The organism is Aerococcus loyolae (assembly GCF_002871915.2).
GTDB lineage: Bacteria > Bacillota > Bacilli > Lactobacillales > Aerococcaceae > Aerococcus > Aerococcus loyolae.
This window is the reverse complement of the sequence record NZ_CP126958.1, coordinates 287,754-403,096: the sequence shown is the minus strand read 5'-3', so window position 1 is coordinate 403,096 and position 115,343 is coordinate 287,754. Positions and strand designations below refer to the sequence as shown.

104 protein-coding genes, 1 pseudogene and 1 riboswitch (2 of these 106 cut by a window edge) are annotated in these 115,343 nt (G+C 43.0%); of the genes and pseudogenes, 21 read left to right on the top strand and 84 right to left on the bottom strand.

Annotated elements, in window-relative coordinates; translation table 11 throughout:
• The 22 genes and pseudogenes from CJ190_RS01780 to CJ190_RS01675 form a co-directional block, all read right to left on the bottom strand.
• On the bottom strand, positions 1-1,376 hold the 5' portion of the coding sequence (locus CJ190_RS01780) for a cytidylyltransferase domain-containing protein (RefSeq protein WP_064292907.1). The gene continues 259 nt to the left of window position 1, outside the view; the window shows 1,376 of its 1,635 coding nt (coding positions 1-1,376); its start codon is at positions 1,374-1,376; its stop codon lies off the left edge, out of view.
• A 99-nt stretch (positions 1,377-1,475) separates the two neighbouring features.
• A complete protein-coding gene (locus CJ190_RS01775) occupies positions 1,476-3,233 on the bottom strand; it encodes an ArnT family glycosyltransferase (protein ID WP_064292906.1) in 1,758 nt (585 codons plus the stop codon).
• Between the two features lie 97 nt (positions 3,234-3,330).
• A complete protein-coding gene (locus CJ190_RS01770) occupies positions 3,331-4,659 on the bottom strand; it encodes a polysaccharide deacetylase family protein (RefSeq protein WP_064292905.1) in 1,329 nt (442 codons plus the stop codon).
• A gap of 89 nt (positions 4,660-4,748) precedes the next feature.
• Positions 4,749-6,299 (bottom strand): O-antigen ligase family protein, encoded by a 1,551-nt coding sequence (locus CJ190_RS01765; protein ID WP_064292904.1) that lies wholly within the window; start codon positions 6,297-6,299, stop codon positions 4,749-4,751.
• Between the two features lie 4 nt (positions 6,300-6,303).
• Positions 6,304-7,404 carry a polysialyltransferase family glycosyltransferase gene (locus CJ190_RS01760; protein ID WP_064292903.1) on the bottom strand — a complete coding sequence of 367 codons (1,101 nt, stop codon included), beginning with the start codon at positions 7,402-7,404 and terminating at the stop codon, positions 6,304-6,306.
• A gap of 4 nt (positions 7,405-7,408) precedes the next feature.
• Entirely contained in the window at positions 7,409-8,905 is a 1,497-nt protein-coding gene (locus CJ190_RS01755; RefSeq protein ID WP_064292902.1) for a lipopolysaccharide biosynthesis protein, read from the bottom strand.
• Positions 8,906-9,045: 140 nt separating this feature from the next.
• Complete coding sequence (purR, locus tag CJ190_RS01750; protein WP_070597996.1) at positions 9,046-9,858, bottom strand: pur operon repressor; 813 nt, start codon at positions 9,856-9,858, stop codon at positions 9,046-9,048.
• A 173-nt stretch (positions 9,859-10,031) separates the two neighbouring features.
• Positions 10,032-10,832, bottom strand: a complete 801-nt coding sequence (locus tag CJ190_RS01745; RefSeq protein ID WP_064292900.1) for a metal ABC transporter permease — start codon at positions 10,830-10,832, stop codon at positions 10,032-10,034.
• Complete coding sequence (locus CJ190_RS01740; RefSeq protein WP_064292899.1) at positions 10,775-11,485, bottom strand: metal ABC transporter ATP-binding protein; 711 nt, start codon at positions 11,483-11,485, stop codon at positions 10,775-10,777. The genes CJ190_RS01745 and CJ190_RS01740 overlap by 58 nt, the downstream gene beginning before the upstream one ends.
• 13 nt (positions 11,486-11,498) lie before the next feature.
• On the bottom strand, positions 11,499-12,509 hold the full coding sequence (locus CJ190_RS01735) for a metal ABC transporter solute-binding protein, Zn/Mn family (RefSeq protein WP_064292898.1): 1,011 nt from the start codon (positions 12,507-12,509) through the stop codon (positions 11,499-11,501).
• Between the two features lie 138 nt (positions 12,510-12,647).
• Positions 12,648-13,520 carry a 4-(cytidine 5'-diphospho)-2-C-methyl-D-erythritol kinase gene (gene ispE / locus CJ190_RS01730; RefSeq protein ID WP_064292897.1) on the bottom strand — a complete coding sequence of 291 codons (873 nt, stop codon included), beginning with the start codon at positions 13,518-13,520 and terminating at the stop codon, positions 12,648-12,650.
• Between the two features lie 158 nt (positions 13,521-13,678).
• Complete coding sequence (locus tag CJ190_RS01725; RefSeq protein ID WP_013668576.1) at positions 13,679-13,912, bottom strand: Veg family protein; 234 nt, start codon at positions 13,910-13,912, stop codon at positions 13,679-13,681.
• 175 nt (positions 13,913-14,087) lie between these two features.
• A complete protein-coding gene (locus CJ190_RS01720; RefSeq protein WP_064292896.1) occupies positions 14,088-14,789 on the bottom strand; it encodes an ABC transporter permease in 702 nt (233 codons plus the stop codon).
• A complete protein-coding gene (locus tag CJ190_RS01715) occupies positions 14,789-15,526 on the bottom strand; it encodes a multidrug ABC transporter permease (protein ID WP_070597997.1) in 738 nt (245 codons plus the stop codon). The genes CJ190_RS01720 and CJ190_RS01715 overlap by 1 nt, the downstream gene beginning before the upstream one ends.
• 4 nt (positions 15,527-15,530) lie before the next feature.
• Positions 15,531-16,211 (bottom strand): annotated as a pseudogene (locus CJ190_RS01710) (ABC transporter ATP-binding protein); the annotation flags it as partial.
• A gap of 414 nt (positions 16,212-16,625) precedes the next feature.
• Complete coding sequence (gene rsmA / locus CJ190_RS01705; protein WP_070597998.1) at positions 16,626-17,510, bottom strand: 16S rRNA (adenine(1518)-N(6)/adenine(1519)-N(6))-dimethyltransferase RsmA; 885 nt, start codon at positions 17,508-17,510, stop codon at positions 16,626-16,628.
• Positions 17,507-18,088 (bottom strand): ribonuclease M5, encoded by a 582-nt coding sequence (gene rnmV, locus CJ190_RS01700; RefSeq protein ID WP_064292623.1) that lies wholly within the window; start codon positions 18,086-18,088, stop codon positions 17,507-17,509. Before rnmV ends, rsmA begins: the two co-directional genes overlap by 4 nt.
• The gene (locus tag CJ190_RS01695; protein ID WP_070597999.1) at positions 18,088-18,882 is read right to left on the bottom strand and encodes a TatD family hydrolase; all 795 of its coding nucleotides are present in this window, start codon (positions 18,880-18,882) and stop codon (positions 18,088-18,090) included. The genes rnmV and CJ190_RS01695 overlap by 1 nt, the downstream gene beginning before the upstream one ends.
• Before the next feature lie 125 nt (positions 18,883-19,007).
• Positions 19,008-21,008 (bottom strand): methionine--tRNA ligase, encoded by a 2,001-nt coding sequence (gene metG, locus CJ190_RS01690; RefSeq protein ID WP_064292625.1) that lies wholly within the window; start codon positions 21,006-21,008, stop codon positions 19,008-19,010.
• 108 nt (positions 21,009-21,116) lie between these two features.
• The gene (tyrS, locus tag CJ190_RS01685; protein ID WP_064292626.1) at positions 21,117-22,379 is read right to left on the bottom strand and encodes a tyrosine--tRNA ligase; all 1,263 of its coding nucleotides are present in this window, start codon (positions 22,377-22,379) and stop codon (positions 21,117-21,119) included.
• Between the two features lie 329 nt (positions 22,380-22,708).
• Positions 22,709-25,351, bottom strand: coding sequence for a magnesium-translocating P-type ATPase (gene mgtA, locus CJ190_RS01680; protein ID WP_070598000.1), 2,643 nt, complete (start codon positions 25,349-25,351; stop codon positions 22,709-22,711).
• Between the two features lie 209 nt (positions 25,352-25,560).
• Positions 25,561-25,729: riboswitch (M-box (ykoK) riboswitch) on the bottom strand.
• A gap of 133 nt (positions 25,730-25,862) precedes the next feature.
• Positions 25,863-26,534, bottom strand: a complete 672-nt coding sequence (locus CJ190_RS01675) for a cyclodeaminase/cyclohydrolase family protein (protein WP_064292628.1) — start codon at positions 26,532-26,534, stop codon at positions 25,863-25,865.
• Between the two features lie 269 nt (positions 26,535-26,803).
• On the opposite strand from CJ190_RS01675, the gene glnA reads away from it, so the two are divergent.
• Positions 26,804-28,141 carry a type I glutamate--ammonia ligase gene (glnA, locus tag CJ190_RS01670; protein ID WP_064292629.1) on the top strand — a complete coding sequence of 446 codons (1,338 nt, stop codon included), beginning with the start codon at positions 26,804-26,806 and terminating at the stop codon, positions 28,139-28,141.
• A 351-nt stretch (positions 28,142-28,492) separates the two neighbouring features.
• Here glnA and CJ190_RS01665 read toward each other — a convergent pair whose 3' ends face one another.
• Both CJ190_RS01665 and CJ190_RS01660 read right to left on the bottom strand, forming a co-directional pair.
• Positions 28,493-29,200, bottom strand: a complete 708-nt coding sequence (locus tag CJ190_RS01665; RefSeq protein WP_064292630.1) for a zinc metallopeptidase — start codon at positions 29,198-29,200, stop codon at positions 28,493-28,495.
• A gap of 71 nt (positions 29,201-29,271) precedes the next feature.
• Positions 29,272-30,237, bottom strand: coding sequence for an alpha/beta hydrolase fold domain-containing protein (locus tag CJ190_RS01660; RefSeq protein ID WP_070598001.1), 966 nt, complete (start codon positions 30,235-30,237; stop codon positions 29,272-29,274).
• Between the two features lie 262 nt (positions 30,238-30,499).
• On the opposite strand from CJ190_RS01660, the gene CJ190_RS01655 reads away from it, so the two are divergent.
• Both CJ190_RS01655 and CJ190_RS01650 read left to right on the top strand, forming a co-directional pair.
• A complete protein-coding gene (locus CJ190_RS01655) occupies positions 30,500-31,108 on the top strand; it encodes a YkyA family protein (protein ID WP_064292633.1) in 609 nt (202 codons plus the stop codon).
• On the top strand, positions 31,101-32,414 hold the full coding sequence (locus CJ190_RS01650) for a putative glycoside hydrolase (protein ID WP_064292685.1): 1,314 nt from the start codon (positions 31,101-31,103) through the stop codon (positions 32,412-32,414). The genes CJ190_RS01655 and CJ190_RS01650 overlap by 8 nt, the downstream gene beginning before the upstream one ends.
• Positions 32,415-32,786: 372 nt before the next feature.
• Here the strand turns inward: CJ190_RS01650 and CJ190_RS01645 are convergent, their stop codons facing one another.
• The 4 genes from CJ190_RS01645 to CJ190_RS01630 all read right to left on the bottom strand — a co-directional run bounded on the left by CJ190_RS01645 (position 32,787) and on the right by CJ190_RS01630 (position 36,077).
• Positions 32,787-33,587 carry an IS3 family transposase gene (locus CJ190_RS01645; protein WP_082888624.1) on the bottom strand — a complete coding sequence of 267 codons (801 nt, stop codon included), beginning with the start codon at positions 33,585-33,587 and terminating at the stop codon, positions 32,787-32,789.
• Positions 33,588-33,604: 17 nt separating this feature from the next.
• A complete protein-coding gene (locus CJ190_RS01640; protein ID WP_064292635.1) occupies positions 33,605-34,336 on the bottom strand; it encodes a helix-turn-helix domain-containing protein in 732 nt (243 codons plus the stop codon).
• Positions 34,337-34,416: 80 nt separating this feature from the next.
• Positions 34,417-35,586: a pyridoxal phosphate-dependent aminotransferase gene (locus tag CJ190_RS01635; protein ID WP_070598002.1), complete on the bottom strand. Its 1,170-nt coding sequence runs from the start codon at positions 35,584-35,586 to the stop codon at positions 34,417-34,419.
• Positions 35,583-36,077, bottom strand: a complete 495-nt coding sequence (locus CJ190_RS01630) for an Lrp/AsnC family transcriptional regulator (RefSeq protein ID WP_064292637.1) — start codon at positions 36,075-36,077, stop codon at positions 35,583-35,585. Before CJ190_RS01630 ends, CJ190_RS01635 begins: the two co-directional genes overlap by 4 nt.
• Positions 36,078-36,291: 214 nt before the next feature.
• On the opposite strand from CJ190_RS01630, the gene CJ190_RS01625 reads away from it, so the two are divergent.
• Positions 36,292-37,269, top strand: coding sequence for a DUF1002 domain-containing protein (locus CJ190_RS01625; protein ID WP_064292638.1), 978 nt, complete (start codon positions 36,292-36,294; stop codon positions 37,267-37,269).
• 211 nt (positions 37,270-37,480) lie between these two features.
• Here the strand turns inward: CJ190_RS01625 and rlmH are convergent, their stop codons facing one another.
• The 9 genes from rlmH to CJ190_RS01580 all read right to left on the bottom strand — a co-directional run bounded on the left by rlmH (position 37,481) and on the right by CJ190_RS01580 (position 49,195).
• On the bottom strand, positions 37,481-37,960 hold the full coding sequence (gene rlmH, locus CJ190_RS01620; protein ID WP_064292639.1) for a 23S rRNA (pseudouridine(1915)-N(3))-methyltransferase RlmH: 480 nt from the start codon (positions 37,958-37,960) through the stop codon (positions 37,481-37,483).
• Positions 37,961-38,333: 373 nt separating this feature from the next.
• Positions 38,334-39,617 carry a S1C family serine protease gene (locus tag CJ190_RS01615; RefSeq protein WP_064292640.1) on the bottom strand — a complete coding sequence of 428 codons (1,284 nt, stop codon included), beginning with the start codon at positions 39,615-39,617 and terminating at the stop codon, positions 38,334-38,336.
• Between the two features lie 88 nt (positions 39,618-39,705).
• Positions 39,706-40,536: an MBL fold metallo-hydrolase gene (locus CJ190_RS01610; protein WP_082888625.1), complete on the bottom strand. Its 831-nt coding sequence runs from the start codon at positions 40,534-40,536 to the stop codon at positions 39,706-39,708.
• A gap of 19 nt (positions 40,537-40,555) precedes the next feature.
• Positions 40,556-42,214, bottom strand: a complete 1,659-nt coding sequence (locus tag CJ190_RS01605) for a DUF2207 family protein (RefSeq protein WP_064292641.1) — start codon at positions 42,212-42,214, stop codon at positions 40,556-40,558.
• Between the two features lie 15 nt (positions 42,215-42,229).
• Complete coding sequence (locus CJ190_RS01600) at positions 42,230-43,129, bottom strand: two-component system regulatory protein YycI (RefSeq protein WP_070598003.1); 900 nt, start codon at positions 43,127-43,129, stop codon at positions 42,230-42,232.
• Between the two features lie 14 nt (positions 43,130-43,143).
• Positions 43,144-44,619 (bottom strand): hypothetical protein, encoded by a 1,476-nt coding sequence (locus CJ190_RS01595; RefSeq protein WP_064292643.1) that lies wholly within the window; start codon positions 44,617-44,619, stop codon positions 43,144-43,146.
• Positions 44,619-46,490 (bottom strand): cell wall metabolism sensor histidine kinase WalK, encoded by a 1,872-nt coding sequence (gene walK / locus CJ190_RS01590; RefSeq protein WP_013669607.1) that lies wholly within the window; start codon positions 46,488-46,490, stop codon positions 44,619-44,621. The genes CJ190_RS01595 and walK overlap by 1 nt, the downstream gene beginning before the upstream one ends.
• A gap of 6 nt (positions 46,491-46,496) precedes the next feature.
• Positions 46,497-47,204 (bottom strand): response regulator YycF, encoded by a 708-nt coding sequence (yycF, locus tag CJ190_RS01585; protein ID WP_060777751.1) that lies wholly within the window; start codon positions 47,202-47,204, stop codon positions 46,497-46,499.
• 482 nt (positions 47,205-47,686) lie between these two features.
• Positions 47,687-49,195 (bottom strand): LysM peptidoglycan-binding domain-containing protein, encoded by a 1,509-nt coding sequence (locus tag CJ190_RS01580; protein ID WP_083307069.1) that lies wholly within the window; start codon positions 49,193-49,195, stop codon positions 47,687-47,689.
• A gap of 486 nt (positions 49,196-49,681) precedes the next feature.
• On the opposite strand from CJ190_RS01580, the gene CJ190_RS01575 reads away from it, so the two are divergent.
• On the top strand, positions 49,682-51,229 hold the full coding sequence (locus CJ190_RS01575; protein WP_064292646.1) for a ClC family H(+)/Cl(-) exchange transporter: 1,548 nt from the start codon (positions 49,682-49,684) through the stop codon (positions 51,227-51,229).
• A 233-nt stretch (positions 51,230-51,462) separates the two neighbouring features.
• On the opposite strand, the gene CJ190_RS01570 is transcribed toward CJ190_RS01575, so the two are convergent.
• A complete protein-coding gene (locus CJ190_RS01570; protein ID WP_013669868.1) occupies positions 51,463-51,660 on the bottom strand; it encodes a CsbD family protein in 198 nt (65 codons plus the stop codon).
• 187 nt (positions 51,661-51,847) lie between these two features.
• Here CJ190_RS01570 and CJ190_RS01565 point away from each other — a divergent pair, with 187 nt between their 5' ends.
• Together CJ190_RS01565 and CJ190_RS01560 are read left to right on the top strand one after the other, a co-directional pair.
• Complete coding sequence (locus tag CJ190_RS01565; RefSeq protein WP_064292647.1) at positions 51,848-52,831, top strand: biotin--[acetyl-CoA-carboxylase] ligase; 984 nt, start codon at positions 51,848-51,850, stop codon at positions 52,829-52,831.
• A 102-nt stretch (positions 52,832-52,933) separates the two neighbouring features.
• A complete protein-coding gene (locus CJ190_RS01560) occupies positions 52,934-53,488 on the top strand; it encodes a biotin transporter BioY (RefSeq protein WP_013668916.1) in 555 nt (184 codons plus the stop codon).
• A 49-nt stretch (positions 53,489-53,537) separates the two neighbouring features.
• Here the strand turns inward: CJ190_RS01560 and CJ190_RS01555 are convergent, their stop codons facing one another.
• Entirely contained in the window at positions 53,538-54,560 is a 1,023-nt protein-coding gene (locus CJ190_RS01555) for a lipoate--protein ligase (RefSeq protein WP_064292648.1), read from the bottom strand.
• Positions 54,561-54,736: 176 nt separating this feature from the next.
• Between CJ190_RS01555 and CJ190_RS01550 the strand changes: the two genes are divergently transcribed.
• From CJ190_RS01550 to CJ190_RS01530, 5 genes are all read left to right on the top strand, one after another.
• Positions 54,737-56,170: an RsmB/NOP family class I SAM-dependent RNA methyltransferase gene (locus tag CJ190_RS01550; RefSeq protein WP_064292649.1), complete on the top strand. Its 1,434-nt coding sequence runs from the start codon at positions 54,737-54,739 to the stop codon at positions 56,168-56,170.
• Positions 56,171-56,243: 73 nt separating this feature from the next.
• The gene (locus CJ190_RS01545; protein WP_168162772.1) at positions 56,244-57,086 is read left to right on the top strand and encodes a Cof-type HAD-IIB family hydrolase; all 843 of its coding nucleotides are present in this window, start codon (positions 56,244-56,246) and stop codon (positions 57,084-57,086) included.
• Between the two features lie 66 nt (positions 57,087-57,152).
• A complete protein-coding gene (locus CJ190_RS01540; protein WP_064292651.1) occupies positions 57,153-57,935 on the top strand; it encodes a threonine/serine exporter family protein in 783 nt (260 codons plus the stop codon).
• Entirely contained in the window at positions 57,932-58,429 is a 498-nt protein-coding gene (locus tag CJ190_RS01535) for a threonine/serine exporter family protein (RefSeq protein WP_064292652.1), read from the top strand. Before CJ190_RS01540 ends, CJ190_RS01535 begins: the two co-directional genes overlap by 4 nt.
• A gap of 18 nt (positions 58,430-58,447) precedes the next feature.
• Positions 58,448-59,461, top strand: a complete 1,014-nt coding sequence (locus CJ190_RS01530; protein ID WP_168162773.1) for an alpha/beta hydrolase family protein — start codon at positions 58,448-58,450, stop codon at positions 59,459-59,461.
• Between the two features lie 96 nt (positions 59,462-59,557).
• Here the strand turns inward: CJ190_RS01530 and CJ190_RS01525 are convergent, their stop codons facing one another.
• Together CJ190_RS01525 and CJ190_RS01520 are read right to left on the bottom strand one after the other, a co-directional pair.
• Positions 59,558-60,511, bottom strand: a complete 954-nt coding sequence (locus CJ190_RS01525) for a nucleoside hydrolase (protein WP_064292653.1) — start codon at positions 60,509-60,511, stop codon at positions 59,558-59,560.
• 183 nt (positions 60,512-60,694) lie between these two features.
• Entirely contained in the window at positions 60,695-62,113 is a 1,419-nt protein-coding gene (locus CJ190_RS01520; protein WP_064292654.1) for a leucyl aminopeptidase, read from the bottom strand.
• A gap of 194 nt (positions 62,114-62,307) precedes the next feature.
• Here CJ190_RS01520 and CJ190_RS01515 point away from each other — a divergent pair, with 194 nt between their 5' ends.
• Positions 62,308-63,084: an alpha/beta hydrolase gene (locus tag CJ190_RS01515; protein WP_064292655.1), complete on the top strand. Its 777-nt coding sequence runs from the start codon at positions 62,308-62,310 to the stop codon at positions 63,082-63,084.
• Positions 63,085-63,153: 69 nt separating this feature from the next.
• Here the strand turns inward: CJ190_RS01515 and CJ190_RS01510 are convergent, their stop codons facing one another.
• The 26 genes from CJ190_RS01510 to CJ190_RS01385 all read right to left on the bottom strand — a co-directional run bounded on the left by CJ190_RS01510 (position 63,154) and on the right by CJ190_RS01385 (position 85,715).
• Positions 63,154-63,921 (bottom strand): uroporphyrinogen-III synthase, encoded by a 768-nt coding sequence (locus CJ190_RS01510; protein WP_064292656.1) that lies wholly within the window; start codon positions 63,919-63,921, stop codon positions 63,154-63,156.
• Positions 63,914-64,912 (bottom strand): hydroxymethylbilane synthase, encoded by a 999-nt coding sequence (gene hemC / locus CJ190_RS01505; RefSeq protein WP_064292657.1) that lies wholly within the window; start codon positions 64,910-64,912, stop codon positions 63,914-63,916. The genes CJ190_RS01510 and hemC overlap by 8 nt, the downstream gene beginning before the upstream one ends.
• Positions 64,909-65,367, bottom strand: a complete 459-nt coding sequence (locus CJ190_RS01500; protein WP_064292658.1) for a precorrin-2 dehydrogenase/sirohydrochlorin ferrochelatase family protein — start codon at positions 65,365-65,367, stop codon at positions 64,909-64,911. The genes hemC and CJ190_RS01500 overlap by 4 nt, the downstream gene beginning before the upstream one ends.
• Positions 65,368-65,379: 12 nt before the next feature.
• Positions 65,380-65,967: a cob(I)yrinic acid a,c-diamide adenosyltransferase gene (locus tag CJ190_RS01495; RefSeq protein WP_064292659.1), complete on the bottom strand. Its 588-nt coding sequence runs from the start codon at positions 65,965-65,967 to the stop codon at positions 65,380-65,382.
• Position 65,968: 1 nt separating this feature from the next.
• On the bottom strand, positions 65,969-67,477 hold the full coding sequence (locus CJ190_RS01490) for a cobyric acid synthase (RefSeq protein ID WP_070598005.1): 1,509 nt from the start codon (positions 67,475-67,477) through the stop codon (positions 65,969-65,971).
• 4 nt (positions 67,478-67,481) lie between these two features.
• Positions 67,482-68,189 carry a precorrin-2 C(20)-methyltransferase gene (cobI, locus tag CJ190_RS01485; protein WP_070598006.1) on the bottom strand — a complete coding sequence of 236 codons (708 nt, stop codon included), beginning with the start codon at positions 68,187-68,189 and terminating at the stop codon, positions 67,482-67,484.
• Positions 68,179-68,964: a sirohydrochlorin cobaltochelatase gene (locus CJ190_RS01480; RefSeq protein WP_064292662.1), complete on the bottom strand. Its 786-nt coding sequence runs from the start codon at positions 68,962-68,964 to the stop codon at positions 68,179-68,181. The genes cobI and CJ190_RS01480 overlap by 11 nt, the downstream gene beginning before the upstream one ends.
• 11 nt (positions 68,965-68,975) lie before the next feature.
• A complete protein-coding gene (cobA, locus tag CJ190_RS01475; protein ID WP_064292663.1) occupies positions 68,976-69,986 on the bottom strand; it encodes a uroporphyrinogen-III C-methyltransferase in 1,011 nt (336 codons plus the stop codon).
• Positions 69,979-70,806 carry a precorrin-6A reductase gene (cobK, locus tag CJ190_RS01470; RefSeq protein ID WP_064292664.1) on the bottom strand — a complete coding sequence of 276 codons (828 nt, stop codon included), beginning with the start codon at positions 70,804-70,806 and terminating at the stop codon, positions 69,979-69,981. The genes cobA and cobK overlap by 8 nt, the downstream gene beginning before the upstream one ends.
• Before the next feature lie 42 nt (positions 70,807-70,848).
• Positions 70,849-71,589, bottom strand: coding sequence for a precorrin-3B C(17)-methyltransferase (gene cobJ, locus CJ190_RS01465; RefSeq protein WP_064292665.1), 741 nt, complete (start codon positions 71,587-71,589; stop codon positions 70,849-70,851).
• A gap of 5 nt (positions 71,590-71,594) precedes the next feature.
• Positions 71,595-72,767 (bottom strand): cobalt-precorrin 5A hydrolase, encoded by a 1,173-nt coding sequence (locus tag CJ190_RS01460; protein ID WP_064292666.1) that lies wholly within the window; start codon positions 72,765-72,767, stop codon positions 71,595-71,597.
• A complete protein-coding gene (locus CJ190_RS01455; protein WP_064292667.1) occupies positions 72,751-73,503 on the bottom strand; it encodes a cobalt-precorrin-4 methyltransferase in 753 nt (250 codons plus the stop codon). The genes CJ190_RS01460 and CJ190_RS01455 overlap by 17 nt, the downstream gene beginning before the upstream one ends.
• 33 nt (positions 73,504-73,536) lie before the next feature.
• Positions 73,537-74,091: a decarboxylating cobalt-precorrin-6B (C(15))-methyltransferase gene (locus CJ190_RS01450; RefSeq protein WP_064292668.1), complete on the bottom strand. Its 555-nt coding sequence runs from the start codon at positions 74,089-74,091 to the stop codon at positions 73,537-73,539.
• On the bottom strand, positions 74,081-74,707 hold the full coding sequence (gene cbiE, locus CJ190_RS01445; RefSeq protein WP_064292669.1) for a precorrin-6y C5,15-methyltransferase (decarboxylating) subunit CbiE: 627 nt from the start codon (positions 74,705-74,707) through the stop codon (positions 74,081-74,083). The genes CJ190_RS01450 and cbiE overlap by 11 nt, the downstream gene beginning before the upstream one ends.
• Positions 74,704-75,831 carry a cobalt-precorrin-5B (C(1))-methyltransferase CbiD gene (gene cbiD / locus CJ190_RS01440; protein WP_064292670.1) on the bottom strand — a complete coding sequence of 376 codons (1,128 nt, stop codon included), beginning with the start codon at positions 75,829-75,831 and terminating at the stop codon, positions 74,704-74,706. The genes cbiE and cbiD overlap by 4 nt, the downstream gene beginning before the upstream one ends.
• A gap of 45 nt (positions 75,832-75,876) precedes the next feature.
• Positions 75,877-76,530, bottom strand: a complete 654-nt coding sequence (locus CJ190_RS01435; RefSeq protein WP_064292671.1) for a cobalt-precorrin-8 methylmutase — start codon at positions 76,528-76,530, stop codon at positions 75,877-75,879.
• Positions 76,531-76,532: 2 nt separating this feature from the next.
• Entirely contained in the window at positions 76,533-77,921 is a 1,389-nt protein-coding gene (locus tag CJ190_RS01430) for a cobyrinate a,c-diamide synthase (protein ID WP_064292672.1), read from the bottom strand.
• Positions 77,921-78,388, bottom strand: coding sequence for a flavodoxin domain-containing protein (locus CJ190_RS01425; RefSeq protein WP_064292673.1), 468 nt, complete (start codon positions 78,386-78,388; stop codon positions 77,921-77,923). The genes CJ190_RS01430 and CJ190_RS01425 overlap by 1 nt, the downstream gene beginning before the upstream one ends.
• Before the next feature lie 253 nt (positions 78,389-78,641).
• Positions 78,642-80,282, bottom strand: a complete 1,641-nt coding sequence (locus CJ190_RS01420; protein ID WP_064292674.1) for a peptide ABC transporter substrate-binding protein — start codon at positions 80,280-80,282, stop codon at positions 78,642-78,644.
• A gap of 15 nt (positions 80,283-80,297) precedes the next feature.
• Complete coding sequence (locus tag CJ190_RS01415) at positions 80,298-80,816, bottom strand: ECF transporter S component (RefSeq protein WP_064292675.1); 519 nt, start codon at positions 80,814-80,816, stop codon at positions 80,298-80,300.
• 78 nt (positions 80,817-80,894) lie between these two features.
• Positions 80,895-81,845 carry an adenosylcobinamide-phosphate synthase CbiB gene (cbiB, locus tag CJ190_RS01410; protein ID WP_064292676.1) on the bottom strand — a complete coding sequence of 317 codons (951 nt, stop codon included), beginning with the start codon at positions 81,843-81,845 and terminating at the stop codon, positions 80,895-80,897.
• A gap of 26 nt (positions 81,846-81,871) precedes the next feature.
• Positions 81,872-82,957: a threonine-phosphate decarboxylase CobD gene (cobD, locus tag CJ190_RS01405; RefSeq protein ID WP_064292677.1), complete on the bottom strand. Its 1,086-nt coding sequence runs from the start codon at positions 82,955-82,957 to the stop codon at positions 81,872-81,874.
• Entirely contained in the window at positions 82,933-83,583 is a 651-nt protein-coding gene (locus CJ190_RS01400; protein WP_064292678.1) for a histidine phosphatase family protein, read from the bottom strand. Before CJ190_RS01400 ends, cobD begins: the two co-directional genes overlap by 25 nt.
• A complete protein-coding gene (gene cobS / locus CJ190_RS01395; RefSeq protein ID WP_064292679.1) occupies positions 83,583-84,344 on the bottom strand; it encodes an adenosylcobinamide-GDP ribazoletransferase in 762 nt (253 codons plus the stop codon). Before cobS ends, CJ190_RS01400 begins: the two co-directional genes overlap by 1 nt.
• The gene (locus CJ190_RS01390; protein WP_064292680.1) at positions 84,341-84,937 is read right to left on the bottom strand and encodes a bifunctional adenosylcobinamide kinase/adenosylcobinamide-phosphate guanylyltransferase; all 597 of its coding nucleotides are present in this window, start codon (positions 84,935-84,937) and stop codon (positions 84,341-84,343) included. The genes cobS and CJ190_RS01390 overlap by 4 nt, the downstream gene beginning before the upstream one ends.
• Before the next feature lies 1 nt (position 84,938).
• On the bottom strand, positions 84,939-85,715 hold the full coding sequence (locus CJ190_RS01385) for a hypothetical protein (RefSeq protein ID WP_064292681.1): 777 nt from the start codon (positions 85,713-85,715) through the stop codon (positions 84,939-84,941).
• Positions 85,716-86,078: 363 nt separating this feature from the next.
• Between CJ190_RS01385 and metE the strand changes: the two genes are divergently transcribed.
• The 3 genes from metE (at position 86,079) to CJ190_RS01370 (ending at position 90,705) form a co-directional block, all read left to right on the top strand.
• Positions 86,079-88,358 (top strand): 5-methyltetrahydropteroyltriglutamate--homocysteine S-methyltransferase, encoded by a 2,280-nt coding sequence (gene metE / locus CJ190_RS01380; protein WP_064292682.1) that lies wholly within the window; start codon positions 86,079-86,081, stop codon positions 88,356-88,358.
• The gene (locus tag CJ190_RS01375) at positions 88,336-89,190 is read left to right on the top strand and encodes a methylenetetrahydrofolate reductase (protein ID WP_064292683.1); all 855 of its coding nucleotides are present in this window, start codon (positions 88,336-88,338) and stop codon (positions 89,188-89,190) included. The genes metE and CJ190_RS01375 overlap by 23 nt, the downstream gene beginning before the upstream one ends.
• Positions 89,191-89,379: 189 nt before the next feature.
• Positions 89,380-90,705 carry an ISL3 family transposase gene (locus tag CJ190_RS01370; RefSeq protein ID WP_101602524.1) on the top strand — a complete coding sequence of 442 codons (1,326 nt, stop codon included), beginning with the start codon at positions 89,380-89,382 and terminating at the stop codon, positions 90,703-90,705.
• A 195-nt stretch (positions 90,706-90,900) separates the two neighbouring features.
• Here CJ190_RS01370 and arcC read toward each other — a convergent pair whose 3' ends face one another.
• From arcC to argF, 6 genes are all read right to left on the bottom strand, one after another.
• Complete coding sequence (gene arcC, locus CJ190_RS01365; RefSeq protein WP_064292379.1) at positions 90,901-91,827, bottom strand: carbamate kinase; 927 nt, start codon at positions 91,825-91,827, stop codon at positions 90,901-90,903.
• 118 nt (positions 91,828-91,945) lie between these two features.
• Positions 91,946-93,037, bottom strand: a complete 1,092-nt coding sequence (locus CJ190_RS01360) for a putative NPN-dependent ornithine cyclodeaminase (RefSeq protein WP_064292378.1) — start codon at positions 93,035-93,037, stop codon at positions 91,946-91,948.
• A complete protein-coding gene (locus tag CJ190_RS01355) occupies positions 93,027-94,208 on the bottom strand; it encodes an ornithine cyclodeaminase family domain (protein ID WP_064292377.1) in 1,182 nt (393 codons plus the stop codon). The genes CJ190_RS01360 and CJ190_RS01355 overlap by 11 nt, the downstream gene beginning before the upstream one ends.
• Before the next feature lie 38 nt (positions 94,209-94,246).
• The gene (locus CJ190_RS01350; RefSeq protein ID WP_070598116.1) at positions 94,247-96,805 is read right to left on the bottom strand and encodes an ATP-dependent Clp protease ATP-binding subunit; all 2,559 of its coding nucleotides are present in this window, start codon (positions 96,803-96,805) and stop codon (positions 94,247-94,249) included.
• A 217-nt stretch (positions 96,806-97,022) separates the two neighbouring features.
• Positions 97,023-98,393 carry an alanine/glycine:cation symporter family protein gene (locus CJ190_RS01345; protein WP_070598117.1) on the bottom strand — a complete coding sequence of 457 codons (1,371 nt, stop codon included), beginning with the start codon at positions 98,391-98,393 and terminating at the stop codon, positions 97,023-97,025.
• Positions 98,394-98,775: 382 nt separating this feature from the next.
• Positions 98,776-99,768 (bottom strand): ornithine carbamoyltransferase, encoded by a 993-nt coding sequence (argF, locus tag CJ190_RS01340; RefSeq protein WP_013669249.1) that lies wholly within the window; start codon positions 99,766-99,768, stop codon positions 98,776-98,778.
• Between the two features lie 273 nt (positions 99,769-100,041).
• Between argF and CJ190_RS01335 the strand changes: the two genes are divergently transcribed.
• Positions 100,042-101,274 (top strand): helix-turn-helix domain-containing protein, encoded by a 1,233-nt coding sequence (locus tag CJ190_RS01335; RefSeq protein WP_064292375.1) that lies wholly within the window; start codon positions 100,042-100,044, stop codon positions 101,272-101,274.
• 71 nt (positions 101,275-101,345) lie between these two features.
• Here CJ190_RS01335 and CJ190_RS01330 read toward each other — a convergent pair whose 3' ends face one another.
• The 5 genes from CJ190_RS01330 to larC all read right to left on the bottom strand — a co-directional run bounded on the left by CJ190_RS01330 (position 101,346) and on the right by larC (position 105,137).
• Positions 101,346-102,302 carry a DMT family transporter gene (locus tag CJ190_RS01330; protein ID WP_082888611.1) on the bottom strand — a complete coding sequence of 319 codons (957 nt, stop codon included), beginning with the start codon at positions 102,300-102,302 and terminating at the stop codon, positions 101,346-101,348.
• A gap of 87 nt (positions 102,303-102,389) precedes the next feature.
• The gene (larB, locus tag CJ190_RS01325; protein WP_082888610.1) at positions 102,390-103,070 is read right to left on the bottom strand and encodes a nickel pincer cofactor biosynthesis protein LarB; all 681 of its coding nucleotides are present in this window, start codon (positions 103,068-103,070) and stop codon (positions 102,390-102,392) included.
• Positions 103,071-103,121: 51 nt separating this feature from the next.
• Positions 103,122-103,916, bottom strand: coding sequence for an ATP-dependent sacrificial sulfur transferase LarE (gene larE / locus CJ190_RS01320; RefSeq protein ID WP_064292373.1), 795 nt, complete (start codon positions 103,914-103,916; stop codon positions 103,122-103,124).
• Positions 103,917-103,929: 13 nt separating this feature from the next.
• The gene (gene larC2, locus CJ190_RS09260) at positions 103,930-104,373 is read right to left on the bottom strand and encodes a nickel pincer cofactor biosynthesis protein LarC2 (protein ID WP_064292372.1); all 444 of its coding nucleotides are present in this window, start codon (positions 104,371-104,373) and stop codon (positions 103,930-103,932) included.
• 23 nt (positions 104,374-104,396) lie between these two features.
• Positions 104,397-105,137 (bottom strand): nickel pincer cofactor biosynthesis protein LarC, encoded by a 741-nt coding sequence (larC, locus tag CJ190_RS09255; RefSeq protein WP_064292371.1) that lies wholly within the window; start codon positions 105,135-105,137, stop codon positions 104,397-104,399.
• A 184-nt stretch (positions 105,138-105,321) separates the two neighbouring features.
• Between larC and CJ190_RS01305 the strand changes: the two genes are divergently transcribed.
• Positions 105,322-106,557, top strand: coding sequence for a helix-turn-helix domain-containing protein (locus CJ190_RS01305; RefSeq protein WP_064292370.1), 1,236 nt, complete (start codon positions 105,322-105,324; stop codon positions 106,555-106,557).
• Positions 106,558-106,601: 44 nt separating this feature from the next.
• Here the strand turns inward: CJ190_RS01305 and CJ190_RS01300 are convergent, their stop codons facing one another.
• Positions 106,602-107,801, bottom strand: coding sequence for a coenzyme F420-0:L-glutamate ligase (locus CJ190_RS01300; protein ID WP_064292369.1), 1,200 nt, complete (start codon positions 107,799-107,801; stop codon positions 106,602-106,604).
• 195 nt (positions 107,802-107,996) lie between these two features.
• On the opposite strand from CJ190_RS01300, the gene CJ190_RS01295 reads away from it, so the two are divergent.
• Positions 107,997-108,962: a glutathione S-transferase family protein gene (locus CJ190_RS01295; RefSeq protein ID WP_064292368.1), complete on the top strand. Its 966-nt coding sequence runs from the start codon at positions 107,997-107,999 to the stop codon at positions 108,960-108,962.
• Positions 108,963-109,045: 83 nt separating this feature from the next.
• Here CJ190_RS01295 and CJ190_RS01290 read toward each other — a convergent pair whose 3' ends face one another.
• Positions 109,046-109,345 carry a DUF2316 family protein gene (locus tag CJ190_RS01290; RefSeq protein ID WP_064292367.1) on the bottom strand — a complete coding sequence of 100 codons (300 nt, stop codon included), beginning with the start codon at positions 109,343-109,345 and terminating at the stop codon, positions 109,046-109,048.
• Between the two features lie 113 nt (positions 109,346-109,458).
• On the opposite strand from CJ190_RS01290, the gene CJ190_RS01285 reads away from it, so the two are divergent.
• Positions 109,459-110,151 (top strand): response regulator transcription factor, encoded by a 693-nt coding sequence (locus tag CJ190_RS01285; RefSeq protein ID WP_064292366.1) that lies wholly within the window; start codon positions 109,459-109,461, stop codon positions 110,149-110,151.
• Positions 110,148-111,044 carry a sensor histidine kinase gene (locus tag CJ190_RS01280; protein ID WP_064292365.1) on the top strand — a complete coding sequence of 299 codons (897 nt, stop codon included), beginning with the start codon at positions 110,148-110,150 and terminating at the stop codon, positions 111,042-111,044. The genes CJ190_RS01285 and CJ190_RS01280 overlap by 4 nt, the downstream gene beginning before the upstream one ends.
• Positions 111,045-111,103: 59 nt before the next feature.
• On the opposite strand, the gene CJ190_RS01275 is transcribed toward CJ190_RS01280, so the two are convergent.
• From CJ190_RS01275 to CJ190_RS01260, 4 genes are all read right to left on the bottom strand, one after another.
• Entirely contained in the window at positions 111,104-111,883 is a 780-nt protein-coding gene (locus CJ190_RS01275; RefSeq protein ID WP_064292364.1) for an ABC-2 transporter permease, read from the bottom strand.
• A 3-nt stretch (positions 111,884-111,886) separates the two neighbouring features.
• Positions 111,887-112,807, bottom strand: a complete 921-nt coding sequence (locus CJ190_RS01270) for an ABC transporter ATP-binding protein (RefSeq protein WP_064292363.1) — start codon at positions 112,805-112,807, stop codon at positions 111,887-111,889.
• Positions 112,808-113,077: 270 nt separating this feature from the next.
• On the bottom strand, positions 113,078-114,091 hold the full coding sequence (locus CJ190_RS01265; protein ID WP_064292362.1) for a lipoate--protein ligase: 1,014 nt from the start codon (positions 114,089-114,091) through the stop codon (positions 113,078-113,080).
• A gap of 218 nt (positions 114,092-114,309) precedes the next feature.
• Positions 114,310-115,343, bottom strand: partial view of a pneumococcal-type histidine triad protein gene (locus CJ190_RS01260; protein ID WP_432628852.1) — the 3' portion only. It continues 3,079 nt past the right edge of the window; only the last 1,034 of its 4,113 coding nucleotides appear in the window; the start codon falls outside the window, past its right edge; it ends in the stop codon at positions 114,310-114,312.

Sequence of the window (115,343 nt, the reverse complement as noted above, 5' to 3'; positions counted from 1 at the left end):
GTCCGACCTTGGGAAGAAACTGCGATGTCCGATTTATTCATATAATCAGACATAACTTTTACATTTTGGATCACATCAATAGCGTATGGCATACTTTCCGCCTGGGCCTTGACTTGTTCAAAATAGGGATAGCCAGGTCCGACCACTATGGTAAATTGAATATCTTTGGCATTTTCGACAAAGGGAATAGCCTCCAATACTTTTTGGGTCAGGTTATTAGGATCCACCCCACCAAAAATAACAAAAATATTCTTCACTTCTTCATGAAAATCACTAGGAGAATTGATTAAGAATTCATCCCGAATGATATAATAGGGGCTACCCCAATAATATTGGCTTCCTTTCTTCTGAGGAGCGTATAGATCGTTAATGACCGCATCAGCGAGATCAGCTCCTGGGCCAATATCTTCAAAATTGATGATACGCAGGTCGCGCTGTTTGAGCATTTGCATATAATCGATAGATGTATCTAAAATATCATTAATTAAAATATCAGCATCATATTCGTCGATCAGATCAAGAATTTCCTCTTCAGAATCGATTACCGTGTAAGGAAAATGACTGGCCTTTAATTTCTCTTGGGCTAGATTCGATTGCCGACTAGTCACAAAGTGGACCTTATGATGAATCAAGCCGTAAGCTAGGGCTAAGCCACGGTATACATGTCCTAAACCAATTTCGGCATAGCCTTCCACACGAATAAGAATATTTTTCTTATTCATTTCATTTTCAACCACCCACCAGTCCTGAGCTGTGTCGATGTCGGTTGACTCCGCTTCTGGCACCTGAAAAACAGCCAAGTGCTCCCCTATCCGCGAATTTTCTTCTATGGCATGGTCACGGGTAATAAGGAAAGCGCCAGTTTCAGAATAGTTAGCTGGTAAATATTGGCGATTGAGTCGTTCTTTATAATTAGGAATAATCTTGCCAGAATCATCCTCTGTCCAGGATAAATGCGGGTGGTTGACCACACTGATCAGGGTATCAATAACCGGATCAGTGATCAATTTCTCAATGGCTTGGTCCAGAGTTTTGATTTGTAAGAGCGGTGAAGTCGCTTGTAGGGTAATAATCAGGTCATAATGGACCCCCTTCTTAGCCTCCATCTTCTGGTAAGCATCATAAATCACTGGATCTAAAGTGACTGCATCACTAGATAAATTTTCTCCTCGCCATACCACTTCAGCTTGGTAAGTTTCTGCGACGCGGGCGATTTCTTCATCATCCGTTGAGACACAGACATCCATCTGATATTGGCTATTTTGAGCATTCATAATGGCATAAGCGATTAAAGGATGCCCATTAAGTATTCTCACGTTCTTGCGTGGAATTCCTTTAGAGCCTCCACGTGCTGGTATAACAGCTAATATATTCATCACTTGACTCCTTTATATAATGGATCTTTATAGGATTAATTATAGCATATCAATAAGTCAGCAATCACTTGTCAACATGGTCTTAATAATATTTTAGACCTATTTTTGAATAAGACTTTCATTGATAACATCCTTCACATCATAGAAACCCGGATCTAATTGTTGGCCAGTTAATTCCTTGACCCAAGTCTGGGTCGCTTCTTTATTATCTAAAACCAGGATTTGGTCATAATTTTTCACCACGTCTGGATTGCCCTTATAGAGATGAGTATTGGGGGTGTAGAGGTACAAATTGCCGGCATTATCGGTATTCCACTTACCACTGGCCAATACTAAGACCTTTTTATTGTTTAATTTATGGTTATCAATACCCATTTTATGATATTCATAGGGAATAGACTCATTGATGAAGTTTCTCTTTTCAATGGCCGCATCGACTAGGTCATAGGCCAGACTGATAAAGTAAATACCAATAAGTCCAGTATAGATAAACTTCTTCCCATAAAGTGAATAATCACTCTTATCCTCGACGCGACTCTCAAAATATTTAATCGCCACTAGACTAATACTTCCTAGTCCCACAAAAACCCCAGTCAGGGTATAACGGTCGAATTGAGCCAATTTGACTGCTTCATCCATTGGCATAGCGGTCAAGTACATGGCCATGGTAGACAAATAATAAACAAACAACACAGCAAAAAGAATTCCAGAAAAAGTTATTAGCTGCTTCTGTAAATTCTTCTCTCTGGCGGTCACTAAAAGCATCACTAAAACTAAGACTACTATCAAAACCAGTCCCCAAGTTGCAGGCGTCCAGGGGTCCAAACTTTGAAGAATAAATTTAGCCACAATTTTGGCCTTAAGATGTAGTTGGCTCCAATCAAAGTGGACACTATGGCGAAATTGCGAGGTATCATACATTAACCTTACATAGAGTTTCCACAAAGCAAAGGGAAGTAGACTCAGTAAAACAGGTAAATATTTTTTTAGAGAAAAGGGCTCTTTAGCCTTGTCGTACTTAGTCAAATAATAGCAATAAACAGCAATAACTAAGACAACAAAGAAAATTCCGCTCCCCTTAACCAAACCTAAGAAGCCGGCAAGGAGAATTACAATTAGCGAGCTAATCTTTCTATTCTTCCGGTAGTGATATAAGCCGGCAAAAGCCGCCAAGGTCAGATAAGCCAGCAAGTTATCCACTAACAAATTATACATTTTAACGTGGTCATCCATTAAATAAAAGCCTGCGATTAAAAAGAGGACCAAAAAACCAGTGATTTTATTTTTCTTGATATTAAAGGGAGTGAAAAAGGCGTATAGAGCAGCTAAATTAACCATGAAATTACCAATAATCATATGGCCTTCGCTATAGCCCAGAAAATTAACCACATAATTAATGTATAAGGAAACTGCCGGTGGGTATGACCGATAGTAGATAATCTTGTCCAAATCAGTCGCTAAGCGCTGTTCATTGAAGAAGAATTTAACAATTAATCCCCAATGGGAAAAATTATCCCAAAAAATAAGGGGCATATCCTTCATTAAAAGCACCCATATCAAAAAGGTCACTAAGAAGATAAGGCTAATCCAGGGAAATTTTCTTTGGAAAAGGACAAGGAAACTTCCCTGGCTAGAGCGACCTTGTTGAAATAGATAAACAGCTAATAGGACAAAACCTAAGTAATAAATAAGATACATAGCCGGTTGCAGGAAGTTCACCAGGGCAAAAGCATAAATTGTTAAACTTTGCCCAGCGATCACTAAGATCCAAGACAGATAAGGCGAAACTGCTAATCGCTTCTCTAAGCAGGAGACATAGCCGTAGGTCGACAAGATAAATAAAAATAGATTGAACATAAAGGCCCCTCTCTAATCCAAACAATACAGTAGATATAAAAATGTCTGCTTATTTTCCAATTAAAATAAGCAGACATTCCAATTAAGTCATCTTTCTTTAGTTATGATTCCAAGTCTTGATGTCAGGGATTTGCTCAGGAAATACAAACACATAGCCCCGCTTCTTCAGTTCCGGAATCACTTTCTTCAAGGCATCGGTTGTCGCCGTATACCTAGAATGCTGTAAAATAACAGAATGGTGTTGCATATTTTTCATAATCATATCGTAGATATCATCGGGATCGGTTAATTGCCAGTCTCTGGAGGTGGTATTCCAATAACAAGGTCTTAAGGGGGCAACTAATTGAGTCGTCCGCGCTCTATCTTGGCCATAAGGCGTTCTAAATAATGTCGGCGTTACTCCCGTTGCTTGTTTAATGATATCTTGGGTACGATTAATTTGGTCTAAAATTTGCTTATCTGTTAATTTAGCAAAATCAGGGTGATCATAGGAGTGGTTTGCCACATGGTGACCACGTTTAACGATCTCGCGGGCTAATTCCGGTTTCTTTTCGGTATTATTTCCTTGTAAGAAGAAGGTCGCCTTGATCCCGTATTGTTCACAGATATCCATGGCATTTTCGACATTATCATCCGGACCATCATCGAAGGTAATGGCCACTAAAGGCCGATAATCCACTGGTGACCCTGTCAGCACACTGGCTAATTCATCCTGCTTAAGTAGTTTTTCTAAAGACTTGCTATAGCCATCCTGGTTAGCCGTCTGTTCTTTTACTGATAAAGCGTAGTCCATTAAGCGCTTTTTAAAGAGGTCAGCTTGACCTTCCTTATTGGTATGGTCGATATAATTGGATATTTCCTTAGCAACCTGGTTAAAAGCATCAATGTCTTTATCTAAGCTTTCAATCATAAACTTCTCCGGCAAATGATCAATTTTATTTTCAATCGTCTCATTTGATTGGGCTACCTGCTGTAAAAGTCCATAGTTAGCTTTTAAATCTTCCACTAACTTGTCTGAATAGTCGAAATTAAAGCGTTCTTTTTCCTTATCAACCTCTTCAGCAGAAACTCCATCTTCAATGACCCAATCTTTATTGACCTGGTTGCCTTCAATAATCGGCTTATCATCAAGAACAGAGTCATTCAGGAATTGAATGGCCTTCCGCTTTTCAATCGCCCGGTCAATGAGCTCTTGTAATTCCTTAGCGTGGTCACCATAGATGTGGCGACTATCATATTTAACCTTCTCTAAATCCTCCAAAGAATAATTTGGATTGATGTAGTCATGCTTATTATTAAAATAAATTTCATTAACTTCTTTTTCAACTTTAGCCACCGTAATATGGTGGTTATAGTATAAAATCCCAGCCAAGCCTAAGAGCAAAACCGTTAAAATACTGGTTAAAAATAAAGCTTTCTTGTTCATTATATTACCCTTCTTCACCTAGAGTTTGATCCTGATATGTGCTTAGTCTAAAGAAATTATTACTATTATAATTTTTTTAGTCTTTAGCTTCAATAAGGCGAAATAATATTTATAAATTTACTTTTTAGATCTTTATTGATTGCCTGGCTTTTTCGTGCTTGTAATTGGGAACGATGGACATTAAGGAAACCGGCATAGGTCCAAAAAATTAAGCCAATGGTATCTCGGTTGGCTAACAAGATATGATTTTCCACCATATCTTCAGCCAGCAAGGCGATAATGGTGACTAAGATCAAGGCATATAATTGATTGTTGGCATCACTGAAATCAACCTTTGCTGTCATGAGATAGCCTACATGATAAATTAAATAGCATAGCGCAAAGGCAGCAATAATAATTAAACCGACAAAACCAGCCTTAGTAAAGACTGCAATATAGGTATTATGCATGTTTCCTCTAGCGCGTTTGATCTCGCTTCTATCCAAGGTGGTGAGCTTGGTCATATCAACCTGGGCGGTAGCTTCTTGGTCTTTAATATTGCGATATAAGTCAATGTCACTTAAACCGAACAAGAAATTTTGTGCAGCCGCCTTGATCCCGGCTTGCCAAATGGTAAAGCGCCCTGCCGAAACTTCAGCGTCCCCTTCATCGTGCTGGATACTTACGGGAGCGATGACACTACTTTTATTTCCTCCAGCCTTGCTCTCACCATGTCTCAAATCACTCCAGCTGATTTCCCCAGTAACTAAGCGGGCGGCTGTTTGGGTCGTTGCCGGAATATAGGCTAAAATACTTTCCGCCTGATGCTCCACAGCGACAAAGAGAAAGAGCCCCAGTCCCGCTCCGAGAATCACCTTACCCAGACTTTTAAAGCTAGCTTGATGTCTAACAAAAAGCCGATAAATCACATAGCAGGTGATGACTAAGCCAGCAGTCAAGAGCGTTAGCGTGGTGCCCCGCGAACTAGCTAGGACAAAATATAAATATTGAATAATGGCGTTAAAAACATAGAAAGGCTGGAAACTCTTCCAACTTGATCGTTTCAAGATATTATTCATTAAACTAGCTACAACACTTAACACACCAATAATCGACCCCATGTTAGGACTGGTGTAAAGGCCAAATAGACGATTTTCAGTAAAACCTTGCCGCATCCAATTAATCCCAGTACCATCTAAAACCCAGTAGCGAATGTGAAAGGCAAAGAGTAATAGGGAAACAAAACCCAAAAAGCAAACGATACCGATAAAGATGTCGTTAAATCTTGCCATCCATTTTTTACTTGTTTGGTAATCTTCACTAGGATTAAAGGCATAGATCAGGAAGAAAGTTTGGGCCACATAAAACCAGTTAATCGCTGAATCAGGGAATTGATAAGTCAGATTCAAGAGGACCGAAATCGCAAAAGAGATTAAAAAGGCAAATAAAAAAGGCCAAAACTTTTGCTTAAACATTATTCGCCTGGTCAAGAAGTCCTTAGCCAATAAGTAAATTCCCCAGACAAAAACAATCTTCATGGGAACGTTCTCGATATCAAAACTGCTAGGAACTGCATATATAAGATTAATAATCAAAGTAATTATTTTAAATAAATGAACATTATTAATTATTGAAAAGATTTTATTAGCATATTCTTTCATTGAGCTATTGATCTCCTTTAATTTTAATCTCATATAATAAGTCTTCTAACTGCTTGCTGTTTTCAGGCACCTGTAACAAAGGTCCATAAATTTCCTTAAAATTTTTAGCCATAGACAAACTGTTGGTTAGGATTTTTTTAGTTGACTCATCAACCCTTTTACCAATAGCATGATCAACCAGACCGGCCAACATAATAATCGGCATCCTTTGTTGATAGAGTAAATAAGGTGAAAATACCGCGGTTGAATTCACTGCGGCTAAGGTCAAGTGGGAATGGTCTACAAATAAGAGAAAGGTTTCCCAAGGCATGGTAGTTTGTAAATAATTCACCCGCCCATATTTATTTGCTTCAGAGCGAGGGTGTAACTTCACGTAAATCCTAATATTTAAGGAATCACATATGGCTTTTAAGTGGTTAAACAAGGTCAATTCATCGATTTGTGCCCCATCTTTTTTGAAGGGCTGATCAAAATAAATGACACTTCCCTCAGTCACTTGGCTCATTTCTTCATCATAGGCTTGAGAAAAAATTGCCTTGATCAAGGGAAAAGCAGGATTATTTTGGTCAAGAGCAGGTATTCTTATTAAATTTCCTGAGAAATCATGCCACTGCACCAAGTCTGGTTGGTAGGCATAACAATTTTCCCATTGGGCATGAAAAATAGAATGCTTATTCAATTTCATTTGCAAGGCATCGTTGGCATTTTTGATTTCTAAAGGTTTGGCGCCCAGATAAATCCCCATACCGTCTTCATAATAATGCAAGTGAAAAGCATGATCTTTAGCAGCGAGACTGCTATAAAGAAGGCGGCCAAAATAATTATCCCCCGGTAAATAAATATGGTCAAAATCATCAAGAGGGATCAAGTTCTTATTCCAATAAAGACGTGAGATTTTCGCCAATTTTCCGCCTAAATTCTGGTGATTGATTTTAATCACTTCTAAGCCCTGGGCTAGCTTCCTGCTTATATCAATTAATAAATCAGCGTTAGCGAATTCGTTATAGATGAAAAGGGTCAGCTCTTCTTCAGGCAGGCAATTTTTCCAGATATTAAGGCTATTGATAATATGGAGCGGCGTCCAAGCAACAATTGCATGTTTCATTAATCTAATCTCCTGAATTTAATTTTTTGCCAATAAAATCAGTGAACAAGGACTTTATGGTAGGGATTTCTCTATAGATGAGTACGAAAGTAGTCACTAGGTAGAGAACAATCTTATAGAGAAGATTTTGCCAAATCAGTGGTCCAGTTGGGTGGGTAATATCATAAAACAAACCCACAGCGCTTACCAGAACTAATATAGCAATATAAAGCAACATATTTTTGATTTTAAAATTGACGGGTTCAATTTTTCTGGATAGGACATAAATAATGATTGCGATTACGGTCCATTGGATTAAAAGCACGATGGCTGGGGTTAAGAGTCCTAGGTACTGGGTCAGTGTTGCAGTTAACAAGACACTTAGTAAACTCCCTGACAGGGTAGCAATAAAAATATATCTGGTAGCCTTGGTATTATAGAAGAGTGTATTGACGTAGAAGAGGTAGACTGAACGAATTTGATAAGCCACCAGTATGATAGGAACTAAAGTCCAAGCCAGTAAATAACCATCAGCAATAAAAATTTGAACAACCTCCTTAATAAATAAGGACATTCCCAAACTAATGATTAGATAAATCCGACTCAAAACGTCTGCAAATTGAATGGCTTTTTTCTTGTGCTGACCACCCAGATCCATCAAGCTATAGAACCAAGGCACATAGGCTGAATTGACACTATATTGCATGGTATCAATAATCAACATAAATTGTGAGGCCGTCGTATAGAGACCCGCACTGGCAGTCGACACCTGGTTATTGAGAAATAGTCGTGAGACAAAATCAGCAATTTGGGTAGACATCAAATGCGGCAGGAGCGGAATCGAATAGGAAAGCGCCTCTTTCAGGTAATTCCATTGGAAGTTAAAGCGGATGATGCCACGCTGATATAAACTAATCAAGGCATATAAACCAAAAGTAAAGCCGGTGATCAAGTAACTTAATAATTGCCCAGTGGCTCCCCATTGGAAAACGACAATAAAGAGAATATTACAAGCCACCATCATGGCAAAATTAAGCAAGCTGTTAATGGCATAGGACTTGGCTTGTTCCATAGTCTGCAATAAGGTTTGATAAATATTATAAATCGGGTTAACAATAACGGTAATAATCCCCATAAAAATATAGGGATAAAAGGCGATCCCATCAACAAAGGGTTCAACCAGGATATCCTTAAATAGGATAATTAAGCCCCCTAAAAAGAGGCTATTACCCATAATAAAGAGCATAATGGTCCCGTAAAAGGATTGTAATTGGGGCCAATTTTCCCGATAGCGGTAAAAATAACGTTGGACTGCACTATTTAGAGAAAAAGTGAACAATAAGGTTAATACCTGGGTCAATGAATTAACCACACCAACAATCCCATAGTCTTCAGGAGTAAGGTATAAAGTATATAAAGGAAGTAAAATAAATCCAATCGCTTTTTGCAAAATCGAGGTGATCGAATAAATTCCAGAATTTATCAATACACTCTTTGCTGAAGAGGGTTGCTTCTTTGACATCACTTCGTCTCCTTTTTCTTCATCAAGTCACTATTATACCCTATATTAGAAGTAAAATAAAAAAGGGACAAGACTTTCTAATTGTTTTAAATAAAACTTTAGAAAGCTTTGTCCTAACGGTAGATTGCTAATAATTCTGCCTAATCAAACAAGGACCCTAACTCAATCCCCGCCACATCTAAATTATCAGATGTCTTTTTAACCTTGATGAGGGACTTATAGGGATAATCGATATAGTTCTTTTGATTATCAGCTTCGCCAAAGACGACCGCTCCGATGGTATGGCAGTCAAATTCTTCAACTAAACTGAGCATCCCATTCATGGTGCCGCCCCCATTCATAAAGTCATCAACAATTAAGATATTTTGGTCGGCCGAGAGATTATTTTTAGTCAAGGCCATTTTTTTCACTTCGTCATTCCCCGTTACATAGGTCACTGAAACAGTAGACCCTTCCGTTAATTGGGCTTCCCGTTGAACGATGACAAAGGGGACATTTAAGAAATTGGCAACTGCTTGGGCCATGGAAATCCCCTTGGTTGCCATGGTCATGATCACATCAATCGACTGTCCATAATAAGCGGAAGCGATGATGTTACCAATATGGCGTAAATCATAGGGATTGCCTAAAACGTCAGAAAAATAGAAATAACCGCCCGGTAAAATACGTTGCTTATCAGTCAACTTAGCGGTTAATTGATTCATATACTCCATGGCCTTGTCTTTTTCCACTTTAGGGCGGAAAATGACACCACCACTGGCTCCAGCAATAGTCTCAACAATACCAATATTAGATAACTTAAATTGTTCAGCGACAATGCCGACATCTTCAGAAATGGTTGACTTGGCTGCTTGATAGCGGTCAACAAAGAAGGGTAAGGAAATCGTTCGATAAGGGTTATTCAACAAATAATGGGTCATATCGACTAAACGATGACTACGCTTCATTTTCATACTTGTGCTCCTTTACTTGCTAGCTTATTACATTATAAGCAAAATCAGAACAAATTCAAGAAATTTCCGCTGAAAGTCTGTTTTTTACTGTAATTGTTTTTATATAACAGGAAAACGCCCATCACTTAACAATGGACGTTTTCCTATTGAATTAATTATAGAGACCGTTTTCTCTATTTTTTAACCAAGCGTAAGACAATACTTTCCAAGGCAAAAAGACAGACAAAGATAAAGGCGATAGTCGCTCCTGGAGGGGTGTCTAAGCCATAGGAAATCAACAGACCTGAAAACATACCAGCTAAGGCAATGATAATAGCTAGGATAATCACACTATCAAAACTCTTCATCAAGCGCATAGCAATGGCCGCTGGCATGATCAGGATGGAAGAGACCAACAAGGTTCCAGCAATCGGCATCATGATGGAAATGGCTACCCCAGTCACGATCGAAAGCACCATGGAAATCAAGCGCGTCGGGAGGCCCGAAGTATAGGCAATACTCTCATCAAAGGCTTCCACATAGAGGACCCGCTTAAAGACAAAATAAGCAAGGAGGACAATGACTGCTAAGGCAATTAATAAGCGGACTTGTACAGGCGAAATGGTGACAATCGACCCGAACAAGTAGGCCTCGATACTGCTGGCTGACTCGACCCGGGACATTAATAGTAAGGCCAGGGCCATCCCCCCCGACATTAACATGGCAATGGAAATATCCGAATAATTTTTGTAAACCCGGCGGAGGTATTCCAAGGCCAAGGCCGCAATCACCACCACTAAAATGGTCGTATAGATCGGTTCAACCCCTAATAAGAAACCTAAAGCCACCCCGGCTAAGGAAACATGGGCCAGGGTATCCGACATTAGGGACTGCTTCCTTAAAATCAGCAATAAACCCAATACCGGAGCAAAGCAGGCTATGGCTCCACAGGCGATGAAGGCTCGGGCCATGAAGTCATACTGAAACAGCGCCATGGTGACCCCTCCTCTCTAGTTAAATGAATGTGTTTATCGAAATAATCTTGTAAATGGATATCCTCATGGGTCACCATGAGGATGGCTTTACCATGGCGGCGGGTATTATGTTTCAATAAGGTGTAAAACTCTTCCCGTGAGGCCTTATCCATACCGGTAGTAGGCTCATCCAGAACAAATAGGTCAGGATCGGTAGCAAAGACCCGGGCCAAGACAATCCGTTGTTTCTGGCCACCGGATAATTCCCCCACTTTTTCTTGGGCCTGTTCCCACATGCCTACTGAGTTAAGGGCCCGCTTAACGTGTTCATGGTCCTCATCGGTCAGGCGTTTAAACCAACGACCTTGTTGGTAACGGCCTGAGAGGACAAATTCATAAACCGTGCTAGGAAAACCAGCATTGAAGCTAGCCACCATCTGGGGGACATAGCCAATTTGTAGTTTATTATCATAAATATTGGTTTTACTGATCGTCACTTTTCCCTTGTCTGGTTGCAGTAGACCCAGAATATTTTTCAACAGGGTGGACTTGGCTGCCCCATTCTCCCCAGTTAAGATCACAAATTCACCGGGGTCAACGGTAAAGCTGATATTGTTGAGAACTGGCTCACTATCATAAGAAAAGCGCAAGTCTTCGACTTGGATATAATGCATGCTAGCCTCCTATCTAATTAATGGTTAATTTTAAATGCTCGAGGTTTTCCCGCATCAAATTAATATAGGTATCGCCTGAAATTGGCTGGTCAGAACTGGCGGATTCGAGAGCATTGAGGCTGGAAACCTTAACCCCAGTTTCCGCCGCCAAAGTATCCGCGAGTTTGGATGAGGTGTTTTCTTGGAAATAAATCACCGGCAGATTATTTTGTTTAATATAATCAATCACCCCTGCCATAGCTTGTGGTGATGGCTCCGCATCATCACTGACTCCCGTTAGAGCAATTTGCTTTAAATTATATTCATCAGCCAGATACCCAAAAGCGGCATGGGCGGTCACAAAGGATTGGTCGGGATGATTAGAAAAGGCCCTTTGATAGTCATGGTCAAGTGCTTCCAACTTTTCCAGGAAGGCATCGGTATTCTTTTGATACAGTTCAGCCTGGTCGGGGTCAACTTCTTTCATGGCGTCACAAATGGCTTGGGTCTGAATCATGGCATTTTTAGGACTAAGCCAGGTATGGGGGTCATATTCATGGACATGGAGGCCGCCTTCTTCATGGTTATGGTCGCCTTCATGGTCATGATCATGGTCGTGGTCATCTTCAGCTGTTAGGACCTCCCCTTCAATCGTTTCTACCGCTCCCGAAATGGGTTCAATATTGTCAGCGGACTCGACGACCTTGACCCGGTCAGTGTCAATACTATTTAAACTACTTTCTACCCAAGCTTCCATATCATCGCTATTATAAACAAAGACATCCGCCTCTTGTAAGCGGGCCATATCCTTGGCACTGGGTTCAAAGTGATGAGCCTCTTGCTTTCCTGATATCATCACCTGAACATCCGCTTGGTCCCCGACTACCGCTTGGGTTAATAGCTGCATGGGATAAAAACTGGTCATCACAGTTAACTTGCCCTTGCCGTTTTTATCTGCCGCTTCTTTGCCTTGGTTACAGCCAAAACTGACCAATAAAGCCAGCAGACTTAGGCAAAAGCCTATCTTTTTAATCATCGTTTTCATGATAAAGCCTCCTTGCAAATCGTAACTCTTACGATTTAATATAGCACACATCCTCGTCAGCCGCAAGATAATCTCTCCTATTTAAAATGAAAAAACTGGGGCTTTTGCCCCAGGTCCCCCTAATAAAGGTATCTAATCTTAACTAATATTTCTGAGATTTTGATTCATTCTTACCACATAAACCTCTTCGCAAAAGCCTTTTACTCCATTATAAATTCGCTTAGCTTGTTGTTGCTGGCGGGTAAAGCCGATAATGGTCGACCCGCTCCCCGTCATGGTTACCCCTTGGGCGCCGAAATTTTGCATCCGTTCCTTTAGGGCCTTTAACTTTGGGTAATAGTTAAAAGTAATGGCTTCTAAGGAATTGCCAAGTTCTGCCATCACTCGCGGAAAATCTCCGGCTTTAATCGCCTCCGTTACCGGGCCCGCATGGGTAGAAAGCTTTTGGGGATGGTCTTTTAAGGCAGCTAACATCTTTGGGGTGGAAATGGAAAAAGCAGGTTTAGCTAGGACCAGCCAGCTTGACGGTAAGGAAGGCAGGACTTCATAATTTCTACCCGAACCGGTCATTCGACACAAGCCCCCTCTTAAACAATAGGGAGCATCACTATCAATGCTTACGGCAATATCCATGAGTTGGTCAAGGGACCAATCTAAGTGCCAGAGGCGGTTTAAGCCCCGGATGACTGCTGCTGCGTCACTTGATCCGCCCCCAAGCCCGGCTGAAACCGGAATATACTTGCGGATAGAGATAGTTACGCCCCGGTCAAGTCCGGCAAGTTCCCTCATTTTTACAGCGGCCTGGTAGGCGTGGTTACGTCGGTCCCGGGGCAGGAAATGTTGGTTAGAGCGAATAAGAATCTCACCACTATCATTTTCCTCAATAACCAGGTAATCAGCCAGGTCGACTGAGGACATGACCATATCAAAGTAAAAGCGGTCATCCTCTGCTTGATAGTAGATGTCCTGGGCGAGATTAATCTTAGCCAGAGCTTTTTCTCGAATAGCCATTTTGCTTCACCCCTCTCTTTTACTGGTCTAATTATTCTTATTTTAACATGACTACTTGATTCCTCAACTGAGAAGGCAAGGGATAAAGAAAAGAGGTGTAAGTAGCATGGTTTTACATGCTGCTTACACCTCTTCTCAATCACTAATTACGCACAAGATTAGGGAAACTCAATTTCGATGCTTTCAGTTAATAAGTCGGTATAGCTATAGCATACGCGCTCGAACTGATTTTCATCTTGGTCGAGTTCAACAACAAATACGGCTGGAAAGGTATCACTTAAGATCCCATTACGGATAGTGATCCGCTTTCTCCCTGTTTGTTGCGTTACTTGGATCGGTTTACCAATATTTTCCTCTAAGCCTGCCTTAATACTTTGTAAATTACTTGGCATGCCATCACCCCTTGATAAACCTATTATAACACAAAGTCAATCTTTTTACAATAGCACAATAAAAGCTTCATTGTCAAGGCCTCTAAAGCATTTTCTAAAAGGATTTATAAGGACGATTTTCTCCCCAAAACATCAGCAAAACTCCAACACTTTCAAAGATTCGTTTATCATTCTTCTAGCCCAGCAGTAGCTGTTTTTTTAGCCCCTTTAAGCAGAAGTAATTAAAAGCAAAAATAATAGCGATGTAGACTAAAACGAATAAACCACTGGTCTCCCCCTGGTAAATCCCCTCTACCACTTGACCATAAGGGAAGACATAGCTAGCCTGCTTAAAGAGAGGTGGGTAGGCAGAAATAGGGGCAACCACGCCAGCCATAAGGGGTAGGATGGCGGTAAAGAGGTTAGTAAAGAGATAGATATTATCGCGGTGGACACTTAATAAATAACCGGCAATCCCTAATCCTGCACTAAATAATAAGGAAAGCGGTAAAGCGGCTAGGCAACGCCAAAAATATAAGTTGTCCACGCCAATCATCAGTAAGAGGCCGCCATTGATCAAAAAAATGATTGAACTTAACAAGAGACTAGTAGCAAGCTTCCTACCCCAATAGCTTAAAGACCAAGGCTTATGGACCAGGACTTCCCTAAAAATTTGGCTTAAATAATCCACCACTAAAAGATAAGCCATGGTCGACAAGCAGAAGCTATTGGCCGACAAATAAACTGAGGCCATAGCCACTTGGGGATTAAGCGCCTTAGCATATTGTTGATTGAGGAGGAGGATAACTAGGATCTGAATAATCGGTAGGATCAGAAAATGGATAAGGATCAATTTCTTATTCTGTAAAAAGGGTAAGGATTTCATTTGAATCCGCATTAAAATCGCCTCCCTAAACCTTGCTTACGGGCTGACCTTAAGAGATAAGAGCCCAAAGTGACTGCCAGGACCAACCACAAGACTAAAGAAAAACCGTAAGCCACTATCGATAAGTGGTCTCCCCGCCCTAAAAGGGCTTGAATCGGATAGATGATCGGAATCAACCACTGGGTCCAGCTGATCCAATGACTGGCCAGGGCAAAAGTCCCCAGTAAGCCAGAAAGCAGCATGACAGGTAAGTGAAGTAATTCTTCATAAATAATTGCATTAGGGGTTAAAACAAAAAAGCCAGCAATAAATAAATCCATCACGACAGCGCCTAAAAAGAGCATCAGCACCTGAACTAGTATGGACAGAGTAAAGGCTTGGATGCCCGTATTAAAAACAAGGGCTAAAAGATAAGCCAAGGGAAAACTCAGTAAGCCAAAGGAGGCAGCTGGCAGTAATAAGCTTAATAAGGAATAGGCGTCCCCCACTTGGGTGTTAATTAAATAAGGCAAGGTCCCTAAGTGACGCTGGTAGCCAATCGAACCTGTCGCGGTGGTGGCCGAAGTCCAGAGGCCAAAAACCCCACTCCTTAGCCACAAATCAGGGTCACTAGCGCTCCCAGACGCATAAAGGGCAATATACTGCAAGCAGAAGAAAGTCAGTGTGCTAGTAATAGGCAGCCAGAAGAAATAAGAATTTTTCATATAGACTTTTAAGTGAAAGCCATACAGGCGTAAAAAGCGACCCATGTAATCACCTCAATTGCGGCGCTAAGGCCAGATAGGATTCTTCTAGAGTAGCTGGTCGGTCAATATGTTCTACTCCCGACAGCTTGACAATGTCAGCGACACTGCCCTGGTACTGGATCTCCCCTCTGCCTAGGAGAATAATGCGTTTAGCTAAGCTCTCCACTTCGCCCATCATATGGCTGGTCAATAGGACCGCTAAGCCTTCTTGACTAGCCAAATCCCGAATGGTTTGATGGATATCTTGTGAAATTTCCACATCAATTCCATTAGTTGGTTCGTCGAGTAAAAGTAAGGCAGGTTTGCCCAGCAAGGCCCGGGCAATATGGAGGCGTTGCTTCATCCCCTTGGAATAGTGTTCCACTGTCTTATTTTTTTGATTGGTCAGCTTAACGATGTCTAGGACACGGTCGACTTCAGACTTACGGTTCCTAGTAGGAATATTGGTCAAATCAGCGAAGAAGGACAGGTTATCTTGGGCTGAGACCTTATCGTAAAAGCCTAAGTCACCCCCAAAGGAAACTCCAATCAAACCATGGTGGGGATTGGCCAAGACATCAACCCCGTTGACAAGAATCGAGCCTGAACTGGGTAATAAATAGCCACCCAACATGGATAAGAGGGTCGTCTTCCCCGCTCCATTAGGGCCAATAATCGAGAGAATCTCGCCTTCATCAATGGTCAAGGACACATCTTTGACGGCCTGGAAGCTTTCCTTTTTATTATGGAAAAGCTTATTTAAGTGGCTAACTTCTAACACTTTAGACAAATTACCATCTCTTTCCTACTCTATAACTTTTCAGTTTTAATTGTTATACATTTTATCATGGTCATTACATTAAATAAAGATTATCTTCGCTAGGCTGATGGGGTTACTTCCGGTTCAGTTAAATAAAAAGAGGCCGGAACGAATGTCCTAGCCACTTATTAAAACACGAACTGTCTAATCAAAATGTGTTCCAGTCACACTTTCTAGTCGAGTTTAGACGCCAGACTTGAAGTTGCTTCAGATAATATCAACACACAGTTATTGCTGTGCTTATGGTATTTTCCTCCAGCAATTCAAGTCTCTGACGGCGTCCTCACATACTTCTTACAGCACTTATTTAAAACCAGCCTCATTTAAGGCATCACTTAAACGGGAGAAATCTTCAATGGTCAATTGCTCAGCCCGGACCTTAGGATCAATTCCTGCGGCTTCAATGGCTGCTTGTAAATCAGCTGGCTCTTGAAATTGCCCCACAAAGAGAGTTTTCAAATTGTTCCACAGGGTCTTGCGCCGGTGAGCGAAGGCCCCCTTGACGACCTTAAAGAATAAGTCCTCATTTTGTGGCTTAACAGGAGGGTCTTGCCGTCTTTTCAGGTGAAGAACAGCGGAATCAACCTTGGGCCGGGGTTTAAAGACGGTCTTTGGGACCTTGACAGCAATTTCAGACTGGCAGTAATAATCTAAGACAATGGTTAAGGCACTATAGGCCTTGGTTCCCGCCTGAGCCGTCAGACGTTCAGCAACCTCATACTGCATCATGAGGGCAAAGTCAGAGACCTCTAAATCACTTTCCAAGAAATGAAAAATAATGGGAGTCGTTATATAGTAAGGAAGGTTAGCCACCACCGCTAGGCGTTTGGAATCAGGAAAATACTGGGCCACGCTAGCCTTTAAATCAGCCTCCAAAATATCTTGGTGGAGGACGGTCAAATTATCATAGTGTCCTAGTTCCGCTTCTAAGACCGGTAAGAGCCGGTCATCAACTTCAAAAGCTAAGACCCGGCCAGCACTTTCACAGAGAAATTCCGTTAAGGCTCCAATTCCCGGACCAATTTCAATGACGTCAGTGTCTTGGTCAATGGCCGCGGCTTCCACCATTTTTTCTAGGATTTGGGGTTCCATAAGGAAATTTTGCCCCAAACTCTTTTTGGCATCGAGCTGGTAACGGTTCAAAATGGCATTGGTCCGGCTAGGGGTAGCAATCCAGGATTTAGTCATAGCTGTTCTCCTTCTTCTCTTTTTTGATTATATTCTGCGACGACTTCCAAAACGGCTGTTTGAGAAATTTGAAATAGGGCCAAGCGCTTGGCTAATTGCTTGCCATTACTATGGCCAATTTTCAACCGTTTGGTCAGATAGTCTCGTCTAGCCGCTGCATCTTCTCCTCCTAAGAGACCCAGTACCATCAGTTCAACTGCGGTAAAAGGCGGTTGACTTTCACCACTAGTGGTTACCGTATAGACGGCACTCAGGGCGCGGTCGATGGCCGCAAAAGAGGCGTGTTCCACTCCCAAGCTGCCCTTGTTCTTGGGCTTGGCCTCCTGCCTTTCCAAAAAGGCATGTTGGACTTCGGGAACATCCCGCATAATGGTGCGACGGATTTTTTCTCCAGAAACATCCGGGTCAGTAAAAACAATAACCCCATATAAGTCCTGGGCCTGCTTAATTTTATCCATGGTTTCTTGGTTGATGGCTGAGCCATTAGTTTCGATGGTTTTCACCTGATAGAACTGTTTTAAACGTTGGCTATCATCCCTGCCTTCAACAACAATAACCTCTTTTAAGCGTTTTTTCATTAGATTTTCTTCCAACCAGCTTCCGTCCATTCAATCCCAAATAAGCGACAAGCATTGTCATAGGTAATCTTAGCCATAGCTTCATAGCTAGTTTGTCTAAGATCAGCCAAACGATTGTTAACAAAGGAGATATTGGCGGACTCATTCCGTTGCCCCCGCTTGGGTTCTGGGGTCAGGTAAGGGGAGTCGGTTTCAATTAAGAGACGGTCTTCGGGACAGTTTGCTGCCACATAGCGAACTTCCTTGGTTTTCTTGAAGGTCATCACTCCAGAAAAAGATAGATGCATGCCTAAATCTAAGAAACGTTTGGCATCTTCGCGACTTTCTCCATAGGTATGCATAATCCCACCAATTTCCCAAATTTTTTCATCTTTTAAAATCCGGTAGACATCCTCTGAAGCATCCCGGTTATGAATAATCACAGGCAAGTGGGCCTCTCTAGCAATGGCAATTTGACGGCGGAAAACTTTTTCTTGAACTTCCAAGGGATCTTCATCCCAATAGAAGTCCAGTCCCATCTCCCCTACCCCAACTGCCTTATCAGTATCCAGGGCAGTTAGGAGTAAGTTCTCAATATCTTGATTATATTTGCCTGCTTCCGTGGGATGCCAGCCATAAATACCAACCATATCCGGGTGTTTAGCCACTAAGGGTAGGCCCCGTTCAATACTATCTTGGTCAAAACCAACAATCCCCATGCCTGAAACGCCAGCTTGACGGGCGCGCTCAATGGCTTGGCCTCGGTCTTCGTCAAAGTCAGCTGTATTAAAGTGGGTATGTGTATCAAAGAGCATGATTAGACTCCTCTCTTGTCAATCAAGGACCTAGATAAGAAGCTCCTCAAGCGATTCTTTATCCAGGATTATTTTCATTTTCATGGAAAAGAGACTGTGGCCTAGTCACAGTCTCTTTCTCTTAACTAGCCCAGGAGACTCCCATTTGGCAAGGATTCATCAACAAAAATCACGCGTAAATCGTCGCCATCTTCTGCGGAAAGAATCATTCCTTGGGAGATTTCCCCTTTCATTTTACGGGCTTTTAAATTAGCTACAATAATGACCTTTTTACCAATGAGATCCTTAGGTTCTGGGTAAAATTCACGGATCCCAGATAGGATTTGCCGGTCTTGTTGGTCTCCGGCATCTAAGCGGAATTTCAAGAGCTTGTCGGCGCCTTCAACAAAGTCACAGTCTTTGATTTCAGCCACCTTAAGTTCAACATCATCAAATTTATCGAATTTAATCGTCTTATCCTTAGCGTTAACTAATTCAGTTTCCTCAGGATCCCAGTCTTCTTCGTCGGCTGCTGGAGTAGACATTTGCGAACGAATATAGTCAACCTCTTCTTCCTTATCTAAACGTGGGAAGATAGGTTCTCCTTTAGCAATCACTTGGGCAACTGCTGGATAGAGACCGATTTCTAAGGAAGCGAAAGAATGGTCACTATCAGAAATCCCTAATTGTTTAAAGATCAACTTAGGAGTTTGAGTCATGACAGGTTGGATCAGAATAGCAATTATCCGCAGCACATCGACTAGGTGATAAAGCACGGATTGTAATTCCGCTTGCTTACTGTCATCTTTAGCAAGGACCCAAGGCATGGTTTCGTCAATATACTTATTGGCCCGCGAAATAATCTTCCAAGTATTATCTAGGGCTAGGGAGAAGTGGAAGTTATCCATATTACCAAAGTAGGCTCTGACATTGTCTTCGATAACGGCTTCCAAGTCAGCATCAAAGTCAGTCACTTGGCCAGGATAAGCACCAGCGCGTCCCTCTTGGTACTTATTCAACATGGAAATGGTCCGGTTCAATAAGTTCCCCAAGTCATTGGCCAAGTCAAAATTGATCCGATTGACAAAATTGTCAGGAGTAAATACCCCATCCGAACCAAATTGCACTTCCCTCATTAAGTAGTAGCGTAAGGCATCGAGTCCGTAACGGTCAATCAGCATTTCAGGATAAACCACATTCCCCTTAGACTTAGACATCTTGCCGTCTTGCATCAATAACCAGCCGTGACCAAAGACTTGTTTGGGTAGAGGCAGGTCAAGAGCCATTAACATAATTGGCCAATAGATGGTGTGGAAACGGACAATTTCCTTACCCACTAAATGGACATTGGCAGGCCAGAATTTTTGGTAGCGGGAGTCATCCTCTGAACCATAGCCTAAGGCGGTAATATAGTTGGCTAAGGCATCGATCCAAACATAAATCACGTGTTTAGGATTAGAGCGAACCGGAATCCCCCAAGAGAAAGAAGTCCGGGTCACTGCTAAATCTTCCAATCCAGGTTTGATGAAGTTATTAATCATTTCCTTCTTGCGAGATTCTGGTTGGATGAAGTCAGGATGGTCTTCATAGTATTGTAAGAGGCGGTCAGCATACTTAGACATCTTAAAGAAATAGGACTCCTCTTTAACCAGTTCAACCTCGTGGCCGGAAGGCGCCTTACCACCAATTACCTTACCATCGTCATCACGGTAGACTTCCGCTAATTGGGTTTCGGTAAAGTATTCTTCATCAGAAACCGAATACCAACCCTCATATTCTCCCAAGTAAATGTCTCCTTGGTCTAAGAGTTGTTCAAAAATGTCTTGGACGGCTTTGACGTGGTAGTCATCGGTCGTGCGAATAAATTTATCATTAGAAATATCTAAGCTCTTCCACAACTTTTGCATGCCCTCAGCCATCCGGTCGACATAGGCTTTGGGAGAAATTCCTTCTTCTTCAGCCTTTTGTTGGATCTTCAAACCATGTTCGTCAGCCCCCGTAAGGAAGAAGACCTCATGGCCCATTAGGCGTTTATAGCGGGCAATGGTATCAGCAGCAATGGTTGAGTAGGAATTACCAATATGTAGTTGGCCACTAGGATAATAAATCGGGGTGGTTACATAAAAAGGTTCTTTAGTATTAGTCACGAATGAGTGCCTCCTTTAATTATTTCTAAATCAGTATAGCATAAAGCGGGTCGCCTTTAGAACGGATACTTTATGCTAGTTTGAGCAAGTTTTTTGTATAGGGTCTTTTTAATCGACAAAAGTCATTAGAAAATATTTCTTCTTGCCCCGACGCACGACAATGTATTTATCTTCGATGGCATCGGCAGGTGAAATCTCATAATCAATGTCTTGGATCCGCTCGCCATTAATATAGATGGCCCCATTTTTAATGTCTTCACGGGATTGGCGGCGTGAGCTCTCTACCCCGTTGTCCACTAGCCATACTGCCAAGTTAGCCGTCTCTCTAGGCACTTGGGCTCCGGGCATATTATTAAAGCCTTGTTCAATTTGCTTGGCGCTGAGATTTTTAATGTCTCCTGAAAAGAGAGCTTCAGTAATGCTTAAGGCATCGGCTAAGCCTTCCTCCCCGTGAACAAAGAGGGTCATTTCCTTGGCTAAAGTCTTTTGAGCCTCCCGTTTATGAGGTTCAGTGGCGACTTTTTCGGCTAATTCAGCAATCTCTTCTTTCGACAGGAAGGTGAAGTATTTCAAGTATTTAACCACATCAGCATCATCTTGGTTAACCCAAAATTGGTAAAACTCATAAGGCGAGGTTTTTTCAGGGTCTAACCAAACTGCCCCACCAGCAGTTTTACCAAATTTAGTGCCATCTGCCTTCAACATGAGGGGGATGGTTAACCCAAAGGCCTTAGCTTCAGGCCCTTCTACCTTACGAATCAAGTCTAAACCGCTGGTAATATTGCCCCATTGGTCGGCCCCACCAATTTGTAAGCGGACATCTTCTTCCCGGTATAAGTGTAAGAAGTCCATGGATTGAAGAATTTGATAGGTAAATTCAGTAAAGGAAATCCCGTGTTCGAGACGCGAAGCCACAACATCCTTAGCTAGCATGGTATTGATATTGAATAATTTCCCATAGTCACGCAAGAAGTCTAGTAAGGACAAGTCCTTGGTCCAAGCATAGTTATTGACTAGGCGGAATTGGGCGTTAGGATCCTTGAGGAAGAGTTTTTCCATTTGGGCGGTCAGCTTACGGGCATTTTCATTAACAACCTCCATGGATTGTAGTTGCCGCTCTTCACTCCGACCAGATGGGTCACCAATCGAACCAGTCGCTCCTCCAATTAAGATCACCGGACGATGCCCTTGCAATTGGAAACGCTTCAGCATGATAAAAGGAATCAAGTGGCCAATATGCAAGGAATCCCCAGTAGGGTCAACCCCACAATAGAGGCTGATCGAATGGTTTTCAACATAGTCTTTTAAGCCGGCTTCATCGGTTTGCTGGTTAATTGCGCCACGCCATTCTAATTCATCAATAATATTCATGGAACTACTCCTTCTTGTCTAATTTTAGTCTGTTTAAAGTTCTGTCAATTCTCTTATTAAGCAATAAAAAAGTCCCTGCCAGACAGACAGGGACGATTGTTACCGTGGTACCACCCAAGTTGCTTAAAAAAGCCACTCTCGCGCAATAAGGTAGCGCCACCTAGCAATTCTTCTAACAAGTGTAATTCATCATTAACAGGTACTAGTTTCCACCAACCACTAGCTCGCTATCAAGTCAACTGTTAACCACTACTGGGCTTGTCTTGCTTAATATTCCTCATCAGTATAGGTAATTTCGCCCGAATTGTCAAATCCAAGTCCTGGTAAACTTAGAGCAACTTGCCATAATGTTTAACATAGAAATGTTTGACCAAGGTCACTAAGACCAAGTAAGAAATCACAATAGCCACCAGTAAGAGCCAGAAAGATCCGGGTAAAGGAGCTAGACCTAGATAGAAACCTAACTTGGTCCGAGGCAATAGACTACCAAAGATAATCCCGATGGTCGTGATCGTGGTAAAGATAAAAGATGGCCGGCTTTGAATAAAGGGCAACTTTTCAGTTCTTAGCATATGAAGAACCAGGGTTTGTGACCATAGGGAAACCACGAACCAACCTGAATGGAAGAGAGCTTCAAAGATAGCTTGTTGACCGGTCGACAAGGACCAATAAGTTCCGTTTAGGACTTGGGGAATAATCCAATGGTAGAGCGCCACAAAGGAAAGCACATCAAAAATGGAAGAAATTGGTCCAAAGTAAATCATAAAATTCTTCACATGCGAAGCGTCCCAGTTCTTAGGTTCCTTCAAGTAGGAGGCATCCATGCGGTCCCAAGGAATGGAAATGCAGGCGATGTCATAGATCAGGTTCAAGACTAAAAGTTGGGTCGGCATCATGGGCAAGAAAGGTAAGAATAAGGAAGCCATCAAGATGGAAAAAGTATTCCCAAAATTTGATGAAGTCGTAATATTAATATATTTCATAATGTTCCCGAATATTTCCCGACCAGAGACAACCCCTTTTTCCAAAATCATCAAATCTTTTTCTAAGAGGATGATATCGGCTGATTCCTTGGCAATATCGACTGCAGTATCAACAGAAATGCCCACATCAGAAGTCGTTAAGGCAGCAGCATCGTTAATCCCGTCCCCCATAAAACCAACCACATGGCCGTTATCTTGGAGAATTTGGGTGATTTGAGCCTTTTGTTGAGGAGAAATTTTGACGAAGACTTGGTAGTCTTCCACTGCTTGGGCTAAGGCCTCCTCGTCCATGGCTTCCAGGTCGATCCCATTAATAATACTGTCTGCCGAAATTCCTACTTGACGACAAACCGACCGGGTAACCTCTTCATTGTCACCCGTCAGGACCTTGACATCCACTTGGTGGTCAGCCAAAGCCTTGAGAGCAGGTTGGGTAGATTCCTTAGGTGGGTCAAGGAAGGCTAGGTAGCCGATCAAGAGCATGTCCGACTCGTCTTCAATGCTAAAGGCATCAACTGCTGGTGGGTTGGTTTTTTGAGCAATGCCGATGACTCTTAGACCGTCTTCATTGAGATCTTTGACTTGTTGGCGGATTTCTTGCCGGAGGTCATCCGTTAAAGGAATGGCTTGGCCTTGTTTGAGGACTAGGGAGGAAATGGCTAGCATTTCTTCCACCGCCCCTTTGGTAATTAATTGCCGTTTCCCCGCCTTATCTTCCACAACGACACTCATCCGCCGCCGCTCAAAATCAAAGGGAATTTCATCGACCTTGTGGTAGTAGCTAGGATCCAGGTCCAGTTCCCGGTGGGTGGCTTCAATAATGGCCACGTCCATCAGGTTCTTCAAACCGGTTTGGTAGTAAGAATTCAAGTAGGCATGGCGGAGTACCCCACTGTCTTCATCGCCATCACAGTTCAAATGCATTTCTAAAACAATTTTATCTTGGGTCAGGGTTCCGGTTTTATCGGTACATAAGACATCCATAGCGCCAAAGCTTTGAATGGCATTTAAGTTTTTCACAATGGTCCCACCCTTGGCCATGGTTTGTGATCCCTTGACCAGGTTAGTGGTCACGATCATCGGCAACATCTCCGGAGTCAAGCCGACCGCAACCGAAATCGCAAAGATCAAAGCATCCAGCCAATTCTTCATATGGATACCATTAATCAGAAAGACAACCGGTACCATCACTCCCATAAAGCGCATGAGCAGGGTGGAAATTTTACTAATGCCGATATCAAAGTTGGTGACTTCTTCTTCAGTGGTCACGGTTTTAGCAATATCACCAAAGAGCGTGTCCTCCCCGACAGCAATCACTAGCCCAACGGCACTACCGCTAATGACATTCGAGCCCATAAAGGCCAGGTTGGTCTCATCGACCACGGTCTCAGCATGGTCAGTGGCTTGGGCCATTTTTTCTACCGGATAGGATTCCCCAGTCATGGCCGCTTGGGAAACAAAGAGGTCCTTACTTTCAATGATCCGTAGATCAGCAGGAATAAGGTCCCCTGCTGATAATTTAACCAAGTCCCCGCAAACAATCTCCTCGGTCGGAATTTCGTTGAAATCGCCCGCGCGTTTGACATTGGCAGTCACTTTAACCATTTCCTTCAAGTGTTCTGCCGCATCATTGGATTGCTTGGATTGGATAAAGGATACGGTCCCAGAAATAAAGACCAGGACCAGAATAATCACTGAACTAATGCAATCGCGACTATCCGCCGCTGCAAAGACATAGTCAGTAAAGAATGAAATGATAGCCAGGCCAATTAAAATTAAGGTAAAGGGGGTGAGATAGGCTTGGACAAGTTCTTCCATTAAGGAAGCTTTATCCCCATAATCGATCACATTTTCCCCGTATTCCTCTCGCAAGGCTTGGACTTGGTCATCGCTGAGGCCGTTTTGATCAATGTTATAGTAGTTAAAAAGCTCGCTTATTGAATAAGCAGCAAATTGCCGGTAGCGGCTTTGGTTTTCAAATTTTTTCATCGTTATGCTCCTTCCTGTGGGAGCCTAAAGCTTAATCAGAGACCCTGGTAATGGCCTCAAGAGCTTAAGCAATAAACTCCCTTGCTGTCGACTTTCCGCTATCTGTTCTTGCTCTTCCTCCATAGCCATCACCTCCATCTTTTCCTTGGCAAAATAAAAAGAGCCCCTACCCAAGAAAGTAGAGACTCCATTATTAATAAGCTCAGTTGATTGAGTTGCTTCGTCTGAGTTTTAGCACTGTATAACGTAAAGAAAAATTTCTTAGCTACCTGGAGAAAGCCTTATTTCGACAATCTCTGTTTTACCCATTGGCGTCTCTCGACATTTTTGGGCGATAGCTTATGTTTATACAGGAGCCTCTGCCTAACACTTCGGTATTCAAATTTTCCACATAGTATAGTACACTACTTTTTCTCTATTTGCAAACTCTTTTTTGCAATTTGTTCAAGCATTAAAACTTCACTAGACTTGCAATGGCTCTCAAGCTCCAAATTTAGCCAAGCAAGCTGGCTTATTGTCCCTTACGTTTTTCAATTTCTTTAAGTAGGGCTTGGTCCAGCTTTTCAATCCGGTCTAAGAGAGCACTTTGTTTTTTAGCTAAAAATTGGGCGCTGGCCTGGTCTTTAATTAAGGCCAAATTGTTTTCGACATTATGGTTAGAGCCCCTAAAGGCGGTCAACAAGTGGTCCCTTGCCACCTCAACGTCAGCTAAGATGCTTGGCTTAACGAGGCGAGCAATATTTTCTAGTAGAGCTAGATCGTCAACCACTAAGGCGATGACTTGTAGGGGTAAGTGAGTGGCTTGGATCAAGGTCACTTGAATTTGTTCGCTGCGGGCTTGTTTTTCATCCTCACTATTTGCCTTTTGCTTGTAAGCCGCAAAGAGCCGGGCAGAGACCTTTTCGTCTTCGCGGGCAAAATGTAGGAAGCTGTCGCTGTCCCGGTCCATTTGGTGGGCTAGGTCAGATAAATTAGCTGCTGTGTTAGCATCCTTTGAAAAGTCAGTCCGGTCCAAAGTCACCTTAGCCGCCATACTTGCCAAAGCACACGCAAAACTACCAGTGACACAGGAAACCGCCCCCCCACCTGGGGCCGGCGCCTTGGAAGCCACTGCTTTAATTAATGATTCTAGTTCCATTTCAACGCTCACTCTTTTCTTTTTATTGGTTAAATAATCAAACATTACTCCCAAGCTCGTTAGAGGTCAGGTAAATCACTTGCAATCCTATCAAGCATGTTTTCCTTATTTTAACCAAAACACCAGGGAAAGGCATTAGCTTTTTTAATTATTTTTACTTATTAATAATACCATAGCTAGATGGTGTCCCTGACATAAGAAAAACTTTAGAAATTATGAATAAATTTTTCTTGTGATCTTATTTTACATGTGTTATATTTTCTTACATAGAAATCGATTAACTAAGCTGTTAAGAAGATTGGAGTTATAAAAAGATGAAACAAATTAGCGAAGAGCAAATCCGTTCCGATATCAAAAAAGAAAATGTCCACTTTCTCCGCCTCGTCTTTAGTGATGTCAACGGCACCCTAAAAAATGTCGAAGTGCCGATTAGCCAATTGGATAAGGTTTTGGATAATAAACTGATGTTTGACGGTTCTTCCATCGACGGTTTTGTTCGTATCGAGGAATCCGACATGTATTTAATTCCCGATTTAAATACTTGGTTAATCTTCCCTTGGACCGCTGGTGACAACAAGAAAATCGGTTTACTGCTCTGTGATATTTATTCCACAGACGGCACGCCCTTTATCGGTGACCCTCGAGGTAATCTGAAACGCTGTGTCAAACGTTTAAATGATGATGGCTTTAAGGAATTCAACCTCGGTTTAGAAGCAGAATTCTTCCTATTTAAATTAAATGACAGTGACGAACCAACGACTGAAGTCAATGACCATGGTGGTTACTTCGACCTGGCTCCCGTTGACCTCGGTGAAAATTGCCGTCGCGATATCGTCCTTACCTTAGAAGAAATGGGCTTTGAAGTGGAAGCCAGCCACCATGAATGTGCCCCTGGCCAACATGAAATTGACTTTAAGTATTCTGATGTGGTAGATGCTTGTGACAAGGTCCAAATTTTCAAATTGATTGTTAAGTCAATCGCCCGCAAGCATAATCTCTATGCTACCTTCATGCCAAAGCCCGTTTACGGTATCGCCGGTTCAGGGATGCACTGCAACATGTCCCTCTTTGATGACAATGGTAATACCTTCTATGATGAAAATAGTGCTGACGGCCTTTCCGAAACCGCCCACCTATTTGTGGCTGGGATCTTAAAACACGCCAAAGCCATCACTGCTCTGGGTAACCCAATCGTTAACTCCTACAAACGCCTAACTCCTGGTTATGAAGCCCCAGTCTATATCGCCTGGTCCGCTCAAAACCGGTCACCATTAGTTAGAATTCCTGCAGCCCGCGGCAATTCGACTCGGATTGAATTACGGTCAGTAGACCCTTCTGCTAACCCCTACCTCGTTATGGCAGCTTGCATCTATGCCGGTCTAGACGGGATTGAAAACAAACTTCCTGTTCCTGAACCCATTGACCGAAACATTTACAACATGACTTCAAAAGAGTTACGGGAATCTCATATTGAACAACTGCCTTCTAACTTAAAAGAAGCAGTTAACTTCCTCAAAGAAGATCAAGTGGTGCTCGATGCTCTGGGTAGTCACCTATCCAATAACTTCATTACAGCAAAAACCATCGAACACGATGAATACGAAACCCAAGTCACCCAATGGGAAGTTGAACGTTACTTAAAAGCTTACTAATAAATAGTTTTCAAAAAGAAAGCGTGGCCACAAAATGGTCACGCTTTTTTTATACTAATCAACTCTAGAAAAGTACAATTACTTTTTATTTATTAATACCAATAACTAGATATTAGGCAAAAATTTTAGGTGAATAGCTTTGAGCAGCAGTGGCGCTTTGAATTTTAGCGTTAGCCATGAAAAAGCAAGCGAAGCGAATTATGCATCGTAGGCGTTAGCCGTACGAGGCATTTGAGTCTCGCTAGGTGAGGGACCTTGGCCCGAACCGATGCCATGGCTATTAAACGCCAAATTCAAATGCAAAACGAATGCTCTCCAACACTATTTAGTAAAAATTATTATATTAAAAGCTTAATCCCGCCGGTTGCCACCGAAAAGAATAATAATCCGCAAGAGAGAGAGTAAGGTAGACACTGTCCCCGCCACATAAGTCAAGGCAGCTGCTCTTAAAGTAGACTTTGCATAGGGTAATTCTTCTTGGCTCAGAATATTCATTTCGTCGAGACAACGAATGGCCCGTCTAGAAGCATCAAATTCAACCGGTAAAGTCACCAATTGAAATACTAAGGCCAAAGAAAACAGAGCAATCCCAATATTAATCAGGGTTTGGTTCATTCCAAAAAGTACCCCAAGTAATAGAATAGGCATAGACAGACTGGACCCGAAGTTAACCACGGGAACGATTTTTTCCCGGATCCGCATAAAGGCATAGTTATCAGCATCTTGTAAGGCATGGCCACACTCATGGGCAGCAACACCAATGGCTGAAATCGAGCTTTCTTGGGACACTTGGTCCGAGAGATAAAGGGTCTCGTCACGAGGAGCGTAGTAGTCGGTCAATTTCCCTCGCACCGTACTCACACCCACATGGCCAATCCGGTTATGATCAAGCATCATCCGGGCCACCTGGTCAGCAGTTAAGCCCCGGCGGTTGGTATAGCGACTATATTTATCAAAAGTCCGATTGACATTCCAAGAGGCAATCCCGGCAATAATGGCACCAATGATTAATAAGATAATGGTAGGATCAAACATGTAGAATAAAGGAAATCCAAACACTTTTACATCTTCCTTTCTGATCTTTATTGACTATTATAACAAGAAAGCCAATAGATAACTATAAAAAAGTATTAAGGCAAGATCACTTTTCCAATTAAATCGATGACTTCATCCTGCTCAGGAATAGCCAAGAAATGAAAGTTGTGGGTCAAATAATCAAAGGCATAAAAATCGACTGCCAGGCCCTTTTGCTTTAATTTCCGGTAAAAGGCTAAGACTTCTAAATATTGGACATCTTTCTTACCCATAAAGAGATGGACCTTTGGTAAGGTCCCTGCCCGTTCAGCGTCTAGGGCAATAATCCGTCCCTCACTCGCTTGCCATAAACTAGCAATGGCTTGGTAATCAGAAAAGGTCGTCAAGTAATCTTTTTGGTCCTCGTCTTGACTGCTAGTGATGCTATGTTTCGTCGTTACCCAAGGCGAAAGTAATATCAAGCCTTCAAGGATAAGATCACTACTGCTATCTCTTGCAATGGGTAAGGCAAATAGGGCCCCAGTATCTGAAGCCATTAAATAGAGGTCTTCATCGGTATAGTCCAGACTAATTTCATCCAGTAAGGCCTCTAAACGGTCGACTTCTTCATCAAAATAAGCGTAGGAAAGGGGCTCAATATAGGGGATTAATAGGCGCAACCGATTGTCTTCAGCAAATTTTTCCAAAAACCGCCACTCCTTAGGCGGAATTGCTTCAATCCGATGACCCCCATGGAAATAAACCACTAGCTTATCTGACCGGTAGTTTTCTGGGCTGAGCACATAGGCTTGGCCATTTTGATAGCTTGAGAGAGAGATGTTCATGCCATGTTTCTTGGGATAGCTTAAATCTCCCTGCCGAGCAGTCTTCAACTGGTCTTCTAGGAATTGGCGGTAATCAGCCTCATCGGCATTTTTTAACCGGTCTTTCAGCCGGTAGAAGTCCTCTAAGAGCCGACTCTTTACGCTCCGATCTTCTTGGTAAAGGGCATGATAAGCATAGCCCGCTAAACTGGCAACCACCGTTGCTGCATAAGCTAATAAACGTTTCTTTCTTGACATGGATGCTAACCTCTTTCTTTTAGCCCTTAAACTTACCTATTATTATACAATCAAAGCGCGGTCAAGGGCGATAGCCTGGGGCAATGTTATCAAAATGTTAAGCTTTCTTTTTGAATTTACTCGAAGACTATGAAGCGCTCACTAAGAGCAAACTGAGCTAAAACTCGCTGTAAAAAGCAAAATGAAGATGAGTAGGAAAGCCTTTCTTTTTTTGTTATACTGAAAACAGTTTTATTTTATTTATAAGAAAAGGATGAGAAATATGGTAAAGAAATTGGGACTATTGCTAGTCATGGTCTTTGCTCTGGTCGCCTGTGGCAAACAGCCTGCTGAACAGTCGGCCCTAGAAAATATTGAAACCATTACTAGCCAACTGAATCAGATTCAAGCTCAGGAATCTGAACTGCAAAGTCACTTTGAAACAGATATCAGCCAGGACTCTTCATTGAGTCGCTTAGGAGACAAAAATAGTCAAACAGGGAAGAATCTCAAACTACGTGAAGAAGCCACCCAAAAAGCCATCAAGGAGCTCACTGCCTTAAAACAAGTCAGTGAAAAAGTGGAAGATGAAGGCTTGCGCCAATCTCTCAATGAAACCGCAAGTCAAGTGGAACAATACCTCAATGACTATCAAAACTTCTTAGAAGAAGAAGACCAATATTATCAAGAAATTGGTGAAAAGGATGCCACCATTGACACCTTTGAGGATACCATGGCGGCCCTTAATGAAAAACATGTCAATTTGCAAAACCAATTAAAGAATTTAGAAAGTCAGCTAGAAAAGAGCCGTCAAGCCTTGCAAGATGCGCAAAACAAAGACCAAGCCCTAGCTGACCCGCACACTCACAAAGGAGGTTATGACTTTGTCTAAGCAAGAATATCGTCGCCCTCCCCATAGAAGACGTTGGTTACAGATTTCTGCTGCTTTATTGTGTTTATTAGCCGTTCTCTTAATTATTGTTTTCTTTAACCGCGATCGCTTTCAAAATCAAGCAGCCAAGTCTTCACATACCAATAACACTAACCAAGTCGCTAAGGCCGAAAAAGTGGAGGTTAGCGACCAAGAATTACAAATCAATGAAGGTAACAAGGCCTTACTCCGAGTCCCCAGTGTTAAACCCGAACGCTTCTACAAGGCCAGTCAGGTCAACATTGCCTACCCTAAAGAAGGGGTTCGCGGCATCTACCTGTCTGCCCACGGTATGGGGACACCAAGTATTTTGGAACGTAATATTAACTTACTTGATTCCACTGGCTTGAACAGTGTAGTCATCGATGTCAAGTCTGACTGGGGGTCAATCGCTACCCAGTTGCCAACCGATAATGACTTAGTTAAGAAGAACGAAGAAATTACCTTTAATGGTCAAGAAATGATGCAAACCTTTGAGGAGAAGCAAATTTATCCGATTGCCCGCATCACCACCTTCAAGGATACCTATGCTGCCCAAGCCCACCCCGATTGGTCCTTTAAGAAATCCAATGGAGAGATTTGGTCTGACGCAGGAGGCCAAACCTTCCTCAACCCTTATAACAAAGACGTTTGGGCCTATGTGGTCGACGTGGCTAAGGGCGCTGCCGAACTTGGCTTCAAGGATATCCAATTCGACTATGTCCGTTTCCCCGAAGGCTTCGAAAACTTTGGGACTAGCCTAGTTTACGACATGGGAGATTATGCCCACTATGGTAAAGATAGTGTCGAAGGCCGCTGCCAGGCCATCACCGACTTCTTGGCCTATGCTCAAAAAGAGCTCCGTCCTTACGGTGTCGATGTCTCAGCTGATATCTTCGGTTATGTCACCACCATTGGTGCAGCCCCAGGCATCGGTCAAGACTTTACCGATATTGCCAATACGGTCGATGTGGTTTCTTCCATGATTTATCCCAGTCACTGGAGTAATGGTGACTTTGGCTTCACTGCACCTGACCTTGAACCTTATGGGGTCGTTGATAACTATATGGATGTCGAAGACCTTCGCTTAGAAAATATCGATGGCGACCATGCTCATTCCCGTCCTTGGCTACAGGCATTTACCGCTAGCTACCTAGCTAATGGGACTTATCAAGAATACACCAATGTTGAAATCGAAGAGCAAATCCAAGCCCTCCGTGACCACGGTGTTTATGAATACCTACTCTGGAATGCCGCTAACGATTACCCAAGCAATGTCGATTACTAATTTAAGAAAGCAAAAAACACTTGTCCGAAAATTGAACTGCTCCCTGTCAAGTAGACAGACAAATAAATAAATTTTTTACCATGTGTGATTTTTGTCATGCATGGTTTTTATTTTAGATTTTAAAGTATTATTTATCAGTGAATAGGATGTTTCATAAAACTCAATGTGAAAGATAGTTTAGCGGTCAGGCTTGTTTGACAAGGAGGGAGCGTAAACAGCTTCAAGACTTTGTCAAGGTCCGCTCCGCTCTCCACCTTGACAAAGCCCATTAGCTGTTTTAAAAGATGGGCAAGCCAAACAAGCCCCGACAGTCTAACTGAAAACTAGATTAAAGTTCAACTTTTTTAGCCGAACGGCTAATTACTCTTGGGTTTACGCTGGAATTTTAAGTCCCATATCCAGTGTGACACGTTCTGTGTTATAAAATTCTATGTAGCGTTTGATATCATTTTCAAGTTGTTCAAAGCTTTCATAAGTTTTTAATCGATACATCTCTTCTTTTATGATTCCCCAGAAATTTTCCATTGGTCCGTTATCAATACATTTTCCGACCCGTGACATACTCTGAATTAATTGATTTTCGTCGATAAAACGTTTAAAGAAGTGCGAGGTATATTGGAAACCACGATCACTGTGAAAGACTGTTTCTTTAGGGATAAGCTCTTCTTCTATCTGAACAATTGTATCTTGAACAAGCTGATTATTATTTCTTCTTGATAATTTAAAGCCGATAACCTTGTTTATTCCGTAATCAAGAATTGCACTTAAATAAGCCTTATAACTATAGTTATAGCCATATTTAAACTCTGTAACATCCGTTAATAGTACCTCCGATGGTCCATAATCTTTATCAAATTCACGGTTCAACACATTTTCTGCAACATGCTGAGGCTTACTTCTTTTGTAGTGATATCGCCTACGGCGAATAACAGATCTTAAACCCATTAATTTCATGAGACGATAGACACACTTATGATTGACCCGCGCATTCTTAAAGTGATTAAGATAAATGGTGATTCGACGATAACCATAGATGCCCTCATATTTAGTATAAGCTTCTTGAATTAAAGTCATTAACCACTGTAAACGTTGTTCTGTCTTGGATGGCTCTCGGTTGAGCCATTTATAATAAGCAGATCTACTGACACCTAGCGAATGGCATAAGAATGTTATTTTGTGTCCTTCCTGGCTTAATTTTTCGATTGTTTTGAACTCTGCTTGATATTTTGTCCGTTGGACATCAACTCTCTTTCCACTTCTTTCAATTTTTTTAGAGCAGCATTCTCCGTTTCTAAGTATTCATTACGTGCTTTAAGCGCGGATAATTCTGTACGTAATTTCTCTTCTTCGTTTTGAATACTTATCGGTTTGCGGCGTCCTCTACTATCAATGAGCCCATCGGGACCATATTTCTTATACTTTTGGACCCATGAGTAAACATTATTGTAGGAAACTTTATGTTTTTCAGCAGTCTCTTTATAAGACATACCTGTTTCAAGAAAATCTTTAACAATATCAACTTTTTCCTGATAGGTTTTCTTTTGGCTTTTCATTGTATACACCTCGGGTTTAGGATGGTAGCCCTTTAATTCTTCCCTTTTAGTATACTTAGTAATCCAATTCCTCACAGTAGAAAAGCTAGGGATATTGTATTTTCTAGCAATCTTTTTAATTGAGATTTCTGTATTCAAGTATTCTTGAACTACGTTCTGCTTAAACTTTTCACTATAAGAATTATTCTTTGTCTGTGATTCTAGCCCTGCAAAGCCATGTTCTCGATATCTGAGATAATATTCTCTAAAAATAGATGAATCAATTGAGAGACCATACTGATCACAAAGCTCAGCATAGGAAGTTCCTTCTTCATAAAGATGGATATATTTAGCCAACTCTGCTGGTGAATGTTTTCTATTTGAACGCATAAAAACTCCCCCTAAAGTAGTTTTACTTTTTTAAGTGTCTACTTTAAGGGGAGCATACCAAATGGGCAAGTGTTTTTTTACTAATTTTGTCTTAGTCTTTGGATAAAATGCTTAAGTTTTTCAACCGCTGCTTCTAATTCATTTAAGGAATAGGCATAGGAGATACGAATATGCCCTTCGCCGCCTTCGCCAAAAGCCGATCCAGGAACAACCGCTAATTTTTCTTCATCTAATAATTTCAAGGCAAATTCTTCACTGGTGAGACCAAATTCACTAATATCTGGAAAAGTATAAAAGGCTCCTTGAGGCTCAAAGCAAGGGAGGCCCATGTCCTTAAAGCGGGCCATCAAAAAGTTTCGCCTTTGTTGGTAGGACCGTCGCATCACTTGGACATCATGGTCGCAGTCTCTTAGAGCGACAATCCCTGCATATTGAGAAATGGTTGGGGCTGCCATAATGGTAAACTGGTGAATTTTTATCATTTGTTCCATAATCTCATGAGGAGCACAGGCGTAGCCCAAGCGCCAACCGGTCATGGCAAAGGATTTAGAAAAACCATTGATATAAATGGTTCGCTCTTTCATTCCTGGGAAGGCAGCAATCGACACCAAGTTCTCTTGATTATAATTTAATTCAGAATAAATTTCATCAGTGATGACATAGAGGTCATGAGCCTCAATCACTGGCACTAAGGCAGCCAGCTCTTCCTTAGTCATACTTGCTCCAGTAGGATTGTTCGGGAAGTTGATAATCATTGCCTTGGTTTGAGGAGTGATGGCTGCTTCTAAATCTTCCGGAGTCAGAATAAAATTTCGATCAGCCCTTAAGGTCACGGGAACAACCACACCATCAGCTAGCTTAATTGAAGGCGCATAGGAAACGTAGCTGGGATCAATACAAATGACCTCATCACCAGGATTAATAATCGCCCGGCATACCATATCGATGGCTTCACTCCCCCCCACGGTCACCACGATTTCTGAGCGGGGGTCATAATGCAGGTCATGTTTGACATCGATGTATTGACTAATGGCCTGACGTAATTCCATCAAACCGGCATTGGCCGTATAGTAGGTTTTTCCCTCACGAATACATTGCATAGCTGCTTGTCGGATAGGCATGGGGGTCATAAAATCGGGTTCCCCCACCCCTAAAGAAATAACATCAGGGATTTCATTGGCAACTTCAAAGAAACGGCGGATGCCAGAGGGGGCTAGTTGGACCGCTTTATGACTGATTGACTGACTCATTGGCTAATCACCAACCGATTTCTACCATCCGTCTTCGTCTTGAATTGAGTCCCGTGGTCCTTATAGCGTTGCATGACAATATGGGTGGCAGTCCCTTGAACGTGATCCAGGGTAGCTAGTTTATTGACAAAACCTGATATCCTATGCATGGGGAGGCGCTTGGTTAAGACCAGATAGTCATAGGCTCCACTCATTAAATACAGGGCTTCTACTTCATCGTACTGACTAATCACATCAGCGACTTGTTGGTAGGAAACCCCCTTATGCAAGTTCACTGTGATTTCTATCATGGCTGACGCATACTCATTATCCGTCGCATCCCAGTTAACCATGGCTTGGATGCCAGAGAGGATATTAGCGTCTTTGAGCACTGCCTTCATCTCTACGACTTCATCTTTGCTTAAGGAAAGCATGTCGGCCAAGGTTTGGTCACTAAGACTGGCATCTTTTTCTAATAAGCGTAATAATTCATGGGCTTTTTCTTTATTCATTGTCATCGCCTCTTTCGTCTTCAATCGCTTTACATTTTTTTGATAGAACTATTTTAGCGCATTATGACCTCCTTAAAGCTTATTTATTTCTTAAAATAAAATTTTAGTTTCCAAGTGATTTTTTACAATTCCTTAGCCTCCCCTTAAGGAAAAGCTAAAAGATTATCTTTTTAGCCATGTTATAATAGAATTAATAATTAAGGAGGTTTTTCGAATGAATCAATTGAAACGTGGGCTCTTGGCCGTACTCGCTTGCCTAATGGCCATCGCCCTCTTCATTCCCCAAACAAGTGCCCAGGCAGCTATCAAAGAATCTATTTTTACTTATGGTGAGTCCCTCAACCAAAGCCAATTCCAAGAGACTCAAAAGCTCTTAGGGGTTGATGCCAATGCCCGAGCTGTCCAAGTGAATATTAATGAATTGAATGGCCTATTACATGATAATTACCCATACTACCAAGTTTATTCATCCGCTTATATTGCTCCAGCCAAGCACAGTGGAGTCAATGTAGAAATCGTCACTCCGAAGACCATTACCGCCATTACGCCCTTACAATATGAGAACGCAGCCCTAACAGCCGGAGCAACCAATGTGGATATTAAAGTCGCTTCCGCTGTTCAAGTGGACGGTTCCGGTGCCTTGGCAGGTGTCTATAAGGCCTTCCAAGACAGCGGCCAAGCCTTAGATGGCAAGGCAGTTTCTGTCGCCCAAGAAGAATTACAAACCGCTTCAACCATTACTAAGGAAAATCAAAACAAAGAAAACTATTCCGACGAAACCCTGAATGCTGCCATCGCTGATATGAAAAACCAGATCCAACAAGCCAAAGAACAAAATGGCGGATCGATCGATGGCAATACCATTCAAGTCATTGTTAATAACGTCATCAATAATTACAATCTTAATGGCGTCCTTTCTGAAGAAAACATTCAACAATTACGCGACCTCATGACCAAATTTAGCCAAATCGAACTAACTGAAGAACAAAAAAACGCTCTTTCTAACTTTGGCCAAACCTTAAAAGAAAAGAGTGGCCAATTAGTGGATTCCGCCAAATCCGCTTGGGATAATATGGACGAGACTGATAAAAATGGAATCACCGATTTCTTCCACAGCCTCTGGCAAAGCCTCTTAGGCATCTGGGATTCAATCTTTGGCACCAATTATGCCCAAAATAACCAAGGTCAATAAAATTTTATAATAAAAACTAAGCCACTAGGCCCTGGATAAGTTGACTTATCCACAGAGCCTAGTGGCTTTTTTGACTTTTGTCGCACTCTATCCAAACCTGCTCCCAGCGCAGAGCAAGCGTCCGCTTCAGAAGTTCCTGTAAATCCTCTTTAAGGATTTACCAGGTACTCCTTCCAGCGGTCTTGCTCTTTGATGCGCTTGTCGCACTCTTTTATTTATGATAGGGTTCGTGGTGAATAATGCGGAAGGCCCGGTATATTTGCTCGCTAAGCACCAAACGCATCAATTGATGGGGGAGGGTCATCCGACCAAAACTCAGTAAAAGATCCGCCCTCTGGTTGACAGCCGGACTGGTTCCCAAGGATCCGCCGATCACAAAGACGATCTCACTCTTGCCATAGGTCAGGCAATGATCAATTTGCTGGGCCAATTCTTCCGAACTTAAGGCCTGGCCCTTGATAGCAAGCACAATGACATAGGCTTGGGGAGAAATCTTAGCCAGTAGGCGTTGACCCTCTTTTTCGATGATTTGCTGGTTTTCCAAGTCGCTGGCATTGTCTGGGGTGGGCTCATCCTTAACCTCAATCACTTCTAATTTACCATAGCGTTGCATTCGTTTTTGGTACTCAGCAATCCCCTGTTTCAAATATTTTTCTTTCAATTTTCCCACGCTGAGGATGGTAATCCGCATCTCAAGTCACCCTTTTCTTCAAATTCTTCTTCATCATAGCATAACTCCCCCTTTTCACAAGGACTTATCCACAATTTCCTCCACAAATCCACAAGTTGTTAATAATAAAGCCTATTATTAAGGGGTTTTTGCCCAGGAATTTTGACCTATCCCAAGTTTTCACTTTTTATACACATAATTGCCCACATAGCAGAAAGCTATGATGACGGGACTTATCCACTTTTCAACAAAGTTATCCACAGTTTCACAAAGTTTTCCCCTGATCTTGTGCATAAGGCTTGGGGATTATGTTGATAAAGCCAAAAACAAGACAAAGAAAAAGCCCCAGTAAACCTGGAGCTTGCACACAATATTATCAAAAAATTCTAAGTAACTAGGCATTATGATGGTCTTGAGGCCGTAATTGAACGGTAGTGGTTTGCTTCTTACCATTGCGGTAATATTCAATTTCAACCTTACCATTTGGGTCTGAACCATAGAGAGCTTGACGCAATTGAGTGGTATCCTTAATTTCATGGTCTCCAAAGCGAGTAATCACATCATACTGCTTCAAACCTGCTTGGTCGGCAGGAGAATTAGGGTCGACCTCCATCACAACTACCCCATCCTCAACTGCCTCAGGCAATTTCAACATTTGTTTTTGCCGTTCCAGCGGGAATTGGTAGAGACTAGCCATACGCAAGCCTAGTCCTGGCCGGGTCACATGACCATCTTTTTCTAACTGGCTAATAATCGTGGTCACATCATTACTTGGAATGGCAAAGCCCATGCCTTCCACTTGGGCGGTGGAGATCTTCATGGAGTTGATCCCAATCACTTGGCCGGCAGAGTTCACCAAAGCGCCCCCTGAGTTCCCCGGGTTAATGGCTGCATCTGTTTGAATCGCAGTCACGGTCCAGTCACTTTGCCCGTCTTCATCTAAGTCGGTCGGTACTTGACGGTTCAAACCAGAAACGATCCCTGATGTTACCGTTGAGGCAAAATCAGAGCCTAATGGCGAACCAATGGCAATGGCTGGTTCCCCTACCTTCAATTGAGAAGAATCGCCAAATTCTGCCACGGTTTTAGCATATTCAGCTGGCATGGCCAAGACAGCCAGGTCAGTCCAAGGATCGGCTCCTACCAGGTCAACTGGCACTTGGGTTCCGTCAGCAAGGATAATCTCCAGGGCGTCACTGCCCTTAATCACATGGTTGTTGGTGACGATATAGGCCTTGTCACCATGGACCTTATAGATCACTCCCGAACCTTCTGAGGCGGTTTTTAGTTCATCACTATTGCGGCTGGGTTGGGTGAAGCCAAATAAGTCATAAACCTGGTTGTTAGGACGAGCCAGGTTCACCACCGAAACCACTGAGCCAGCAACCTTATCCACCACAGCAGAAACATCAGATTGAATCTCAACGCTGGCTTGTTGGGTCCCTTGTTGACCTTTATTTTCGCTCTTATTTTGGCTTTCGGCATTGACTTGGCGTTCAACCATAGTCTTCACTTCATCTTCAGAAACCTTGTCTTGGTTGGCGTAAGCGGAGACCCCACCCACTAAGCCAGCACCGATTAGGCCACTGATAATAGCGGTTCCCCACTTAGAATTGATAGCGTTTTTAGTGTCATCTTTTAAATTATGATTTTTATCAGGATTAACTTCTTTAGGCATATTTTTCCTCCACTTGTTATATTTGTTCACTTCAAGGATTTTAACTATCTTAGAATGAATATTTGAAAAATATATGAATATTTTCTCATTAAAGGGTAAATAGATCGGTAGGTTGGTAATGGTGGGTCTCATAAAGGTCGAAATCATAGCCCACCCCGAGGCCGTTCTCCTTTAAAATCGCCGTATTGGTTTCAAGGGCCAGGGCATTTAAGTTATTCTCCCTGGAAATATGCCCCAGGTAAACCCGTTTGGTCCGATCACCAATCATTTTAGTCAAGGCTTCAGCCGTTTCAACGTTAGACAGGTGGCCCCGGTCAGAAAAAATCCTTTGCTTTAAACGCCAAGGGTACTTACCCATTCTTAACATATCATTGTCATAGTTGCTTTCAATCATCAGGGCATCAGAATTGTATACCAGGCCAGCTAAACGATCGGAAACATAGCCTAAGTCTGTCATCATGGCGAATTGCTTGCCATCTTTTTGGAAGGCATAGAACTGCGCATTGATAGAGTCATGACTGACAGGAAAACTCAGGATATCGACATCGCCAAAGCTAATCCGTTCCCCCGGCTCCATAATTATCTTTTGGTCAGCATCTAACTTGCCACATTTCTGCTCGAGATAGGACCAGGTATCGGCATTGGCATAGATGGGGAGTTGGTAGCGCCGAGCCATAATGCCTGCTCCCTTGGAATGGTCAGAATGTTCGTGAGAGATAAAGATGGCATCAAGGTCCTTGGCATCCCGGCCAATTTTCTGGAGCAATTCCTCAATACGCTTACCACTTAAGCCCGCATCAACTAAAATATTTCGCTGTGGGGTTTCAATATAAGTCACATTTCCTGTTGACCCACTAGCTAACATACAAATGCGCATGGTAAAATCTTTTTGCTCTGCGTCTTTGTCCAAAACATCCAAACTTCATTCTCCTCGTTTCTTACATAAAATCTTTTAATTGGTATTGGTTCACAGCATCTAAAGCCTGAGCTAAGTTGCCGCTTAGCGACTGGTTGGCTTTTTTCGCCTGCTTGATCAGTCGGTAGTTATCCCCAGTCACAAAGCTGTAGAGGTAGTCCTTTTGACTGTAACCTAAAGACTGGTCTCGACCTTTAAGGCTGTTAAAATAAGTCTTCCAATATTTGGCAAGTTCTTGCCCCTGGGCATTATAAATCGGCAGAGTATAACGCCTCAATAAATAGATCCCCACTAAGCAAAAGGCCAGGGCTAAGAGCCAAATATGACCCCTATTTATCTCCCAGATTAGCCAAATCACTAAACCCGCTAGGACGATAAAGACAGCGACGTAAAGCCACCATAAAAAGCCATACAAGCGGCTTCCGGTCTTATCTAATAACTGCAGGTCCTGTTTGCGTTTTTTATCCAGCTTGCTAAGGGCACGCAATAAGTTGCGGTAAGCCTTCGTCTTGCCCTTCTTTTTCAGACCCAGACTATATTTAAAGCTGGCGAAATCAAGATCCCTATCCTCTTGGTAACCAATAAAGGCATCAAGAACCACTTGTTCATAGGGATCGTCACTTTGACTAGCCAAGACTTTAAAGTAAGGGTAGAAGCGGTCATCCGCGTTGACAAAACGTAAGGACAAGTTGCCTTTAGCTACTAAGGATAAAAGGACCAGCCACAGCTTATCATGCCGGCTGTAATTCTTCTTTAATAGTTCGCTGACTTCGACCGGGCTGAGTTCATGACTGTGGTTGACTTGCTGAGTATCAGCTGCTTGTCGAATCTTTTGCTTGCGTCTGAGCAAAAAGTAAGTGTAGAGGATCAATAAGGCGACCAAGGCTAAACTGACCCCCATCACTATCCAGTAACGTTGGCGGTACCAGGCTTGTCTGGCGGCGATATGCTTATCAATCTCTCGATTAATTTGCTCACCCTTAGAGACGGGACCTTCCCCCTTGATATTAGGCATCACGTCTGCTGGAAGCACCATTTGCACGTTCAACTTACTATCCGCGCTCAGATCTCTGACTTGAACTTGTAAGGTCGACTCATCCAGCCATTTCTCTTGGATATGGGCTGGGCTAGTCAACCAGGCCTTATAGTGGTTTTTGTCCACTGCCTGGGGAAATTTAAAGGTAATTTGTGCTGAGTGAATATCGAAAGGCAAGAGCAAAAAGTCCTTTTGCATAATCACTTGATTGCCGTACTTGGTCCAGACATCCTCAATATTGGCAATATAATTAACAATTTCATCATCGCCAGACATGGTATTGTAGAGGTCCACTTGGACACTATTGCCGTTTTGGTGGAGGTCAAAGGTTCCTACCGTGTGGGAAGTACTCTGAACAAAAGGAAAGGCTTCGCTGGCTGAATTCATTCGCATATCGATATTTAATTGACGTAGGTGGCCACTTTCGCCTGTACTAATCACATGGCTTAATTGGTCGACTTGCTTATCAAATTGATAGCGAACTTGTTCGTGCTCCTTAATATCTCCTTGCTGGTCAAATTCCACCTTAACCTGGTAATCAGCAACTGAAATTCCTTGGTTATCTGCTGCAAAAACCGAATCAGGAAGCAGGCAAAACAGGCCTAAAAGGATGATTAAGGTCAGGGTTGGAAATTCTTTTTTCATGGTTTGATCTCCTTCCTAGGCGGCTTGACTATTTTGGCTCCCCGCCTTGTCGCCATCACTTGAGGGATTAACTGGCTGAGAAGCGGGGGCATTTTGGACGATCGTCCCATTAATGGCATCAACAAAGGTAGTTTTAGTGGTATGGTCATCCAACTGCATCATAATGGCCCAAACCGGTTTAAAAACAATAATATCATCAACAGATAAAGTTTGCTGGTAACAAATATTGGCTGACAAAATATTGGCCTTGGAAGGGATCTCATTATAGAGATATAAGTTATCAATGGCATTCTTTTGGGTGATCAAAGGACGTTCTTCCCCTTGCGGACTCACGTCATGGACATGGCTCAATTCATAGGAAACGATTTCATTTTGATCATTTAAATGAAAGAGTAATTCAGCACTAGAATCCATGGCCAGTTTGTCGGCATAGGTATTTTGCCCATAGTAAATAATTTTGCGTTGGCGGTTATAGATCAAGAAGTGATATTCTTGACCATGCTCAATCGCTCCAGAAGCTAACAAGTCCTCGATCGGCTTTAAGGCCTCTGGGGACAACTGGGTAGGGTTTTCTACATTGCTCTCCGTTAGGGCCGGTAGTTTAATCGGATTTTTAAATTCCCCATAGAGTTCCTCAGTTGAATCCCGCCACTCTAACTTCTGTTCCTTGGCCCGGTCTCCTCCATCGGTGGATAGGCGACTTTGTTTGCCTGCGATCAGTGGCAACTGGACGTCATCTGAAGAAGGGCTAAAGTTCATGGTGACTTCATTATTCTTTAATTCCTGTTGGATATTAATATTGGACTGGATGGAAGTCGTCTCCATAAAACTCTTTCCAAAAAGAATATAGGCCAGAAAGATATTTAAGGCGAGAAAGACAATAATTAATATATTTTCAATTTGACGAAAATTCATAAGACTTCCTCCCTCTAACGGCTCTGAGCCTGGTTCATTTCTTTAAAGACTTCTTCGTTATTACTATCCACTTCTGCTGGTTGAGCCTCCTGGTCGCTGCGATTGTGTTTGATATAGACCGGAACGTCGTTTGCCGTATTTCGCGTCACATAAGCCTCATTTTTAGTCATATCGACCAGTTCATCTAGCATAAAGTAGGTCCCATCTTTTTCAATCATCCAACAAGGCACCAAGGAAATTAAACGATTGGATTTGGAACTAGGTACCCAATAATAGCCGATATTTATCGAATCAATATCCTTACTACTAATATGGTTGACTTCAAGCAATTTCATAATACTGGTAGCCGGTTGCATTTCAAAATTTTCCGTCAAATCATTCAAGGGCGTTTGAATATTGAGGGCTGAAAATTTAGCTTGCAGGGTATGGTCCTTAGGAAAACCAATTCGGATCCGTGAAACAAAATTAGACCCATAAATAGGGATGCCGCCAACGACTTTTCTAAAGGTGACATTCTTTTCTTTATGGTTATATTGGCTATAGATCCAATTATCATTATTGGCCTGGATGCGTTGGAGGTCATTGTAAGCTTGTAAGATGACCGACAAGGGATCAGTATTAAGCTCGTAATCAACGGTTTGGTTGAATAAAATTTCAAAATTACTATTATTAATTACTAAGCCCTTGTTTTCGGTATAGTAGCGAGCAGACTCAACGTCACTATAGTCATTGACTTGGTCAGGGAGGTTAAATAAGAGCTGCAAGTAGGCCGCATTGGATTGACGTTCCAAAATATAGGATAAGGCCTTAACCTCAACCTTGTCATCGAGCAAGTAGTGGTAAGGGGTTTTCAAATCAACCCGCTTAACTGCCTTAAAACCACTCTTATTCTCATCGATACTGGTCTTTAAGTCATCAAAGTTAGCCGGCGCTTTTAAAGGCAGACTATAGACTAGGCCCTCTTCCCGGTCAATCAAGTAAAGAATTCGGCTATCCCGGGGATAGGAGATAAGATTGATGGGAATTTGTCCTAATTCGCCACTAATGTCATCACTGGTCAAGCCTAAGAGTTGGAGAGGGATTTGATCCGCGTACTCCAGCTCGATCATTTCCTTATTATGACTTTCTTGGATATAGTCAGCCAATGATTCTTTCTTGAGACTTTCCAAGTCAAGCTTATCCACTTTTAACTGGGTCATCTTCTCATTAAAGTGAGTTAACAAATTAGCTTCCCGGCTTTGCCAAAAGCCATCTCCATCAGTGTAGACCAAAGAAACAGGCCGGAATACTTTTAAGAGTGGCGTCTTGTCCCCCGGATTAGCTATTTGAGTCGGGGTAAGGGCAGTGGTTTTCGCTTCCATTCCCTCATCCCCTGACCAATTACTAGATAAGTTAGTGAAAGGGCCAATAATATTAAGGGAGAAAAAGATACTGAGTAAGACTAAAAAGGTTAATAGAAAATGAGGCAAGTTTGTCCAAAATTTTCGCATTATTCCCAATCATCCTCCCCCATATCAGGTTCAAAGGGCAGAGAAATAAAGAAGGTTGATCCCTTATTCTCAATACTATTGGCCCAAATTTTTCCGTGATGTAATTCCACAACTTCCTTAGCGATGGCTAAACCTAGACCCGAGCCACCTTGTTGGCGGGAACGAGCCTTGTCTACCCGATAGAAACGGTCAAAAACGTGTCCAAGAGCTTTTTGTGGAATACCTAGTCCTTGGTCTTGAACACTTAATATCGCCTCATTATGAGTGGTCATAAGACGGACCGTAATCGTCCCCCCATCTGGTGAATACTTGATGGCATTGTTTAAGATATTATCAATTACTTGTGTGAGGCGGTCTTGGTCAGCCTCCACCCAGATCGGTGACTTGGTTAATTCGCGTTGGATATGATATTCTTCATTGACATAATCCTCTGATTGAATCATCATATCGAAGCGATCCAAGATATGGTTGACTAAACCTTGGAAATCGATCAACTCCAGGTTCATTTCCTGGCGGTTAGAGTCCATCCGAGAAAGGTTCAAGAGGTCACTAATCATTCGAATCATGCGGTCCGTTTCCCTTTGAATGACACCGAGGAATTCTACCGCTAATTCAGAATCCTTAATGGCGCCATCAGCCAGGGCTTCACTATAGGACCTGACACTGGTCAAGGGCGTCCGCAATTCATGAGAAACATTTGAGACAAATTGGCGGCGGTCACGTTCTATTTTTTCATGCTCAGTCACATCAGTTAAGACCCAGACTAGACCACTGACATAGCCAGATTCCCTTTGGATGACAGATAACTCACCCTTAATAATGGATTCTTGGCCATCATCAGAAGTAAAATGCATTAAAATATCACTTTCACTATTCAATAACTCACGGAAAGTATATTTATCCCTTAAATTGAGCACTTCCATAATGGAATGTCCCATAATTTCAGCTTCTTTTTTGCCAATTAATTCACAGGCCCGATTATTGGTAATCATGACCCGACTGCGGCGGTCAGTAGCAATCACCCCATCGGTCATATGTTTTAAGACTGAATCCAGCCGTTGGCGTTCAGATTCCGTGGATTCTTGGGCTTCGCGCACTCGAACCGATAGATAGTTAATCGACTGGGCTAAGACGCCCATCTCATCATTACTATAGACCTTAACCTGGTCACTATAATTTCCATCGGCAATCTTTTCAATTTGATTGGTCATTTCTTGGACTGGGCCGGTAATCCCTCTAGAGATTAAGACTGCCAATAAGATAGAAAAGACCAAGGCCAAGCCCGATGAAGTGATATAAATCAGCCCAGTATTTTGCACTTGGTTGTAGACACTTTCAATATTGACTGTCACACTTAAAACCCCGATCAATAGACCGGAATTATCTGAAGAAAAAATAGGGACAACATATTGTTTAATTCGCAAATTCTCTTCATTGTCATACATTTCCTTACTTAGGCTAGTGTTATTATAGAGAACTGTACGGATCATGTTATCAGTCGTTTGTTGGCCCACATTGGCCTGGTTGCTGGGGTTACTTGAGGCGAGAATCTGTCCCTTATCATCAACCACCAAGGTTTCCAAAACATTGCTAACATTAAAACGACGCAATGAATTAATTAATTGCGCCTGTTGGTCACTCGTCTTATTATCTTCATTTTGAATAATGGGGCGAACACTATCCTCCAGAAAGCCAATTTGCACATTCATTTGATCATCAAAGCTGCGCATCATTTCCTGTTCCAATTGTTGGATAAAATAAGCCCCGGCAAATTGCAAACCAAGTAACAAGAGCAAGATAATGACCAAAGGAATCTTTAAATGAATCGAATTAAGAAAGGAAATTTTCGATTTTTCTTGTTTTTCCTTCATTGCTTCCTACTCCTGGTCATTATCTTGGAGATAATACCCCACACCACGGCGGGTCATGAGTAATTTCGGATGGCTAGGGGTGTCTTCGATCTTTTCACGTAGACGACGTACGGTCACGTCCACGGTTCGAACATCGCCAAAATAGTCATAGCCCCATACCGTCTGCAAGAGGTGTTCCCGGGTCATCACTTGGCCTAAGTGCTTGGATAAGTAATGGAGAAGCTCAAACTCACGGTGGGTCAGATCAACTTCCTTACCATTCTTAGACACATAGTAGGCATCTTCATGTATGGTTAGGTTACCAACATTTAATTCATTACTTTCTTCTTTTTCTTCTGCAGCCTCAACGTTAACCTGGGACCGGCGGAGGTTGGCCTTAATCCGAGCTGAAAGTTCCCGGTTGGAAAAGGGCTTGGTCACATAGTCATCGGCTCCCATTTCCAAGCCGAGCACCTTGTCAATTTCTTCACCCTTAGCAGTCAGCATAATGATAGGAACACTGCTGGTCTTACGGATTTCACGACACACTTCCAAGCCGTCTTTTTTAGGCAACATTAAGTCCAAAACAATAAGGTCAGGTTGGTAGCTGGCAAAACTTTCTAAGGCTTCTTCCCCATCAAAAGCTGCCAGGGTATCATAACCTTCCTTTTGAAGGTTGAAGGTAATGATATCTGAAATTGGTTTTTCATCATCAACGACTAAAATTTTTTTCATTATTAAAACTCCTTAAGTGTAACAGTTACAGCAGAGGACGAAATTGCTAGAAGAAAATCCATCAGCCTAGCCTGCCTGTGCCTTGGAATTTTCTAAAGTGACTTCAAGGCTAGCTCTTCGAACCCAACTCCCTGAGCCTTATCAGCTATTGGAGTAGACCTTCGCCCTATGACCGGAACACGTTTTAGTTTAAGAACTTCAATTTTCCATCTAAATTTTTCTATTTCCTCCATTCTTAGCCAACCCCTGCGTCAGGGTCGACAAAGAATTGTCAATAGAATACTCTCTAATTTATACATTATACCGTGAAAAGGGCGAAAAACCAATGCCAGCCCTTTTATTTCTGACTTCCTACAAGACTTTTAAGCAAAAAAGCGAGTCTTGGTGATGCCAAAAGCTCGCTTATAATCATGTTTCTACCATAAAAATTGACTAAATAAAAAACGAGTGGGGTAAACACTCGTTTTTTATTACTTAATTTATTAGAAATGGATGTAGGATGAGGCTGCTGCAGAACCAGCATCAACAGTACGGTAAGTCACGTTTGGTGAACCACCGAAGTTCATTTCTGAAATACGGATGGAGCCATCTGGGTTAACCCCTTCAACAAAGGCAACGTGGCCATAACCAGAGGCACCTGCAACACCGGCTGGGAAGGAAACCACAGAGCCGACGGTTGGTGTATTTGATACTGGGATACCATGACTACTTGCAGTATATGCCCATTGGTTAGCATTACCCATAGGACCAGGAACTGGTTTCCCTAAGGCATGTAGGCGGTTAATGACATAATAAGTACATTGTCCTGCTGGAGCTAATCCACGTGGGTCAACACTCCCATCGTAAGCAGATAAGACAGTCGCATTGTTTGTGCTTACTGGTTGGGCTTGAACTTGGGTGTTGGCTGCTTGGTAAGTTTGTGCTTGTAATTGAGATTTTTCAATTTCAGCTTGTTTAGCAGCTTGGGCTGCCTGTTGTGCTTCAGCTTCCTTAGCAGCTTGGGCAGCTCTTTGAGCTTCGGCTTCCTTGGCAGCTTGTTCTGCTTGGGCTTGAGCAGCCTTTTGCGCTTCGGCTTCCTTAGCAGCTTGGGCAGCTTTTTGGGCTTCAGCTTCTTTAGCAGCTTGTTCTGCTTGAGCTTGAGCAGCCTTTTGCGCTTGAGCTTCCTTAGCAGCTTGGGCTTGAGCTTGTTCTGCCTGAGCTTTTTCAGCAGCTTCTTTTGCTTGAGCAGCTTCTTTTGCTTGAGCAGCTTCATTAACTACAACTTCTTCAACTTTTACTTCTTTGGCTGGAGCTGGGCTAGCTACTTCTGCTTCAACAACTTCTGTTTTAGGAGTAACTTGAGCTTCTGCCACTTCTGGAGTTGCTGGTGCTTCAACTGGGCTTGCGCTTTCTTCTACGTGACCTTCATTAGCAGTCACTTCAGGAAGTTCATAAGCGATTTTTTCTTCAACCACTTGGTCTTGAGGAGCTGCTTGGTATTCAGCAACTGGCGCTGGGCTTTCTTGTAAAGCCACTTTCACTTGTAATTGTTGACCAATTAAGATTAAGTCCCCTTGTAAGCCGTTCAAGTCACGAATGGCTTGAGCAGTGGTGTTAAACTCAGCAGCAATCTTGTTTAAAGTGTCTCCAGCGACAACAGTATAAACGCCATTAGCATCTACTGCTTGGCTAGTAGTGGTTTTTGCTGCTGGTGCTGGTTTTTCAGCTTTAACTTCTTTGTTTCCTTTAACTTCTTTTTTATTAGAAGCTTGAGGTGTTTCTGCAGAAGGAACGTCTAAGGTTTCCCCAGCGAAGATAAGGTTCACATCTTCAATGTTGTTACCGTCACGTAATTCTTCAATAGTGGTATTAAACTGAAGCGCTAATTCAGATAGAGTGTCCCCTACCTTAATGGTATATTCAGCCGCATCAACATTTGGTGCGATAACAGCTGCCAAGGCCGCTGAAGTCAGTACAGATGTTCCTAACATGATTTTCTTTGTCTTTTTCATAATTCTGTTTTACCCCCAGAAATTTTTAAAATTTATTAAAATCTATTTATTCACAATATCTATTATATATGCTGGGGAATTTTTTTGGGTAACAAGTCGATTACAAATTATTTCATTTTTGCCTTCTTAGTGAAAATTTAAAAGCTTATCTTTTATAAGCCATATCTTTTTAAAGAATTATTAAATATTGCTATGGCCCCTTTCCTGGGGTACTTTTTTCTTTAAGTCAATTTTAGAGAGAAATTATTCACCACCTCTGTAATATTTCTGTAATATACTTTGTAATATTGAAACATTTCCTGTCTTTTTTGCGAAATAGACCGATGCAATCCAGGGCTTTTCCTCATTTTATTTAGAATTAGCCTGACTTTTCCTCAATCGCTCTGAATAGGTCTAAATGAAATTTTCCTTATCGTCTTGACAGCCTTGCTATAATGGAAGTGATATCGTTTTAGACGATTAACTCTCTAGAAAGAAGGCTGAAAAGTGAAAACAAGTCCATTTAAAGCCAATAAAATGCAGACCGAAGTGGCTAAGTCACACGCCCTCTCTATCATTGAGGCCATTGCCGTAGGCGCCTTAGCGGGATTCTTCGCAGTCCTCTATCGTTATTTATTAGGCTATGCTTCTCAGTGGCACACTTGGCTCTTTAGCCAAAATCATTTAAGCTTTATCGCTATAACTATCGTTACGGTCATTCTGATGGCTTGGCTTACCGGCTACTTATTAAAAAGGTCTCCTCTCTCTGGAGGCAGTGGCATCCCTCAGGTGACGGGAGAATTACTGGGACAATTTAATATGCCGGTTCTTTCCTTATTATTATCAAAATTTGTAGGGGGACTTTTTGCCATCATTAGCGGGATGTCTTTAGGACGTGAGGGCCCTTCGATTCAAATCGGAGCGGCTGTGGCTAAGGGTTACAGTAAAAAACGCCAGACTAGTCCTGAAGACACTCGCCTCTTAATTACCGCTGGAGCCGCTGCCGGTTTAGCAGCTGCCTTTAATGCTCCAATTGCGGCGAGTTTATTTGTATTAGAAGAGATTCATAAGAGTATTTCTTCCTTTATCTTAATTCCCGCCCTGATTTCAGCCATCCTCGCTGACTTGATCTCTAAATCGCTATTTGGCTTACAACCCTCCTTTGCCCTAAAAACACCAGAAAACTTTCCCTTAAAACTTTATTTTGCTCTTATCTTTTTGGGGATAGCCTCTGCTCTTATCGGCTATTGCTTTTCTAAGTCACTTTTAGCCTTGCAAACCACCATGCAAAAATTTTTTCCAAAAATAATTCACCGGGTAATGGCCGGTTTTCTATTGGCTGCTTTTGTTTCCTATGGTTTTTCTTGGATCACCGGATCAGGGCATGAACTGGTTTTTGACTTTATCGCCCATCCCTTTTCCCTCAAGCTCCTCCTAATCATTCTCTTTGCTAAGATTTTTTTCACCGCTTTTTGCTATAGCACGGGGGTCCCTGGTGGGATTTTTCTTCCCACCTTAGCCATCGGTTGTCTCAGTGGAGCCAGCGTTTTTATGCTTATTCAACTTTTTCTTCCTATTGATTCAGCCTTATTAACTAATTTCATGGTTTTAGGCATGGTTGGAGTTCTAACGGCTGTGGTACGGTCGCCATTAACTTCTATCATTCTCGTAGTGGAAATGGTGGGTAACCTTAACAATTTGCTGCCCTTGGCCATCGTGGCTGCCCTTGCCTATGTCATCTGCGAAAGACTGGGCCTGGCGCCTATTTACGAAAGTCTCTATGAACGGATGCAAGACAAATCAGCGGCAAAGCTCACCAAGAAAAAAATTAGCCTCACTTACCAAGTGAGTGTTCTCTCCCAATTTAACCAGCTAGCCGTTAAAGACTTAGCCTTTCCTCCAAGCGCCCTGCTCTTAAATATTGAACGCAAAGGTCAAAGTATCACCCCACATGGTGATACCACACTCCAAGCCCTAGATACCATAAAAATCTTGTTAGATGAAGACGATTTAGCCACTAGTAAAAAATATATCCACTCTATGAATAAAGATTAAAAATAGGCAGTTAACTCCTAGACTCAAGCCCAATGAAGGCTTACCCGCTCTCTTTGTATCGGGCCTGGGAATTAACTGCCTTTTTCTGAAATGAACGCTTGCTCTGCGCTTGGAACAGATTTGGAGAAAGTGTGAGTTGACAACAACAAAGGAGGAATTGGACTGTCTACAATCTAAAAAGGGGCTAGAACTTTTGTCCAGCCTCTTTTAATTAATAAGTTTATCAGTACTTCTTATTCTTTGTCGTCTGAAAAGCTATTCTTAACCCCATCAACTGCTCCCTTTACGGAGTCCTTTACATCGTTAACTGCTTCTTTTGCTTGGGCAGAAAGGTCTTCAGTCTTGCCTTCGTTTTCAGTTTCTTTGTCATCAAATACTTTTCCAGCGGTTTCTTTGACTTTACCTTTAATTTGATCAAATTTTTCTGACATAACTTTTCCTCCTTTTATCTTATATTCTCATTTTAACACGATCACAGAGGTCTTTAAAATGATATGGTTAGCCTATCGCTTACGTCACCCTAGTTTAAAAACGAGTTGACAAGTTTATCCTGATATTTGTAAAATATAAAATGCTTATAGCTATTCGTTAAGATTATTCAGAAAGGAAGATACTTGCATGACAACCAGTCAAGCGGTTTTAGAGCAGCTTATGGTAGCGCCCCTTAGTGGCCAGGTCCTAGCCGACCAACTCAACCTCTCCCGTAATGCAGTATGGAAGGCGGTTGAAAACCTACGTAAGGAAGGCTTCGTCATCGAATCTGGAAAGCAAGGCTACCAGATTCAAGCTCTACCCCAACGACTAAACCAGAGTCTATTGACTTATTACCTGGACCAAGAGGAAGCCAAGTGGAAACTCATTCTTTTAGATGAAGTTGGGTCTACCAATGAATATATCAAGGCCTATAAGAGTCAACACCAAGATGACTTGGTTATTTGTGCTAGTCAAAAACAAACAGCCGGAAAGGGGCGTCTAGGGAAAAGCTTCTATTCTTCCTTAGAGGATGGCTTGTATGTCAGTTTGGCTCTGAAACCCAATTGTTCTAACCCAGCTGAAGTGCCTCTCTACACCCTCTTAGCGGCCAGTGCCGTTATCGAGACTTTAGGGAGTTACTTAGCTGAACCCATCCAGGTCAAATGGGTTAACGATCTCTTCTACCAAGGTCACAAGGCAGCCGGAATCCTTTGCGAAATGGTCTCTGACTTAGAGATCCCTAGTGTGTCTTATATTGTCGTCGGTTTGGGCTTAAATCTAGCCGGTGACTTGTCTAAAGTGGCTGATATTAGGGAAATTGCTGGGACCTTTTTTGGCAAAGAATTACCTAAAGACTTTAATATTAACCAATTCTTAGTTGACCTTATCCAATGCTTTATGACCTACCATCACCACTTTGCCCAAGGTGAATTTCTAGACACCTATAAGAAACACCTACTGGGTCTGGGTAAAGAAGTAAGCTACCAAGAAAATCAGGTCACTAAAACTGGAAAAATAAAAGGGATTAATGAACAAGGCCAGCTCTTAGTGGAAGATAGCGCTGGAGACACCCATGCCCTAGTCAGCCCCAATATTCATTTTGGGAGTCAACAATTCGTTAGCGACTAGCTAGAAGCAAAAACTTATTAAGCAGGAATAATTATCCTTGCTTAATAGGGGCAGTGGCTCAAAGGCCCTGTTAATCGATCTTTGCATAAGGAGAAAACAAAAATGAAAACCAAAGAAATTACTCGTATTGCTTTGATGATTGCCCTGTTGGTTATCGCTTCTCAGTTAACTATTCCTATTGGGATTGTTCCCTTTACCCTACAAACCTTTGCAGTTAACTTAATTGCTCTATTTTTAAAACCTAAGGAAGCCTTTCTTACCACCCTGCTCTACTTACTGGGCGGCTTAATCGGCTTACCTTTCTTTGCCGGATTCCATGGCGGTTTCCAAAGTGTCCTAACCCCTTCCTTTGGCTTTATTATAGGCTTCCTTGCTGCCGCTAGCCTGGTTTCAACCTATTTAGCTAAGCAAGCCAATCCAGGGCCTAGAGAATACCTCATTGCCCTAGTCATTAATTACTTAGTGACCAATTCAATTGGTTTTGTCTATATGGCCTTTATTTTAAACAGCTATATGGGCAAGGGCCTTTCCATCGGCGGACTTTTAGCCATTGGGATTACTCCCTTTATTCTGGCTGAAATTCTCAAAAGTGCCCTGGCCTTTATCTTAGCTCTGCGTTTACGCCCACTCTTAAAGCGCAGAAACTTACTTGACTAAAAAAAGTGTGACCAAGCTAATCAACTTGGTCACACTTTTTTAATTATAATTAATTCAAGATAAGAGAGACTAAGTCCTCGATAGGAAGCTTGCCAATATTATCTTGATAGTTGCCAGCTTCAAGGCCTGCAGCAATTCCAGCTTGGTCATAGGTCTTCCCAATCATGGCTTGGTCGACTTGGTCCGGTTGGCCAAAACTCATATCTCCATAAGTCTTAAAGTCAGTAATGATTCCATCACTAATATTAAAGTTAAAAGCTACGGTACCTACTCCAGGGTAATAAGCTGTCTTATAGTAATGGAAGCCAGGATTGGACCCATAATTCCATTCATCCTTACCATAAAAATCAGCCACCCTTTGGTCAATAATGGCCCAGTCCTCATCAGTTAAGGTATAGCTTGGGATAGAATCCAAGTCCTCCGTATGGAAGATCTCCTTGAGTAGGGCCTCTTTAAATTCCTCCGTGGATAAGTCAGCTAAATCACCCTTTAAGAGCGGTTTGAGATTAGAGACCCGTTTATCTACCGACTTGACCCCTTTAGTTTTCAACTTATCTTGGTTTGGGGTCAGCACCCGTCCCGCTTGTTGGGTATCCAAATCATAGAGGAGGGTACCTCCGGCCGCCAGAGCATTTTCTACCTTGACCATGGACATGCCAGAAATTTTTAAGTCATCGACCACAATATCGTTACGGCCTTTGAGTTGGACCCCTTCAATCCCCAGAGCAGTCAAAGCATCAATAATCGGTTGGGCATAGTAAGAAAAATCACCATAATGTGAGGTATCACCAACGACAATATTTTCAAAGACAATGTTGCCATAGTCCTGATAAACAGCTCCCCCGCCACCCGTACGCCGGACTAAAGTGATATCATTCTTTTCTAAATAATCCAGGTCAACTTCGGCATAGGCATTTTGGTTTTTACCGATAATGACACAGGGGGCATTAATATACATAATTAAGCCGTGGCCTTCCAGGGCTAGGTCATTGATCAAATAATTATCCAAAGATTGGTTAACAATGGGATCATAAACCGCTTGACCATGACGTGACGTATCAATAAAAAACATGAAAAATCTTCCTCCTCATTCATATTCTAGCCTCTAACCGGGTATTTTTTATTTTACACTTTAAATGATAGCATAGAAGCCACCTTATTTTCTGAGTCGTCCTCTACTGAAATCTTATTGGAGCATGACTCATTCTATGGTAATATGCACTTATTAAGCCAGAAAGGAAAATAACCATGTCGCTCGCTTTGGAATTTATTGATAAATTTAACCAGCTCTTGGGTGATGAAGCCGCTGACTTCTTCGCAGCCCTTAATAAAGGAGAGGCCCAGAAGGCCTTTCGGATCAACCCCCTAAAAGCCAATGCCCAAGCCATTTGCCAGTCTTACTTCTCAGAAGATTTAACCCCCTGTCCCTATAGTCCATGGGGTTATTTAGGCCAAGTAGACGGAAACTCTCCCATCCATCAAGCCGGCCTAGTCTATAGCCAGGAAGCTTCGGCCATGGCGGTTGCTAGTGTGGTCCAAGCCCAGCCAGGAGAAAAAATTCTCGACCTTTGTGCCGCACCAGGGGGAAAATCCACCCAAATTGCTGCTGATATGCAGGGTCAAGGTCTCTTGATCGCTAATGAAATTATTCCTAAGCGGGCCAAGATCTTAGCTGAAAACATTGAAAGAATGGGCATTTCCAATGCGCTGGTAACCAACCATGATCCTGAAAGTTTGACTAAGTGTTTCCCAGCCTTTTTCGATAAAATCCTGGTTGACGCTCCTTGCTCCGGTGAGGGCATGTTTACCAAAAGTCAAGCCGCTCGTAATGGCTGGACCAAAGAGACGCCCCTCCTCTGCCAAGAACGGCAAAAGGAAATTCTGAGCCAAGCGGTTCGGATGCTAAAAGCAGGTGGTCAATTAATCTATTCCACCTGTACCTTCTCACCAGAGGAAAACGAAGAGATTATCGCCTGGCTATTGGACCAGGGTGACTTTGACCTAGAATGGATTGACCAATTCCCTGCTGAAACGATCTCTAGGGGGCGAAGTGACTGGAGTCAATCTGACTATGATCTCTCCGCCTGTGTGAGAATTTGGCCCCATCGTTCCATCGGCGAGGGCCACTTTATTGCCCGTCTCAAGGCCAAAAACAGTCTTAATACTGACCAAGTGGTGCCAAAAAACAAAAAGATCCGCCCTAAGAAGGGCAAAAAACAAACTCACAAGGCTACCTATCGTTTATTAGAGCCAGAGGAAAAGAAAAATCTCGCTGCCCTTAGCCAAAGCTTCCCTAGTGAAGACTACCGCCATCGAGAGTTAATTGCTAAAGGCGACCAGGTTTGGCTCCTCCCTCCCGGCGTCACTTATCAGATGCTGGTGGAGGGTCCCCTCACTCAATTACACAGTCTCCGTCTAGGTCTCCACCTGGGGAGCTTACTTAAAAATCGTTTCCAACCTAGCTATGCGTGGGCCATGGCCTTGGCTCCCAAAGCCACTTACCCTCAAATTGAAATCAGCTACGATGACTGGGTAAATTATGTCCAAGGGCTCACTTTAGCTTATCCTGGCAACCAAGCTTGGGTCCTCTTAGTTTACCAAGGGATGGTGATTAGCTTTGGCAAACAAGTCCAAGGAACCGTTAAAAACTTCTTTCCCAAGGGCTTGCGTTTTCACCCATGACAATGGGAAGTCAGGAGCGCTTCTGCTATACTAGGGGCAAAGAATCGGATTTTGACAAAGGAGGATGACTTACTTGATTAAACTATTTGTCACTGATATGGATGGTACCCTACTCAATGACCACCATGTCATTTCTGATGCTAACCGTCAGGCGATCTTGTCCTTAAAAGACCAGGGAATTGAATTTATGGTAGCTACCGGACGGGGCTATCACTCGGCCCAACCTTTACTAGATATGCAAGACTTACGCTGCCCGATGATTAATTTAAATGGGGCAGTTTTTACTGATATCAATGGTAAAGCCAGCCAGCAAAAATATTTTTCCGGTCAACTCCTTAGTGAACTGCTGGATTACTTTAACTATTACAGCATTAACTACTCCATTATGACCCAAAACCAATACTATCTCTATAATCCAGAAACTTTTATCGACCAAATTAAGGCCATCAGCCAGGGCGATCCCAAAGCTATGGCAAGTGCGGCCCAATTTATCTTTGATACTAACTATATCCGTGATATTAGGGACTATATTAATGGGAAGAATGAGCCTGCCTTAAAAGTCATGGTCTTTTCTGAAGACCATGCTATTCTCCAGCAATTTATCGAGCATTTTGATAGCCATCCAGAATTAGCGGTCTCTTCTTCCGGACCCGATAATTTAGAAATTACCCAGCGTGATGCTACTAAGGGCAATGCTTTAATGGCCTACGCCCAGTCCAAAGGCTATCAAAGCGATGAAATACTCACCATCGGCGATTCTCACAATGATATTTCCATGTTCCACCCGGTCAAATATTCTTATGCCATGGCTAATGCCAGCCAATTGGTCAAAGACCAGGCAAACTACCTAGCACCTAGCAACAAGGAGGATGGGGTGGCCCAGGTTATTTCTAACTTACTTAAAGAGCGACACTAGCAATCGGATCAGGCCACTTAACCCTCTGCCAAGCACAAGGGCAAATACCATTAGAAAGTGATGTCTATGGGGCAACAGCAAGTCAAAAAACTCTTAGAATTAGCCTTACTTGCCGGACAAATTATGTGTGAAAGTCAGGCAGAATCTTACCGGGTAGAAGATACCATGAATAAGATTCTTAGTCTTTCCCAGGCAGCTTTTGCAGTCGGCTGTTCTTTTTCAACCAATTTATTAGCCATTATTGACGACCCTAAATTTGAGAGTGGGGCTTATGTGGGAGTGAAACGGATCACCAGCCACAGCAACAACCTCAATAAAATTGGTCAAGTGACCCGGATCACTGATTATTTCGTCCAAGGGCAGCTAGACATTGACCAAACTTACACCCTCTTATTGAACATTCGCTCGGGACGTAATCTCTATAATCCTAACCGAATGGCCTTAGGAATATGGGGAATGACTTTTTGCTTTACCTTTCTTTTTGATGGTGGTCCCTTTGAAGGTTTAACGGCAGCTATTAATGGCCTGGTCCTGGCGCTTTTATTTCTAGGGGGTAACCGCTTTAATTTTGGGACTTTCTTTACCAATGTCATTCAGGCAAGTGTCGTCACTCTCTTGCCTCACCTATTTCAGATGTATTTGTGGCCTGATTTAGCCAGCGGAACCGTGGTGATCGCCTCTCTCATGCCCCTAGTGCCAGGAACTCCCTTCACCACCGCTGTCCGTGACCTTTTCCACGAGGATTTCATCGCCGGCTCTTCCCGTTTAGTGGAAGCCCTCCTCACTGCAGGGAGTCTAGCCTTGGGTTCAATCATTGCCTTTCTCATCTTAGAAGGAGTGTTTAAATGATTGCTTTATTTCTTTATCATGCCTTCTTTTCACTGACTGTAGGCTTCTTCTGCGCTTATGTCTTTGAGGTACCAAAAAGAATGATTTTCCAAGTCTCCTTGATTGGGATGTTTGGCTGGTTAACCTACTATTTCACCCAGGTCCTGGCAGGCTCGACTCCGGTCTGGTCATCTTATTGGGCCAGCCTAGTCATTGCCGCTATGTCCCAGTGGGCGGCCAATCGTTTCCACCAACCGGTGACCTTGTTTTTCATTCCGGGTTTTATTCCCATCGTCCCTGGCGGGGGCCTTTATCGAACAGCCCTCTATCTTTTTCAACGCGACTTTGACTTGTTTTCTAGTCAACTGCTAGAGACCTTTATGAGTACCGTAGCTATCGGTTTAGCTATTTTTACCGTTTCTAGTATCAATTACCTAGGAAACCGGACCACTTCAGCCAAGTATATTCGCCGGGATAACCGTAAACGCGTGCGGGCCTTATTCCGTAAGCATTAAAAATAAGGAAGGATTATGATGACAATAAAAAAATTACTCCTACTCTTAATGACCGGTCTGCTCTTTGCCTGTGGTCAAAAACCAGACTCTACTAAGCCTGAGCAGGCTAGCCAGGAAGACCAAACAGAAAGTAAGCCCCCACAAACTGAGCAAAAGGATGAAACACAGCCAGCCAGTGACCAGGCGACTGAACTGGACCAATTAACCGTTTTGAGTCAGACTGAGGACTATGTTCAATATGAATTAAATGTCATGCGGGATGGCTTTAAAATTCACGGTAAGCTCTTCTTGCCCAAGGGCGACCAAGAATCCTGGCCTTTGACTATCCTAGCCCATGGGATTAACCAAACCGATCTAACCACCACCCCTTACGCCACCCATTTGGCTAAACGTGGGGTAGCCGCTTATGTTTTTGACTTTATCGGTGGCGCGCCCCTAAATAGCAGTGACGGTGACTTTTCCGATATGACTGTACTAACTGAGCTGGCTGACCTGGAGGCAATCTACCAAAAGCTCACTGGCTATAAAGCAATTGATTCCAGTCAAACTTACCTATTGGGAGATAGCCAGGGCGGTCTCGTGGCTACTATGATGGCAGCTAAACACCCCGAGGATATCCAGGGCATGATCCTACTCTATCCTGCCTTCAATATGCCCAGCCTAGTCCACGACTTTGTCCCTGACAAGGAAGAAATCCCTGACTCCATCGATATTATGGGAGTATCGGTTAGCCGTTACTATATCGAAGACATGCTTAAGGTGGATGTGGAAGACATTATTACTTCCTATCCTGGCCCAGTTCTCATTGTCCATGGAGAAGATGATGTCCTCGTCCCCCCAGTCTACGCCCAAAAGGCCGCCGAGCTTTTCCCCAAGTCCCATTTAGAAATGATTCCTGGCGGTAAACATGAATTTTCCGGCTCCGACTTCATCAAGGCCCTCTCCTATATCGACAAGTACATGGTCAATCAACTCGGTGAAGAGAATTACCAGCTCACTATCGACGATGAAGAAGCAAGCGATAAAGGCTAGAGCGAACTCACTCAGATAAATAGGCAATAAAAAAGTGCTAGTATCCTCCTCTAAAAAAACTTAAGAGCGATACTAGCACTTTTACTTTATTTGTTTTTAATGGTCTTCAAAGAGCTGGGTCAAACGGGTCATAAATTCATTTAAGAATCGGTCCACATCAACCATCACGGCTACTCGGACACTAGGATCGGGATCATTTAAACGGTCATTATCACCAATAGTCCGTCCCCGACTTTCTCCTTCAGTTTCAACCTTCATGGCTAAGGGCAGGCAGTCAACTAAGTCCCCTTGAACAGCCACCGCCACGGCTAATGGGTCATGGAGGGCACAGCCCTTTAAGTGGGGCGAGGTGACTTCGTAGGATTTAATGTAATAGTCTACAATATCAGCCATCTTCTCCCCAGCCTCAGTGCCTAAGTCCCGCCAAATTTGGGTTTGCTTGTAGGTCAAGAGAGTGCGTAAGGTCACATCTAAGCCCACCATGGTGACTGGTAAGCCGGATCTAAATAACTTGTCAGCGGCTGCAGGGTCTTGGCTAATATTGGCCTCTGCAAAAGGCGACACATTACCACAAACCGTCAAAGCTCCCCCCATAATAACAATTTCACCGACTTGGGATAAGCTGTCGAGGTCCTTATCAATGGCTGCGGCTAAGTTAGTCATGGGACCAGTAGCGACAATTTTCAAATCTTTTCCATACTTCCTAGCCGATTCGAGGATAAAGTCAACCGCATTGCCAGAGGCTTGCTTAACGGGCCGGTCACCCAAGTCAACCTCACCCAGGCCATTTTTACCATGGATTAAGGCTGAGACTTCTTGCACTTCAAAGTCTTCCTTATCCGAGGCATGGTCCAAGCCTGGATAAACTGGGACTTGGCCTTGACCAAATAAATCCAATAATTGACTGGCGTTTTTCAGACCTGTTTCCATCAAGACATTGCCATAGGTCCCCGTAATACCGATTAAGTCGACTTCTGCTGAGGCACACGCATAGGCAATGGCTAGAGCATCGTCAACCCCTGTATCTAAATCCAGTATCATTTTTACCATAGTAGATCCTCCTTCTTGAATCCTTAAACTGACGTCACTTCAATTTTACCCGCTTTATCTCCATTTTTAAAGTTTTAGCCTAAAGAGGCAAAAATAAAATCGGCCCCTTTAGCCATGGAAGACTATAGGTGGCCGATTACCTTTAAATTAAGCCAGTTTCCTTACTAGCAAAAATAGAGACAGCTACTTGGATTCAGCTTGTCCTTTCACAAATTGGTATAAGGTTTTGACTGGCACACCGGTTGCTCCTTGAGGGAGGTAGCGGTAGGCTTTTTCTCCGAAGGCAGGGCCAGCAATATCCAAGTGAACCCATGGCTTACCTTCCACAAAGTGTTCTAAGAAGACCCCTGCAGTGATGGTTCCCCCATTGCGTCCGGTAGAGTTTCTTAAGTCGGCATTGGTGCCCTTAACGGCTTCCCGTAATTCTTCTGGTGCTGGTAGTTGCCAAATGGGCTCCCCAACATTTTCAGCAGCTTGGTCTACTGCTTGGAAGAGCTCAGGATCATTGGTCATGGCCCCAGCTGTCCGTTCACCAAGAGCAACTAAGCAAGCCCCCGTTAAGGTCGCTAGGTCAATCACGCACTCACTATTCACTTTAGCAGCCGCATAGTAAATCGAATCTGCCAAGGTCACCCGACCCTCAGCGTCAGTATTCAAGACCTCAATCGTCGTTCCCTTCATGGAACCAATAATATCCCCATTTTTATAGGAGCTGGCAGAGACCAAGTTTTCGGTGATGGCAGCCACACCTACAACGTTTTTATTGACCTTGTTTTTAGCTAAGGCGTAAATACTGCCAATCACGGCTGCTGCCCCAGCCATGTCGTCCTTCATGTCGATCATGGAGTTGGCTGGTTTTAAGGCGTAGCCACCGGAGTCATAGGTAATCCCCTTGCCAACTAAGGCGATGGCCTTTTCTTCGGGGCCTTGAGGGAGATAATTCATCACTAAGAAGCGAGGTTCATTGACCGAACCAGCATTAACTGCTAGGAGGGCTTCCATGCCCAAGTCTTCGATTTGCTGTTTATCGAAGATTTCCACTTCTACCCCAAGCCCAGTTAACAAGTCCTTGGCTTGGTCGGCTAGTTGAGCGGGGCTGAGATGATTAGAAGGAGTATTGACTAAATCGCGCGTCGCATTAACTCCTTCCACTAAATGAGTCACTTCCTCAACCACTTGGTCAAGGTCAGCGACTTTTTTAGGCAGGTTAATCTTGGCTAGGGAATTTGTAGCTTTATCACTGAGGTAACGGTCAAAACGATAGTCGCTTTGTAGGAAACCTTCAATAACCCCTTCCAGGGCGGCACGGCCCGTAGCCGCAAAGGAAACATTGGCTGCTTCAACCTTAGCCGCCTTTAATTCTTTAGCTGCCAAGAAAGCCGCAAGCACATAGCTATCGCGTTGAGGCTTTTCACCGAGGCCGACTAAAACTAAGTTTTGGCTATTAGGACCTAGAGAACGGTAGACTTGCTTGGCTTGGCCCTTAAAGTCCAGTTGGCCTTTTAAATAGTCTTGGGTGGCCTGGTCGACCATGCTTAAGTCTTGACCAGCCTCCACTAAGTAAACATGATTGGTAAAATTTTCATTGCTGACAAATTTCATCACTCATCCTCCAATTCTTCATTACTTCTGTCAATGCTTTCATTATACCAAGTTTACTTATTTTAGCTAGGTTTAGCGGTTAATTTAGAGAAATCAATCAAAAAGATTTTACTTAAAGCCCCCTACCGGATCAATCGCCTTTACTTGGTCTTTTAGTTATAATGATAATAATAAAATATTCAGGAGGTATTCCCATGACTCTTTTACAGACCACGCTTTACTCAGATAGTTTGCGCATGGATGTCCATGTCAATATCATTTTTCCCCAAAACTGTGCCCGGACTCCAGAAGAGAAACGCCAAAGTTTAAAACCCCCTTACCGGGTGCTCTATCTCTTACACGGCCTATCCAGTAATGAGGATGGTTGGCTCCGCTTCACTTCCCTAGAACGCTATGCCCGTGACCTGGACTTGGTCATTGTCCTACCTACTACCCACCGCGGCTGGTACATTAACAATGCCATTGGTTACCCCTATAGCAATTTCATTAGTGTCGAACTGCCCGAAATCATCCAAACCATGCTCCCGGTGTCAACTAAGCGAGAAGATACCTATATCGCTGGTGCTTCCATGGGCGGCTTTGGGGCTTTAAAGGCAGCCTTCACCTATCCGGAAAAATATGGGTATGTGGCTAGCCTATCGGGAGTCACCGACCTGGTCAATGTCTTTGCCCAAGGCCCTGATCCTGAGTCTCCTTTCGAACATCAAATGCTCTTTGACGAGGAATCTCCCGCCAAAACTGACAATGACATTTATTACTTAGTCCAACAAGCCATTGACAATAAGATCGACCTACCTAAAGTGTATTTGACCTGTGGGACTGAAGATGACTTAATCGAGCAAAACCGCCACTTCAAAGACCGCTTTGGCGATGCCTTAGAGCTCTCCTACCATGAAAAGCCTGGCGAACACGGTTGGGACTACTGGGACCCAGAAATTAAAAAGGTACTTGACTGGTTACCTACTATTTAAAACTAGCTACTTAACATATTGAAAAACAGCCTAGCTTAAGAGGAAAATTTCCTTAAGCTAGGCTGTTTTTTATATCTTATATTTAATCAGACTGTCTACCAAACCAGCAAAATTCGACTGGTCAGCTTCGTAGCAGGGTTTAACTTGGGAGCTACTTTTGAGAATGGCTTGACTGGCTAAGGGGCCAATTGTCCACAATTGAAGGGCGGACCGCTTCTGCTCTAAGACCGGCAAGGACACTAAGTCCACCAAGGCCTGCCAGGCACTGGCGCTCGCGATCGTTATGGCTAGGGGCGCTGCTTGGCTAGCCTGGCTGATGGCGGCTTGAAGTGATGGACGAATGTCCCGGTTAACTTGCTTTCGATAAACGATCCACTCCTGAATACTTATATCAGGCAGGTAAGTTTCCCCTAGAGCCTGGTACTTGCCCTGGCTTTGGGGACTAATGGGGACGATAAGCCGGTCAATCCTAGGCTGGTAGTGGTCCTTGATTTTTTGGAAATGCCTAAAGGCTTCCTGACTAGTCCCCCCTTGGGTCAGGGCTTGACAATCAATGGAGTAGGCCTGGCTAAGAAATCGTCCGGTTTGCTGGCTACTGGAAAAAAAGTAAAGCTGACTTAAAGTATCACTAGATAGTAAATGCTTAAAGGCAGCTTGGCCGGCCATGCGGCTGACAAAGAAAAAAGCATCGCCCGTTCTAAGACTTAAGTCACTCACCTGGTCAAGAGGCTCTAGTTGGATGACCGGCAGCCAGCCCAGCTGGTAGCCTGCTTGCTCTAAGCGAGCTGACTGCTTTTTAGTCAAGGGGCGTGATGCCGTCCAGAGAAGTCTAGTCATTAGGGTCACCTTGATCTAACCATTTTCCTGCTCCTTGGTCCAGGAGATCTTGGTAAACCGCTTGACCTAGGGCTAAGGCTTGGTCTAGGGGGGCTTCTAATTGGCTTCTAACCAAGGCTAAGCCGTCCTGACGACCAATCATAGCGGTTAATTGAATCACTTGGTCCTTCATTTGGCCATAGGCACCTACCGGATAGTTACAATCGGCTCCTAGGGCCTTAAGGACTACCCGCTCACAAGCCACTGCCTGGTGGGTCTCAGGGTCATCAATGGCTTGGAGGACTTGTCTAGTTTTCTGATCATCACTCAGGCATTGGACTGCCAAGGCGCCTTGGCCAACTGCAGGAATCATTTCTTCCAGGCTAAAAGCATGGGCCTGGAGCTCATAATTGTTGAGAATATGAGCGTCACGATTGGCTTCTTTTTGGTTAAAGCGCATGGAGTCAAAGGGATAATCAAGGAGCTGCAAGCGTTTAAGGCCTGCCGTGGCGAGGACCAGGGCCTGGAAGTCGCCACGAGCGAGTTTATCCAAACGACTATCAATATTCCCGCGGACATGGACAATCTCCAAATCCGGTCTTAAAGCGTGCAGTTGGGCTAAGCGACGTAAACTCCCAGTCCCTACCCTAGCGCCATCAGGCAAGTCGCGCCAGTCCATTCCTTTAGCAGTCAGAATCACATCTCCAGGGTCTTGGCGTTTAGGAATAGCGGCCAAAACTGTCCCTTGGGCTAATTGGCTAGGAACATCTTTTAGACTATGGACAATAAAATCGACCTGACCTTGGACTAGGGCCTGCTCAATCCATCGAACAAAGACCCCCTTACCCCCAATTTTAGAGAGAGGGGAGGACTTATCCTTGTCCCCCTTGGTGGATAATTTGACTAATTGAAATTCATCCTGCGGGTAAACTGCCTCCAAAGCCCTGACAACCTCTAAACTTTGTTGCATGGCTAGTCGGCTGCTTCGCGTTCCAATACGATAAGTGGTCAAATCCAATTCTCCTTGTCTTTTAGATAAGATGCGATACTTTCTCCCAGAGCCTTAGCTCCAGCGGGTGACTGCCCTTGACTGGAAATAGCAATCAAGTAGCCCTCATAATTAATGGTTTTCATATTAAAGAAGTTTGACGCTCGCTTGTCTCCAGTCTGGTTGATCAATTGCCCTGACCCAAGATCTTCCGCAATCGCCTGGTTGACCTCTTTTTTATCCGTACAAGCAAAAACCATCTGGTAACCATGTAAGTCCAGAGAGCCCTGGTAGGAGTGCTTTAGCCAGATCACTTGCCTTTCCCTGGCCCAGTCAGCAATCCGCTCAGTCACTCGAGGAGCCAAGACCGTAATCCGCCCCGCTTCCTTTATAAGTCCCTGTAATTTTCGCTCAGCGATCCTCCCACCACCAATGATGAGAACTGACCAGTGACTGATATCTAACATGACTGGATACATGGTTAAGCTCCTTTATGACTCTTTTCTTTCTGGACTAGCTTGGGAGAAAATATTCCGACTATTTTTATAGGCAACCTCCCTGTAATTCTCATAATGGTTTAAAGCTCGGGCCAAGCTAAAGAAATAGTCCGATAAACGGTTAATATAGGGCAAAACTTGGGGATTATAATCCTGGCTTACTTGGCTAAATTGCACCAGCTGGCGTTCTAGGGTCCGGGTTTGCGTTCTTAGCATATGACAAAAGCTAGCAGCCTGAGTGCCCCGGGGGAGGACAAACTTTTTAATTCTGGGGGTTGCTTCAGTATAGTCATCAATCCAAGCTTCTAACTTGTCTGCTAGACCATTTTTTACCTTATAGGGACGTTCTTGGTCTAGGGTAGCATAATCACTCCCGCAATCAAATAAATCTTGCTGGATTTCCAGGAGTTGGCTGTGGACCTGGTCATATTTGGGATTGACCAAGGCGGCCAGGTAGCCCACACTGGCATTTAACTGGTCAATCGCTCCATAAGTCCCTACCCGCTCGGAAGCTTTTGAAACACTGTGGCCTCCGTACAGTCGGGTCATGCCCTGGTCACCAGTTCGAGTATAAATTGCCATCTTATTCTTCTCCTTCAATAATTCGGTCTAAGGCTTCCTTATCAATATGGTTAAGAACATGTTGGGCGAGTTCCTGAAATTGTTCTTCCATCACTGCTGCATAATTTTGGGGCAGCTGGCCTTGGAGTTTAACGTCTTTTTTCTCAGCTAGGGCCTGTAAATAAGCATAGGTCCAAGCAGTATTATCAAATAAGCCATGTAAGTTACTTGCAATTAAACGGCCCCCTTCTAAGCAATAACCTTCATTCCCCGAAAAGCTTGTCCCGTTGCGTTTAACTACCCGGGCAAAGGGGCTTAAGTAGTCCTGACTTTGGATAGTATAAGTCCGGACTTCATAAGCAGCTAAGGGGTAACCCTCTTCCTCGCCAGCTTCATGTGGCGGATAAGTCGTTTGACATTGGCTTTGGTAGACATTATGCGCCCCGGTTAAGATCGACCGGTAAGGGAAAATATCCAGGCCGGGATAGCTATTACCGGCTTCATCGTTTAAAGTTTGACCCAAGAGGGTTTGGCCTGCCCCTAAGGCAATCAGGTGACTGCCCTTAGATACTGCTGCTTGAATAGCTCTTGCCAAACCCCGGTCTTCTAAGTCTTTTAGGGCTCTTGGAGGATTGGCAGTTCCTGGAATAATGATCAGGTCCGGTTGGCCGACTTGCTTAGCCTGCTTAGCATAACGCAAAGAGACATCTTCAAAAAGCGATAAGCTATTCAAATCAGTGAAGTTAGCAATCCATTCCAGGGTAATCACACAGACATCAAGGGCCTTAGAGGCGTCGTAGTTGGTCTGTTCCATATGTAAGTCACAGGAATCTTCACTTTCAATCACATGGGGTAAGTAGGGAACTACCCCAATCACCTTTACCCCAGTCAAGTCTTCAATTTGCTCAATGCCCGGATCGAGCAAGGAGACGTCGCCCCGGAATTTATTAATAATAATGCCTTTAATCCGCTTGCCCTGGTCTTTTAATAAAGCGATGGTTCCGTAAATCGATGCAAAGACTCCGCCCCGGTCAATATCAGCCACTAAAATAACTGGGCTATCAGCAATTTCTGCCATGCCCATATTCACAATATCATGGTCATTGAGGTTGATCTCAGCGGGACTCCCAGCCCCTTCTAAAACGATCAAGTCATTTTCCGAATCTAATTGGGTCATAACCTCTTTTAGCATGGGTTTTAATTGGGGCTTTAATTCGTGATAGTCACGTGCATTGAGGTCCCCGTAAACCTGCCCTTTAATAATAATCTGTGATTGGGCATCTTGGCTAGGCTTCATCAAAATCGGATTCATCAAGACGTCAGGTTCCCGGCGGCAGGCATTGGCTTGCACCACCTGGGCCCGGGCCATTTCTGCCCCGCTTTTAGTAATATAAGAATTTAGGGCCATATTTTGCGATTTAAAGGGAAAGACCCGCAGTCCTTCATTAGTATAGATCCGGCCAATGGCTGCTGCCATAAGGCTCTTACCGACATCAGAAGCGGTCCCTTGGATCATTATATGTTTAGCCATGAAATTAGGCCTCCTTTGACTTACGGACGATCATGGTCGAAAAGTAAGAAATCTTCTCATCACCTTGCCAGTCACTCAAGTCCCGGTAGACCGTCTCCGCCTCCATAGTGGCCTGGCTAATAATTTGAGCCTGGTCGCGGAGATTTTCTTCATCGAGGAGGGCGAGGATTTTTTTGAGATGACGTTTGATTTTCATAATAACGATGGTGTCAGCATTTTTTAGACTCAGACGGATGAGGTCAGTAGACGTTGTCGCTGGTAGGACGGTAAAACTTTCTTCATCAATCACCAGAGGAACTTGGAGAGCAGCTGCCATAGCTTGGTAAGAGGTTATCCCCGCCACCAGCTCCACAGGGTAATCCTGGCGCAAGCGTTCTTCCAGGTAGGTAAAGGTGGAATAAGTTGATGGATCCCCCAGGGTTAAGAAGGCAATGGACTTGCCTTGGTCAAGGTCCTGGGCCATGGCTTGGGCCACTTGGTCCCATTGCTTGGTCTTCACTGCCCGGTCCTTAGTCATGGGAAAGTGATAGGTCTTTACCGGGGTGTGGCTAGGGATATAAGGCTCAGCAATGGAAAAGGCCAAGCTGGCTTGACCTTTTTTCCCGGTAGGCACATAGATAATATCGACGGCCTTAAGCTTTTCAATGGCATTTAGGGTCAAATAACCCTTATCTCCAGGTCCAACACCGATTCCATATAATTTAGCCGGCATGGTCGTCCTCCATCAATTCGCCTAAGTGTTTGAGATAGAGTTGACGAATAGCTGGGTCTTCTCCCAAACCTTCCAAGTGAATTTTGACATGGAAGCCATAATTTTCAAATTGGGTTTGCCAAGAATCAGGATCCTCGGAAGCCATATCATTATGGGCATGGTCGCCAGCCACCAGCATGAGAGGACGCAAGTGGACGGTTTTGACGCCTTTTTGCCGTAAGTCTTTGATAAAGTCTTCCTCCAATTCAGGATAACTTTCCACACAGCGGACATAAGCCGGCTTATCGGCTAGCATATAATCGAGGGTCACATAGCTAGTAAATTGGGGCGCTTGGGTCCCATGGGCCATATAAACCATGACCTCATCATGGGAGAGATCTTGGATGTCTTGGTCCAAAACTGAGAGCAGGTCTTGGTAGTCTGGATAGATATCTAAGAGGGGACGGGCAATCTTCACTTGGAAGTCTTGGTCAGTGGTTTCTCTTTGTGCTTGGTAAATTTTATCAACCTCACTCCCAGAAATCACATGGAGGGGTTGGACATAGACTTTCTGGTAGCCCTCAGCTTTTAAAGACTCTAAGGCTTCTAGGGGGGACAGCCGGGTCAAGCCTTCATGTTCCTGGATGCGTTTGCGCACGATGTTTGACGTATAGGCCTGGTAAATGGACCAGTTGGGATAGGCAGACTTAAGCTCTTGATAAATGGTTTCGATGGTTAATTCACGGGTCTTTTTAAAAGTGGTCCCGAAACTTGCTAGTAAAATGGCACTTTTCATATTGAACTCCTTTATTGTTTACTAAAATGATGGATAAAATCATCAACACTGCCATGGAAATGTAGGGTTTCCGCTGCCAAATTTTCTTGCCAAGGATTAAGTAGCTCTTGGCTAATCATAATATCAGCCTGCTTAAGAGCGGTTTTTGCCAGCTCTTGACGGCTACTTTCAGCAGCTGGATCAGGATAAAAGATTAAATCAGCCCCCAAATCTTCCAGGGCCAGGCAATCGGTCAGGGGAGTTTGTACTGACACAGCAATCTGATGTCCAAAAAGAGGGGCTTGACTGAAGAAGTCGAGTTTTTGCTGGTCAATCACTACCTCCCCGAGAACAAAGAGGGCGGGAGCCTTGATCTGGGCAGCTTGACAATCATCAAGCATATGACCTAAGTCAGATACCAAGTAGCGCTCTTGAGCCCTTCCTGCCCACTCAATAGCTGCCATAGGCGTTTTTTCATCCAGACCAGCTCCTATAAGACCCTTAACAATGTCTCCTAGAGCTTTTACCGCCATTAGAAAGACTCTAGTCCCCTGGCTCTTAGCAATGGCTTGATAATCTAAGTCGGTTCGCCCCGCCCGGCTCTGACCGGTATAGATGTGTAGGGAACTTGACTTATCCCGGTAGGTGGCCGGGATACCGGCATAGGCTAAGCCGGCAATAGCTGAAGTGATACCGGGAATGACTGCAAAATCCACACCTGCTTCTGACAGGGCCATGGCCTCTTCCCCACCCCGTCCAAAGAGGTAGGGGTCGCCACTTTTTAAACGGACAATAACTTGGTATTCCTGGCTAGCTTGGATAAGTTGCTGGGTAATCTCTTCCTGAGAATGAGAGTGGTTCCCCGGCTTCTTGCCCACATTAACCAAGAGGCAGGAACTGGGGGCGACTTGCAGTAGATTTTGATTAATGAGGCGGTCATAGAAGATAATATCGGCCTTTTGCAGGCAATCATAGGCCGCTAAGCTGAGATTACCTAAGCGACCTAAGCCGGCACCTACTAAATAAACTTTTCCGCTAGTCATCAAGATTCTCCTTACTGTGGCCATCATCTGCTGACGATTGACCTTCTTTTAATAATTGACGGCTAAGGGAAAGGACCTCATCGATATCATGGGTCATTTCGGGATAAGCCACATAAGGCCGGGTAATTTCAATCACATCCATGCCCCGGTCTAAGGCAGCAGAAACCTTCTCATCCATCCCGCCGGCCTGGCCACTTTCCTTGGTAATCATGATCTGGGCATTGACCTTTTTATAGAGCTCAATATTTAAAGCCTTAGAATAAGGCGGTTTAATGGCGTGGATTTGTCCCGCTGATAGGCCAGCTGCTTCACAATGTTTGACCACGGAAGCGACAGGAAGAACGCGCACAACTAAGCGCTCAGGCCCTAAGACTTGGGTAAAATCGCCTACCGTCTTCGAGCCAGTCGCTAGGTAAATATGATCCTCAACACCATGGCCTTTTTCTTGCCACAGGCTTTCGGCTCTTTGACAAGCTTGAGCTAAAGAAGTCACTTGCTGGATGTGAGGGTCTGCCTTAGACAAGGGACGTTCGAAACGTAAATAAGGAATCCCTACCGCCTGAGCAGCAGCAATGGCATTCTTGGACACCAGATCAGCAAAGGGATGGGTGGCATCAACCACCAGGTCAATGGCATGGTCTTTGAGGTAAGTCTCCATCTCAGCTTGGTCCATCCGACTTTGGATCACTCGATCCTTAAATTTTTTCGAATAAATCTTGCCATAGTTAGTCGCCACTGAAAGGGTCACCTCACAACCCCCTTCAAGTAGGGTCTCCATTATTTTTATGCTATCCGAGGTCCCACCAAATAGAAGTATCATCAGCTCATCCTTTCTCGCTCAGCTTGTCTTAAATGTTCCAGCTTAAATCCCATACTTATCTTCGTAGCCGCGGGGCGTATACATCCAGTTCTTGTAAACCTTAGTAAAGCGGTTGCCCACAATCACTGTGGTCGTCATATCAACGACTTCCTCATCGAGCTCATCAATGGTCGTAATGATGGTTTCTTCCTCTTTACGGCCCACATCCTTAACGATCCCAACGACAATATCGCCGCCCTTATAGGATTTAATAATCTCTAGGGCCTTAGCTAAATGTTTGGGCCGACCTTTAGAACGGGGATTGTACAAACAAATCACAAAATCCCCTTGGGCTGCGGCATGGAGACGTTTTTCAATCATAGCCCATGGTGTCATTAAGTCACTCAGGCTAATAAAGCAAAAGTCATTCATTAGCGGGGCACCGAGGTTGGCTGCTCCAGCAATCCCGGCACTGAGGCCGGGGATAACCTTGACGGGGATATCTTCTTCTTGACTGGCTAATAATTCAAAAATTAAACCAGCCATGGCGTAAATGCCTGAGTCCCCACTGCAGACCACCGCGATATCCTTATCGGTATCTTTAGCTAATTCAATAGCCTTTTGGCAGCGGTCAATCTCCCCTTTCATGCCGGTGGAATAAACTTCCTTACCTTTAATCAAGTCTTCAATTAAGGCAATATAGGTCTTATAACCGACAATAATTTCCACCTGGTCAAGAACTTCAAGACATTCCTTGGTCATTAAGTCCTTGTCACCTGGTCCTAGTCCAACAATATATAACATGTTTATTACTCCTCTTCTTGATAATAAGCCAGGGTGAAAGTTACCCCCTTATGGGCATAGCGTCCACTGACCACATGGCCCTTGGATTCTCGATGGGCAGCTGTCTGTGAGACTGAACTCACGCCGACTGTCTTTTTGACAAAGTCAGAGCCCGGGTAATAACTTTCAAAGGCCAGTAAGTCTTCTTTGGAAAAAGTTTTAAAGTTAAAGTAGTGGTCCTTGGCTAGTTGTAAAATGGCGTCTTCTTCTGCTTTTAGATCAATAGACACCACGGTTTTAATACTTTCCCAGCGTAAGTTTTCCCCTTGAAGGAATTTTTCTAATTCCTCTAAAAGTAAGGGATAAGGGGTATTTTTTCGGCAACCGATTCCTAAAATATAGCGGCGGGGAATCATTTCCACCAGAGGCAGGTCCTTGGGCAGGCTAAGATGATTTTTCTGGCGATTAGTCACCAGCACTAGACCTTGGTAAGCTGCCAAAGTAGTGGGGGCAAGTGAGCTAGTTTTTTCTGCTGGTTCCGATCGCTTCCCTTTGGTCAGGGCCTGATAACCCGGAGGTGAGGGAAAGTTGAATACCGTCTCATTTAAGTAGAGAATGGGTGCCTCTTCGGCAACCAGCAAGTTAAAGCGCCGGGTTTGCTTCTTAAAATCGCTATAGACGGCCCCATAGCTAAAGGCCAAGTCATCGATTCCTATCCGCCCTTGGCTATCGGTTGCTGTGGTTATCACTGCTTGACTAGGAAGGGTTTTAGCTAGCAGACGGGCATAATGGTTAGCTCGACCAAAGTGACCCGCTAAGAGACTAATCACGTGTTGGCCGCCTTCATCGAGGACCAGTACCGCGGGGTCAGTCATCTTATCTTCAATCACTGGCGCTAAGGCCCGGACCACAACCCCAGTAGCCATGATAGCAATCACCAGGTCTGCAGATTGAAAAGCTTCCTGGAGGGCCAGAACTGCCCGACCCTGGCTTTGGCTATATTCATGGTAAGAGGGATCTAAGGGCGCTTGGTCAGTCGTCCTTACATACAGCCTGGATTGGGGAAAGCACTTGGCTTTAATCTTTCGTCCCAAAGCTCTGGCCTTTTGGGTAATAGTAACTATAGCTACCCGCTTATTTTCTTCCCCACGCTGCATCCGTTCTAAAAAGCGGGCATCAACCTTAGTTTCTAAAGCCATGGCTAAAGTCCGTATCGTAGAGCTTGGAATAATAGAATTCTTCCCCTAAGAATTCCCCCACTAAAATCAAAGCAGTAAGCTTTATCCCCGCAGCCTGAGTTTTTTCAGCAATGTCAGCTAGGGTGCCCACCACTTGTTTTTCTTCGGGCCAGGTGGCCTTATAAATCACTGCAGCTGGGGTATCTTTGGTATAACCACCCGCCAACAATTCTTCCACCACGCCCTGGATATTTTGGACTGAGAGGAAGATGGCCATAGAAGTTTGGTGACTGGCTAAGGACCGTAAATTTTCTTTTTCAGGCACTGGGGTCCGCCCCGCCATCCGAGTAATGATCAGACTTTGACTGACCTCGGGAACGGTATATTCAGTACCAATCGCTGCCGCTGCCCCTAGGAAGGAAGAAACTCCGGGAATAACGGCAAAGTCAATTCCCCGTTTCTTTAATTCTTCAATTTGCTCCCGGATCGAACCGTATAGGGAAGCATCTCCCGTATGCAAACGGACCACTTCTTTATCTTGGCCAATGGCTTCTTCAATCAGGGCTAGGATTTCATTGAGGTCTAACTTAGCACTGTCATAGGTTTCTGCTCCACTCTTACAATAGTCGAGCAGGTCCTTGTTGATGAGCGAGCCGGCATAAATGACCCGGTCGGCTTGGGCTAATGCCTTATAGCCCTTTAGGGTAATGAGCTCCACATCGCCGGGACCTGCTCCCACAAAAGTTACTTTAGCCATAATTAACAACCTTTCTCTTTCATTCGCGCTTATTTACTTCTTACAGGAGATAATAGTGGTGGGGTTAAAGGGCTTAAAGTAGTGCCCTGGTCCCATAGTTTTTCGGGTGGCTGCTTGCAGGGTTTGCACTTCAAGGTCTTGCCAAGGGCCCGCTTCAAGGTAAGTAATGGCCTTATGGGCATTTTCCATCAGGATGAAAGTCAATACCAAACGTCCCCCCGAATTCAAGAGATCATAGGCCCAATCAATAATTTCTAGTAGCTTGCCCCCACTGCCTCCAATAAAAATTGCATCAAAATGGCCCAAGTCTTCCCTCATGGGTGCTTCCGCTAAAAAGACCTGATAATTTTTTAGGCCAAAGTGGGCCCGGTTTTCTTTGATTAAGTCCACTGCCGCTTCTTTATGCTCGATAGCATAAACAGCTAAATCAGGATATTCTTGGGCAGCTTGTAGGGAAACACTCCCGGTCCCAGCGCCAATATCCAAAAAGCGTTGGGCTTGGTGTAATTCTAAGAGGTCTAAAGCAACCGCCCGGATGGGAGCCTTGGTCATGGGGACTTTGCCCCGGATAAAACAACTATCTTTCATTTAAAATCACCACCACATTCATCGCATAGTCGCGGTCTTCCACTTGGCTCAAAGGCCGTTTCTCGATCCGCTCATTGTCATAAGATAAGTTCTCACCAATAACCATCTGGCAATTAGTAAGTTCTTCCCCCTCGCTCCCCTTTAAGAGAGCTTGGGCAATTTGATAAGGCCCCCACTTGTCATCGGTCACCATGGCTACCTTAGGAAATTGACTGATCCAAGCGATATTAGGCTCACGCCCATGACTCGAAGTTAAGTAGACATCATTCATGGCCATACCTGTTCGGGAAAAAATATACTGGAGGGAGGAAATGCCAGGATGGATACGGATGGCTTGCTGGGGTAAATTACGGTAAAGATAGTTACCAATCCCATAAAGCATGGGATCCCCCGAAGCGAGAACCGCTACATCTTCACCCTTATCTAGGTGAGCCTTTAAGCGGGGTAAAAGTTCTCCCAACTTGCCTAGTCGATGGGTCTGACCCTTAATATAGTCGGCTAAGGAATCCAACTGCCGCTGGCTTCCGTAAACATGGGACAAGTGCGCTAATAAGTCAACAGCATGGTTGACCAGGTAATCAGTCTGCCCTGGGCCAATACCAATAACATGAATCATCCCCAAATCGCCTCCAATTCCTTCAATGGTTTAGTCATCACGGTTACATCATGGTCACTCAGGAAAGTAATGGCCTCCACATGGATATCTGGAGCCCGGAACTTAAAGAGCTTTAAGACCCTGGCCTTAATTTTATCCACAATGACTTGGTAAACTTGGCCATAACCCGCTGCTAAGATAAGTTCAGCTTGGGCTTCGGTGGTGATGGCCTCATTGACCTCCTGCAATAAGTCGAGGGGCGCTCCCAGTAGAGCCAAGTTAGCCAGCATGATTTCGTTTCTGGCATCGGCATCCTTGGAATGGGTGGAAAAAATTCCTCCCGCAATTTTAATAAACTTGCCCAAGTGGCCCACCAGTAAGATATCGGTAAAACCGATCCGCATGGCTTCTAATAGGACATAGCCCACAAAATTACTCATTTGAACAATATAATCAGGATTCAAGTGGGTATGTTCAGCGATAAAGTCATTGCCATAATTTCCCGGCGTTAAAATTAACTTATCTAGTCCTAGCGCTTTCTTTTGTTGCATTTCTAGGGTGATCGATTCTTTCCAGGTGTCTTCCGACATCGGGCGAACGATGCCCGAAGTACCTAGGATGGATATCCCACCCAGGATACCGAGTTGAGGGTTTTGAGTAGCCTTAGCGGTCTCTTCCCCTCCAGGTACCGAGATAAGAATGTCCACCCCTTGGTCAGGACCCAAGAGTTGACGAGCAGCCTCCTGGATCATTTTTCTAGGCGTGGGGTTAATGGCAGCATTGCCAGGCTCAATTTTTAAGCCAGGTTTGGTCACCCGTCCCACTCCTTGACCACCATCCAGGGTGATCTGATTATCCTGGCGGCGGGTCACGGTGGCATAGATATCCAAGCCATCAGTGGCATCGGCGTCATCGCCGCCATCTTTGACCACCGAACAAGACGCTTGATCTGGACTGAGCTGGCAATGGTCGATTTCTAAGACTAAGTCCACCCCTGCTGGTGTTTTTACCTGAACTTGGTGAACCGGTTTTTGGGTTAGTAACATTTCCACAGCGGCCATGGTCGCTGCGGTGGCACAGGTTCCGGTGGTATAGCCCATCCGGAGGCGCTTGCCGTTATAAGATAAATAACCTGTTTCTTTCATCCCGATTCAGCTCACTTTCCTTGTCTTCTAGCTGACTTGGTCAACTTAATTTTGATAGATGGTATCTTTAATATCATATTGGATGGCATTAATAATGGCTGCTGCCACATTGGATCCGCCCTTGCGCCCTAAGGCAGCAATACTTGGGATGGGATAATCATGGAGGGCTTGCTTGGATTCAGCTGCTCCCACGAAACCGACTGGCACACCCACAACCGCTTCAGCCTGTAAACGTCCCGCGTCAATCATCTCTAGGATTTTATAAATCGCGGTCGGTGCATTGCCCACGACAAAGACTTTGGGGCCCTCAAGCTGTGCTGCTAATTCAATGGCTGCCATAGACCGGGTAATCCCCTTGTCTTCAGCAATTTGATAGGCTCTGGGGTCGCGGATAAAGCAATGGGTCTCTGTGCCTAGCTCCTTTAAAATCCGCTTATTAATTCCCGATTGGGCCATAGTGGTATCAGTAATCAAATGGCCCCCAGAGCGAATCACATCTTGGATCACTTGGGCACCTTGGCGGTCAAAGACTAAGTTGTGTAAATAATCAAAATCCGCTGAGGTGTGAATCGCCCGCTTAATAATACGCTCCTCTAGGTCATTTTGAAATTGGAAGTCAGGAAAATCTCGTTTGATTTCCGCATCAATAATTTCAAATGAGCGGTCAGTGATACGTTCAGGTTTTTTAATATAAGCCATCTCTAGTCCTCCTTAATCCATGAAATCATTTGGTCAACGACTTTGGGGTCCTGGTAAAAGTGTACATGTTGGTAGGCAGCATAGGTCTTATCCTTTTGAAAGCCCCCCTGCCACTCCTTAACCCGCTTACCATCGCGGTCCTTGTATAAGTTTCCAATCGTCCTTTCTGGACTGGTAAAGGTTGAATAATGAAATTCATGCCCCCTCACCTCATCACCAGCTTGGCCGTAAAAGGAATCGCTAGTAAGGGTCATAGTACAGTAGCCGAAGCGGCGTAGGCGGTCCGTCATTTGACTCTGTCCCTCAAAGATCCCCACCATGGGGTAGTCTTCATCATCCTTAATAAAGCGACTTCCTAAGTACATAAGGCCACCACATTCGGCTAAAATGGCCTTACCAGCTTTGTGAGCCTCGCGGAGAGCAGTACGCATGGCTTGGTTTTTAGATAAGCTTTCGGCATAGAGTTCGGGAAAGCCCCCGCCAATATAGTAGAGGTCAGCTTCGGGTAAGTCTTGGTCATGGAGGGGACTAAAGGCTTGGACCTGGCCACCACGTTTTTCTAATAAGGATAAGTTGTCAGGATAGTAAAAGGAAAAGGCCTCATCATAGGCATAGGCCACCTTAAAAGGAGACTCCTGGTCAGCCTTTTCATAGGGGGCCAAACTAGGTTCAATAGCTGCTTGGTCGGCTTTGAGTCGATCTGGATCTAATTGACACAAGCTTAAGAGTTCATCAATAGCAATACTTTCTTCCATGGACTCGGCCACTTGACTGACTTGGTCAACTAAATGGTTATTAGCCTCTTCCAGGGCCAGGCCTAGGTGGCGGGAGGGCAGGGAGAAAGCTTCATTACGAGCCAGATAGCCTAGAACCGGCACCTGGTTATAACGTTCTATAGCATTCTTGATTAATTGATAATGGCTTTCTGAGGCCACCCGATTGACTAAAACACCGATAATATTGAGGTCAGGAATCAGGCTGAGATAGCCCTTAACCATGGCAGCTGCTGAAGTCGACATGGCCCGCCCATCGATCACTAAGAGGATGGGAATAGCCAGAGCCTTAGCAATTCCAGCGCTGGAGGCCTTGAGAGCGTCAGAGCCAAAGCCATCAAAGAGTCCCATAACCCCTTCAACCACGGCAATATCACTGCCCGCTAGGTGACGGGTATAGAGGGCTTTTAAGACCTGGTCATCTGGAACTAAGAATTGGTCCAAATTGATCGAAGGACGCTGGCTAATCTCTTGGTGGAAACGGGTGTCAATATAGTCAGGCCCTACCTTATAGGGTTGGACTTTCAATCCGCGCTTGATCAGGGCTTGGATCAGACCTAAAGTCAAGGTCGTCTTGCCCACATTACTGGTCGCTCCGGCAATCATTAAGGCTCTCATCAGTTATTCTCCTTTGCTAATTGTAAAAAGGCCTGGGCAATAGCGGCTAGGCCGGCAATTTCTTCATCATAGTCAGGATAACCATCAATTTTTACCCCAGGCGCTAGTAAGTGCCCGCCACTTTTTTCAATGATTTCCACAAAATCATCCACGGCCTTGGCATAGATGGGATAGTCACGGTCCCCAGAACCAAATACTGCCAGGGCCTGCTTTAATTTGGGGTTGGCTTGGATCAAATCGGGCAGGTCTTCGTAGAGATCTAATAACTCTTCGGGAATTTCAGCATGGTTGCCATAGGTATAGGACCCAATGGCTAAACCGTCAGCGTCTAAGAGCGCTTCATAGTCATAGGCATCAGCCCCCACTAATTGGGCACTTAAGCCCAGGTCTTCCAAGAAGGAGGCCAGGATAAAGGCAGCGGCTTCGGTATTGCCTCGCAGGCTACTATAAACAATATATATCTTCATCGCCAAGTCCTCCTAACAGAAAAAAACGATTATTCAACAAATCAGGGTTTGCTCAATAATCGTTTTTGAATCTTTTATCGCACGCAAAAATGACAGCCCTTTTTCGCCTTATTTATCAAACCCTGAGACATAAATAAAACTTCCTTTTATTACTGGCATTCTGACTAATACCTTAACGTAAACACAGTAGCATAGGGACTGCGTCGGACTCGCACCGACTTCCCCAGTAATAAAAGGTAGGACTTATTATTATTTAATTACTTTGAATAAAAGCTAATCGAAAATCAACTTCAGGTCCAATGGGGCGGTAGATAATCCCTTGAACCCGGTCGCTTCGGAGATGCCATTCATTTTGTTGGTAGAGCGGCACCACAACGGCTTGATTTTTGATCTCTTCTTCAATTTCTTGGGCCACTTGGTAGGGCCAGTCTCGATCTTGATTATAAGGGAAAGCAAGGTCAGTGATCAACCGATCCAACTCAGGATTTTGATATCGCCCGCGATTGAAGGAATTGTCACTTTTCAAATTTTGATAATAAGCCAGGGGATCATCGTAATCTGCCCCCCAGGCGGTCAAGGCAAAATCAAAGTCTTGCCGGTTCATACGGTCAATCCGATTTTTCTTGGGAACATTTTGCAATTCAATGGTCAAGCCATCAAGGGCTTGCTCCAGAGTTTCTTTGAGATATTCAGACAATTTACGGCTATTTTCATCATCATTAGCTAGCAGAGTGAGTCTTAAGCTTCCCTTCTGATTAGCTGTCTTATAGCGGTCAAAAGCCTCCTGGGCTTGGTCTAAGTCGTACCAAGTATCCATAGCCGGACTATCGGTGATATCTTCTCCCGTCACCGGGTCAACCACTAAGTGGCTAGGAACAAAGGTGGTTAGGGCCTGGGCTCCCCCACCAATGAGGTCTTCCACCGAGCGGCTATCGATGGCATAGGCAATGGCTTGTCGCAAGTCGAGTTGCGATAAATCAGGATTCTGGTGGTTAAATTCCAGATAGTCAGTCCAGGCCTTAACTTGTAAATCTCCTTCTCCCTTGGCTTGATAATTCTTGGCAATCTGACCGTGGAGGGGCATTTGATCTAATTGACCCGATTCAAATAAATTCACCCCGGTGTTCTCTTCCTTAATTACCTGAACTTTAACTCCGTCAATAGCGACAGGATAGCGGTTATACTGGTCACTCTTACGCAAGTCCCATTGGTCTTGGCCGGCCTGCCAATTTTCAATCACAAAGGGGCCATTCCCTAAGACATGGTCACTATCCTGACCGTACCGGTCTCCCTGGGCCTTAACATAAGCTTCATTGACGGGATAAAAAGGGGTAAAGGCTAATAACTTGGTGAAATTGGGATTGGGATAGTCGAGTTGAATTTCTAATTGATAGTCATCCAAGGCCTTGACCCCAAGTTGGTCCAGGGGCGCTTGCCCGGCCATAATGGCCTTAGCTCCCTGAATTCCCACAGCTAAATTGGCATAGGGAGCTGCTGTTTCGGGATTGACTAAACGTCTGAAGCTATAGACAAAGTCATGGGCAGTGACTGGCTGCCCATTTTCCCACTTAGCGTCCTGGCGCAGGCTAATCCGATAGGTCTTACCATCGGTGGAAACTTCAGGAAAATCCTGGGCCAGGTTAGCTTGTAAATCATTATTTTCATCCTGCCAATAAAGTCCATCAAAGACCTGGCTAGCATAGGTCAGGCTGGTAATATCATTAGCCTTTTGGTTATCCATGGTTGTTAAGGGGTACTTGGCTGGAAAATGGATCTGATTGGCTGATGGGGTACTTGCTTGATTCTGATCGCTACTTTTCGCTTGGTCTGCTTGACAAGCGATCAAGAAAAGACAGAGCAAGCTAGTCAATAGCGCTTTCAGTAAGCTTCGCATGCAATTGATACTCCTCTATTTTGTCTTTCTCTTCATAAATGGGTTAAAGAACTTAGCAGGGAGGCTTATGTAAACCACTTCAGCCAATACTAAGTTAACCACACTAGCAATTAATAAGGTTAGCAATAATCCACCCGTTATCATGGCTAAAATTGCTTGCCAACCAAGCAGAGGAATGAGGGCTAATTGGGCCAGTAAAACATTAAATACTAAGGCAACAGCATCACTGAACAGAATTTTTCCTATGGACTTGCCGGCTTTTCCCCGTAGATAGCCATAGACTGAACAGGTAAGGCCCATCATTACTCCAATAATAATATGGGCAGGTAGGGTCAGCGGAAAACCTGATAAGAGAGCAGTCAGGCCGTGAGAAAGAAGGCCCAACAAGAAACCATAGCCTGGCCCCAAAATAATAGCCCCTAAAAAGGCAGGAAAAGAGTCTAAGGCAATACTACCTAGAAAGTGAACATTGGCTCCAATAGTTGCAATAGCTAAAAGTAAGGCAGTTAAAATATTGGCATGTAAATTTTTCATAAGTCATCCTCATTTCATTTTTGTTTTTTTCATAGCTAAGACAAGGCTAGTCTATCCCAAACATGGCTTAGGATTCCATCAACTACTAATGAGCATCATCAACATCGACAAAGCCATGGCTAGACTGGCACTGGTATATAATAAGGCAATGCTGGCTTTTACTTGCTGGGGACCGATCATCCTTTGTGGGTCTCCAATGGGCGGTTTTTCAATGGGCTGGCCATGGTAGACATGGGTTCCGCCCAGCTGAACACCTAAGGCACCGGCCGCTGCTGCTTCTGGATAACCTGCATTGGGGCTGCGGTGGGCGCGACCATCCCGAAAACTGATTTTCCAAGCATTAGCCATATCTAAGCCCAAAAGGCCACTGGCTAAAACAATCAAAAGGCAAGTAAGCCGGGCTGGAATATAATTTGCCAGGTCATCCAACTTGGCCGAAAAATAACCAAAATATTGATAACGGTCATCCAAGTAGGCAATCATCGAGTCTAGGGTATTGATTCCCTTATAGAGGAGCCCACCCACCGGACCAAATAAGATCACGTAAAATAATGGGGCCACAAAGCCATCACTTAAATTCTCAGCAACAGTCTCAATGACGGCTTGGTAAACTTCTTCCTCACTGAGTTGACTGGTTTCTCTCCCGACAATCCGACTCACTTGTTGACGTCCCGCTTGTAATCCACCCTCCTTCATCGCCTCTAAGACCCCCTTAGCCTCATCAGCTAGGCCCTTGACGGCAAAACAGGTATAGGTGAGGTAGATCCATACCAGCGCATAGAGAATGGGCGACAAGCGCTTAGCCCCATATAGTAGTAAGGAACTAACCAGCAAAATGGTAATTAAGAGCAAGAAAACTAAGACCCCGCCTAAAAAAGTTTGGGTCATCGGCTTTTTCTTGTCGAACTGGCTAAGTCTCTCATAAGCACGAATAAAGCGGCCATAGAATTTAACCGGGTGAGGCCAAGTGGGGGGATCAGCCAGCCATAGGTCTAACAGGAAGGCCAGCAAACGAAAAATAGCAAGCATCCTTTACCTCTCTTTCTTTATTTCACTCATAAAATATCTGCCAAGTCTTGAAGTAAAGCCTGGTTTTCTTCCTTCGTTCGAACGGCCAGGCGGTAATACCCAGGTCCCAGGCCCTTGAAGTCAGCTGTCTGGCGCAAAACAATGCCCTTTTCCAATAAGTTTTGGGCCAAGTCATTAGGTCCTTGGATTAAAAAGAAGTTAGCCGCACTAGGAAAGACTTTCAAAGCTGGAAAACTCTCCAAGCCTGCCTGCAAGTCTTTTTTAGCTTCTGCTAAATAATTCAAAGAGTCTTGGCGGTAAGCAGATAAGTCAGGCATTTTCCGGCCACAGGCTTCCGCTAAACCGTTGACTGACCAGGTTAGTTGAGCCTCCTCTAGGTCATCCAAGAGGGCTTGGTTACTGGTCATGGCCACGCCTAAACGCAGGCCAGGCATAGCGTAAAACTTGGTTAAGGAGCGAATGATGACCAAGTTTTCTTGCTTTTCTACTTGTTCCAGCAGCGAATAGTCAGCCTGGTCAGGAAGGAAATCAATAAAGGATTCATCCACCACTAAGAATCCTCCGCGGTCGCTGACGCCACTTAATAAATCACTTAATAAGTTGGGCTCATACAAGGTCCCGGTGGGATTATTAGGCTGGCAGAGCCAGACTGAGAAAGCCCCCGCCTGGTCTGCCTCTCGGGCACGGCGGTCATCGAGCCAGGACCAGAAAGCTTCTAAATTAAAGGCAAAATCATCTTCTGCCTGGGTCTGATAGGACCAATGGGGGCGCTTATACTTCTTAGCACTAGCCCCATACTCATTAAAACAAGGTTCAATGGTCACCATCGGGTATGGCAAGGTAAAGGCCAAGAGGTCAATCAATTCTGCAGCTCCATTGCCCACCAGTAAGTGGTCATAGGGCACTTGATAAAACTCCGCCAGGGCTTGGCGTAAATCCCGATAAGTGTAGTCCGGATAGCGATCCAGCTGGTCCAAATGGGAAACAATGACTTTCTTAAAGGCCTGGGGTAAGCCGAGGGGATTAATATTGGCGGAAAAGTCCAAGGCCTGGGTCATATCCATGTCCATTTCTTGGCTCAGTTCCTTTAAATTTCCACCATGTTTTGGCATCTTTCATCCCCCTCTTCAATAGCCTCAACTAGCCGATCCAAGAATAAAGCCTGGGCAATCGAATAACGATAAATCTTTCCCTGGGTAAAGTGACAATCAAAATATTTCACGTCCAAATTTAAGAGCCGGCTGACCAATAAGCGCAGCCAACCATGGTGTCCCAGTAAGAAATAGCTGCCCTCATCACTAGCTGAGCTAAAGACGCTTAATAGAGCCCTCAAGACCCGGTCTCTAAAAGCAAAATAACTTTCTGCCCCAGCCGGAGTGGTAAGGAAGGGTTGGTCAATATATTCCCACCAGGTCTTAGGATCCATGGCTTCGATTTCTTGGGCTGTTTTCCCTTCCCAGACACCCAAATCACGTTCATTCAAATCAGCTTCCTGGGTCCAGGGAAAGGCCTGGAAGCCATTTTCAGCCTTTAAGCTGTCTGCAATAATCTGAGCGGTCTCTTGAGTTCGTTGCATCCTAGAGGTTACTAAACGGTCAATTCTTTTTCCGCTTAGTGCCTGCCCCAAGGCCTGGGCCTGTCTCTGTCCCAAGGGAGTTAAATGCGGGTCCAGACTGCCATAAAATTGGCCGTCAACATTGCGAACACTTTGACCGTGCCGTGCTAAATAAAGATCCATCAAATTCCTCCTAAAGCCAGTAAGCATAAAAGAAAAGTGACCTCACTCAAAGGCCCCATACACCCCACCGTGTCTCCACTCATACCACCTAAGAGATGATAAATATGACGGCGGTAGAGAAGGACAACTATCGTGGTTAACCCATAGGCCAGGAGAGCCTTGACTCCAATAATGAAAAATAAGATCACAAGCGTTAGTAACTGGCCCAGTAAGATTCCCCATTTAGGGGTCCCTTCCATCATTTTTCCTAGGCCATTGGGATTATAGCCTGAATAAACCAACTGCCAGTGGCCTAAAGCAAGCATGGCACGGGAAATCAGTCCTAGACTAATAATCAGACCCACTTGAGCTCCTAATCCAGAAAGGCCATTCAGGACCTCACTCCCAAGCACGTAGTATAACAAATAATAAAAGATCAAGGCAATGCCACCAAAGGCCCCTAAGCGTGAATCCTTCATAATCCGTAACATATCCTCTTTTTTGCGAGCGGAGAAGATCCCATCACAAGTATCCGCCAAGGCGTCCTGGTGAAAGCCGCCGGTGGTTACCGTTTCAAAAATAACCACCATCAACCAAGCAATATGAATCGGCAATAGATAGGCCAGGAGGGCATAAATGAAGGCCAAAAGACTAAAGAGCAGGGCCCCAAAAAGCGGCAGTAAATAGATACCCTGACGGTAGCGCTCTAGCGGATGGTCGACGGCGATAGGAATAGGAATCCGGGTAAAAAATTGAAAATAAATGATTAAAACTTTAATCATGGCTTCACCTGTTTTTTTAGTCCCATAATGGCTAAGTAGACCTCATCACTAGCAGCAGCCAGTTGCTGGTTGACTTGGCCGTAAAAATCAACAAATAATCGACCCAGCTGGCTAGCCGGAGTTACGCCCCAACCGGTTTCATTGGTCACCAACCATAAGCTGGCAGAGGTCTTTTGAGCCGCTAGAAGCAGGTCAGCAACTTCTTGCTGGAAATAGTCAGAAATGGCACTAATCTCTTCGGCTTTAAGACTAGCGATCTTCTGGTCAAAGTCTTCCACTGCAATGCCCTGCTTTTCTAAATAAGCAAAGAAAAGATTGGTTAGCCACAAAGTCACACAATCCAAGAGATAGCCATCATAGGACTGGCTAGCTATCCAGGCCGGCAGGTCTTTGAAGCGTTCAACCGTTTCAAAGCGGGACGATCGCTTGGCTTGGTGGGCCAGGATACGCCGCTGCATCTCCTGATCCGTATGTTGGTTGGCTTGGGTAGCAATGTAACAGAGGCGCTTAGCGGGAGAGGCCAAGGCCATTTCTTCAGCTAAATGGGTCTTGCCGCTCTTGGCCGCTCCAGATATCAGAATAATTTTCCCCATATTAAACCATCACTCCCAGCTCATAAACTTCATCAAAGTTTTCCTTTAGAAAACTTCCCAATTGGTCTGTCCCCACTACAACCAGGGCGGTTGCTGGTCCAGCTGAAACTTGGTGGATGCTTAAACCTTCCACTTGAGGATTAACCTTAAAGCTTAATTGGTTACAGTCGGCTACCTGTCCCGCTTCATTCAAAGCCCCCTTAGACCCGATTGGACAAATTTCATGAACCAAGTCCGGGCGACTCAATAACAGGTCAATGTCCTGATAAGAAACGAGCTTGTCCATCTCATCAAGGACGGCTTGGCCGCAACGAGGACGTTTTAATTGAAAGACCCGGTCTCCGCTCACAACCCGTCGAATCCACAGGCCCTTAGTGTTTTGTGCCTTCCCCATCAAAACGATCCCTAAAGCAGACATGGTGGTGACCATATTCTCTTCAGTGGACCCGTTGACTTGGATATGGGGAAAACCGGCCCGGTCCAGTTCCGCTTGAAAACCTTCTTGATAGGCAAGTCCCGTGGGATTCATTTCATTATTAACCAAATAAAATGCCAAGACCGGTTCCGCATTCACTGCCCGTAATTCTACCAAGGGAACCCGTAAGGCAGTTTGAGCGGTTAAGGGATTAGGAGAGGCTAATTGGTCATTGACTTTTTCGCCGATACTGGCTGAACTATCGCAAGCAAAGACCAAATATTCTTCTCCCGCTGTTTGCTTACTGAGTCCAACTGGAAACAATTCATCGATAGAAAGCAAGGTTAAATCACGATATTTCAATAGACTACTCCTTAATTAAAAAGTGCAAAGCAAAAGACTTTTGTAAAGAATTTTCCCTACAAAAGTTCTCCGCAATTACAAGATATAGTTCACTGCTTAGAATTATAGCACAAAATATAGGCCTGATTTCATTTTTTAAAGCATTAATGGAAACAATTAGTCTGCCTCAACAGGACTGCCCTTTTTGATCAATAGCCTGATCTTCAAAACTTCTTTATTAATAAAAAAATAATATCAAACTTTTAGAATTTCGATCACCTTTTATGTGAAATGCATATTAACACCCCAGGCTGGGATTTAGCTATACTCCTATACAAGTGAAAAAAGGAGATTTTGTAAATTAATTTTTAGGAGTGATAGATAATGAAAACATCCCTGATAGGCTACCCTCGTGTAGGACGACTTAGAGAACTAAAATTTGCCACCGAAAAATATTTCCGCCAAGAAATTACCGTCGACGAGCTCGAAGCAACCGCCCAAGCTATTCGTAAAGACCAATGGCTTAAGCAAGCTCAAGCAGGAATAGACTTTATTCCCGTTAATGATTTTTCCTACTATGATAACCTCTTGGATGCCGCTTTCCAATTGAACATTATCCCTAAGCGTTATCAAGATCTCGAGCTATCTGCTCTTGATACTTATTTTGCCTTGGCTAAGGGCTATCAAGGACCAGCTGGAGACGTGAAAGCCCTAGCTATGAAGAAATGGTTTAATACCAACTACCACTATATTGTCCCTGAGTTTGATAAGGACACTGAAATTCGCTTCCACGCTGAACGCCTCAAGGCAATTATTGAAGAAGCCAAAGCCTTGAAGATTAAGGGCAAGGTCGTCTTCCCAGGACCCTTCACCCTTTTAAAACTCTCGCGTTACCGCGGTCAAAGCCAAGCCCATGATTTTCTCACCGGCCTGATTACTGCCTACCAAGACCTCGTAAAACTGCTTAATAGTGAAGAGGTTCAATGGTTGCAACTGGATGAGCCATATCTAGTCCATGACTTAAGTCATGAAGACATCAAACTATTCAAGGACCTCTACCAGGGCTTACTCAGTCAAAAAGACCAAGTCAAGGTGCTGGTCAATACCTATTTTGGCGATGTGAGAGATGTTTATCAAGAACTCACCAACTTAGCCATTGATGGTATCGGTTTAGACTTTATTGAAGGGAAGAAAAGCCAAGAATTGGTCGAACACTACGGCTTCCCCAAAGATAAAACCCTCTTTTTAGGTCTAGTCAATGGGAAAAATATTTGGCGCAATAACTACCAAAGTTCCCTAGCTCTCATTAAGGATCTCAAGAGTCAAGGAATCGATCTCGTTCTTTCCACTTCTTGTTCCCTACTCCATGTTCCCTATAGTTTGGAGAACGAAAGTGCCCTTCCAGAAAAATACCAAAAACATTTTGCCTTTGCTGAAGAGAAACTTGGCGAATTAAATGACCTCAGTCAGTTAATTGACACCGATTATCATCATGATCCTCGTTTCCAAGAGAACCAAGCCCTCTTTACCGATCGACCTGACAGTTATGATCCTAAGGTTCAAGAGCGTCTAGCTGCTATCCCTAAAACAGCCTTTCAACGGTCAGTGCCTTTCGACGAAAGAGAAAAGGCCCAAAAAGCATTCTTTAACTTACCACTCTTTCCAACAACAACTATCGGTTCCTTCCCTCAAACCAAGGAAGTTAAGTTGAAGCGCAAGGCCTTTAAAAATGGTGAAATAAGCCAAACAGACTACCAAAACTTCCTCAAAGAGAAAATTAAAGACTGCGTCCACCTCCAAGAAGAGCTGGGGCTCGATGTCTTAGTCCACGGTGAATTTGAAAGAAATGACATGGTCGAATACTTTGGTGAACAGTTAAATGGGGTCCTCTTCACTGAAAAAGCCTGGGTTCAGTCATATGGTACCCGCTGTGTCAAACCACCAATTATCTGGGGGGATGTGTCACGCGCTCAATCAATGACTGTTTCCTGGTCAGTTTATGCCCAATCCCTCACCAAGAAACCAATGAAAGGGATGTTGACCGGTCCCGTAACTATCCTAAACTGGTCCTTCCCTAGAGAAGACATCAGCGTGAAAGACTCCACCTTGCAACTGGCTCTGGCTATCCGTGACGAAGTCCTCGATCTAGAGGCCAATGGTATCCGCATTATCCAAGTCGATGAAGCCGCCCTACGGGAAAAACTTCCCCTCCGTCAAAGTGACTGGTATACAGAATACCTTGACTGGGCCATTCCAGCCTTCCGACTGGTTCATAGTGGCTGTCATAAGGAAACCCAGATCCACACCCATATGTGTTATAGCGAATTCACCGATATCATCCCAGCAATCGATGCCATGGATGCTGATGTCATTACCTTTGAAGCCTCACGTTCTAACTTAGAAATTCTGGATTCCTTAAAAGAAAATCACTTCACTACCGAAGTCGGTCCTGGTGTCTACGATATCCATTCTCCACGGATTCCTAGTGTCAGTGAAATTAAGGAAGCCTTGGATAAAATGCTTCAAAAAGTTAAGCCTGAAAAACTTTGGGTCAATCCCGATTGTGGGTTAAAGACCCGGGGGGAAAAAGAAACCCAAGCCAGCCTCAAGCACTTAGTCCAAGCAACAAAGGAGTTGCGTCATGAAAACCAAGGAATTGTTTAAGGGCAAGACCCTCTTCACTTATGAGGTCTTTCCGCCCAACGCTAAGTCATCCTCTGCCAGTATCTATAAAACCTTAGATGGTTTAAAAGAACTTGCTCCCGATGCCATCAGCGTGACCTGCGGAGCCTTGGGTAGTGATAACCGCCTAAAAAGTATCGAAATTGCCTCTTTGATCAAAAACTATGGGATTGAAAGCGTTATTCACCTGCCCTGCCTATATGAGACTCAAGCTAGTATCGATGAAAAATTAGCTGAATTAAAAGCAGCCAATATCGAAAATATCCTAGTCTTACGGGGCGATCCTAAACCTGGTCAAAGTCCTAAAGAAGACTTTCCCTATGCAGCTGACCTTATTCGCTACATCAAGTCAAAAGAGGACTTTAACCTCATTGCCGCCTGCTATCCAGAGGGACACGTGGATGCGCCTGACCCCATTACCGATATCCGCTATCTCAAAGAAAAAGTCGATGCCGGTAGTGACCAATTAATTAGCCAACTCTTCCTAGATAATGATTATTTTTATCGCTTCCTAGAACGGGCTGATTTAGCGGGCATCGATGTTCCGATCGAAGCCGGCATTATGCCAGTCACCAATAAAAAGCAAATAGAAAGCATGGCCCGGATTTGTGGCGTACAAATTCCCGATAAATTCCGTCGCGCTATGGAGAAATACCAAGACAACCCTCTAGCCCTACGCGATGCCGGCTTAGCCTACGCCATTGATCAAATCGTTGACCTGATTAGCCATGGCGTGGATGGGATCCACCTCTACACCATGAATAATCCCTACGTCGCTCGTTACATCTACCAAGCCGTTAAAAATTTATTATAGATACTAAAAAGCCCTCCTGGTTCAAATTAAAAGCCAGGAGGGCTTAGTTATTATTTTTATTTAATGGTTCTATAATATTTGGTGTTGATGGGAGCCAACGGCTCTTCATTGGCACCATTTTTTTATACAAAAAAAGCCATGGAAGGCCTATACTGAAAATACAAACAAACACACAGAAAGGCGGATTCCATGACTCAGTCTCATTGTGTACAAAATCTCTTTAATATAAAAGATGAGAATATTGAAATTGAAGATAAAGTAGTGGAGGAAAAGAAAGGCAATATCGTTCATAAGGTTATTTTTGGAAACTTAATTAACCAACCTTCTCACTGTTCCCATTGCGGCCATATCAACGAGTCACAGGCTGATATCGTTAAAAATGGTTCTTATTCAAGCGATATCTTACTAACGACAATTAATGATGGGCAACCCGTTACTTTGCGTCTTAAAAAGCAACGTTTCTTTTGTAAACACTGCCAAAGGACGTTTAATGCTGAAACTCCCATAGTCACTGCTAATTGTTATATTTCTAACGCGTTAAAAAACGCAATTACCTTTGCTCTCAGTGAGACGATAGCGATGACTCTTATTGGTAAACAACACAACGTTTCCGTATCAACGGTGATTCGACTTCTAGAAGAAAGAGGAAAAGCATTACTCCCTAAGTTTAATTATTTGCCTCAATACCTTTCTTTTGATGAATTTAAATCAGTGAAAAATGTCAGTGGTGCGATGAGCTTTATTTTTATTGATCCAGTGAACCATCGGTTAATTGATATTGTTGAAAATCGACAAAAGAGCGAATTAATCCACTACTTTATGCGTTTTTCTTACCAAAGTCGTCAAGCCGTCAAACTAGTGACAATTGATATGTATAGCCCATATATTGAAGTCATCCGCGCTTGTTTTCCTCATGCAAAGATTCTATTTGACCGTTTTCACGTCATTCAACATCTCAATTTGGCCATTAATTCCGTACGTATTCAACTAATGAATCAGATCCGCTATCAATCACCACGTGATTATCGCAAATTAAAGCAGTTATGGAAGTTACCTTTAAAAAATGAATGGGAACTTGACTTTAAAAACTTATATACTCATCGACTTTTTGACGGTCTCGTTTCAGAACAGATGATTGTTGATTACCTCACCAATTTATCTCCCGAATTATCACGTACCTATACCTACGTTAATCGCCTAAAATATAGTATTTATACCCATGATATCCAGGCCTTTAAAGATTTACTCATTGAAGTCAAGAAATATACTTTTCCACGTAGAGTACGAACCATTTTTCAAACTTTAGAAAGATATCATGAAGGTATTTGTGCAGCTTTAACGTATACTTTATCTAACGGTCCAATAGAAGGAATGAACAATAAAACGAAACTGATCAAGCGCACAGGGTATGGGTATCGTCGTTTTGATCATTTAAGAATACGTATAATAATGGCCTCTCGATTGGTATGTAATGATTTTCAACCCCGGCCTCTCACTTTTTCAGAGGCGGCATAGTCTTTGTGATATTAACTCATTATTTATAATATTGCTTCCTCACTCTTTGTCTTCGCCTATGGCGAAAAAATAAGAAATAAGAGGTCTTTTAATCGTCCCCATTTTTCTTTTGTCGGCAAATATTAAAAAATGCCATACCATCTCTGATATGACATTAATGATAAAAATTCTCATCAACACGATTTGACAAAGAACCTATTTAATTAAGGTACCATTTTGGCCTTTAATACCTTCTTCAGCTTTTTCTAAGGAGGTAATAATAGCTTGATTACCTGGTTTTGATTCCACAAAGCCTAGAGCAGCTTCAATTTTTGGCTTCATTGAGCCTTCAGCAAACTCACCGGCTTCAGTATATTCTTTGGCTTGGTCGACAGTCAATTCATCCAGCCATTCTTCATTTTCTTTACCAAAGTTGATTGCCACTTTTTCTACTGCGGTTAAAATAATCAACAAATCAGCTTCAACGAGTTCAGCTAATTTAGCGCTTGAAAAATCCTTATCAATAACAGCTGGAACCCCGTCATAACCGTCCTCTGCTTCAACTACCGGTATACCACCACCACCGGCAGCAACAATAATATTACCTTGGTCAAAAGCATCTTGGATAAAGGCCTTTTCAACAATATCGATAGGCTTAGGTGAAGCCACCACCCGACGGTAACCCCGACCTGCATCTTCTTTCACTGCAAATCCTTTGTCACTTAGGGCTTTAGCTTCCTCTTCACTATAGAAAGCGCCAATCGGTTTAGTTGGATTATCAAAGGCTGGGTCATCCTTATCTACCACAACTTGAGTAATCACTGATGCAACGGCTTTGTCAACACCACGTTTATTCAACTCATTTTCAATGGCATTTTGCAAATGGAAGCCAATATAACCTTGACTCATAGCTCCACATTCAGGGAATGGCATTTCAGGTGTGCCAGCATCACTTTTTGCAGAAACGTCCATAGCAAGGTTAATCATACCAACTTGCGGTCCATTTCCATGGGAAACGATAATTTCATTGCCCGCTTCAATTAAATCCACAATGGATTGGGCAGTTGTTTTTACTGCTTCTTTTTGTTCATTTGGAGTACTTCCTAGGGCGTTACCACCCAAAGCTAATACTATCTTACTCATATTTTTCCTCCATTCTTATTAAGACTCTTCCGTTTCAGTCCTTTTTCAAAAATTTTAGGTGTGTTAATGCTTAAGTTACAAAGCGCTAATCTTCCAACTCAGTAGCTACCTTTACGACTTAAAGGGCGCTACCAATATTCCGTAAGAAGTCTTGAACATTAGTTACGATAGAAACTGCAGTTAGGGAGCCACGGTCAGCCAATTTATCTACCGCAAATTCTTGGACGTCAACGGTATATAAGAATACCGGTCTGACTGTATCACCAAAACGGTTGTAAGAAGGCGTCATATTCCCAGTTGCAATGGTGAAGAGAATCGCTGACATAGCAATCATGGTTGAAGTTTTACGCATGTGGGAACGCATTTCATTTTGGGCATCATAGACATTATCGATACTTTCAGGTAAACCGAAGCGGTCACGGATGGTTCCAGCTAAAACAACTGGGACATCTTGTTCAATAGCTGCCTTCATGAAGCCATCTTTAACTTCACCAGATTCAACTAATTTCTTAGTTGACCCATAGCGGCGAGCGCGGTTGATGGTGGCATACATATTGTGATAGGTATTTTGTTCTTGGGTAAAGGTTTCTTGCCCCCAAGTGGTATCATACAAGCCTTGCTCTAAGTCAAAGGCAGCTGTTTCTGTCCCACAGAAAATGGCATTGACATAACCTTCATTAATAATCTTGGCTAAAGCATCGCGGGAATCACGGTCTAAAACTGTAGCAGTCCCTAAAATTAAGGTCACATAACCATGTTCAGCTTCCCGCTCATGCTCTAAGAGTTCATAGAGATTGTCATAATCCATAGAGAAGGCAGTCTCACGAGAACGCCCTTCACGGAAGGCAAAAGTATCCGCATCAACAGCTGCTTCTTGGAACCCTTCAGTCCAAACATAGATCCCTTCAGAAGCATCTTCTGTCCGTCCAACAACGACCTTATCACCCTTCTTCAGGTTTCTAAACTCGATGACATCGATATATTCCTTACCAGGTTCATCATGGGCCACGGCGACAGTATCCATCCGGGATTGTTCAGCCAATACCCATTTGTCATTGATTTTAAAATATTCAGGATAAATGGATAAGGCATGGTAGTTTCTAGGGCTAAGACCATCTTCCACTACTTCAACTAACTTAGCATTGGGTGCGTTTTTCAAAAATTCTTGGTCAAAATCTGGATGATGAAATTCAGCAATCTTAAATGTCATTTCCCAACTCTCCCTTCGCTGCGTCTTCATTGTTTTCTACTTCAACAGTTTCGTACTCCTCGTCTTCAACAGCCTTAGCCATTTCTCCTTGAGCAGGTGTTACTAAAGCTTTTTCACAAGCTACACAGAAGTCTTGAACGTTAGTCACCATTGGGTGGTATGCCATGTATTCTCTGGCAGCCCCAACCTTGTTCACCACGTTTTCTGTGATATCAATGGTATAGAAGTAAACAGGACGAACTTTGCCATCATCGCCTACTTTGTAGCTTGAAGCCAAGGAGGCTACTGAATTCGAGTGCAACATGGTCGCAATACAAATAATCAGAGTTGCTTCATTTAAAATTTTCTTAGTTTCAGTCAGAGCCTGGCTGGTTGAGCCCATCACTTCTGGTAGCGGACCGTCATCACGAATGGAACCAGACAGAACAATTGGAATATCCATCTCGGTTAGGGCTTTAATAATACCGTCCTTAACGTTACCGGCATCATTAAAGTTTTTAATAGATCCTGCTGTCCGGACTTCATTTAAGAGGTCTAAGTGATTGTAGTGACCCATTGGTGCATTCTCTTGGGTATAAATATTTTGACCCAGAGCAGTATTTAAGAAGCCACCTTCCAGGTCATGGGTGGTCATGGCGTTCCCACCTAAGAGACTATGGATATAACCATTTTCAGCTAGGTGGACTAAAGCATTCCGAGTGTCGTGGTCGAAAACAACTGCTGGCCCTAATACCCAGGAAATATGGCCGCCATTATTCTTCTCATGTTCCATAATGTCAAAGAGCTTATCGTAGTCTTGTGAGAATGAGGTTTCTACTGAAACACTACGTTGGGAATAAATATCTTCTGGAAAACCTTCTTTATAAACTAAGATGCCTTGGGAGCCATCAGTGGTCGATCCAGAAATAATTTTGTCACCGGCTTTGACATCACGCATCTCCCGAATAACAATATCATCATCTTCAACCACTGCCACGCAGTTTAATGAGTTATATTTAGGTAAAATCCATTCTTCCCCTAACTTATAAAAGGTAGGTAAATGGGTGGTTAAATAAAAGCTATCAGGTAAAACGCCATCACTTTCAGCTTCCTCGTAAGTCACACTTGGCATTTCTTGATATTTTGCTTCTTGGAAATCAGGAAATTTAAATTCTGGTATCTTATAAGCCATTATCTCTTCCTCCTTGTTAATTTTAACGATGTCTTTTTTTAATTATCTTGCTTGCCATTCTCCTGCTGGTAGTCAATGTGAACTAGCCGATCACCACCCTTTGCTTGACTAAGTTCTACGTTGGTAAATGCTGGTGGTTGATCATTAAGACGTAGTTGGGCAATTGGCGTAGTGATTTCACTCTCCAACAATTGGGAGAGATCATTGGCACTATGACGATCGAGGTCAGTCACCAAATAATTCGCCAAGCTTCTTACTAATTCCCCTTGATAGCTGAGTTTAATCTGATTATCTTTTAGGAGTTCGGCTAAGCGATCCAACTCTAATTGAATAAGAGCTTCCATCTCTCTTTTATCAAATAGCTGTAAGTAGTAAACGGCATCAAAATCACTTAGCGATTGTCCATTCACCCGCTTGCTTACTTGTTTTTGATAATCCACTTCCCCATCTAAAGTCAGGGTGGCAATAATCACTGTGTTAGAGAAATCAACATCCCGACTTTTATTATCGCGAATTTGACCACTAGCAACTATTTGCTTGATCAAAGCAAAGATATCTGGGTGAGCATAGTCAATATTTTCTAACAAAACAACTGAATAGGGGCGGGTTCGAATTTGTTCGGTTAAGTGGTTATTCGATTCATAACCAATATAGCCTGGTGGGGATCCAATCAATTTGGTATTGGAAGAGGCATCTCTAAATTCACTCATGTCTAAAGCGATAAGATGTTCTTCGCCTCCAAATAGGGTTCGAGCAATAAGCCTTGCCAGATAGGTTTTGCCGGTCCCCGACTCACCTGCTAGTATCAAAGAAAGCAGGGGCTTGGCTTGATTAAATAAGCCCGACCGACTCTGGGTAACCAGACTGATGATTTTGTCGATTAAATCATCTGCACCAACAAAATTTTCACGCAGGTCACTTTCAATTTTAGCAATTTGAGCAGCAGGGTCTGATTCCATTTCTGCCTTAGGCATGTGAGCTAATTGGGCAACAACTTCGCGAATTTCATTGATACCCACATCTGCCGATACATTATAGTAGGGAGTACTTTGTTCAAGTTCTTCTAAGTCGGCCTTGGTGCTTTTCTCTTCAGCTAAATAAGCACTCATTTTATCTAAGTCCCGCTCATATTGAGCTTCCATTTTTTGTTGGTTCAGAGTTTCTAATTCACCCTTCAAACGCGTGATTTCTTGGATGCGGTCTTTTTCTTTATGGTAATTAGCTAATTCTTGGTCAAGTAGCTTTTCTTGCTCAGCTACCTGTTCCATTAACTCTTTAAATCGGTATTGACTGACCTGATCACTTTCATTTTTTAAGCGGGCCGCTTCAGTTTCCATTTTATTGAGTTCAGCCTCGAGGTCTTGAATCTTTTCAGGCAATTCATCCGTATACATTCTCACCATAGCTGAAGCTTCATCCAAGATATCGACAGCGACATCTGGTAACTTGCGATTGGGTAGGTAACGTTTAGACAAACGGACAGCTTCCACTAAGGCAGGGTCTTTAATATTGACTTGGTGGAAAGATTCATACTTAGACTGGATTCCTCGCAGAATGGACAAGGTGGCAGCTTCTGAAGGCTCTTCAATGAGCACCTTTTGAAAACGACGGTCTAGAGCCAGGTCTTTTTCGATGTAGAGTTTATACTCATCGGTCGTTGTCGCGCCAATAGTCAAAATCTCTCCCCGCGCTAGCATAGGTTTAAGGATGTTTGAGGTATCCATGGATCCTGAACTATTTCCAGCGCCGACAATATTATGAAGCTCATCAATAAAGAGAATAATGCGCCCCTTAGAATCTTTGATGATAGCAAGGACTTCTTCCAAGCGTTCCTCAAAGTCACCGCGATATTTAGCTCCTGAAATTAGGGAGGTAATATTTAAGGCAAAAATAATTCGATTCTTTAACTTATCCGGCACTCGGCCTTGAACAATGCGTTGAGCTAATCCCTCAACAATAGCAGTCTTCCCTACGCCAGCCTCTCCAATCAAAACGGGGTTGTTTTTTATCCGCCGAGATAGAATTCGAATCACGCTACGCGTTTCCTGATCACGGCCAATAATTGGATCAAGGCGACCTTCAATAGCTTCTTGGGTAAGATTACGTCCGTACTTGAGTAATTGTTTCAAGTCTGCCTTAGAAATACCTTCTTGAAACTTATCAGTCTCTCTTTTAGCCATAGCCTGTTCATAGAAATCGGCAGTAATCTCAAAGAGGGCTAATAATTTAGCACTAGCAAAATCTTCGTCTTTCATTAGTGCTAAGAAAAGATGGTCTAAGGACACCCGGCTTTCAAACTGGGCACGTGACACTTGCTCGCTAATCAGAAGCAAACGCTGGTAATTCCGGCTGATGTAGAGATTTTTCACCCCTTTAGGGCTCCGTAATTTATCCACTGCGGTATCCACTTGTTCTTTGAGTGGCCCCAGAATGATTCCCTGGTCGGTCAATAATTTAATCACCGAGTTTTCATCTTGGTCTAAAATCGCTTTGAGCAAATGAAGTTCAGTGACTTCGCTATGCTTTTTATTTATGGCTAAGTTTTGCGCTTCTTTAAGCACCTGCATGGCTTCCTGAGAATATTTTTCTGTGTTCATTTCCTCCCTCCTTTCTACATTTCTTACTAAGCTAAATCACTCGTTTATTTATAATTTACTATAAAAATATATTTTTATTAAGCGATTTCATTTAGCTTTCTCCTAGTTCGTTTCTATTAAGGCTATCTATATACAAAAGGCAATATTTCTTATTCTTTTTTAACTTTATCCAAACTAAGAGAAAGTAGAGTTTCTTAACTAAATTTATAGATACACATTACTTATCTTTTTTGGCACCAGGGAAATATTTAGGGTTTGTGAAGAAGTCATCTGTCAATTCTCTGACTTCACCACTAAGCATAATCATCCCTATCATATTAACAAAGACTACTAATCCTAAAGTGAAGTCTAAGAATACTCCAGCGCCTTCAAAAGTCACAAATCCTCCAAGAAGAACCATGAAGCAAGCTAAGAAACGCATTAATTTACCAAAGTGCAGTCCGAATAGGTATTCACCTAATCTTTCCGCATAGAAGACAATAACAATAACTGTTGAAATAACAAACATAAATAAGGAAATAGCTATGATAACTGTACCTATACTACCAAAAGCATTGTTAAAGGCTCTTTCAACAGCAATATCTTTTAGGGCTGGATTTTTATAATTTCCAGAAAGCATAACTACTAAAACAGAAATGGTACATACCATTAAGGTAGTAGAAACGACTTCAAAGATCCCCCATAGTCCCTGACGTACTGGATGGTCAGTAACGGCGGTAGCATGCGCATAAGCAGCTGAACCCATCCCAGCTTCATTAGAATATGAACCACGTGCAGCACCCGCTTTAAACATTTCTAAAAATGCTCCCCAAGCACCACCAGTAATCGCAGCTTGTGGATTAAAAGCACTTGAAAAGATAGCAGAAACAGCATCAGGTAAATTCTGAATATTCATAAAAATAACAACCAGACCACAAATCACGTATAAACCAGCCATAACAGGAACTAATTTCTCAGTAATTTGTCCGATCCGTTGAATACCACCATAAACAACAAGAACGACTAGGACAGTTATCGCAGCAGCAGATATAGGACGAGAAAGTCCTAATTGTTCTAGCGGTGCTGTAGCAGAAATCGTTTGAACTGTGATTGAAGGTAAGATTTCTAACATGAAGAAGAATGCAACCAGGAAGCCCATGATTTTACCAAGGTTTCCTTTAATACCATTTTTAAAGGTATAGGCTGCACCACCGACATAATCTCCTTCTTCATTAACTTCCCGGTATTTAATCCCTAGAACAATTTCTGAAAACTTAGTGGCTTGACCAATAATACCTGCTACCCACATCCAAACAATTGCACCAGGTCCAGCAGTAAATATAATCGCCGGCGCAACCACAATGTTAGCCGCTCCGATTGAAGATGCTAAGGCTGCCGATGCTGCTTGGAAGGGACTTACTGAACCTTCACCGCCTACATCCGAGTCAAACATTTTGCCAAATGTTTGCTTCATTGCATAACCAAAGTGTCGAATTTGAATAAAGCGAGTTTGGTAACCAAGTATTAATCCCCCGGTAATAAGTACAATTAATATAGGCCAGTTCCAAACCCAATTGGTAAATTGAGTAATCATTTCAATAAAATTCATTTTAACCACCTCTAAATATTGGTTTTTATGTTAAGGAATTGTTAATCAATAATAGCTAGAGATAGCAATTAATAAAATAAGCCGGATAGTAGAAAAGCTTTTTAGTTAAATGTCTGTCGCTAAAAGCTTTCCCCTCCGGCCTATTAATTGAATAGATAACACTAGTTTCAAACCTTACCTTGACTTCATTTCCTATTCTTAATCTTTTCAACTAGGCTAGCGATGAGTTGTGGGAAACATCACTAGCCTCTTTCAAATGATTATTTAAGTGAGCAAGAAGCCGACTAATATTATCTTAGCCGTAGACAATCTGATCCTTTGAAATATATAAGATACTATTTCCATTCAACTAAGTGTTATCCGTAACAATTACCTTATTAAGTTATGATAATGTTGCATAAACAATAGCTTTAATTGTATGCATTCTATTTTCAGCTTGTTCAAAGACATAGGATTGTTCAGATTCAAAGACTTCGTCGCTAACTTCCATTTCAGTTAAGCCAAATTTCTTAGCAATTTCTTGGCCGACTGTTGTCTTTTCATCGTGGAAGGCTGGTAAGCAGTGTAAGAAAATAGCAGTTGGTTTTGCATTTTCCATGGCTTTTTTATTTACTTGATAATCTTTTAGTAAAGAAATTCTCTCTTCCCAAACTTCGTCTGGCTCACCCATTGAAACCCATACGTCAGTGTAGAGAACATCAGCATCTTTAGTTCCTTCTTCAACGTTGTCAGTCACAGTAACAGTTGAGAAGTTTTCTTTAGCAATTTCTTCACACATTTCCACTAACTTAGGATCTGGAGCGAGTTCTTTAGGAGAGCAAGCAACGAAGTTCACTCCCAATTTAGCACAGACAACCATTAAGGAATTTGCCATATTGTTACGAGCATCGCCCATATATACAAATTTTAGCCCTTTTAAGTGGCCGTAATGTTCTTCAACAGTTAACATATCAGCTAACATTTGGGTTGGATGCCATTCATCAGTTAATCCGTTCCATACCGGAACACCTGCATATTCAGCTAATTCTTCAACAACGTCTTGGCTAAAGCCACGGTATTCAATCCCATCATACATACGGCCAAGCACACGAGCTGTATCAGCGATGGATTCCTTATGTCCCATTTGGGAACTATTAGCATCTAAGAAAGTCACGCCCATACCAAGGTCATAACCAGCAACTTCAAAAGCACAACGAGTCCGTGTAGATGTTTTTTCAAACAAGAGAACAATATTTTTACCTGTTAGGTATTTATGAGGAACGCCAGCTCGCTTCATGTCTTTAAAGTTCTTTGAAAGATCTAATAAGTGACGAATATCACGACTGGTGAAATCAATTAATTTTAGATAACTTTTACCACGAAAGTTTTTTGCCATGAGATATTTCCTCCTAAAAATTAATGTCATTATTGCTATTACAAAAGTTCGAACTTTTTTAATTACAACTATGTTGTAATCGCTTACAGCACTATTATAGCAGGTCTATTTTTATATCTAGGACATCTTAGGTAAGAATTGTTGTTTGTCGTTTCTTATAATGCTTTCAAATAAAATACCTAGCCTTAGTCACCATCTCTTTTGAATTTTATTCAAGCAATTATATGGTAAAATAAACATAAGAGTGAAGAAGTTAAAAAGGTTGTGAATGTCATGCAAGGTCCTATTAATATCCAAGAACCTTCTCCCAATAATATTGATGATAACTTTATTGCATCATTAGATATTGAAAGCGACAGTTCTCCGACAAAGGCATTAATCCACAAAGAAGCTCGTTTTTTATTTATCTTATCCGGCAAAGGAAAAATAAAAATTCAAAACGAAGTTCATACGATGAAAAGAGGCAAGATTATTTCACTCCTACCTTGGCAAATTTCAGAAATTATTGAGGTCGATGAAAAAGTCACTTATTATCTATTAATTTATCGATTTGAACTCATTGAATTTATCTTAAAGGAACAGTTAAGTGACGCAAATGATGGTCAAGATATCGTTGACTTACTTTATCAACAACATTCAATCCAAGTCGATAAAGATGATAGTCAGGTCTTTCAAAGGGCAATCCATTCCTTAAGAGATGAGATCGGCTTACGCACTGCCTCAATCAATCGGCACACAAAGCCCCTATCTTCAATGTGGATTGTCATTCAATTAGCAGAAATTATCATTTCTTACCTACGACAAATTTCTAACAATAAGACCCAAAGTATTTGTAGCGAAGAAATTTTCCGCTATATGTATCTACACTCTTCTGAGGATATCTCTTTAAATAAACTTTCAGAAATTTTCTTTCTATCAAAATCGACGATTTCAAAATATATCAAAAAATTAACTGGTCTAGGCTTCTATAGCCTGCTCGATGAAATGCGTTTATCTAAAGCCCAGTACTTATTACTCCATACCGATCTCAGCTTGACCCAAATTGCTGATACTTTAAACTTTAGTGATAAGTCCCGGCTATCCAAACTATTTAGCCAACACCACGGCATAAATAGTAGCCATTTCAAAGCTACCTATAAAAAAGGAGACAAACAAATACCTAGCCGCCTAAGCCCGCGAGATCTTAAATTAATCAATTACCTGTATGAAAACTATGCCGAAGATATTACCATTGACCAACTGTCGAAGATATTTGATAGTAATCCTAAAGATATTAATTCTATGCTTAATTATTTTGTTGAAGATAATTTCTCAAATTTCTTGAATCAATTACGAGTCAATAAAGCCTGTGACTTACTTATTAAAACTGACCTAAGCATTATTGATATCGCCTATCAAGTCGGTTTTAATTCCAGCAAGACCCTAACTCGAAATTTTAAAAAGATTTTACAGCTATCCCCCAGTGAATTTCGTAAGTTAAATCCTAAAGAACAAGTCCGCTATTAAAAAATCTTGATAAATAGCAAAAGAGTTGACCGCAATGCTCCGTAAGCATTCCAATCAACTCTTTTTATTAATTATTCTTCTTTTGAATCAGAAAATAAGAAGCTCAGTTTAGTTTCTGAAATTAAGATCGCAACAAATATCATTACGAAACCGATAGTCTTGTATACGGTTAGGGTTTCAACCCCTAAAGCAACTGGAATTAAAATACCAAAGACTGATTCTAGAGAAAGAATTAAAGCTGCACTGGTTTCGTCAGTATATTTTTGTCCAACATTTTGAAATAGAAGGGCAACTGCTGTACACATGATCGCCAAGTAAGCCAACTCTAAAAAAGTTCTCTGTCCAATCACCAGATTGGAGTTATCTTCAAAGAACAAGGTCGTTAAGCCAGATAAGACTGCTGCAGTAATGAACTGCAGAATAGTCATCAAATAAGGATCCTTGCCCTTAGAAAATTTCGTAACCGCTACAATATGAGAGGCAAAAAACAGACCACTCAGTAAGGCCAAAGCATCACCTAAGATCGCTTCTCGTCCTTGACCCAGCACTGAATTTTCAGCACCTCCAGCCATTGACACAAAATAAATTCCTACAATACAGAATGCTGCAGCAATCATGTTAAATTTATCAGGCCGATTTTTTAAAACAATCCAGGAAATAAAAGGGACTAAAACACAATAGGAAGCAGACAGAAAAGCTGATCTACCGGGATCTGTATATCCTACCCCAACTGTCTGGATAGAATAAGCAATAAAGAGAAAAACCCCAATACTTACCCCACTTTTTAAATCATCTTTAGTCATATCACGAATTTTTTTCCAAAAAATTATCGCTAAGACCAAAGCCGCTACTGAAAAGCGAATCGCTAAAATCATATTTGGATTAACGTAATCCTGTGCGCCCTTGACTACGGTAAGAGATGAGCCCCATAAAAAAGCAACAACCAGTAAAAGTAGATTACCAAGTTTTTTATTCTTTTTCTTCTTCTGGGGAGCTGGCTGATTAGCAGTTTGATTTTCTTCTTTCATGATAATTCCTCACTTTTCTTTGCAAGTGACAAGTGACAAAGTTATATCTTCGTATCACCTCCTCCTTCTACTTATCTATAAAAACTGTTAATCTCTCTCCTTAACAAATTGGCTGATCTGCTTTAAGAATAAGGCTCCTTGGTAGGCTCCACCGAAGCCATTATCGATATTCACGACACTTATCCCGGAAGAACAAGAAGTAATCATGGCTAAGAGCGTCGTAATCCCTTCTAAGTTTGCCCCGTAACCCACCGAGGTCGGTACAGCAATCACGGGAGCCTCTACTAAACCGGAAACTACACTGGGTAAAGCGCCTTCCATGCCTGCAACGACTACAAGCACGTTGGCTTGACGAATTTCTTCTTGGTAGGATAACAAGCGATGGATACCGGCCACGCCAACATCATAAATGCAGGTCACTTGACAACCCATCCACTCTGCTGTCACCCGGGCTTCCTCTGATACGGGAAAGTCAGAAGTTCCTGCATTTAAGATTACCATCTTGCCATAAGGAATTTTCTCACACTGGCCAATGGTAATCGTTTGCGCAGCTTCTTGATAGTCCGCTTGTGGAAAATCTGCCCCAATAGCCTCCCATTTTTCTTTAGCCACCCGGGTCACCAAAACTGGCTTATCGTGGTCAAGTAAAGACTGCATCACCCGGGCGATTTGGCCTGCAGTTTTATGCAAACCATAGACAATCTCTGGGTAACCCTTTAAATGATCGCGATCAATATCCACCTTACTCTCACCTAAATTATCAAACATTATAAGTCCTTCCTCTATCTCTCTTTATTGATACCACTTAATAAATTAGTTTTAACGATTGAGTTTTCCATAAACATAGCCTTCAACATCTAGGGCGAGATGTTTAAAGCCATAATACTTAAATTGGGCTAAAATCTCGTCCTTTTCTTGGAAGAATTGTTGGAACTGGTCAGGAGAGAGCTCTAGCTTAGCCAGTTCATTGTAGTAGCGAACCCGAACGGGATCAAAACCCTTTTGGCGCATATAAGCTTCAGCAGCTAGAATTTGCTGGACATTTTTCGGGTTAAGGGGTGTTCCGGTGGGGAAGCGTGAAATGACACTACAGCCACTTGAACGGTTCCAATTCGAAATGCCTTCTTTTTTAGCCAGTTGACGGACATCTTCTTTAGTAAAACCACACAGGATTAAGGGGCTTTTGATATCAAACTCTTTACGAGCCTTTAACCCTGGACGATAATCGTTTAAATCATCAACAATCATCCCATCCACCAAGACATAGTCTTTATTTTGAGCCTTAGCAGCCTCTTGAACGGCTTGGTAAAACAACAATTTGCTATAATACCAAATATTTTCATCATTTTTTTGAATACGAGGATCTTCTAACTCATTGACAGGAATAAGCTGACTTTCCACATCCATAGCCTGAGCAAGAGCCAGCGCTTCCTGGTCATCCGCCTCACTCACTAAATCAGACTGAATAATGATGGCCAAGGTATTCTCCTTGCCTAGTAATTTTCTAGCAAGATATAAAAGGAGGGTTGAATCCACTCCCCCAGAGAAAGCAACGCAGACTTGGCCCATTTCTTTTAAGAGGCTTTCCAATTGCTGCAATTTCTTTTGCTCCATAATTACTCCTTACTTATTCTATTTGCGAACCATACTTTTCTTCAATAACCGCCAAGGCCTTTTGATAGACTTGACTAAGGGCTAAGTGATTGTCTCTGGCTAAGTTCACTAAGTCATCATATTCTGGAGTGACTTTAATAATCTTTCCATCCAGATATCCGATTTTAAGCTGTAGCCAACCGCCCAATAAGGCCACTTGGGTAAATTCTCTCTCTAAAATCAAACGTTCGCTATCATAGTAACGCACCCCAAAAGAAGAACTTTCCTTTAATAAAATTTTAGCAACGCTTTTCTTATCTTTGTTTGGGGTTAAGACCGTAATGAGAACGCCTGGACGATCTTTTTTCATCTTTACGGGACTATAGAAAACATCAAGAACTTCTGCCTGGCTCTCTAGTAGGCGCAACAAATAGCCCAAGGCTTCTCCCGTCATATCATCGACTTGGCACTCAATCACTGAAACCTTTTCCCTAGTGCCAGCTAGTTTTTTTTTACCAAGGCTACTCTTAAGACATTAGGATGGTCAAATTCACGGTCCCCCACCCCATAGCCAATTTTTTCTATAGTACCTTCAACCACATCCGCATAATCATCAGCTAAAACCTTGGCGAAGGCCGCTCCAGTTGGGGTAGTTAATTCACCTTCTGCAGTAAAAGATGATAAAGGTACACCCACCAGAATCTCCATAGTCGCTGGTGCCGGCACCGGATAAAGCCCATGGGCAATTTCAATCTTGCCATGGCCGGTGGGCACTTTCGAAAAGGTTAAGTGGTCAACATCCAAGTCTTCTAAGGCTAAACACACCCCAATAATATCAATAATGGAGTCCATGGCGCCTACTTCATGAAAATGAATCTCGTTAGCTAGCTTGCCATGGATTTTCCCTTCTGCGCGAGCGATCTCTTTAAATAAGGCCAAGCTCCGCTCCTTAACTCGATCAGCCAGGTCACTTTCCTCAATTAATTGAAAAATTCCTTGAGCCGAATGGTGGTGGTGACCGTGGTGATCATGGTCTTCATCAAGCTCTGTAAAGCTTAAATTAAGTTTATTAGCAGTAATGCCCTTTTCATCTTTTTTGCTAAAAGACATGGTAAAATCATCAATCGGTAATTTCTTTAACTCGCTTTCGATATATTGCGGGTCTGCTCCTAAGTCAACTAAGGCAGCTAGGGTTAAGTCACCAGAAATCCCATATTCACAATTCACGAATAAATGACTCATAACAATCTCCTTTTTTCATTTAATCTCGACCATTTTATATGTTTTTATTATATCGTTGATCAATAAATTATCAAAGTATAGCGCTTTCTTTTATCATTTTCCTTGTGCTAAGTTTAGTATATAATAATCTTATTCATGCCATTAAATAAGCTAAAATAGTAGGGGGAGTGAACCATAGATAGTGATGAGAAAATATGCCAATAAACTCGATGATGACTTTAGACAAAATTCATTTGCTTTGTCAATGGATATCCAATCAGATTCTAAACCCACAAAACCCTTATTGCATAAAGAAGCGCGGTTTTTAATTATTATTTCAGGTCAAGGGAAAATAAAAATTAATAATACTGACTATACTATGAAAGCTGGGCATATTATTGCTTTACTACCTTTTGAAGTTTCTGAAATTGTAGAGATAACCGAAAAAGTAACCTATTATTTACTCGTTTATAACTTTGATCGCATAAAATTCCTAATGAAAGATTATTTAAATATTGATAAGGAGTCATTTGATTTATTCAATTATCTAGAAAATAATCCTTGTAAAAAAATAAGCCCTAAGGGGCGTTATCAAGTCAAACAGATTCTCACTGATTTACGTGAAGAGGTTGGACTGATTTCCACCCACACCAACCAACTATTTCATGACCACCAAGACTTATCTACTATTCGTAGTTTACTTAAATTAGCAGAGTTTATTATCCTCTATCAAAGAGAAAACCAACAAATAAGTAATTACACCCCTTCTTATAAAGAAATATTTGCTTATTTATTCTACAATGCTTCAAAATCGCTTCATTTAGATGAGGTCGCTAACATCTTTTTCTTGGACAGTCAGTCCCTAGAAGCAGGAATACAAGCTTATGTAGGGATCAGTTTCAAAGAAGTTTTACAAAGAATCCGTGTCTTTAAATGGCTTCATTTACAAGAAAACACTGAGTTAAATCAAGAAGAAATTTCCCTGCTATTAAACTATTCCTTTAGTCAAGAAATACAGGAAGATAGCAAAAAGATTCAACACTTAACCCCTGCAGAATGTGAGGCCTACTGGCAATTAGTCGAAGTCATTAGTCCTATAGCCATTAAGGAATTGCAACCTAAAATATTAGAATTCACTTTCTGGCACTTTACTGATGCTCTTACAATTGAACACCTGAGCCAAAAATTTTCCCTTAGCCCCCAAGATATCAATAGTCAACTTATCGCCTATACTGAAAGAAACTTTCAAAACTTAGTTACCCATCTACGAATAAAAAGCGTCTGTCAACACTTGCAAGCTGGAGATAAAGACCTTAAAGAAATCGCCAAAGAGACGGGATTTATTCATGAAAATAAACTCAAGCGTAGCTTCTATACTCTTATGCAAATGACCCCAAAAGCTTACTGGGAAAAATATAAGCAAGAAAAAAGTTCAAGCTGATTGTTATTCTCAGCTTGAACTTTTTCTTTTACGCGTTATGTTAATTAATCTTCATTGGATAAATTATCAAAGTAACCTTGGATGTAAACGATCGGGGTCCCTTTGTCCCCACTACCACTGGTTAAGTCAGATAAGGAACCGACCAAATCAGTAATTTGTCGTGGTGTCGTTCCGAGGCTGACATTTTTACCATCTCTATCGACATCGCCATGTTGGCTAATATAGTCAGTGATGGCATCCTCTAAGGCTTGTCCACTCAGATCACTGAACTCATTATCCGCCAAGTATTTTAATTTCACTTCATTAGGGGTTCCTTCTAGGCCACTGGTGTAGCCAGGGGAAACGACGGGGTCAGCCAATTCCCAAATATGACCCACTGGGTCTTTAAAGGCCCCATCTCCATAGACCATGACTTCAATTTTTTTGCCAGTGGCTTCTAATAAACGCTTTTGCACGTCATAGACAAAGGATTTGGAGTCACGCGGGAAAAGTTTTAATTCATTGTCCCCAGAAAGGTTGGTCCCTAATAAACCGTATTCTTCATTGTAACCGGAACCATCGACTGACTGGGTTAAGATTTCATCTAAACGATAGACCGTCTTAGCGCCAGCTTCTTTAACGGCTTGAGCAGTTTTGAAACGGGTATGAATATCCGATACTAGGACAGAATCGGTATAGTCAAGAATGGCTTGGGCTTGGTTAGAAAAGATGATTTCACATTCAGCGCCTTCTTTTTCCACGCATTCGCGGTAAAGGGCTACATAGTCTACCCCAGTAAATTTATGTTTGATTTCTTCAAAATGCGAACGAAATTCTGCTTCACTTAAGGTATCTGTCCAAGGGTTAACGCCCGACTTCACCAGGGCTTCATCACTGATTAATTCATTACCCACTTCATCAGCTGGGTAGGAGAGTTGGATCACAACTTTCTTGGTAGCCCGGGCAACGGCTTGGAGAATGTTATAGAAACGATTACGGCTATTAATTGGAAATACCACACCGATACTTTCGGCTTGGAATTTTTGGTGGATATCCTTAGCGACAGCATCCAAGCTAGCATAATTCCCTTGGGCTCTGGCATAGATCGATTCGGTAATGGCCACTATATCCTTATCATGAATGGTAAAGGGCGCTTCCTTGGCTGCATGAGTAACTGTATCAACCACAATTTGTGCGAGGTCGTCACCTTTTTTTACGATGGGGGCACGTAGGCCACGTGATACTGTCCCGACAACTCTTGACATATTCATCATCCTTTTTAATTAAATTACTTTGAGTACCTGAACATTTTACCATTATTTTCTCTTACATTAAATCATTTCTTGGTTTTTTACCCATACAAGAAAAAGGAGCAAATTATTTTTCATTTAGGGATTGGTCTTATATAGTTAATAAGAAGCTTATATGACCTAAAGACAAGTAAAAGGAGCGATTAATCAATGGGATTATTAGTTGACGGTAAATGGTATGACAAGTGGTACGATACCGAGAGTACTGGGGGCCACTTTGTCCGCAAAGACTCCCAATTTAGAAACTGGATCACTAAAGACGGCTCTCCCGGTCCTACTGGTGAGGGGGGCTTTAAGGCAGAAGCAGGCCGCTACCACCTCTATGTCTCCTATGCCTGCCCATGGGCCAGCCGTACCCTCATTATGCGGGCACTCAAGGGACTAGAAGATATGGTTTCCATCTCGGTTGTCCACCCCCATATGGGCGAAAACGGCTGGACCTTTGAAGAAGCTGATGGCGTTATCAAAGATCCGCTCTTTGACGCAGACTATCTCTATCAAATCTATACCCATGTTGACCCTAATTATAGCGGTCGGGTCACAGTTCCTGTTCTCTATGATAAGAAGACCGATACCATTGTTAATAACGAGTCTTCCGAAATTATGCGGATGTTTAACCAAGCCTTTGACGATATTGGTGCCAAAGCAGGTGACTACTACCCGGAAAACTTGCGTGATGAAATCGACCAATGGAATGATGAAATTTATCCTAGGGTCAATAATGGCGTCTACAAGGCGGGCTTTGCAACTAAGCAATCCGTTTATGAAGAAGAAGTGGACCAGTTATTTAAGGAATTAGATCGCTTAGAGAACCACTTAAGTCAACAGGATTACCTAGTTGGGGACCAAATCACCGAAGCGGATTGGCGTCTCTTTACTACCTTGGTTCGTTTTGATTCCGTTTATTACGGTCACTTCAAATGTAATATTAGAAACTTAACTGACTATCCCGCCCTTTGGCTCTACACCCGTAAACTTTATCAATGGCCGGGTGTCAAAGAAACAGTAAACTTCTCCCATATTAAGGAACACTACTACACCAGTCATCCGACCATTAACCCCAACGGTATCGTTCCGCTAGGGCCTGATTTAGACTGGTCACTTCCTAATGAATAAATAAAATCATTTGATCAAGCATTCTCACTAGACTAAGACCCACTAAGCAAATAAGTGGCTCTCCGACTAGTGGGAGTGCTTTTTTACTTTAATAAGCCACGCTCGATCAACTCAGCATCCAAGAACCAATAGTCATGATAATCGCCACCCAAGGCTTGAAAAGACACTGGCTCTTGCTGGTGTTCACTTAAATAAGTATTGAGATAATTTTTTAAGATCCAGGCATCTTCCAAGCGTTGACCTTGTAATTGAAAGACCTGATTCAGGTAACTTTCACTGGTTTTCAAAGCCTCAGCCAGCTCCTGCTTGCTTAAGCCAGTCTTTGTAAAGGCCGTTTTAAGCGCTTGTTTAGTTTCTTCTCTTTGAGCTAGGGTTAAAGACATGATCATCACTCCTCTTTCTACCTTATATTATAAACTTCGCTTGAGAAATAAGAGAATAATCAGCCTAGTCCATGTTACAATACTGGTAAAAATCAAGTGAAAGGCGTGGTTGCATGAAACAAATCATGATTGTGGAAGACAATGATGACATTAATACAATGCTTAAAGATCTCCTAAGTCAGGATTATCAAATCCAACAAGCTTTTTCCGGGACTGAGGCCATCCGCCTCTTTGACCAAGAGGACATTGACCTCGTCCTCCTAGACATTCTCCTGCCGGGCAAGAAAGGTGACGAAGTCCTAGACTATATTCGTCAAAAGAGCCAAATCCCCGTCATCATGCTGACAGCCCTGGGGGATAAAGACCTGGTCAGTGAATACCTCTTAAAAGGAGCCAATGACTACATCACTAAGCCCTTTAACAATAAAGAAGTCTTAGCCCGGATTACGGTGCAATTGCGGCAAAGCCACCAGCAGACTAAAGACCCGTCAGACCAAGTCATTGACTTTCAAGCCATTCACTTTGATCCTAGGCAGTTTCTTATCTATAACGACCAAGAGGCTATCCGCCTGACTAAAATCGAAGCCAAGATCTTTCACAAATTACTCAGCCATCCCAAGCAAATTTTCACTAAAGAGCGCCTCTATGAATCCATCTGGCAGGCGCAATACATTGCCGAAGACAACACCTTAAACACCCACCTCTCCAACCTGCGTAAGAAATTGAGCCAATTAGACCCTAGCCAGGACTATATTGAAACCATCTGGGGGATCGGTGTCAGACTAGCGAGGGGGGACCAAGAATGACCCTGCTACTTAGCATTCTGCTTTTAGTCTTGCTCTACCGCTATCTGAAAATGAAAAAAGCTCTACGGGATTTAAGCCAGGACATGGCCTACCGGCGAAAAGAACAATCTAACCGCCTGCTCACTAGTCCCCTGAATGATAAGGTCATCCACCAAGTGGTTAGGGAAGCCAACCAGCTCTTCGACGATTTGCAGACTTTGCGGATTAAGAACCTCCAAGAAAAAAATAGTCTCGACCAAGCCATCCATAATATTGCCCATGATATCAGGACTCCTCTTACCGTTGCCAGCGGCTACTGCCAGCAGCTCTTGGATTCAGAAGGCAGCTTAGACCCGGTTGAAAAAGAAAAGTTATTGAAAATCAACCAACATCTCAGCCAAGTCGCCTATCGTTTAGAAGAACTACTCAGCTATCAAAAATTGATTGAAGGACAAGTCCAAGTGGAGTTGAAGCCAGTAGACCTCAGCCAAGTGGTAAAGGAAAACTTACTCCATTACTATGACCGCCTGAATGATGATTTTCAAATTCACTTAGCTATTGAGGAAGCTTGCTATATTGACAATAATCCAGACCTATTGAACCGGATCCTGGATAATTTACTGGGTAATGTAATTAAGCACGGTCACTCCACATTAAGTATCCAGGTCAAAAAAGACCAGGATGAGGTCTGCTTGACCCTGTCGAATCAAAGTCAGCAAGTCGTCCAACATCTAGACCAATTAACCAAACGTTTCTACGCAGAAAATCTTGCCAACGACCAACTCTCTTCTGGACTGGGCCTCTTTATCATCCAAGAATTAGTCGATCTCACTAAGGGTCAGCTTAGCATGACCTACCAAAAAGGTACCTTCACCAGCCAAATCACTTGGCCAGCTAGCAAACTTACAGATTAACAACAAATAACCGACCCCCAGAATTAGAGGTCGGTTTTTTTATTAATCAATAGCTAATTTTAGAAATCACGCTGTTTAAATGATATTAGAGCGATTAAAAGGCAGACTGCAATTACTAAGAGGGCTAAGGGAGTAAATTCTAAGAAAAACTCACTGTCCAGGGTTAAGGCACCCGCTTGGTTGAGCATGCTTTGGAAATTCAGGTAGGCGAAAATTTTACTTTCAGCAAAGTAAGCAATCTGAACGACTGTTAGCACCAAGGGTACGACAATAGTCGCTAAGATACTCCACACATTGGAGAGAGTTAGGAATATCACCAGCATCGTTACCGCAAAGACGCCTTGAAGGGAGAGATACTGCACCAAGAATACCCCGATAAAATTACCCAGCCAGTCTAAGCTTAAGGGATCAAAGCCATTAGTAAAGCCCGCTACCAGGTAGGTAGTCCCGTAATAGAAGATGAATTGCAGGACTGTCACCATCAGGAAAACACTATACTTGGAAAAGAAGTAATGGGTCCTGGACATCCCGCTACTAATAATATTCTTTAAGGTCCCACTATTTAAATCTGCTCCTACAGTCATATAAAAGAGGGGGAGGGAAAAATAGATTAGAAAGGCAGCCATGGTTGATATGGCCATCACGGCTTGGTGACTGGTCCAGGCCATTTCTTGGATCACTTCGGTCCTTTGAGCGATTTCCTGAGCGTTTTGCTCAGAGACTGTCATCGAAAAAACACCCTTATCCCAAACACAAAAGGCGACCACCAGAATCAAAACCAGCTGGGTAATGTAAAAGCCCTTGCTATGAAATAATCGATAAAAATCTGCTCTCAACATGGTCTATTGGTCTCCTTTCTCTTCGACAATGCCAGTAAAATAATCCTCCAAATTTTTGTGAGAGAAATAAATGGCATCGATAGGCACATCCGCCTGACTAAAGAGCTTCATGTAAGGTTGAATCTTTTGGTCAGAGGTGAAAATATGGATGGTTTCTTCATCCACCACTTTAAAATTCGACTGCCCTTGTTCAGACAATAGACGGCTAGCCTGGGGCACTTGACTGGTTTGTAAGACAATATACTCCCGGTTCATTTGCTCAAATTCCTCTTTAGTCATTTCTTGGATAAGCCGCCCCTGGTTAATGAAGCCAAAGCGGCTAGCTGTTTGATAAAGTTCAGAAAGAATATGACTAGAAATGATAATAGTCATTTGTTTTTCCTGGCTTAGCCGTTTAACTAATTGACGGAAATGGCTGATGGCAATCGGGTCTAAGCCATTGATCGGTTCATCGAGAATTAGTAGGTCAGGCTGGGTTAATAAGGCAATCCCAATGCCTAATTTTTGTTTCATCCCCATGGAAAAGGATTTATAGGCTTTCTTGCGGTCTTGGGTCAGGCCAACCAAGTCTAAGGTTTCCTTTACCACCTTGTCCTCATCAACCACTCCACGTAATTTACAATAATAGTGTAAATTTTGCTCTGCAGTTAAGGCGTCATAGGCCACGGGACTTTCAATGACTGCCCCGGTGCGTTCCAAGGCCTTGGTCCACTCCCGACTACTTTCCGAATGGAACAAAGACACTTTACCCGAGCTTGGTTTGATCAAACGGACAATTGCTTTGAGCAGGGTAGTTTTCCCTGCCCCATTACGCCCGATTAAGCCGTAGATTTCTCCTGCCTTAAGACTTAGAGACACTTGGTCTAAGGCTACTTGCTTACCGTAAGTCTTGGTCAGCTGGTCAACTCTTAGCACTTCTTCCATGCTAATCCCTCACTTTCATATCTGATCTCTTCTTGACACTATTTATTATGCCAGCCGCTTCTCAATAGATTCCCAAGCAATTCTAAAGACTTTCTAAAGAAATCAAAACACAAAAAAGGAGCTGTAACTGGGAACTGCCTTCCTATCCGTTAGGCAAGCTTTTCCACTTAATCACAGCTCCAGTTTAATTATTCAGTTTTTATCCACAATCCGCTCGTTTATTGAGGATCTTTCACAGTTTTTCCTCAAAATATCCCCAGGCTAGTGTGGCTAGGCTTCTTGGAATACAATATCCACTAATTCTTCCGCAGTGATATCGCCGAGATATTTATTTAGGTCTAGATCACTTAGGGCATCAACCATGGCTTGACGGTCGTATTTGACACCATCCAAGGCTTCTTCCACATCAGAAATTTCTCCTAGACCGAAGAAGTCCCCGTAGATCTTCGCTTGGCTAATGACTCCCTTAGAAACATTCAATCGCAAGTCCACAAAACCAAAGGGGAATTTATGTGAACCTTGGATATCAAAGTCAGGGGATTGTCCATAATTCCAGTCCCAATTTCCCATCCTTTCAGCCCGCAAATCCATTACTCCTTGCCAAATTTCAGGGGTTAATTTTAGCTCAGGAACTTCTTCACGGGACTCAACTCCAAAGATTTCTAGTAGAATCCGGTCACGGAATTCTTCTGTGGAGAGGTTCTTATACTCTTCGTCGACAAAGGGTTTGATATTGGTTACCCGTGAACGAACCGACTTAATCCCTTTAGATTCGAATTTTTCCTTACGAGGTTTAAGGGCATTGTTGACCTCATTCAAATCCGCATCAAATAGAATGGTCCCATGAGCCGTCATCCGACCATCCTTAGCGTACATAGCGTTACCGGAAAATTTTTGGTCGCCAATCACTAAGTCATTACGACCCTTTAGGGCAGCGCCTTCCACCCCCATCTTATGGAGGGCATCGATCACCGGTTTCGTAAAGGAAGCAAAGTCACGGAAACTGCCATCATCATCTTTAATAAAGCAGAAGGAAAAGTTGCCCCGGTCATGATAAACCGCTCCCCCACCTGACATGCGACGAACCACTTGGATATTATGCTCATCCACATAACGTTGGTTAATCTCTTCATAAGTATTTTGGTTGCGGCCAATAATAATCGAAGGGTCATTGATATAAAATAGCAAGATAGGTTCATCGACTAGGCGGTTTTCAACCAAATAAGTCTCCAAGGCAATATTAACCGAAGCATCGTAGTGATTATTATTATCTACAAAAATCATTGTTTTCCTTCCTCTCATGACAATTTATATTTAATAAAGCTTACCAGAGCTTATTATAGCAAATTTAACTGATAATGAAAGCGGTTGATAAGAGAAGAACCTACAAAAAACTCCCCCTAAAGTTTTAGCTTGTTTCAAGTTAACTTTAGCGGGAGTGCCTCACCTTAGTATCACGACTTCAAGAAACTCCTTAGCGATAAAACCTGAATTTTCTCTGCTTAGTCTGCTGCCTTGACCTCAGTGGTCAGGTTGGTCTCACTATTTTCTGGTAAGACTTGTTTATTATCAATTGTTTCGACTTCAGTATTTTCTGAATTTACTGCTTCAGGAAGCAGCTTTTCTGCTACTGGATGCTTGTCCTCACTATGACCTAAGGACTGATTGTGATTGCTTTCAGAAGTTAAGTTGGCCTTTTCTTGCTCACGAGATTTGAGCACAGCTTCCACTGCAGCAACTTGGTCAGGACTTAATTCACTGGCCTTTTTAGCCTGTCCGGATTCTGGCTTATAAACTGTCAGCTTATATTCAGTGCCGAAGATTTCAAAGATGTAGCCTCCAGCAGTTCTGGATTTTACTTCTTCAGGGTTAAAGCCATGCGTAGCGAGAAAGGCTTCTTTTGCCGTTTCAATCCGTTCAGCATCGGTTTTTTGCTCGGCAGCTGCTTTTGAATCGGTGGCTTGGTCTTTTTCTGGGACCTTGCTATTTCTTTGCTGCAAGACTTCTTCTACCGCGGCAATCTGTTCTTTTGAGAGTTCAGACTGACTGAAGTACTGGTTGCCTTGGCCAAATTGGAAGAGGTATCCGCGTGAAAAGCGGCTAAGCACTTTATCTGCTTGGAAATTCTTCAAGAAAAGTTGCCGTTCAATTTTTTCAACTTGGTAATCGGATAAAGCTTCAGCTGGGTAGACCACGGACTTTCCATTTACTTTAAAGTGGTAACCAGCGCCATCCTTGCTTATCACTGCTTGAGGATCAAGTGTTTTTCTAGCTAAGACCGCTTCGACTGCAGCAATTTGGTCCGGTCTTAATTCAAATGGATAGACATAAAATTCCTTGCCATTGTCAGCTTCGAAGACGTAACGGTCATCACGCTTGTCAGGCACAACACTTTCCGGATCGATTTGAGGGCTTTGATCCTTAGTCTTTTCAACTGCTATTCCCTGCTCTTCCATCCATTCTTCCACTTGGGCAAGTTCATAGCCCTTTAATTCGCCAAATTCAATATAGTGGGTATGGGCATGGCCGTTAGCTC

Bases quoted from the DNA above. Each gene is read 5' to 3' on its own strand.
- CJ190_RS01775 (WP_064292906.1), bottom strand. From the start codon at position 3,233: ATGTTCAATCTATTTTTATTTATCTTGTCGACCTACGGCTATGTCTCC.
- CJ190_RS01770 (WP_064292905.1), bottom strand. From the start codon at position 4,659: ATGAACAAGAAAGCTTTATTTTTAACCAGTATTTTAACGGTTTTGCTC.
- CJ190_RS01765 (WP_064292904.1), bottom strand. From the start codon at position 6,299: ATGAAAGAATATGCTAATAAAATCTTTTCAATAATTAATAATGTTCAT.
- CJ190_RS01760 (WP_064292903.1), bottom strand. From the start codon at position 7,404: ATGAAACATGCAATTGTTGCTTGGACGCCGCTCCATATTATCAATAGC.
- CJ190_RS01755 (WP_064292902.1), bottom strand. From the start codon at position 8,905: ATGTCAAAGAAGCAACCCTCTTCAGCAAAGAGTGTATTGATAAATTCT.
- purR (WP_070597996.1), bottom strand. From the start codon at position 9,858: ATGAAAATGAAGCGTAGTCATCGTTTAGTCGATATGACCCATTATTTG.
- CJ190_RS01745 (WP_064292900.1), bottom strand. From the start codon at position 10,832: ATGGCGCTGTTTCAGTATGACTTCATGGCCCGAGCCTTCATCGCCTGT.
- CJ190_RS01740 (WP_064292899.1), bottom strand. From the start codon at position 11,485: ATGCATTATATCCAAGTCGAAGACTTGCGCTTTTCTTATGATAGTGAG.
- CJ190_RS01735 (WP_064292898.1), bottom strand. From the start codon at position 12,509: ATGAAAACGATGATTAAAAAGATAGGCTTTTGCCTAAGTCTGCTGGCT.
- ispE (WP_064292897.1), bottom strand. From the start codon at position 13,520: ATGGCTATTCGAGAAAAAGCTCTGGCTAAGATTAATCTCGCCCAGGAC.
- CJ190_RS01725 (WP_013668576.1), bottom strand. From the start codon at position 13,912: ATGCCAAGTAATTTACAAAGTATTAAGGCAGGCTTAGAGGAAAATATT.
- CJ190_RS01720 (WP_064292896.1), bottom strand. From the start codon at position 14,789: ATGCGGATTCAAATGAAATCCTTACCCTTTTTACAGAATAAGAAATTG.
- CJ190_RS01715 (WP_070597997.1), bottom strand. From the start codon at position 15,526: ATGGGTCGCTTTTTACGCCTGTATGGCTTTCACTTAAAAGTCTATATG.
- rsmA (WP_070597998.1), bottom strand. From the start codon at position 17,510: ATGACTAAATCCTGGATTGCTACCCCTAGCCGGACCAATGCCATTTTG.
- rnmV (WP_064292623.1), bottom strand. From the start codon at position 18,088: ATGAAAAAACGCTTAAAAGAGGTTATTGTTGTTGAAGGCAGGGATGAT.
- CJ190_RS01695 (WP_070597999.1), bottom strand. From the start codon at position 18,882: ATGCTCTTTGATACACATACCCACTTTAATACAGCTGACTTTGACGAA.
- tyrS (WP_064292626.1), bottom strand. From the start codon at position 22,379: ATGAATATTATTGATGAATTAGAATGGCGTGGCGCAATTAACCAGCAA.
- mgtA (WP_070598000.1), bottom strand. From the start codon at position 25,351: ATGAAAAAATTTGAAAACCAAAGCCGCTACCGGCAATTTGCTGCTTAT.
- CJ190_RS01675 (WP_064292628.1), bottom strand. From the start codon at position 26,534: ATGTTTGATTATTTAACCAATAAAAAGAAAAGAGTGAGCGTTGAAATG.
- glnA (WP_064292629.1), top strand. From the start codon at position 26,804: ATGAAACAAATTAGCGAAGAGCAAATCCGTTCCGATATCAAAAAAGAA.
- CJ190_RS01660 (WP_070598001.1), bottom strand. From the start codon at position 30,237: ATGTCAAGAAAGAAACGTTTATTAGCTTATGCAGCAACGGTGGTTGCC.
- CJ190_RS01655 (WP_064292633.1), top strand. From the start codon at position 30,500: ATGGTAAAGAAATTGGGACTATTGCTAGTCATGGTCTTTGCTCTGGTC.
- CJ190_RS01640 (WP_064292635.1), bottom strand. From the start codon at position 34,336: ATGCGTTCAAATAGAAAACATTCACCAGCAGAGTTGGCTAAATATATC.
- CJ190_RS01635 (WP_070598002.1), bottom strand. From the start codon at position 35,586: ATGAGTCAGTCAATCAGTCATAAAGCGGTCCAACTAGCCCCCTCTGGC.
- CJ190_RS01630 (WP_064292637.1), bottom strand. From the start codon at position 36,077: ATGAATAAAGAAAAAGCCCATGAATTATTACGCTTATTAGAAAAAGAT.
- CJ190_RS01625 (WP_064292638.1), top strand. From the start codon at position 36,292: ATGAATCAATTGAAACGTGGGCTCTTGGCCGTACTCGCTTGCCTAATG.
- rlmH (WP_064292639.1), bottom strand. From the start codon at position 37,960: ATGCGGATTACCATCCTCAGCGTGGGAAAATTGAAAGAAAAATATTTG.
- CJ190_RS01615 (WP_064292640.1), bottom strand. From the start codon at position 39,617: ATGCCTAAAGAAGTTAATCCTGATAAAAATCATAATTTAAAAGATGAC.
- CJ190_RS01605 (WP_064292641.1), bottom strand. From the start codon at position 42,214: ATGAAAAAAGAATTTCCAACCCTGACCTTAATCATCCTTTTAGGCCTG.
- CJ190_RS01600 (WP_070598003.1), bottom strand. From the start codon at position 43,129: ATGAATTTTCGTCAAATTGAAAATATATTAATTATTGTCTTTCTCGCC.
- CJ190_RS01595 (WP_064292643.1), bottom strand. From the start codon at position 44,619: ATGCGAAAATTTTGGACAAACTTGCCTCATTTTCTATTAACCTTTTTA.
- walK (WP_013669607.1), bottom strand. From the start codon at position 46,490: ATGAAGGAAAAACAAGAAAAATCGAAAATTTCCTTTCTTAATTCGATT.
- yycF (WP_060777751.1), bottom strand. From the start codon at position 47,204: ATGAAAAAAATTTTAGTCGTTGATGATGAAAAACCAATTTCAGATATC.
- CJ190_RS01580 (WP_083307069.1), bottom strand. From the start codon at position 49,195: ATGAAAAAGACAAAGAAAATCATGTTAGGAACATCTGTACTGACTTCA.
- CJ190_RS01570 (WP_013669868.1), bottom strand. From the start codon at position 51,660: ATGTCAGAAAAATTTGATCAAATTAAAGGTAAAGTCAAAGAAACCGCT.
- CJ190_RS01565 (WP_064292647.1), top strand. From the start codon at position 51,848: ATGACAACCAGTCAAGCGGTTTTAGAGCAGCTTATGGTAGCGCCCCTT.
- CJ190_RS01560 (WP_013668916.1), top strand. From the start codon at position 52,934: ATGAAAACCAAAGAAATTACTCGTATTGCTTTGATGATTGCCCTGTTG.
- CJ190_RS01555 (WP_064292648.1), bottom strand. From the start codon at position 54,560: ATGTTTTTTATTGATACGTCACGTCATGGTCAAGCGGTTTATGATCCC.
- CJ190_RS01550 (WP_064292649.1), top strand. From the start codon at position 54,737: ATGTCGCTCGCTTTGGAATTTATTGATAAATTTAACCAGCTCTTGGGT.
- CJ190_RS01540 (WP_064292651.1), top strand. From the start codon at position 57,153: ATGGGGCAACAGCAAGTCAAAAAACTCTTAGAATTAGCCTTACTTGCC.
- CJ190_RS01535 (WP_064292652.1), top strand. From the start codon at position 57,932: ATGATTGCTTTATTTCTTTATCATGCCTTCTTTTCACTGACTGTAGGC.
- CJ190_RS01530 (WP_168162773.1), top strand. From the start codon at position 58,448: ATGACAATAAAAAAATTACTCCTACTCTTAATGACCGGTCTGCTCTTT.
- CJ190_RS01525 (WP_064292653.1), bottom strand. From the start codon at position 60,511: ATGGTAAAAATGATACTGGATTTAGATACAGGGGTTGACGATGCTCTA.
- CJ190_RS01520 (WP_064292654.1), bottom strand. From the start codon at position 62,113: ATGAAATTTGTCAGCAATGAAAATTTTACCAATCATGTTTACTTAGTG.
- CJ190_RS01515 (WP_064292655.1), top strand. From the start codon at position 62,308: ATGACTCTTTTACAGACCACGCTTTACTCAGATAGTTTGCGCATGGAT.
- CJ190_RS01510 (WP_064292656.1), bottom strand. From the start codon at position 63,921: ATGACTAGACTTCTCTGGACGGCATCACGCCCCTTGACTAAAAAGCAG.
- CJ190_RS01500 (WP_064292658.1), bottom strand. From the start codon at position 65,367: ATGTATCCAGTCATGTTAGATATCAGTCACTGGTCAGTTCTCATCATT.
- CJ190_RS01495 (WP_064292659.1), bottom strand. From the start codon at position 65,967: ATGGCAATTTATACTCGAACTGGTGACCAGGGCATGACCCGACTGTAC.
- CJ190_RS01490 (WP_070598005.1), bottom strand. From the start codon at position 67,477: ATGGCTAAACATATAATGATCCAAGGGACCGCTTCTGATGTCGGTAAG.
- cobI (WP_070598006.1), bottom strand. From the start codon at position 68,189: ATGCCGGCTAAATTATATGGAATCGGTGTTGGACCTGGAGATAAGGGT.
- CJ190_RS01480 (WP_064292662.1), bottom strand. From the start codon at position 68,964: ATGAAAAGTGCCATTTTACTAGCAAGTTTCGGGACCACTTTTAAAAAG.
- cobA (WP_064292663.1), bottom strand. From the start codon at position 69,986: ATGACTAGCGGAAAAGTTTATTTAGTAGGTGCCGGCTTAGGTCGCTTA.
- cobK (WP_064292664.1), bottom strand. From the start codon at position 70,806: ATGATACTTCTATTTGGTGGGACCTCGGATAGCATAAAAATAATGGAG.
- cobJ (WP_064292665.1), bottom strand. From the start codon at position 71,589: ATGTTATATATTGTTGGACTAGGACCAGGTGACAAGGACTTAATGACC.
- CJ190_RS01460 (WP_064292666.1), bottom strand. From the start codon at position 72,767: ATGGCTTTAGAAACTAAGGTTGATGCCCGCTTTTTAGAACGGATGCAG.
- CJ190_RS01455 (WP_064292667.1), bottom strand. From the start codon at position 73,503: ATGGCTAAAGTAACTTTTGTGGGAGCAGGTCCCGGCGATGTGGAGCTC.
- CJ190_RS01450 (WP_064292668.1), bottom strand. From the start codon at position 74,091: ATGAAAGATAGTTGTTTTATCCGGGGCAAAGTCCCCATGACCAAGGCT.
- cbiE (WP_064292669.1), bottom strand. From the start codon at position 74,707: ATGATTCATGTTATTGGTATTGGCCCAGGGCAGACTGATTACCTGGTC.
- cbiD (WP_064292670.1), bottom strand. From the start codon at position 75,831: ATGAAAGAAACAGGTTATTTATCTTATAACGGCAAGCGCCTCCGGATG.
- CJ190_RS01435 (WP_064292671.1), bottom strand. From the start codon at position 76,530: ATGGCTTATATTAAAAAACCTGAACGTATCACTGACCGCTCATTTGAA.
- CJ190_RS01430 (WP_064292672.1), bottom strand. From the start codon at position 77,921: ATGAGAGCCTTAATGATTGCCGGAGCGACCAGTAATGTGGGCAAGACG.
- CJ190_RS01425 (WP_064292673.1), bottom strand. From the start codon at position 78,388: ATGAAGATATATATTGTTTATAGTAGCCTGCGAGGCAATACCGAAGCC.
- CJ190_RS01420 (WP_064292674.1), bottom strand. From the start codon at position 80,282: ATGCGAAGCTTACTGAAAGCGCTATTGACTAGCTTGCTCTGTCTTTTC.
- CJ190_RS01415 (WP_064292675.1), bottom strand. From the start codon at position 80,816: ATGAAAAATTTACATGCCAATATTTTAACTGCCTTACTTTTAGCTATT.
- cbiB (WP_064292676.1), bottom strand. From the start codon at position 81,845: ATGCTTGCTATTTTTCGTTTGCTGGCCTTCCTGTTAGACCTATGGCTG.
- cobD (WP_064292677.1), bottom strand. From the start codon at position 82,957: ATGCCAAAACATGGTGGAAATTTAAAGGAACTGAGCCAAGAAATGGAC.
- CJ190_RS01400 (WP_064292678.1), bottom strand. From the start codon at position 83,583: ATGGATCTTTATTTAGCACGGCACGGTCAAAGTGTTCGCAATGTTGAC.
- cobS (WP_064292679.1), bottom strand. From the start codon at position 84,344: ATGATTAAAGTTTTAATCATTTATTTTCAATTTTTTACCCGGATTCCT.
- CJ190_RS01390 (WP_064292680.1), bottom strand. From the start codon at position 84,937: ATGGGGAAAATTATTCTGATATCTGGAGCGGCCAAGAGCGGCAAGACC.
- metE (WP_064292682.1), top strand. From the start codon at position 86,079: ATGAAAACATCCCTGATAGGCTACCCTCGTGTAGGACGACTTAGAGAA.
- CJ190_RS01375 (WP_064292683.1), top strand. From the start codon at position 88,336: ATGAAAACCAAGGAATTGTTTAAGGGCAAGACCCTCTTCACTTATGAG.
- CJ190_RS01370 (WP_101602524.1), top strand. From the start codon at position 89,380: ATGACTCAGTCTCATTGTGTACAAAATCTCTTTAATATAAAAGATGAG.
- arcC (WP_064292379.1), bottom strand. From the start codon at position 91,827: ATGAGTAAGATAGTATTAGCTTTGGGTGGTAACGCCCTAGGAAGTACT.
- CJ190_RS01360 (WP_064292378.1), bottom strand. From the start codon at position 93,037: ATGACATTTAAGATTGCTGAATTTCATCATCCAGATTTTGACCAAGAA.
- CJ190_RS01355 (WP_064292377.1), bottom strand. From the start codon at position 94,208: ATGGCTTATAAGATACCAGAATTTAAATTTCCTGATTTCCAAGAAGCA.
- CJ190_RS01350 (WP_070598116.1), bottom strand. From the start codon at position 96,805: ATGAACACAGAAAAATATTCTCAGGAAGCCATGCAGGTGCTTAAAGAA.
- CJ190_RS01345 (WP_070598117.1), bottom strand. From the start codon at position 98,393: ATGAATTTTATTGAAATGATTACTCAATTTACCAATTGGGTTTGGAAC.
- argF (WP_013669249.1), bottom strand. From the start codon at position 99,768: ATGGCAAAAAACTTTCGTGGTAAAAGTTATCTAAAATTAATTGATTTC.
- CJ190_RS01335 (WP_064292375.1), top strand. From the start codon at position 100,042: ATGCAAGGTCCTATTAATATCCAAGAACCTTCTCCCAATAATATTGAT.
- CJ190_RS01330 (WP_082888611.1), bottom strand. From the start codon at position 102,302: ATGAAAGAAGAAAATCAAACTGCTAATCAGCCAGCTCCCCAGAAGAAG.
- larB (WP_082888610.1), bottom strand. From the start codon at position 103,070: ATGTTTGATAATTTAGGTGAGAGTAAGGTGGATATTGATCGCGATCAT.
- larE (WP_064292373.1), bottom strand. From the start codon at position 103,916: ATGGAGCAAAAGAAATTGCAGCAATTGGAAAGCCTCTTAAAAGAAATG.
- larC (WP_064292371.1), bottom strand. From the start codon at position 105,137: ATGAGTCATTTATTCGTGAATTGTGAATATGGGATTTCTGGTGACTTA.
- CJ190_RS01305 (WP_064292370.1), top strand. From the start codon at position 105,322: ATGAGAAAATATGCCAATAAACTCGATGATGACTTTAGACAAAATTCA.
- CJ190_RS01300 (WP_064292369.1), bottom strand. From the start codon at position 107,801: ATGTCAAGAGTTGTCGGGACAGTATCACGTGGCCTACGTGCCCCCATC.
- CJ190_RS01295 (WP_064292368.1), top strand. From the start codon at position 107,997: ATGGGATTATTAGTTGACGGTAAATGGTATGACAAGTGGTACGATACC.
- CJ190_RS01290 (WP_064292367.1), bottom strand. From the start codon at position 109,345: ATGTCTTTAACCCTAGCTCAAAGAGAAGAAACTAAACAAGCGCTTAAA.
- CJ190_RS01285 (WP_064292366.1), top strand. From the start codon at position 109,459: ATGAAACAAATCATGATTGTGGAAGACAATGATGACATTAATACAATG.
- CJ190_RS01280 (WP_064292365.1), top strand. From the start codon at position 110,148: ATGACCCTGCTACTTAGCATTCTGCTTTTAGTCTTGCTCTACCGCTAT.
- CJ190_RS01275 (WP_064292364.1), bottom strand. From the start codon at position 111,883: ATGTTGAGAGCAGATTTTTATCGATTATTTCATAGCAAGGGCTTTTAC.
- CJ190_RS01270 (WP_064292363.1), bottom strand. From the start codon at position 112,807: ATGGAAGAAGTGCTAAGAGTTGACCAGCTGACCAAGACTTACGGTAAG.
- CJ190_RS01265 (WP_064292362.1), bottom strand. From the start codon at position 114,091: ATGATTTTTGTAGATAATAATAATCACTACGATGCTTCGGTTAATATT.